The 115,099-nt window shown below is 63.4% G+C and carries 100 protein-coding genes, 1 tRNA gene and 1 pseudogene (2 of these 102 running past the window's edge); 40 read left to right on the top strand and 62 right to left on the bottom strand.

What is annotated here, in order from left to right:
- From XI06_RS10955 to XI06_RS10930, 6 genes are all read left to right on the top strand, one after another.
- Positions 1-974, top strand: partial view of a LacI family DNA-binding transcriptional regulator gene (locus XI06_RS10955; RefSeq protein WP_237858582.1) — the 3' portion only. 124 nt of this gene lie to the left of the window's left edge; the window shows 974 of its 1,098 coding nt (coding positions 125-1,098); its start codon lies beyond the left edge, outside the window; the stop codon is at positions 972-974.
- A gap of 127 nt (positions 975-1,101) precedes the next feature.
- Positions 1,102-2,931 (top strand): IlvD/Edd family dehydratase, encoded by a 1,830-nt coding sequence (locus XI06_RS10950; RefSeq protein WP_237858583.1) that lies wholly within the window; start codon positions 1,102-1,104, stop codon positions 2,929-2,931.
- A gap of 168 nt (positions 2,932-3,099) precedes the next feature.
- Positions 3,100-3,831 carry an SDR family oxidoreductase gene (locus XI06_RS10945; protein WP_237858584.1) on the top strand — a complete coding sequence of 244 codons (732 nt, stop codon included), beginning with the start codon at positions 3,100-3,102 and terminating at the stop codon, positions 3,829-3,831.
- A 21-nt stretch (positions 3,832-3,852) separates the two neighbouring features.
- Entirely contained in the window at positions 3,853-4,599 is a 747-nt protein-coding gene (locus XI06_RS10940; protein ID WP_237890144.1) for an SDR family NAD(P)-dependent oxidoreductase, read from the top strand.
- Positions 4,600-4,638: 39 nt separating this feature from the next.
- Entirely contained in the window at positions 4,639-5,796 is a 1,158-nt protein-coding gene (locus XI06_RS10935; RefSeq protein ID WP_237858587.1) for a serine hydrolase domain-containing protein, read from the top strand.
- Positions 5,793-6,185, top strand: coding sequence for a GFA family protein (locus tag XI06_RS10930; protein ID WP_271605296.1), 393 nt, complete (start codon positions 5,793-5,795; stop codon positions 6,183-6,185). Before XI06_RS10935 ends, XI06_RS10930 begins: the two co-directional genes overlap by 4 nt.
- A gap of 2 nt (positions 6,186-6,187) precedes the next feature.
- On the opposite strand, the gene XI06_RS10925 is transcribed toward XI06_RS10930, so the two are convergent.
- Positions 6,188-7,099, bottom strand: a complete 912-nt coding sequence (locus tag XI06_RS10925) for a DMT family transporter (RefSeq protein WP_271605295.1) — start codon at positions 7,097-7,099, stop codon at positions 6,188-6,190.
- 91 nt (positions 7,100-7,190) lie between these two features.
- Between XI06_RS10925 and XI06_RS10920 the strand changes: the two genes are divergently transcribed.
- The 3 genes from XI06_RS10920 to XI06_RS10910 all read left to right on the top strand — a co-directional run bounded on the left by XI06_RS10920 (position 7,191) and on the right by XI06_RS10910 (position 9,310).
- Positions 7,191-8,057, top strand: coding sequence for a LysR family transcriptional regulator (locus XI06_RS10920; RefSeq protein ID WP_271605294.1), 867 nt, complete (start codon positions 7,191-7,193; stop codon positions 8,055-8,057).
- 74 nt (positions 8,058-8,131) lie between these two features.
- A complete protein-coding gene (locus tag XI06_RS10915; RefSeq protein ID WP_237858592.1) occupies positions 8,132-8,812 on the top strand; it encodes a site-2 protease family protein in 681 nt (226 codons plus the stop codon).
- A gap of 75 nt (positions 8,813-8,887) precedes the next feature.
- The gene (locus XI06_RS10910) at positions 8,888-9,310 is read left to right on the top strand and encodes a hypothetical protein (protein WP_237858593.1); all 423 of its coding nucleotides are present in this window, start codon (positions 8,888-8,890) and stop codon (positions 9,308-9,310) included.
- A gap of 11 nt (positions 9,311-9,321) precedes the next feature.
- On the opposite strand, the gene XI06_RS10905 is transcribed toward XI06_RS10910, so the two are convergent.
- From XI06_RS10905 to XI06_RS10875, 7 genes are all read right to left on the bottom strand, one after another.
- Entirely contained in the window at positions 9,322-10,113 is a 792-nt protein-coding gene (locus XI06_RS10905; protein ID WP_237869516.1) for an energy transducer TonB, read from the bottom strand.
- A 10-nt stretch (positions 10,114-10,123) separates the two neighbouring features.
- Positions 10,124-10,585, bottom strand: coding sequence for a TonB system transport protein ExbD (exbD, locus tag XI06_RS10900; protein WP_271605293.1), 462 nt, complete (start codon positions 10,583-10,585; stop codon positions 10,124-10,126).
- A 3-nt stretch (positions 10,586-10,588) separates the two neighbouring features.
- Positions 10,589-11,590, bottom strand: coding sequence for a tonB-system energizer ExbB (gene exbB, locus XI06_RS10895; protein WP_271605292.1), 1,002 nt, complete (start codon positions 11,588-11,590; stop codon positions 10,589-10,591).
- The gene (locus tag XI06_RS10890) at positions 11,587-12,276 is read right to left on the bottom strand and encodes a Fe2+-dependent dioxygenase (protein ID WP_271605291.1); all 690 of its coding nucleotides are present in this window, start codon (positions 12,274-12,276) and stop codon (positions 11,587-11,589) included. Before XI06_RS10890 ends, exbB begins: the two co-directional genes overlap by 4 nt.
- A 17-nt stretch (positions 12,277-12,293) precedes the next feature.
- The gene (locus XI06_RS10885) at positions 12,294-14,852 is read right to left on the bottom strand and encodes a TonB-dependent receptor (RefSeq protein ID WP_271605458.1); all 2,559 of its coding nucleotides are present in this window, start codon (positions 14,850-14,852) and stop codon (positions 12,294-12,296) included.
- Between the two features lie 255 nt (positions 14,853-15,107).
- Positions 15,108-17,522 (bottom strand): TonB-dependent receptor, encoded by a 2,415-nt coding sequence (locus XI06_RS10880; protein WP_271605457.1) that lies wholly within the window; start codon positions 17,520-17,522, stop codon positions 15,108-15,110.
- A 234-nt stretch (positions 17,523-17,756) separates the two neighbouring features.
- On the bottom strand, positions 17,757-17,996 hold the full coding sequence (locus tag XI06_RS10875) for a hypothetical protein (RefSeq protein ID WP_237858601.1): 240 nt from the start codon (positions 17,994-17,996) through the stop codon (positions 17,757-17,759).
- Between the two features lie 389 nt (positions 17,997-18,385).
- Here XI06_RS10875 and XI06_RS10870 point away from each other — a divergent pair, with 389 nt between their 5' ends.
- The 3 genes from XI06_RS10870 to XI06_RS10860 all read left to right on the top strand — a co-directional run bounded on the left by XI06_RS10870 (position 18,386) and on the right by XI06_RS10860 (position 23,329).
- Complete coding sequence (locus XI06_RS10870; RefSeq protein WP_271605290.1) at positions 18,386-19,561, top strand: efflux RND transporter periplasmic adaptor subunit; 1,176 nt, start codon at positions 18,386-18,388, stop codon at positions 19,559-19,561.
- Positions 19,558-22,695 (top strand): multidrug efflux RND transporter permease subunit, encoded by a 3,138-nt coding sequence (locus tag XI06_RS10865; RefSeq protein WP_271605289.1) that lies wholly within the window; start codon positions 19,558-19,560, stop codon positions 22,693-22,695. The genes XI06_RS10870 and XI06_RS10865 overlap by 4 nt, the downstream gene beginning before the upstream one ends.
- A 64-nt stretch (positions 22,696-22,759) precedes the next feature.
- Positions 22,760-23,329 carry an invasion associated locus B family protein gene (locus tag XI06_RS10860; RefSeq protein WP_271605288.1) on the top strand — a complete coding sequence of 190 codons (570 nt, stop codon included), beginning with the start codon at positions 22,760-22,762 and terminating at the stop codon, positions 23,327-23,329.
- Positions 23,330-23,464: 135 nt separating this feature from the next.
- Here the strand turns inward: XI06_RS10860 and XI06_RS10855 are convergent, their stop codons facing one another.
- From XI06_RS10855 to XI06_RS10845, 3 genes are all read right to left on the bottom strand, one after another.
- The gene (locus XI06_RS10855; protein ID WP_271605287.1) at positions 23,465-24,328 is read right to left on the bottom strand and encodes an FkbM family methyltransferase; all 864 of its coding nucleotides are present in this window, start codon (positions 24,326-24,328) and stop codon (positions 23,465-23,467) included.
- Positions 24,329-24,387: 59 nt separating this feature from the next.
- Positions 24,388-26,394: an O-linked N-acetylglucosamine transferase, SPINDLY family protein gene (locus XI06_RS10850; protein ID WP_271605286.1), complete on the bottom strand. Its 2,007-nt coding sequence runs from the start codon at positions 26,392-26,394 to the stop codon at positions 24,388-24,390.
- Between the two features lie 272 nt (positions 26,395-26,666).
- Positions 26,667-28,154, bottom strand: coding sequence for a porin (locus XI06_RS10845; RefSeq protein ID WP_271605285.1), 1,488 nt, complete (start codon positions 28,152-28,154; stop codon positions 26,667-26,669).
- A gap of 628 nt (positions 28,155-28,782) precedes the next feature.
- Between XI06_RS10845 and XI06_RS10840 the strand changes: the two genes are divergently transcribed.
- Complete coding sequence (locus XI06_RS10840) at positions 28,783-29,064, top strand: hypothetical protein (protein ID WP_271605284.1); 282 nt, start codon at positions 28,783-28,785, stop codon at positions 29,062-29,064.
- 149 nt (positions 29,065-29,213) lie between these two features.
- Here the strand turns inward: XI06_RS10840 and XI06_RS10835 are convergent.
- Positions 29,214-29,287 (bottom strand) — tRNA-Gln (locus XI06_RS10835).
- A 259-nt stretch (positions 29,288-29,546) separates the two neighbouring features.
- Between XI06_RS10835 and XI06_RS10830 the strand changes: the two genes are divergently transcribed.
- Positions 29,547-31,046 carry an amidase gene (locus tag XI06_RS10830; protein ID WP_271605283.1) on the top strand — a complete coding sequence of 500 codons (1,500 nt, stop codon included), beginning with the start codon at positions 29,547-29,549 and terminating at the stop codon, positions 31,044-31,046.
- 11 nt (positions 31,047-31,057) lie between these two features.
- Here XI06_RS10830 and XI06_RS10825 read toward each other — a convergent pair whose 3' ends face one another.
- The 4 genes from XI06_RS10825 to XI06_RS10810 are packed head-to-tail and all read right to left on the bottom strand — an operon-like array spanning position 31,058 to position 35,324.
- On the bottom strand, positions 31,058-32,188 hold the full coding sequence (locus XI06_RS10825) for an iron-containing alcohol dehydrogenase (protein WP_237858617.1): 1,131 nt from the start codon (positions 32,186-32,188) through the stop codon (positions 31,058-31,060).
- Between the two features lie 16 nt (positions 32,189-32,204).
- Positions 32,205-33,233, bottom strand: a complete 1,029-nt coding sequence (gene pdxA, locus XI06_RS10820) for a 4-hydroxythreonine-4-phosphate dehydrogenase PdxA (RefSeq protein ID WP_237858618.1) — start codon at positions 33,231-33,233, stop codon at positions 32,205-32,207.
- Positions 33,230-34,336 (bottom strand): four-carbon acid sugar kinase family protein, encoded by a 1,107-nt coding sequence (locus tag XI06_RS10815; protein ID WP_237859405.1) that lies wholly within the window; start codon positions 34,334-34,336, stop codon positions 33,230-33,232. Before XI06_RS10815 ends, pdxA begins: the two co-directional genes overlap by 4 nt.
- A gap of 52 nt (positions 34,337-34,388) precedes the next feature.
- A complete protein-coding gene (locus XI06_RS10810; RefSeq protein WP_237858619.1) occupies positions 34,389-35,324 on the bottom strand; it encodes a dihydrodipicolinate synthase family protein in 936 nt (311 codons plus the stop codon).
- A 124-nt stretch (positions 35,325-35,448) separates the two neighbouring features.
- Here XI06_RS10810 and XI06_RS10805 point away from each other — a divergent pair, with 124 nt between their 5' ends.
- On the top strand, positions 35,449-36,309 hold the full coding sequence (locus XI06_RS10805; protein ID WP_237858620.1) for an IclR family transcriptional regulator: 861 nt from the start codon (positions 35,449-35,451) through the stop codon (positions 36,307-36,309).
- 36 nt (positions 36,310-36,345) lie between these two features.
- Here the strand turns inward: XI06_RS10805 and XI06_RS10800 are convergent, their stop codons facing one another.
- From XI06_RS10800 to XI06_RS10790, 3 genes are all read right to left on the bottom strand, one after another.
- Entirely contained in the window at positions 36,346-36,549 is a 204-nt protein-coding gene (locus XI06_RS10800) for a hypothetical protein (protein WP_128952352.1), read from the bottom strand.
- 118 nt (positions 36,550-36,667) lie between these two features.
- Positions 36,668-37,573: a ribonuclease Z gene (gene rnz, locus XI06_RS10795; RefSeq protein WP_271605282.1), complete on the bottom strand. Its 906-nt coding sequence runs from the start codon at positions 37,571-37,573 to the stop codon at positions 36,668-36,670.
- 372 nt (positions 37,574-37,945) lie between these two features.
- On the bottom strand, positions 37,946-38,719 hold the full coding sequence (locus XI06_RS10790; RefSeq protein WP_271605281.1) for an alpha/beta fold hydrolase: 774 nt from the start codon (positions 38,717-38,719) through the stop codon (positions 37,946-37,948).
- 154 nt (positions 38,720-38,873) lie between these two features.
- On the opposite strand from XI06_RS10790, the gene XI06_RS10785 reads away from it, so the two are divergent.
- From XI06_RS10785 to XI06_RS10765, 5 genes are all read left to right on the top strand, one after another.
- Positions 38,874-39,524: a GntR family transcriptional regulator gene (locus XI06_RS10785; RefSeq protein WP_271605280.1), complete on the top strand. Its 651-nt coding sequence runs from the start codon at positions 38,874-38,876 to the stop codon at positions 39,522-39,524.
- The gene (locus tag XI06_RS10780) at positions 39,521-41,050 is read left to right on the top strand and encodes an aldehyde dehydrogenase (RefSeq protein WP_271605279.1); all 1,530 of its coding nucleotides are present in this window, start codon (positions 39,521-39,523) and stop codon (positions 41,048-41,050) included. The genes XI06_RS10785 and XI06_RS10780 overlap by 4 nt, the downstream gene beginning before the upstream one ends.
- 73 nt (positions 41,051-41,123) lie before the next feature.
- Positions 41,124-42,491 carry an MFS transporter gene (locus XI06_RS10775; protein ID WP_271605278.1) on the top strand — a complete coding sequence of 456 codons (1,368 nt, stop codon included), beginning with the start codon at positions 41,124-41,126 and terminating at the stop codon, positions 42,489-42,491.
- A gap of 537 nt (positions 42,492-43,028) precedes the next feature.
- Entirely contained in the window at positions 43,029-43,958 is a 930-nt protein-coding gene (locus XI06_RS10770; RefSeq protein ID WP_271605277.1) for an outer membrane protein, read from the top strand.
- Between the two features lie 289 nt (positions 43,959-44,247).
- Positions 44,248-45,219, top strand: a complete 972-nt coding sequence (locus XI06_RS10765) for an ABC transporter substrate-binding protein (protein ID WP_271605276.1) — start codon at positions 44,248-44,250, stop codon at positions 45,217-45,219.
- Positions 45,220-45,307: 88 nt separating this feature from the next.
- Here XI06_RS10765 and XI06_RS10760 read toward each other — a convergent pair whose 3' ends face one another.
- Entirely contained in the window at positions 45,308-45,952 is a 645-nt protein-coding gene (locus XI06_RS10760; protein WP_271605275.1) for a TetR/AcrR family transcriptional regulator, read from the bottom strand.
- A 201-nt stretch (positions 45,953-46,153) separates the two neighbouring features.
- Between XI06_RS10760 and XI06_RS10755 the strand changes: the two genes are divergently transcribed.
- Entirely contained in the window at positions 46,154-47,395 is a 1,242-nt protein-coding gene (locus XI06_RS10755; protein ID WP_271605274.1) for an efflux RND transporter periplasmic adaptor subunit, read from the top strand.
- 181 nt (positions 47,396-47,576) lie between these two features.
- Positions 47,577-50,777, top strand: coding sequence for an efflux RND transporter permease subunit (locus tag XI06_RS10750; RefSeq protein WP_237869555.1), 3,201 nt, complete (start codon positions 47,577-47,579; stop codon positions 50,775-50,777).
- On the opposite strand, the gene XI06_RS10745 is transcribed toward XI06_RS10750, so the two are convergent.
- The 14 genes from XI06_RS10745 to XI06_RS10680 all read right to left on the bottom strand — a co-directional run bounded on the left by XI06_RS10745 (position 50,774) and on the right by XI06_RS10680 (position 65,594).
- Positions 50,774-51,502 carry a sulfite exporter TauE/SafE family protein gene (locus XI06_RS10745; RefSeq protein WP_271605273.1) on the bottom strand — a complete coding sequence of 243 codons (729 nt, stop codon included), beginning with the start codon at positions 51,500-51,502 and terminating at the stop codon, positions 50,774-50,776. The genes XI06_RS10750 and XI06_RS10745 overlap by 4 nt on opposite strands.
- A 186-nt stretch (positions 51,503-51,688) precedes the next feature.
- Complete coding sequence (locus XI06_RS10740; protein WP_271605272.1) at positions 51,689-51,946, bottom strand: hypothetical protein; 258 nt, start codon at positions 51,944-51,946, stop codon at positions 51,689-51,691.
- Positions 51,947-52,165: 219 nt separating this feature from the next.
- Complete coding sequence (locus tag XI06_RS10735; RefSeq protein WP_271605271.1) at positions 52,166-53,284, bottom strand: helix-turn-helix transcriptional regulator; 1,119 nt, start codon at positions 53,282-53,284, stop codon at positions 52,166-52,168.
- 217 nt (positions 53,285-53,501) lie between these two features.
- Positions 53,502-56,537 carry an autotransporter outer membrane beta-barrel domain-containing protein gene (locus XI06_RS10730; protein ID WP_271605270.1) on the bottom strand — a complete coding sequence of 1,012 codons (3,036 nt, stop codon included), beginning with the start codon at positions 56,535-56,537 and terminating at the stop codon, positions 53,502-53,504.
- Between the two features lie 241 nt (positions 56,538-56,778).
- On the bottom strand, positions 56,779-57,027 hold the full coding sequence (locus XI06_RS10725; protein ID WP_237858648.1) for a DUF6894 family protein: 249 nt from the start codon (positions 57,025-57,027) through the stop codon (positions 56,779-56,781).
- A 190-nt stretch (positions 57,028-57,217) separates the two neighbouring features.
- Positions 57,218-58,192 (bottom strand): helix-turn-helix transcriptional regulator, encoded by a 975-nt coding sequence (locus XI06_RS10720; protein WP_271605269.1) that lies wholly within the window; start codon positions 58,190-58,192, stop codon positions 57,218-57,220.
- Between the two features lie 231 nt (positions 58,193-58,423).
- On the bottom strand, positions 58,424-59,578 hold the full coding sequence (locus XI06_RS10715; RefSeq protein ID WP_271605268.1) for a helix-turn-helix transcriptional regulator: 1,155 nt from the start codon (positions 59,576-59,578) through the stop codon (positions 58,424-58,426).
- 209 nt (positions 59,579-59,787) lie between these two features.
- On the bottom strand, positions 59,788-60,285 hold the full coding sequence (locus XI06_RS10710; RefSeq protein WP_237858650.1) for a hypothetical protein: 498 nt from the start codon (positions 60,283-60,285) through the stop codon (positions 59,788-59,790).
- 96 nt (positions 60,286-60,381) lie between these two features.
- On the bottom strand, positions 60,382-60,828 hold the full coding sequence (locus XI06_RS10705; protein ID WP_271605267.1) for a MaoC family dehydratase: 447 nt from the start codon (positions 60,826-60,828) through the stop codon (positions 60,382-60,384).
- A gap of 387 nt (positions 60,829-61,215) precedes the next feature.
- Positions 61,216-61,638 (bottom strand): hypothetical protein, encoded by a 423-nt coding sequence (locus tag XI06_RS10700; protein WP_271605266.1) that lies wholly within the window; start codon positions 61,636-61,638, stop codon positions 61,216-61,218.
- Positions 61,639-61,650: 12 nt separating this feature from the next.
- Positions 61,651-61,872: a hypothetical protein gene (locus XI06_RS10695; protein WP_194476437.1), complete on the bottom strand. Its 222-nt coding sequence runs from the start codon at positions 61,870-61,872 to the stop codon at positions 61,651-61,653.
- 111 nt (positions 61,873-61,983) lie between these two features.
- Complete coding sequence (locus tag XI06_RS10690; protein ID WP_237858653.1) at positions 61,984-62,802, bottom strand: lytic murein transglycosylase; 819 nt, start codon at positions 62,800-62,802, stop codon at positions 61,984-61,986.
- Between the two features lie 120 nt (positions 62,803-62,922).
- The gene (locus XI06_RS10685; RefSeq protein ID WP_271605456.1) at positions 62,923-63,729 is read right to left on the bottom strand and encodes a shikimate dehydrogenase family protein; all 807 of its coding nucleotides are present in this window, start codon (positions 63,727-63,729) and stop codon (positions 62,923-62,925) included.
- A gap of 5 nt (positions 63,730-63,734) precedes the next feature.
- Positions 63,735-65,594 carry a flavin-containing monooxygenase gene (locus XI06_RS10680; protein WP_271605265.1) on the bottom strand — a complete coding sequence of 620 codons (1,860 nt, stop codon included), beginning with the start codon at positions 65,592-65,594 and terminating at the stop codon, positions 63,735-63,737.
- Positions 65,595-65,771: 177 nt separating this feature from the next.
- On the opposite strand from XI06_RS10680, the gene XI06_RS10675 reads away from it, so the two are divergent.
- Both XI06_RS10675 and XI06_RS10670 read left to right on the top strand, forming a co-directional pair.
- Positions 65,772-67,397, top strand: coding sequence for a long-chain fatty acid--CoA ligase (locus XI06_RS10675; RefSeq protein ID WP_271605264.1), 1,626 nt, complete (start codon positions 65,772-65,774; stop codon positions 67,395-67,397).
- A 90-nt stretch (positions 67,398-67,487) separates the two neighbouring features.
- Positions 67,488-68,597, top strand: coding sequence for a glycoside hydrolase family 172 protein (locus tag XI06_RS10670; RefSeq protein ID WP_237858656.1), 1,110 nt, complete (start codon positions 67,488-67,490; stop codon positions 68,595-68,597).
- Here the strand turns inward: XI06_RS10670 and XI06_RS10665 are convergent.
- The 5 genes and pseudogenes from XI06_RS10665 to XI06_RS10645 all read right to left on the bottom strand — a co-directional run bounded on the left by XI06_RS10665 (position 68,594) and on the right by XI06_RS10645 (position 72,869).
- Complete coding sequence (locus XI06_RS10665) at positions 68,594-69,466, bottom strand: efflux RND transporter periplasmic adaptor subunit (protein ID WP_271605263.1); 873 nt, start codon at positions 69,464-69,466, stop codon at positions 68,594-68,596. The genes XI06_RS10670 and XI06_RS10665 overlap by 4 nt on opposite strands.
- Positions 69,463-69,669, bottom strand: a complete 207-nt coding sequence (locus tag XI06_RS10660) for a DUF1656 domain-containing protein (RefSeq protein WP_237858660.1) — start codon at positions 69,667-69,669, stop codon at positions 69,463-69,465. The genes XI06_RS10665 and XI06_RS10660 overlap by 4 nt, the downstream gene beginning before the upstream one ends.
- Entirely contained in the window at positions 69,666-71,717 is a 2,052-nt protein-coding gene (locus XI06_RS10655; protein ID WP_271605262.1) for an FUSC family protein, read from the bottom strand. The genes XI06_RS10660 and XI06_RS10655 overlap by 4 nt, the downstream gene beginning before the upstream one ends.
- A 2-nt stretch (positions 71,718-71,719) precedes the next feature.
- A pseudogene (locus XI06_RS10650) lies at positions 71,720-71,924 on the bottom strand (MarR family winged helix-turn-helix transcriptional regulator); the annotation flags it as partial.
- A gap of 36 nt (positions 71,925-71,960) precedes the next feature.
- Positions 71,961-72,869, bottom strand: coding sequence for an amino acid ABC transporter substrate-binding protein (locus XI06_RS10645; protein ID WP_271605261.1), 909 nt, complete (start codon positions 72,867-72,869; stop codon positions 71,961-71,963).
- Between the two features lie 192 nt (positions 72,870-73,061).
- Here XI06_RS10645 and XI06_RS10640 point away from each other — a divergent pair, with 192 nt between their 5' ends.
- The 3 genes from XI06_RS10640 (at position 73,062) to XI06_RS10630 (ending at position 76,019) form a co-directional block, all read left to right on the top strand.
- Positions 73,062-74,303, top strand: coding sequence for an amidohydrolase family protein (locus XI06_RS10640; RefSeq protein WP_271605260.1), 1,242 nt, complete (start codon positions 73,062-73,064; stop codon positions 74,301-74,303).
- Positions 74,304-74,338: 35 nt separating this feature from the next.
- Entirely contained in the window at positions 74,339-75,544 is a 1,206-nt protein-coding gene (locus XI06_RS10635) for an amidohydrolase family protein (protein ID WP_271605259.1), read from the top strand.
- Between the two features lie 151 nt (positions 75,545-75,695).
- Complete coding sequence (locus XI06_RS10630; protein WP_271605258.1) at positions 75,696-76,019, top strand: hypothetical protein; 324 nt, start codon at positions 75,696-75,698, stop codon at positions 76,017-76,019.
- Between the two features lie 14 nt (positions 76,020-76,033).
- Here the strand turns inward: XI06_RS10630 and XI06_RS10625 are convergent, their stop codons facing one another.
- From XI06_RS10625 to XI06_RS10595, 7 genes are all read right to left on the bottom strand, one after another.
- Positions 76,034-76,948, bottom strand: coding sequence for a DUF1932 domain-containing protein (locus XI06_RS10625; RefSeq protein WP_442869417.1), 915 nt, complete (start codon positions 76,946-76,948; stop codon positions 76,034-76,036).
- Complete coding sequence (locus tag XI06_RS10620) at positions 76,948-77,817, bottom strand: hypothetical protein (protein WP_271605257.1); 870 nt, start codon at positions 77,815-77,817, stop codon at positions 76,948-76,950. The genes XI06_RS10625 and XI06_RS10620 overlap by 1 nt, the downstream gene beginning before the upstream one ends.
- 48 nt (positions 77,818-77,865) lie before the next feature.
- The gene (locus XI06_RS10615; protein WP_212086993.1) at positions 77,866-78,579 is read right to left on the bottom strand and encodes a PIG-L deacetylase family protein; all 714 of its coding nucleotides are present in this window, start codon (positions 78,577-78,579) and stop codon (positions 77,866-77,868) included.
- A 66-nt stretch (positions 78,580-78,645) separates the two neighbouring features.
- Positions 78,646-79,947, bottom strand: a complete 1,302-nt coding sequence (gene dctA, locus XI06_RS10610) for a C4-dicarboxylate transporter DctA (protein WP_271605256.1) — start codon at positions 79,945-79,947, stop codon at positions 78,646-78,648.
- Positions 79,944-80,822, bottom strand: coding sequence for an amidohydrolase family protein (locus XI06_RS10605; protein ID WP_271605255.1), 879 nt, complete (start codon positions 80,820-80,822; stop codon positions 79,944-79,946). Before XI06_RS10605 ends, dctA begins: the two co-directional genes overlap by 4 nt.
- A gap of 5 nt (positions 80,823-80,827) precedes the next feature.
- Positions 80,828-81,781, bottom strand: coding sequence for an amidohydrolase family protein (locus tag XI06_RS10600; RefSeq protein WP_271605254.1), 954 nt, complete (start codon positions 81,779-81,781; stop codon positions 80,828-80,830).
- 74 nt (positions 81,782-81,855) lie between these two features.
- On the bottom strand, positions 81,856-82,566 hold the full coding sequence (locus XI06_RS10595) for a TetR/AcrR family transcriptional regulator (protein ID WP_271605253.1): 711 nt from the start codon (positions 82,564-82,566) through the stop codon (positions 81,856-81,858).
- A 113-nt stretch (positions 82,567-82,679) separates the two neighbouring features.
- On the opposite strand from XI06_RS10595, the gene XI06_RS10590 reads away from it, so the two are divergent.
- Positions 82,680-83,660 carry a tripartite tricarboxylate transporter substrate binding protein gene (locus XI06_RS10590; protein ID WP_237858677.1) on the top strand — a complete coding sequence of 327 codons (981 nt, stop codon included), beginning with the start codon at positions 82,680-82,682 and terminating at the stop codon, positions 83,658-83,660.
- Between the two features lie 10 nt (positions 83,661-83,670).
- Here XI06_RS10590 and XI06_RS10585 read toward each other — a convergent pair whose 3' ends face one another.
- Positions 83,671-84,816 carry a mechanosensitive ion channel family protein gene (locus XI06_RS10585; protein WP_237858678.1) on the bottom strand — a complete coding sequence of 382 codons (1,146 nt, stop codon included), beginning with the start codon at positions 84,814-84,816 and terminating at the stop codon, positions 83,671-83,673.
- A gap of 122 nt (positions 84,817-84,938) precedes the next feature.
- On the opposite strand from XI06_RS10585, the gene XI06_RS10580 reads away from it, so the two are divergent.
- On the top strand, positions 84,939-86,189 hold the full coding sequence (locus XI06_RS10580) for a DUF763 domain-containing protein (RefSeq protein WP_271605252.1): 1,251 nt from the start codon (positions 84,939-84,941) through the stop codon (positions 86,187-86,189).
- Here the strand turns inward: XI06_RS10580 and XI06_RS10575 are convergent.
- The 3 genes from XI06_RS10575 to XI06_RS10565 all read right to left on the bottom strand — a co-directional run bounded on the left by XI06_RS10575 (position 86,090) and on the right by XI06_RS10565 (position 88,684).
- Complete coding sequence (locus XI06_RS10575) at positions 86,090-87,397, bottom strand: cytochrome P450 family protein (protein WP_271605251.1); 1,308 nt, start codon at positions 87,395-87,397, stop codon at positions 86,090-86,092. The genes XI06_RS10580 and XI06_RS10575 overlap by 100 nt on opposite strands.
- A gap of 80 nt (positions 87,398-87,477) precedes the next feature.
- Positions 87,478-87,804 (bottom strand): hypothetical protein, encoded by a 327-nt coding sequence (locus tag XI06_RS10570; RefSeq protein ID WP_237858684.1) that lies wholly within the window; start codon positions 87,802-87,804, stop codon positions 87,478-87,480.
- Between the two features lie 106 nt (positions 87,805-87,910).
- A complete protein-coding gene (locus XI06_RS10565; RefSeq protein WP_237858686.1) occupies positions 87,911-88,684 on the bottom strand; it encodes a ferredoxin--NADP reductase in 774 nt (257 codons plus the stop codon).
- Positions 88,685-88,841: 157 nt separating this feature from the next.
- Between XI06_RS10565 and XI06_RS10560 the strand changes: the two genes are divergently transcribed.
- Entirely contained in the window at positions 88,842-90,038 is a 1,197-nt protein-coding gene (locus XI06_RS10560; protein ID WP_128952389.1) for an amidohydrolase family protein, read from the top strand.
- A 159-nt stretch (positions 90,039-90,197) separates the two neighbouring features.
- On the opposite strand, the gene XI06_RS10555 is transcribed toward XI06_RS10560, so the two are convergent.
- The 8 genes from XI06_RS10555 to XI06_RS10520 form a co-directional block, all read right to left on the bottom strand.
- On the bottom strand, positions 90,198-90,653 hold the full coding sequence (locus XI06_RS10555) for a MarR family winged helix-turn-helix transcriptional regulator (protein WP_128952390.1): 456 nt from the start codon (positions 90,651-90,653) through the stop codon (positions 90,198-90,200).
- Positions 90,654-90,667: 14 nt separating this feature from the next.
- Positions 90,668-91,372 (bottom strand): ABC transporter ATP-binding protein, encoded by a 705-nt coding sequence (locus XI06_RS10550; RefSeq protein WP_237858688.1) that lies wholly within the window; start codon positions 91,370-91,372, stop codon positions 90,668-90,670.
- Positions 91,369-92,160 (bottom strand): ABC transporter ATP-binding protein, encoded by a 792-nt coding sequence (locus XI06_RS10545; protein WP_271605250.1) that lies wholly within the window; start codon positions 92,158-92,160, stop codon positions 91,369-91,371. Before XI06_RS10545 ends, XI06_RS10550 begins: the two co-directional genes overlap by 4 nt.
- Entirely contained in the window at positions 92,157-94,046 is a 1,890-nt protein-coding gene (locus XI06_RS10540) for an ABC transporter permease (protein WP_271605249.1), read from the bottom strand. The genes XI06_RS10545 and XI06_RS10540 overlap by 4 nt, the downstream gene beginning before the upstream one ends.
- A 71-nt stretch (positions 94,047-94,117) precedes the next feature.
- The gene (locus XI06_RS10535; protein WP_237858692.1) at positions 94,118-95,320 is read right to left on the bottom strand and encodes an ABC transporter substrate-binding protein; all 1,203 of its coding nucleotides are present in this window, start codon (positions 95,318-95,320) and stop codon (positions 94,118-94,120) included.
- A gap of 77 nt (positions 95,321-95,397) precedes the next feature.
- Positions 95,398-95,982: an amino acid synthesis family protein gene (locus XI06_RS10530; protein ID WP_237858693.1), complete on the bottom strand. Its 585-nt coding sequence runs from the start codon at positions 95,980-95,982 to the stop codon at positions 95,398-95,400.
- 15 nt (positions 95,983-95,997) lie between these two features.
- Positions 95,998-96,897 (bottom strand): UPF0280 family protein, encoded by a 900-nt coding sequence (locus XI06_RS10525; protein ID WP_237869581.1) that lies wholly within the window; start codon positions 96,895-96,897, stop codon positions 95,998-96,000.
- Complete coding sequence (locus XI06_RS10520; RefSeq protein WP_271605248.1) at positions 96,894-98,351, bottom strand: 6-hydroxynicotinate reductase; 1,458 nt, start codon at positions 98,349-98,351, stop codon at positions 96,894-96,896. Before XI06_RS10520 ends, XI06_RS10525 begins: the two co-directional genes overlap by 4 nt.
- A 244-nt stretch (positions 98,352-98,595) precedes the next feature.
- Between XI06_RS10520 and XI06_RS10515 the strand changes: the two genes are divergently transcribed.
- Positions 98,596-99,078 (top strand): (2Fe-2S)-binding protein, encoded by a 483-nt coding sequence (locus XI06_RS10515; RefSeq protein WP_271605247.1) that lies wholly within the window; start codon positions 98,596-98,598, stop codon positions 99,076-99,078.
- Complete coding sequence (locus tag XI06_RS10510) at positions 99,078-102,593, top strand: molybdopterin cofactor-binding domain-containing protein (RefSeq protein WP_271605246.1); 3,516 nt, start codon at positions 99,078-99,080, stop codon at positions 102,591-102,593. The genes XI06_RS10515 and XI06_RS10510 overlap by 1 nt, the downstream gene beginning before the upstream one ends.
- A gap of 1 nt (position 102,594) precedes the next feature.
- Here XI06_RS10510 and XI06_RS10505 read toward each other — a convergent pair whose 3' ends face one another.
- Positions 102,595-103,563: a catechol 2,3-dioxygenase gene (locus XI06_RS10505; protein ID WP_212233398.1), complete on the bottom strand. Its 969-nt coding sequence runs from the start codon at positions 103,561-103,563 to the stop codon at positions 102,595-102,597.
- 439 nt (positions 103,564-104,002) lie between these two features.
- Between XI06_RS10505 and XI06_RS10500 the strand changes: the two genes are divergently transcribed.
- Positions 104,003-105,742: an ATP-binding protein gene (locus tag XI06_RS10500; RefSeq protein WP_237858700.1), complete on the top strand. Its 1,740-nt coding sequence runs from the start codon at positions 104,003-104,005 to the stop codon at positions 105,740-105,742.
- Between the two features lie 120 nt (positions 105,743-105,862).
- On the opposite strand, the gene XI06_RS10495 is transcribed toward XI06_RS10500, so the two are convergent.
- The gene (locus XI06_RS10495; protein WP_271605245.1) at positions 105,863-108,469 is read right to left on the bottom strand and encodes an autotransporter outer membrane beta-barrel domain-containing protein; all 2,607 of its coding nucleotides are present in this window, start codon (positions 108,467-108,469) and stop codon (positions 105,863-105,865) included.
- A gap of 396 nt (positions 108,470-108,865) precedes the next feature.
- Between XI06_RS10495 and XI06_RS10490 the strand changes: the two genes are divergently transcribed.
- The 5 genes from XI06_RS10490 (at position 108,866) to XI06_RS10470 (ending at position 113,101) form a co-directional block, all read left to right on the top strand.
- Complete coding sequence (locus XI06_RS10490) at positions 108,866-109,933, top strand: AraC family transcriptional regulator (protein WP_271605244.1); 1,068 nt, start codon at positions 108,866-108,868, stop codon at positions 109,931-109,933.
- Positions 109,934-110,206: 273 nt separating this feature from the next.
- On the top strand, positions 110,207-111,181 hold the full coding sequence (locus tag XI06_RS10485; RefSeq protein ID WP_237869593.1) for an AraC family transcriptional regulator: 975 nt from the start codon (positions 110,207-110,209) through the stop codon (positions 111,179-111,181).
- A gap of 84 nt (positions 111,182-111,265) precedes the next feature.
- The gene (locus XI06_RS10480) at positions 111,266-111,853 is read left to right on the top strand and encodes a peroxidase-related enzyme (RefSeq protein ID WP_237858708.1); all 588 of its coding nucleotides are present in this window, start codon (positions 111,266-111,268) and stop codon (positions 111,851-111,853) included.
- Positions 111,850-112,329: an MgtC/SapB family protein gene (locus tag XI06_RS10475; protein ID WP_237869595.1), complete on the top strand. Its 480-nt coding sequence runs from the start codon at positions 111,850-111,852 to the stop codon at positions 112,327-112,329. The genes XI06_RS10480 and XI06_RS10475 overlap by 4 nt, the downstream gene beginning before the upstream one ends.
- 109 nt (positions 112,330-112,438) lie before the next feature.
- Positions 112,439-113,101 carry a flavin reductase family protein gene (locus tag XI06_RS10470; RefSeq protein ID WP_237858713.1) on the top strand — a complete coding sequence of 221 codons (663 nt, stop codon included), beginning with the start codon at positions 112,439-112,441 and terminating at the stop codon, positions 113,099-113,101.
- Positions 113,102-113,275: 174 nt separating this feature from the next.
- On the opposite strand, the gene XI06_RS10465 is transcribed toward XI06_RS10470, so the two are convergent.
- Together XI06_RS10465 and XI06_RS10460 are read right to left on the bottom strand one after the other, a co-directional pair.
- A complete protein-coding gene (locus XI06_RS10465; RefSeq protein ID WP_237858714.1) occupies positions 113,276-113,518 on the bottom strand; it encodes a DUF6894 family protein in 243 nt (80 codons plus the stop codon).
- Between the two features lie 7 nt (positions 113,519-113,525).
- Positions 113,526-114,257 (bottom strand): Crp/Fnr family transcriptional regulator, encoded by a 732-nt coding sequence (locus tag XI06_RS10460; RefSeq protein WP_237858717.1) that lies wholly within the window; start codon positions 114,255-114,257, stop codon positions 113,526-113,528.
- Between the two features lie 147 nt (positions 114,258-114,404).
- On the opposite strand from XI06_RS10460, the gene XI06_RS10455 reads away from it, so the two are divergent.
- Both XI06_RS10455 and XI06_RS10450 read left to right on the top strand, forming a co-directional pair.
- Positions 114,405-114,608 carry a hypothetical protein gene (locus XI06_RS10455; RefSeq protein WP_237869598.1) on the top strand — a complete coding sequence of 68 codons (204 nt, stop codon included), beginning with the start codon at positions 114,405-114,407 and terminating at the stop codon, positions 114,606-114,608.
- Between the two features lie 456 nt (positions 114,609-115,064).
- Positions 115,065-115,099: the beginning of a hypothetical protein gene (locus tag XI06_RS10450; protein WP_237858720.1), read on the top strand. Its footprint extends 121 nt past the window's final position; only the first 35 of its 156 coding nucleotides appear in the window; the start codon lies at positions 115,065-115,067; its stop codon lies beyond the right edge, outside the window.

The raw sequence follows: 115,099 nt of genomic DNA, 5'->3' as shown, positions 1-115,099 counted from the left end.
GGACGCGGGTCGAAAGCGCGGCCCGGGAGCTCGGCTATGTGCCCAACCTTGCGGCACGGGCGCTGGCTTCGCAGCGCACCGAGGTGATCGGTGTCTTGATTCCGTCACTGACCAACAACGTGTTTTCCGATGTGCTCCGCGGGATCTACGATGCGTCCGAAGGCAGCCGCTATTCGATCCAGCTGTCCAACACGCGCTACTCCATTCTTCAGGAGGAGAAGCTGCTGCGCCTGTTCCTGGCGCAGAAGCCGGCGGGACTGATCGTCACGGGCATCGACCAGACCACCGAATCCCGCGCGATGCTAGAGGCGGCTGACTGCCCAATCGTGCAGATCATGGAGATTGGGCCCAATCCGGTCGACATGATGATCGGCTTTTCCCATTATGATGCAGCGCGCGCAGCAATTGCGCATTTGTTCGCACAGGGCCACCGCAGGATCGGCTTCGTAGGCGCCCGCATGGATCCCCGGGTGCAGCGCCGGCTCGACGGCTATGCCGCAGCCATGAAAGACGCCGGCCTGTTCGACCAAAGACTGATCGTGACGACGGCGACGCCGACCTCGGTGACGCTGGGTGGCGCGCTGTTTGCCGATCTGATCGCGCGCGAGCCTGACATCGACGCGGTGTTCTGCGCCAATGACGACCTTGCGCTCGGCGTTCTCTTCGAATGCCGCCGCCGCGAGATCCCGGTCCCCGATCAGATCGCAATCGTCGGCTTCAACGACCTCGAATTCATGGCCTCCTCGGTGCCGACGCTGACGAGCGTGCGGACCAACCGTTACGAGATGGGCAGCACAGCTGCCGCGATGCTGATTGAGGCGATCGAGGGAAAGCGTCCCGAAAAGCCCGTGCTCGATCTCGGCTTCACGGTCATCGAACGGCAGAGTTCACAAGCACAACGGCCGACGGCGAGCCCCCGCGCGGGTGAATGGGCGCCCGCCGTACAAAATGATAGCGTTACCAACGACCCGTGAGTAATATCCCAACGATGAGGAAATGTTCGCCAGCAGGCGGGCCGTCTTTACTTGCTCGCACTGCCGGGCAGCGCACCGATCGACATCCCAAACGTCGGCCCGTGCGTTTGCATTGAAGGAGAAACCCATGACAAAAAAGCCAACCAATGGGCACGCGCCCGCCGGCAACGGCACCCGCCGCCATCTGCGCTCGCAGGACTGGTTCAACAATCCGCATAATCCGGGCATGACCGCGCTCTATATGGAGCGCTACCTGAATTTCGGCCTCACCCGTGCCGAGCTGCAATCCGGCAAGCCGATCATCGGCATCGCCCAGACCGGCAATGACCTGTCGCCCTGCAACCGCCACCATATCGAGCTCGCCCACCGCGTCCGCGAAGGCATCCGCGAGGCCGGCGGCATTGCGATGGAGTTCCCGACCCACCCGATCCAGGAGACCGGCAAGCGCCCGACGGCGGCGCTCGACCGCAACCTGGCTTATCTCGGCCTGGTCGAGGTGCTCTACGGCTATCCGCTCGACGGCGTGGTGCTGACCACCGGTTGCGACAAGACCACGCCGGCCTGCATGATGGCCGCTGCGACTGTCAACCTGCCTGCGATCGTTCTGTCGGGTGGCCCGATGCTGAACGGCTGGCATGACGGTGAGCGCACCGGCTCCGGCACTATCGTCTGGAAGTCGCGCGAGCGGCTCGCCGCCGGCGAGATCGACTATGAAGAGTTTATGGAGATCGTGGCCTCCTCGGCCCCCTCGGTCGGCCACTGCAACACCATGGGCACGGCCTCGACCATGAATGCGCTTGCAGAAGCACTTGGCTTCTCGCTGCCGGGCTGCGCGGCGATCCCGGCGCCCTATCGCGAGCGCGGCCAGATCGCCTATGAGACGGGCAAGCGCATCGTCGATATGGTCTGGGAGGATCTGAAGCCCTCGGATTTCCTGACCCGCAAAGCGTTCGAGAACTGCATCGTGGTAAATTCGGCCATCGGCGGCTCGACCAATGCGCCGATCCACATCAACGCGCTCGCGCGCCACATCGGCGTCGAGCTCTCAATCGACGACTGGCAGAAAGTCGGTCACGACGTGCCACTGCTCGTCAACCTTCAGCCGGCCGGCTTCTATCTCGGCGAGGAATTCCATCGCTCCGGCGGAGTGCCCACCGTGATTCGCGAACTCGTGAAGCACAAGCGCATCCATGAGGACGCGCTCACCGTCAACGGCCGCGGCATCGGCGAGAACTGCGCAAGTGCGCCCAAGCCCGATCAGGATGTGATCTGGGCCTACGACAAGCCGATGGTGAAGGATGCCGGCTTCCTTGTGCTGCGCGGCAATCTGTTCGATTCCGCGATCATGAAAACCAGCGTGATCTCAAAGGAGTTCCGCGAGCGCTATCTCAGCAACCCGAAAGACCTGAACGCGTTCGAAGGACGCGCGGTCGTGTTCGAGGGGCCGGAAGATTATCATGAACGGATCGAGGATCCCGCGCTCGGGATCGACGAGCATTGCGTGCTGTTCATCCGCGGCACCGGCCCGATCGGTTACCCCGGTGGCGCCGAGGTCGTGAACATGCAGCCGCCGGCCGCGCTGATCAAACGTGGCATCCTCGCCCTGCCCTGCATCGGCGACGGCCGCCAGTCCGGCACCTCGGGCTCGCCCTCGATCCTGAATGCCTCGCCGGAAGCGGCCGCCAATGGCGGGCTCGCGATCCTCAAGACCGGGGACAAGGTCCGCATCGACCTCAACAAGGGCAGCGCCAACATCCTGATCACGGACGAGGAGCTGAAGAAGCGTCACGCCGACCTCAAGGCCGCCGGCGGCTTCAAGCATCCGCCGAACCAGACGCCGTGGCAGGAGATCTATCGCAACACCGTCGGCCAGCAATCGACCGGCGCCTGTATGGAGCTCGCCACGCGCTACCAGAACGTCGCCTCGGCGTTTGGCGTGCCGCGGGATAATCACTAGCAGCCACACCGTCATTGCGAGCGAAGCGAAGCAATCCAGAGATATCTCCGCGGAGACAGTCCTGGATTGCTTCGTCGCATCGGTGCAAAATTGCTCCGCAATTTTGTCACGAGCTCCTCGCAATGAGGTGGGGTTGGCATTCGAATGAACACAAGGGAGAAAAACAACATGGCAGACCGCCTCAAGGGCAAGCGCGCCGTCATCACGGCCGCAGCGGCCGGCATCGGGCGCGCATGCGCCGTTGCGTTCGCACGTGAGGGCGCGACCGTCATCGCAACCGACATCAACGAGGCCGGCATCGCAGGCCTGACCAAGGAAGGCATCGCCGAGGTCGCCAAGCTCGACGTCCGCAACACCGCCGACGTGAACGCCTTCGCCAAGCGTGTCGGCAAGATCGACATCCTGCTCAACGCAGCCGGCTTCGTGCACCACGGCAGCATCCTGGACTGCTCGGAAGAGGATTTCGATTTCTCGTTCGACCTCAACGTCAAGTCGATGCACCGGACCATCAAGGCCTTCCTGCCCGACATGATCGCAGGCGGCGGCGGCAGCATCGTCAACATCTCGTCCTGCGCGGCGCTGCGGCCGCCGGCGAACCGCTACGTTTACAGCTCATCGAAGGCAGCGGTGTCGCTGCTGTCGCGTGCAGTGGCGCTCGACTTCATCACCAAGGGCATCCGCTGCAACTCGATCTGCCCCGGCACCGTCGAGACCCCCTCGATGCTCGACCGCGCGGCCGCGCAAGGCCCGCAGGGCAAGGAGATGTTCATCTCGCGCCAGAAGATGGGTCGGCTCGGCACGGCCGACGAAATCGCCAACATGGCGATCTATCTCGGCAGCGACGAGAGTGCCTTCACCACTGGCGTCGACCTCGTCGTTGACGGCGGCTACATGCTCTGACGTCCACCCGGATCACATCTGATGAACAAGATTGATCTCAACGATCGGGTCGCCGTCGTCACCGGCGGCGCGCAGGGCTTTGGCCGCGCCATCACCGAACGTTTCGTCGCCTCCGGCGCCCGGGTCGCGATCTGGGATTTCGACTCAGGCTTGGCCGAGAAAACCGCCAAGGACATCGGCGACAACGTTCGCGCCTTCAAGGTCGATGTCACCGACACCGCAGGCGTCGAGCAGGCCCGCGATGCGACGCTGGCCGCCTTCGGCAAGATCGATATCCTCGTCAACAATGCCGGCATCGCCGGCGTCAACAAGCCGGTCTGGGAAACCGACCTCGAGGAATGGCGCAAGGTGCTGCGCATCAATCTCGACGGCCCCTTCATCGTCTGCAAGGCGATCGTGCCTGTGATGCTCGAGCAGAAATACGGGCGGATCGTGAACATCGCCTCGATCGCCGGCAAGGAAGGCAACCCGAACGCCGCGCACTATTCCGCCTCCAAGGCCGGCCTGATCGCGCTGACGAAGTCGCTCGGCAAGGAGCTCGCCGCGCATGACATTCTCGTGAATGCAGTCACGCCGGCCGCGGCCAAGACCGCGATCTTCGACCAGATGACGCAGCAGCATATCGATTTCATGCTGTCTAAGATCCCCAAAGCGCGCTTCGTGCTGGTCGAAGAGCTCGCCGCGATGGTGAGCTGGCTTGCATCTCAGGATTGTGGCTTCTCGACCGGCGCGGTCTTTGATATTTCCGGGGGACGGGCGACCTACTGAGCCATTGGCCGCCCCAAGGGGACTCTGAAGGGGCGGACCATGCAGCTCAGGCGACGCGATTTTGTGAAGCTCGCAGCGGGCGCAGGCGCGCTGTCGCTATTTTCGCATCCTGCAATCGCGCAGCTCGCGCCGAACCCGCCAAGCATCCGCCCGCCCTCGCCGGCCGAACGCGCAGCGATGGGCCGACTGGCGCAGACCTTCATGGGCAAATACGACGTGCCGGGGCTCTCCTTTGCGATCGGTTATGCCGGCGCGATCGTGCACCAGGCCGCCTTTGGCGTGGCCGATCGCGAGCAGAACGAAGCAACGACGCCGCAGCACCTGTTTCGCATCGCCAGCGTCAGCAAGATGATCACATCGGTCACGCTGTTCCGGCTGATCGAGGAGAACCGCGTCAAGCTCGGCGACCGCGTGTTCGGCCCCGGTGCGCTGCTCGGCACCGATTACGGCGCGCCGCCCACCTCGCCCGGCATCGACCAGATCACGCTCGAGCATCTCCTGACACACACCGGCGGCGGCTGGACCAACGACAACCACGATCCCATGTTCACGCATCCGCACATGGATCATGCGCAGCTGATCACCTGGACGCTGGCCAACCGGCCGCTGGACCGTCCGCCGGGCCAGCACTACGCCTACTCGAATTTCGGCTATTGCGTGCTGGGCCGGGTGATCGAGAAGCTTACCGGCCAGCGCTACGCCGAGCATGTCCGCGCCGAAGTGCTCGGCCGTTGCGGCGTCAACGACATGACGCTCGCAGGCAACACTCGCGATCAGCGCCAGGCGGGCGAAGTCGCCTATTACTGCAAGGTCGAAAGTCCCTACGAGATGAACGTCCACCGCATGGATTCCCATGGCGGCTGGATCGCGACGCCGACCGACCTCGTGCAATTCCTGATGCATGTCGACGGCTATGCACGGCCGGCGAACATTTTGCGGCCGCACACCATCCAGACGATGACATCAGCGCCGAGCTACAGCCCTGATTACGCCAAGGGTTTCTGCATCAACAAATCAGACAATTGGTGGCACAATGGCAGCCTGCCAGGCACCAGCACCATTGCGGTCAGAACCCATGGCGGCTTCTGCTGGGCCGCCTTCACCAATGTCAGCCGGCCGAACACCAACATGGATGGCGACCTCGATGAGCTCAACTGGAACATGGCGCGGCAAGTCAGCGAATGGCGGGTGGCATGATTAGAGAAGGTGGATGCCTGTGCGGCGCGGTGCGGTTCAAGGCGGAGGGCGAGCCGCTGAACGTGCGCATCTGTCACTGCCGCATGTGCCAGAAGGCGATGGGCTCGCCCTATTTCGCCCGCGCCCAGTTCGACCAGAAAATGCTGACCGTCGAGGGAGACACCGGCCGCTATAAGTCGTCCGAAGCGATCGATCGCGTGTTCTGCAAGACCTGCGGCACGCGGCTGTTCTCCTGGCGGCGCAACGGCACGCTGGCAGGCGTCGCACTCGCGACCTTCGACGACCGCAATGCCTTCGCACCGACCGAGCACATCTGGGTCTCGGAAAAGCTCGCCTGGGTGAAGCTCGACGACGGCCTGACGCAATATCAGGGAACGATCCCGGCGTGATCTTAGGGGCGGCTTGAAGCAGACAGGCCGGCGGCCTCAACGCGCCGTCCAGCCGTCGTGGCGAGCCAGATCCCGGCGAACACCGCGACGATGCCGGCGGCGAGATTCCAGCGCAGCGGCTCATGCAGCAGCCAGGCGCCGACCAGCGATGCCGTGATCGGATTGACCGTCACCGAGATCGCCACGCGCGTCGGCGTGGTCCGCTCCAACGCGAAGGCCCAGAGATAGAAGGTCAGCGCCGCACCAAATGCGCCGAGATAGAACGTCGCGAGCCATTGCGACCTGCCGAAATCTGCGACGGGTGCGAAACTGCCACGGACGCTCGAGAGCACGATGAGACAGGCAGCGCCTGCGGCCATGCTCATGGTCGTGAAGGCGATCGGGCTGGAGCGCCGGATCACCGGCTTCGACCAGATGCCGTACAGTGCCATGCACAGTGCAGCCGCCATCATCAGGAGATCACCGCGCCAGGCGCCTGATGGCGCCGAACTGAGGTCGGTGAGCAGCGCGACGGCAACACCAAGCGTCGCCACCACGACACCGATCGATTTGCGCCAGCTCAGGGCCTCGCTGCCGAGGGCGGCGCCGATCACCAGCGACAACAGCGGCAGCGTCGACAGCGCGAGCGCACCGCGCGCGGCCGTCGTGAAAATCAACGATGCATTGAACAGGATCGGAAACAGCGCGAAGAACAGGATGCCGAGCCCAATAGCAACAGCCCAGTCGCCTCGCGCCGGCCAACGATCGCCTCGCAGCAAGGTCAGCGGCAGCAGCAGCAAAAAGCCGATGCCGAACCGGAACGAGCCGATCGCCAGCGGATCGATACTGCTCACGAGATAGCGCGTCGCGCCGATCGAGGTGCCGCCCAGCGCACTCGACAGCACTGCGGCCAGAACGCCAAAAATCTCGCCCACAATTCCTCCACTCGGACAGGTCGACGAACAGCATACGGGGCGTGCCAAAACTGGGAATGGAATTTCCGTCATGCTGGGATAACGTTCCATCATGACCGCGTCCGATCTCGATCCCGATTTGCTGAGGGCTTTTCTCGCCGTCGCCGAGCATCGCTCGTTCACGCGCGCGGCCGACCAGCTCAACCGGACCCAGTCGGCGGTGAGCGTGCAGGTCAGGCGACTTGAGGAGCGGCTCGGCACAAAGCTGTTTCAGCGCAATCGCTCCGGCGTCGTGCCGACCGCGCCGGGCCAGGAGCTGCGCGCCTATGCGCAGCGAATCCTTGCCCTTCATGCCGAGGCAGTCGGTGCTCTGCATGGGCGCAAGCCGGAGGCCGTCATCCGCCTCGGCGTGATGGACGATTATGGCACGATCGTCATTCCGCCGCTGCTGGCGGACTTTGCCAAAAGCCATCCGACTGTCAGGGTCGAGGTCGAGACCGGACTGACCGCGACCATGCCGGCCCGGCTCGGCGAGGCCTATGATCTCGTTATCGCCATGCATCCGGAAGGGCGCGGCGGTGGTGAGCTGTTGCGGCGCGAGCAGGCCGTCTGGGCGGCCGCCGCCTCTTGTCGCGCCGTGGCGGACGACACCCTGCCCGTGGCGCTCTACCCGCGCGGCTGCCTGTTCCGCCAATGGGCCACCGAGGCGCTTGATCACGCCTACCGGCCCTGGCGGCTCGCCTTTGTCAGCCGGACGCTGGCAGCGGTGGAAGCGATCGCGGCGCAGGGCCTCGCGGTCACCGTAGTGAAGGCAGGCACCCTGCCGCCTCGCCTGCGCACTCTCGGCCTGCGCGATGGTCTGCCGCCGCTGCCCGCGGCGGACATCCGCCTGCACCGCGCGCGCAAGTTGCCTCGCCCGGCGGCGCTGCTCGCCGATCATTTGCAGCGTGGCATTTCGGAACCGGCCACCCTATGTTGAGCTGAAGCGTTGCTGCACCGCCGGTTTGGCCGGGTCGTCTGCAAGGCGACAGGCACATACGGGCAAGATACGACGTGAACATTTCCTTCTATGATCTCTCTGTGTGGGTGCTGCCGCTGGTGCTCGCCATCACGTTCCATGAAGCCGCGCACGGCTTCGTGGCGCACCGGCTCGGCGACAACACCGCCTGGCAGCTCGGCCGCGTCAGCTTCAACCCGCTCCGCCATATCGACCCGTTCGGCACGCTCATTTTGCCGGCGATGCTGCTGTTCGCGCATTCGCCGTTCCTGTTCGGCTATGCCAAGCCCGTGCCGGTGAATTTTCGCAAGCTCAACAATCCGAAGATGGACATGGTCTGGGTCGCCCTCGCCGGCCCCATCACCAACATCCTACTGGCGCTGCTCGCGGGCCTCGCGCTCCACGTTTTGCCCTGGGCGCCGGCAGGCTCAGCGCAATGGATCTTTGACAATCTCAAGAATGCGCTGCTGATCAACGCCGTGCTGGCCGTATTCAACATGATGCCGATCCCGCCGCTCGACGGCGGACGGGTCGCGGTCGGGCTGTTGCCCCGGCCGCTCGCTTTGCCCCTGTCCCGGCTCGAGCCGTTCGGCATGCTGATCCTGATCGCGCTCCTGATCCTGTTGCCGCTGGCGGGTTCCCAGTTCGGTCTAAATCTTGATGTTATTTCAGCAATACTGCGAACGTTGACCGGTTATGTGATTCAAGCTGTTCTCTTCGCTACCGGCAATGCGTAGTTGAAGCCGTACACCCGACCCTGCACTTGAAGACAAGCCTGAGGGCTAGAGGCCAACTTGGTCAAAGCTGCCGATATGCTGATCGCGCGACGCGCCGACACCCGTGCCCGCGCCGATTTCGCCACCTGGAAGATGATGGCCAAGCTGAATGGGCTGTCGGCGCTGCCACCGGATGCACAGGGCTTCCTCGATGGCTACAAGAAGCTGCTGGAGCGGATGAACGAGGACGAAGCGTCCGAGGCCACCATCGCCGAGGTCTATAAATCCTACTATCTGGAGATGGGCGGCGGTGGAAACCCGCCCGACGTCCGCACCCGGCCGGCCGAACCGGCAAAGGACAATGTTACCGCTTTCCGGCGCCCTGCCCCCAAACCGAAAAAGGCCAGCTTCTTCGGGGCGACGACGGTCGGGGGAACCCAGAAGCGCCCCCTGCCGGTGGCGTTGATCTTTGCGTGCTTGGTCGTGGTCTATGTCGGGATCAAGTTCTACTGGCGCTGACGGCCACGCCGCTATTTCGACGGCTTCTTGAAATTCACCGGCAGGCTAAAGGCGAACTGGTCATCCGTCAGCTCAGCCGGCGGAACCGGCACCGGATCCGAGCGACGCACCATTGAAATGGCCGCATCGTCGAAGGCGGGGTCCCCTGAGGACTCCGCGACATTGACGGACACGACATTGCCGCGCCGGTTCAGGACCAGGCTGAGCTTGACCGTCGTCGTCTTGCTCTTCTCCTTGGGGTAGCGCTTGTGAATCTCGAAATAGGCACTGATCCGCTTGCCCCATTCGGCCGTCAGCTTGCGGATGTCCTTGCCGATGCCCTGATGGGGGGCGGCCGCCTTCTCGCCCTCGCGCGCGTCCTCGTTCAGCGCCTGCCTGGCCGATTCCTGGGCGTTCGGCATCTCCTCGACCGCCTGCGTTTCGACCTTGGCCACCTCCGTGGTGTCCTCGACCGGCTTCTTGGAGTCGTTCTCGGTAACCAGGCGGTCCGGGTCCTCGGCTTCCTGGGGGATATCCTTCGGCAGATCGGTCTCTTTCACCTCGGCCTGCTGCTGCATCTGCTGCGGCTGGTACTGCGAGGCTTCGCTGTCCGGGCCAGGCGGAAGATCAGTCTCGGGGAGCTTTGGCGAGGTCATTTCGACGGCGTATTCCGCGCCGTTGGCGCCGAGACCATCGTCAGCGTCATCAGGTCGAAGGTTCGCCAGCGCCAGCGCGGCCCCGCCAAGGTGCAGGCCGACAGCCACGACAGCGGCCAGGATCCACAACGGCCGCGAGGATTTTGCCTCGAACACAGGGTCGGTCATCGCGCTGCCATCAGGGTTGGACCGCTCCTTGCGCCGGCCCGGCCGCCGCAGGAGGAGCCTCGAGCGCCACCAGCTTGATCCGAGAATAGCCGCCGGATCGCAGGATTTCCATGACGCCCATCAACTCGCCGTAAGGCACCGCCTTGTCGGCGCGCAGGAACACGTATTTGTCCTTGCTCATGTCGGCGATGGCGTCGAGCGAGCTGACGAGGTCGGCGCGCTTGACCGGATTTTCGCCAATCGCGAGCGTCAGATCGGGCTTGATGCTGACATAGGTCGGCTTGTCCGGCTTCTTCTGCGGGGTCGCACTTGATGTCGGCAGGTCGATCGGCAGGTCGACCGTCGACAACGGGGCTGCGACCATAAAGATGATCAGCAGCACCAGAATGACGTCGATGAACGGCGTGACGTTGATGTCATGCGTTTCCGAGAAATCGTCGTCGTCATCGTTGTCGGTGAGCGAAACGGCCATGGCTTACTCCGCCGCGCGCGAATGCGCGCTGCCATGGCTGCGGTCGAGATCGCGCGACAACAGCCGCGCCGCAGCTCCCGAGGCCCGGCTGACGAGCTCGAGATAGCCCTTCGTCACGCGCGAGAAGTAATTGTAGATGATGACGGCGGGAATAGCGGCGACGAGACCGATGGCGGTCGCGAGCAGCGCCTCTGCGATGCCGGGGGCAACCACAGCAAGATTCGTCGTCTGCGACTTCGAGATGCCGATGAAACTGTTCATGATGCCCCACACGGTGCCGAACAGACCGACAAACGGCGACGTCGAACCGATGGTCGCAAGCACACCCATACCGACGCGGATGCGGCGCGCTTCCGCGCGCACGATCTCGGCGAAGCTCGAGGCTGCGCGCTCCTTGATGCCGATGTCGCTGGACAGGCCCGCCGACATCCGCGCCTCGCGCAGAGCGGCCGCCAGGAAGGACGACAGGATGCCCCGTTTGGTGCCGAGCGCCATCTGGGCTTCCGCAAGCGAGCGCACCTCTGCGATCTTCCTCAGCGCCGAACGAAGCTTGGCGGAGGCCATCGACAGCTCGATCGATTTCGCGATGAAGACCGTCCAGGTCACGAGCGATGCAAAGGCAAGCCCGATCATCACCGCCTTTACGATGATGTCCGCCGACATGAACATCACCCAGGGCGACAATTCCTTCATGGCCGGCGCGATGCCGGCCTTCGGCGCTGCCTCGGGCGCCGGGGCGATGGCAGCCTCGGTCGCGGGGCCGCTGGGCATCGCGGCCACCGGCGCAGCCGCCGTGGGGGCCACGGTCGACGGCGCCGCAACAACGCTTGGTTGCGCCGCAGTAGCGGGAGTAGCCGGCGCCGGCGAGGCCGTCACAGGTGCAGGCGCTGCGGGACGAGCCTGCGCCGCCTGGGGTTGCGTCTGGGCAGAAACCGGCGCTCCGAGCCAGGTGGCCGTCAGCAGCGCGGCTGCAGCGAGGCTTTTGTGGAAAGATGCGATCTTCATACTTCGGCCCAGGTGCGAATGAGGTTGTGATAGATACCCGTCAATTTGACCGTTTCGGGATCGTCACGCCCGAGCCGTGCCACCAACGCCTGAATGGCGGTGTCGAGGTCAAAGATCATGCTGCGGGCTTGATCGTCCCGTATCATGCTCTGGAGCCAGAAGAAAGACGCAACCCGCGCCCCCCTCGTCACCGGTGTGACCAGATGCAGGCTGGTTGAGGGATAGAGCACGCAGTCCCCGGCTGGCAACTTGACTTCGTGCGAACCGTAGGTGTCCTCGATCACAAGTTCGCCACCCTCGTAATCCTCGGGCTCGCTGAGGAACAGCGTGACCGACAGATCCGTGCGGATGCGAAGACCGGTCAGGCGGTCGCCGCGGATGGCGTTGTCGACATGCAGGCCGAAATGGTGACCGCTGTCCGCCGCATAGCGGTTGAACAGCGGCGGAAAGATCTGGAGCGGGATTGCGGCCGCCAGAAATCGCGGGTTCGCCGTCAGCGCCGAGATGATGCGATGGCCGAGTTTGCGCGCGACCTCGCTGTCCGGTGGCAACTGCTCGTTGCGCTTGACCATGGCCGACTGCGCGCCCGCGGTGGAACGGCCGTCTTCCCATTCACTGGCGTCCATGATGCGACGGAATTCCGCCACATCATCCTTGTTCAGCACGCCTTCTATGCATGTCAGCATGGCAGCTCATGTCTCCGTCAGTAGCGCGCCGAGATCACCACGTAAGCGGCGCGTCCGGGTGCTTCGAGCACGAAGGGCGCGGCGCTCTGGTACAGCGCGTCGTAGTAGCGCTTGTCGAAGATGTTGTTGACGAACAGCTTCAGGCGCCAGTTCTTGTTGATCTTGGCTTCCGCGAACGCATCGAACCGCCAGTAGCTTGGGATTGACGTGCCCTGATTGGCCGCGAGCAATGTGCCGCCATAGATCTTCGAGCGGTACACCGCCTGCCCGCCCAACTCCCAGGTGTCGTTGAGCTGGTACTTCGAGAGCAGGCTGAACGACTGGTGCGCGATGTTGGCGAGCGGCCGCCCGACGTTCGAGGCATAGAGTGTCGTATTGGCCGGCGGCGCGAGCGACTTCGTCACCTCCGACTGCATCAGCACGAGGCCTCCAAACACGCTCCACTTATCGGTGATCTTGCCGCCGACGCCGAGATCGATACCGCGGACGCGATAAGCCGCCCCCGCCGTGATGCAGGATACGGTGGTTGCCGGAGCCACCGGAGCATAGGTGCAGCCAAGCGCCGCGGCGGCGACGGTGCTGCCGACGTTCTGCGCCTCGCGCGCGTTCTCCTTGGTCGTCTGGAACAGTGCTGCGGTCAGAAGCAGGTGGCGATCGAACAACTCCCATTTGGTACCGAGCTCAATCGCCTTGTTCTTCTCGGGCCCAAAGATCTGGTTGTTGCCGCCGGCCAAATTCGGATTGATGCCGCCATAGGCGGTGCTGGTACCGTCGAACTCCGAGCCCACGGGGTTCGCCGAGGTCGCATAGGCCACATAGACGCTGCCGTTGGGCAGCGGCTTCAGCGTGAGGCCGAGGTTGTAGTCCGGAACCAGGAATTCCGCGCTCTGCTGCCCGAAAGCACCCGCCGCCGTGAAGGCCGACGTCTTGATGCTGTAATCGTCATAGCGGAAGCCGCCGTTGAGAATGAGGACGTCACGATAATTCGCGCTGTCCACGACGTAGCCGCTGATCGTTTCGATTCCAATCTTGGTCGGCCTGCCGGTCAAGCCTCCCGGTATCGGGAACGGATTGTCGGTGGCCTGCGGATAAAACACGCTGACCCCGGACGTCGATCCCGAACCGGTGAAAGGCGTTGTCCCCGTCGTGATCTCCGAGCCAAGCCCGGTGTAAGTGTCGATTGACGATCGCTCATTGTCGTATTCGATGCCCGCAAGCAACGTATGCTTGAAGCCGGCATAATCGTCGAACTTGTACGTGGCCTCGGTCTGGTTGGCGAACACGTCCGTGGCCTGGTACCGGCTCTGCGGGTTGGCGCTCAAAGTATAGGCCGTGAATGGAGCGCCTGTGGCCAGCGTCGGCGATTCCGGCAGTGTGCCGATGTAGTTCTGCGTCGAATGCGATTCCCGGATCTTGTTGGTGAGCAACAGATCGGGCGTGACCTGGACTTCGGCATTGATCGTGCCTATGTCCTGGCCGGTCCGGTAGAAGTCGCGGTTGACGAAGCCGTAGAAATTATTCCGGTTGACGCCGAAATCCGGGAAAGGACCGCCTGATGTCGACGACGTACTCGGTCGATAGTACGGCACACCGAAATCGGGAATGCCGGTCAGTTCGGTGTGAATGTAATTGCCTGATATCTTGATGGCGTCGGTCGGCTTCCAGGTCGTGGCGACGAAGGCGCCATCGCGATTGTCTTTGACCCGGTCCCGCCCCGCAACGTCGGCATCCTGGAACAAGCCACCGGCACGAACGGCGAGCGACGGATTGATCACCTGGTTGACGTCGAGCGTAACACGCTTGGTCTGGTCGGTGCCAAACGTCGTGTCCATGTTATAGAAGCTCTTCTCGGTCACGGCCTGCTTGGTGACGATGTTGATGGCGCCACCCGCCGTGCCGCGGCCCGCGAAGGACGACGCGGGACCGCGCAGGATCTCGACCTGCTCGGTGAAGAAGTTCTCACGCACGCTTACGCCGGAATCGCGCACGCCGTCGATGAAGACGTCGTTGCGGGCATCGAAGCCGCGGATAAAGAAGCGATCACCGAAGGCGTTGCCGCCCTCGCCAGTGCCGAGCGTCACGCCGGCCGTGCTCAGGATCGCCTGCTTCAGCGTTGTGGCGCCCTTGTCCTCGAGCACTTCCTTGCTGAGCACCGTGATCGACTTCGGCGTATCGACCAGCTTCTCCGGAAACTTGCCGCCGGCCTGGACGTGATCGACCTTGTAGGGCGCAGCGGGATCCGCATAGGGATTGCGGTCGGGCGACGGTGCGGCTGCATCGACGACCGGAGCCACTGCAGCCTGCTGACGTTGCGCGGCACGCCGCAACGCGTTGCGGGCGCGGACCTGATCAGGCGTCGGTTTCGCGGTGGTGGAGCGTGGCCGTTCCTTGGGTGCGTCGACGTTGACAGGCGGCAGACTTGTTTGCTGCGCTTGTGCTGCGCTCGATACGGAGGCGACTGCGATCAGGCTTGCAACGGTGGAAACAGTCCTGCCGGCCGCACCATCGAAATTGCCGACCAATGCTTGCCGTGCCGCGGTCGAACGCAACGACCGCGGAGCCCTTGCCATGCCCATCCTACGCCCCATTCCATTGCTGCAGTGTGTCGCACCGTGACAGTGCGACACACTGGTCGTATCGAGCGGGGCAGTGAGGGTCAACGCAGTCACGGCGAGAGCAATCTTGAATCCATCCAGATCAAAACGATTCTAAACTTGAGTTTGAAACCGTTCTAAACGCGAGTTTGTAAGCGTTCTAAACTGGAGCCGATGTTTGTCCTTGCGATGCACGGTCTCGTGCATCGCGATTATGGCGGGTTGACAAGGACCTCATCAGAACTTGGCCGTCGTGATGATGTAGAAGGCCCTCCCCGGCGCGACTGCGACGAACGGCACGGCGCTCCGGTAAAGCGTGTCGTAGTAGAGCTTGTTGGTCAGGTTCTGGGCGTAGAACTTCATGGTCCAGTTCTTGTCGATCTTCTTTTCGACGAACGCATCGAAGCGCCAATAGCTCGGCAGCTCGTTGCCGGTGTTGGCGGCGAACGTGCCGCCATAGACCTTCGAGCGGTATACCGCCTGCCCGCCGACTTCCCAGTCGCCGTCGAACTTGTACTTGGTCAGCATGCTGAACGACTGATGCGCGACGTTGGCGAGCTGAAGGCCGATGTTGGACGCAATGTTGCTCTGTGTGACCTTGGACTGCATCAGGACCAGGCCGCCGAAGACGCTCCAGCGATCGGTGATCTTGCCCTCGGCCTCGATGTCGATGCCCTGGATGCGGTAGGCCGCGCCCGAGGTGAGGATGCCCGCCGCATTGGTCTCGCGCGCGTTGTCCTTCGTGGTCTGGAACAATGCGGCACTCACCAGCAGGTGACGATCAGCCAGCTCCCATTTGGTGCCGAGCTCGGCCGCCTTGTTGCGCTCGGGCCCGAGCAGGACGGCCGTGTTGGCGGGAACGCCGCCGTAATCGGTGCCGGTCGCGTCGAGCTCCGAGCCGAACGGATTGGCCGAGGTCGCATAGGCCGCGTAAAGGCTGCCGATCGACATCGGCTTGTAGACCAGGCCGACATTGTAGTTGACCAGATCGGAGTTCATTTTCAGATAGGCGGTGTTGGTCGACGAGCTCATGTTGTAGCCGTCGTAGCGAACGCCGCCGTTCAGGATGATGGTGTCCTGCCAGTTCGCGGTGTCCATGGCGTAGACGCTGCTGGTGTTGACGCCATAGCGTGTCGGGTTGCCTGTCAGCGACGCCGACCCGAAGCCACCGAGATACGTGTACTGAGGAGAGTAGAGATTAACCCCCGAGATCGCCCCGTTGCTCGTGAAGGGCGAGCCGGCGAGCTCCGACGTCAGACCCGCGTAACGATCGATCGAGACATTCTCGTTGGTGTATTCGGCGCCGAACACTGCGGTATGCTTGACCCCGCCGGTGTCGAGCTTGAACGTGGCCTCGTTCTGGTTGGCCCACACGTCCGCTGTCTGGTAGCGACTCTGCGCGCTCGCCGTCGTGGTCCAGAGCAACGGATTGGGATTGGTCGTGATCGGATTCTGCGGCAGCGTTCCGATGTAGTTGAGCAGCGAATGCTCGCCGCGCACCTTGCTGGTCAGCGTGATGGCTTCGTTGACCTTGTACTCGGCCGTTGCTGTGCCGAAATCCTGCCGCGCGGTCTGGAAGTCGCGGTTGAGGAAGCCGTACCAGTTGCCGCGCGGAATGCCGGCCGACGTCACCGGCAAATTGCCCTGCTTGTAAAAGGGCACGCCGAAATCCGGCAGGCCGCTGAGATCGGTGTGGACGTAGTTGGTCGTGATCTTGATGTCGTTGGTCGGGGTGTACTTGGTCGACAGGAAGGTGCCCCAGCGATCGTCGGTCACGTAATTGCGGCCGGCGACATTGGCGTCCTGGAACAGGCCACCGGTGCGCACCGAGAAGGTCGGATCGATGACCTGGTTGACGTCGAGCGTGACGCGCTTGGTCATGTCGGTGCCGAACTCGGTGTCCATCCGCTTGAAGTTGACGTCGCCGGCCTGCTTGGTGACGATGTTGATGGCGCCGCCGGCGGTGCCGCGTCCGGCATAGGACGATGCCGGCCCGCGCAATATCTCAATCTGCTCGGTGAAGAAGTTCTCGCGGATCGACACGGCGGGATCGCGGATGCCGTCGATGAAGACATCGTTGCGCGCGTCGAAGCCGCGGATGAAGAAGCGGTCGCCGAAAGCATTGCCGCCCTCGCCCGATCCCAGCGTCACGCCGGCGGTCGAGCGTCCGATCTCCTTCAGCGTGGTCGCGTTCTTGTCCTCGAGCACTTCCTTGCTGAGCACCGTGATCGTCTTCGGCGTGTTCAGCATCGGCTCGGGAAACTTGCCGGACGCCTGGACGTGGTCGACCTTGTAGGGCGCGGCCGGATCGGCGTAGGGATTTCGATCAAGCGCTCCGGCCGGGGCCGGCGCAACAGCAGCAGCCTGCTGCTGCGCCTGCTGGCGCTGCGCGGCGCGGCGAAGCGCGTTGCGCGCGCGGACCTGCTCGGGCGACGGCTTCGAGGCCGCCGGGCGCGGACGCTCGACCGGCGCATCGACATTCACCGGAGGCAGGCTTGATTGTTGCGCCTGCGCGCCGCTCGACACCGACGCCACCGCAATCAGGCCGGCAACGACTGATGCCGACTTGCCGGAATTGCCCTCGAGCTTCTCTTCAACTGAATTTCTTGCCGTGATCGCACGCAGCGATCGCGGAGCCATCACCAGCCCCATTCCAACGCACCCCATTCCAAACTCGCCGATGCGCAACATGCGCGACGAACGATAGGGTGGTGCTATCGACCGCAAAAAATCTGGTCAATGCAACGGGGCCCGAGACAGCACTTGAATAGGTCCAGATGAAAGCGATTCTAAAAAATCGATTTCGAAAAAGCTGAAGTGTCGCGCGACACATTGATGCAGCAGAACGCTGAGGCACTTGTCTTCGCGCATCATCTCGCGCAGGCGTCAGTCGCTGCTCGGCGGCTTCATGAGCGAGAACAATTCATCGACGGTGCGCTGCGCGGTTACACGCACGCGGTCGGTGTTGTCCATGCCGGCGATGTTGACGCCGCCAACGACGGCTTTGATCTCGTCACGGAAGTCTGTGAGGAAGCGCAAGGGATCGCGCTGTTCATTGGCGACGCGCGCGATCAATCCCGTGATCAAGATCTGGCACGCGATCAGCTTGCCGTTCAATTCGTCCATTCCGCACTCCTGATATGGCGGCGCTGATATGAACGACGCTGGTTTTGGTGACAACCGAAACGCGGCCCCGGTGGTTTAGAACCGTTCTCGCGAAGGCAAATTCGCCTTCCCCGCACGGCGCGCTCACTCGCGCCCCCGTCGCAGGCCCACGCCGTCCGCGAGCATTTCCTGTCTCTCGCACGCTCCTCGTTCATCAGAGGAAAATGCAGCACTGCACACCGGCGCGTCACCCGTTTGCCTACGGGGTGCAAAGCTTTCCAATTGTTTAGGATTCTCAACTGATAGTGCTGTTTACACTGGAACTTGGCGTGTAATATACAAGCCTCGCTGGAACCCATTGATTGCCCCGCAATTCGTTGTTTTGGGCATACAAGCCGATACGCTCACAAATGAAAAAGTCACGGCCGATCCTGTGGATTGTCATCATCGCAGCCGTGGCCGGCGGCGGCTATTACGGCTGGCAGCGATATCGGGCCGCGGAGGCCGGAAAAGCCCAAACGGCTCAGAAGGGTGCGCCGCGCGCCCCTGCCGTGCCCGTCAGCATCACACCGGTCCAGAAGGCCGACTTCCCGGTCTACCTGACCGGCCTCGGCACCGTTCAGGGCTTCAACACCGTCCAAGTCCGGACCCGGGTGGACGGCCAGATCGACAAGATCGCCTTCACCGAGGGCCAAATGGTCAAGCAAGGCGATCTTCTGGTCGAGATCGACCCGCGCCCGTTCCAGGCCGCCCTCGACCAAGCCAAGGCCAAGAAGTCCCAGGACGAGGCCAACCTCGCCAACGCCAATCTCGACCTTCAGCGCTACACCAAACTCGGTGAATTCGCGACGCGGCAGCAGACCGATACGCAGCGCTCCACCGTTGCCCAGCTCACCGCCCAGATCGCCTCCGACGAAGCCGCGATCTCCAACGCCCAGACCCAGCTCGACTATACCCAGGTCAAGTCGCCGATCACCGGCGTCGCCGGCCTGCGCCAGGTCGACATCGGCAACATCGTCAACGCCTCGAGCCAGACCGGCGTCGTCACCATCGCGCAGGTCGAGCCGATCACGGTGATCTTCACCGCGCCGGAGGATCAGCTGCCCTATATCAGCGAGGGCCAGAAGTCCGGCGAGCTCAAGGTGATCGCGTTCACCACCGACGGCAAGAAGACGCTGGCCGAAGGCAAGCTTGCCGTCATCAACAACCAGGTCGATACGACCAGCGGGACTATCAGGCTCAAGGCGGTGTTCGACAACAAGGAGCACGCGCTCTGGCCGGGACAATCGGTGTCGACACGCCTCCTGGTACGGACGCTGAAGGACGCGACCATCGTCCCCGATGACGCGGTCCAGCATTCGACCAACGGCCTCTACGCCTACACTGTCAGCCAGGCCAACAAGGCCGAGGTCCGCAAGATCAAGGTCAGCTACTCCATCGACGGACGTTCGGTCGTCGATGAAGGATTGAGTCCCGGTCAGCAGGTGATTACCGGCGGACAGTACAAGGTTCAGCCCGGCAGCCTGGTCTCGACGACTGTCGCGAGTTCGGATCCGGTCCAGAAAAACAAGGTTCAGCAGGAATGACCGAAGGCGGGATTTCGGCACCTTTCATCCGTTATCCCATCGGCACATCGCTGCTGATGGCCGGCATTCTTTTTGTCGGTCTCGTCGCCTATCCGCTACTGCCAGTGGCGCCGCTGCCGCAGGTGGACTTCCCGACCATCCAGATCACGGCCAATCTGCCGGGCGGCAGCCCGGAGACGATGGCCTCATCGGTCGCCCAGCCGCTGGAGCGCCAGTTCGCCCAGATTCCCGGCATCGCGCAGATGACCTCGACGAGCTATCTGGGCACCGCCTCGATCACCATCCAATTCGACCTCAATCGCAGCATCGACGGCGCCGCGAACGACGTGCAGGGCGCCATCAACGCCGCCGCCGGTCAACTGCCGAAAAACCTGCCCTCGCCGCCGACCTATCGCAAGGTCAATCCGGCGGACTCTCCAATCCTGCTTCTGTCCGCCACCTCCGAGACGCTGCCCCTGACCAGCGTCAGCGATGCGGTCGACGCGCAGCTTGCCCAGCAGATCAGTCAGATCTCCGGTGTCGCACAGGTCATCATCGGCGGTCAGCAGAAGCCGGCCATCCGGGTCCAGATCGATCCCGCCAAGCTCGTCGCCAAGGGCTTGTCACTGGAGGACGTGCGGACCCAGATAGCGATCACGACAGTCGATAGTCCCAAAGGCAATATCGACGGCGAGAAGCGCGCCTATACAATCTACGCCAACGATCAGCTGACGCAGTCGAAGGACTGGAACGACGTCATCATCGCCTATCGCAATGGCGGTCCGCTGCGCATCCGCGACATCGGCCAGGCTGTCACCGGCCCCGAGGACGCCAAACAGGCCGCCTGGGCGAATGGCAAACGCGGCGTCTTCCTGGTGGTGTTCAAGCAGCCCGGCGCGAACGTCATCGAAACCGTGGACAAGATCAAAGCGGCCTTGCCCCGCCTCGTTGCGGCGATCCCGCCGGCGATCAAGATCGAGCTGATGAGCGACCGAACCCAGACCATTCGGGCCGCGGTCGAGGACGTGCAGTACACTCTGCTTCTGACCATCTTCCTGGTGGTCATGGTCATCTTCATCTTCCTGCGCAGCTTCTGGGCGACGGTGATTCCGACGATCACGGTGCCTCTGGCGCTGCTCGGCGCCTGCTCCCTGATGTGGGTGTTCGGCTACACCCTGGATAATCTGTCCCTGATGGCGCTGACGATCGCTGTCGGCTTCGTGGTCGACGACGCCATCGTCATGCTCGAGAATATCTCCCGCTACGTCGAGGAAGGTGAAGCGCCGATGGCTGCCGCCTTCAGGGGCGCGAAGGAAATCGGTTTCACCATCGTTTCGATCAGTATCTCGCTGGTCGCGGTGCTGATCCCGCTGCTGCTGATGGGCGGCATCATCGGCCGTCTGTTCCGCGAGTTCGCCGTCGTGCTGGCGATGACCATCTTCGTCTCAATGATCGTCTCGCTGACACTCACTCCGATGATGGCGTCGCGTTTCCTGCGCGCCCACGGGGAGATCCAACACGGCCGCTTCTATCAGTGGAGCGAACGCGCCTTTGACGCGATGCTGCGCGGTTATGAGCATATCCTCGACATCGCTTTGAGCTGGAAGCGCACGACGCTCGTCATTTTCTTCGCAACGCTCGCGCTGTCAGTCTATCTCTTCGTCTTGATCCCCAAGGGCTTCTTCCCGCAGCAGGACAACGGCCTGATCACCGCAACCTCAGAAGCTTCGCAGGACATCTCCTTCTCGGCCATGAAGGAACGGCAAGAGGCGCTCGCCAAGATCATACAGGCAGATCCAGCCGTCGCCAGCGTCGCCATGGCCATCGGCGGCAGCGGACGGGCCGGCAACAACGGCAATCTGTTCATCACCTTGAAACCCCGCAATCAGCGCGACGTTTCGGCACAGCAGGTCATTGGACGGCTCCGTCCGCAGTTCGAGAAGGTGCCGGGCGCGCGGCTTTACATGCAGGCGGCCCAGGACGTCCGGCTCGGCGGCCGGCCGACACGCACGCAGTTCGAGTTCACGCTGCAGGATGCCGATCTCTCCGAGCTGAACGAATGGGCGCCGAAAATTCTCGCCAAGATGCAGACGCTGCCGGAGCTGCGTGACGTCGCGACCGACCAGCAGACCCAAGGCACCACGGTCCAGCTCAAGATCAACCGTGACACCGCCTCGCGCTACGGCATCCAGCCGCAGCTGATCGACGACACCCTCTATGATGCCTTCGGCCAGCGGCAGGTTACGCAGTATTTCACGCAGCTCAACACCTACAAGGTGATCCTGGAAATCCTGCCGGAGATGCAAGGCAACCTGGATTCGCTGAATAAGCTCTATTTGAAATCGCCGCTGACCGGCGATCAGGTGCCGCTGTCGACCTTTGCGACCTGGACCACCGATCCGGTTCGTCCGCTTTCGATCAGCCACCAGGGCCAATTCCCGGCGATCACGATCAGCTTCAACCTCGCCCAGGGCGTTGCGCTCGGCCAGGCCACCCAGGCCGTTCAGAAGGCGATGGCCGATCTCGGCGCGCCGGCGACGCTGAATTCGAGCTTCCAAGGCACCGCGCAGGCGTTCCAGCAATCGCTCGGCACCGTGCCGCTGCTGATCCTCGCGGCGCTGGTCGTGGTCTATCTGATCCTCGGCATCCTCTACGAAAGCTACATCCATCCGATCACGATTCTGTCGACCCTGCCCTCGGCCGGCGTCGGGGCGCTCATGATCCTGATGGCGGCCGGCTTCGACTTCAGCCTCATTGCCCTGATCGGCATCATCCTGCTGATCGGCATCGTGAAGAAGAACGGCATCATGATGGTCGACTTTGCCATCGCAGCCGAGCGCGACGGGAAGACGCCGGAGGAATCGATCCGCCAGGCCGCGCTGCTGCGCTTCCGCCCGATCATGATGACGACGATGGCAGCACTGCTCGGCGGCGTGCCGCTGATGCTCGGCCACGGCACCGGCGCCGAAATCCGCCAGCCGCTCGGCTACGCCATGGTCGGCGGCCTGATCGTCAGCCAGGCGCTGACCCTGTTCACCACCCCCGTGGTCTATCTCTATCTCGACAAGTTCTCGAACCTGTTCAAGGGCAGCTCGACCGACGCGGAAGGGCACGAGGCGTCGGCGCACCGCGCCGTCAAGGAAGCCGCCGAGTAAGCTTGCGTCGCGGCTTTCGCGACGCTACAGCCAAGCCCTCGCTTCACGCCAACGCGGTCACGCCATGCCCATGCAATCCAGACTCGTCGCCCTTGCCGCCGCTGTCCTGTTGTCGAGCGGCGCCGCGTCTGCCCAGCAGGGCGCCAAGAAGAACGCGGCTCCCCCTGCCCCCGCGGCCCAGCCCACACCCGCTCCGGCCCAGTCGCAGGCCGAGGGCACGCCGCCGCAGCCTGGCTGGATCGCACGCTGCACCAGCGCGAGCCGCGACGCCCCGCTCGAATGCGCGATCGAGCAGAACGCAGTGCTGACCAAGACCGGCCAGACCATCGTCCTGGTCAACATCCGCATCGCGCCCGACACCCGCACGCCGGTTGCACTGCTGCAGCTGCCGCTCGGTCTCAATCTTCCGCTCGGCGCCAAGCTTCAGGTCGACGAAGGCAAGGCGATCGATCTGCAGATCCAGACCTGCGAGAACCGCGGCTGCTACGCCTCGACGCCGATCGCGCCCGACCTGCTTGCGAGCCTTCGCTCGGGCAAGCAGCTGAAGGTTTCCTTCCAGAACATGGCCAAGGAGACGATCGCGATCCCGATGCCGTTGAACGATTTCGCGGCGGCCTACGACAAGATCAAGTAATTTACGGTCGTCATTCGAGACCCCTGCTTGACTGCCACTGCTTCAGGCGAGACGGTCAGTCGTTCAGCTCGCCCGCCGGCAACGGCATCGTGAAGCCGCGATTGTAACTTCTGATCCGGGCGCGACCAGCTCAGGTCAGCTTTGCGGAAGCTTGATCGACGCCATGTAATCGTGGATCGACTGATCAGGGATCGACTTGCGCGCAATCAGGTGGTGAATACAGTTCGCAGCAAGGTCGAATGAGCGGTAGCAATGATGAGAGATCATTGCCAGATGCTTGAGTTGCTCCACGGTCATGTCGGCCGGCCGCATGAAGTTTCGCACATAGACGATATCGGCCTCCAGCAACTGGTTCATCGCCGCATAGGGATTGGATGGGTCGCTCAAGGGAGCGATCATACGCCGATTAATGGCCGTAAAGGCGTGAGGAACGAATCCCTGCTTGCGCAATTCGCCATCGATATCGCCGAATGTCGGCTGGTCCTTGTAGAGACAAAGAAACGAGACCTCCGTTTGAATGGCGACGGCCTGCTTCAGCTTCTGCCGCCCGCTTCCGAAGACAGCCAGCTCGGAGCCCTGAACGTCGATTTTGAGGAAATCCAGATCCCGGATTTCGGCAATATCGTCGAGCCGGCGGGTCTGGACCGGATGTTCGCTGACTACGGTGCCCCATTCGGAAAATTTGGCAAAATGCGACAGCACATTCTGATCCGGAAGCAGCAGGCTCGTCATTCCCGGGATTCGGCATAGACGCAGCTTGGCCTTGTGCCCATTCCCAACGACATAGTGATAGTAGCTCTCGAGGTCGCTCTTGCGGGCATCGAGCTCTGCAAGCGCTTCGTCCTGCGGTTCAAAGCCAACGACGGTACAAAGCCTTCGTTGCAGCATCGCCTTGTAGGGCGGCTCGCCATCGATCGGATTGGCCCCGATATCAACGACCGAGGTCAGCCGTGCCGGCCGGATGAGATTATTTAGCAGGTCCGGTTCGTTGTCAGTCATGCGAAGCCCATGGAAGGAATGACATGAGGCTTCACACCAAGGCGACCTCATGATGAGATTTAGACGGCAAACGAGGCCGGCGCTTCGCCAGCGCAATGCCGGCGCCACATTTCATTGAAGGCCTTTTCGATGTGCCGCGTCATGCGGGCCGTATCGAACAGAGGCCAAGTGGTCCGCTGCGACGCCAGCTTGCCCTTCAGGGCGGCTCGAAGTTCGGAATCATGCGCGATCCGAAGCGCCAAGCTCTCATAGTCGTCCAGCGATTGCGTCACCAGTTCAGGCAGGCCGACAGCGTTCAGGATGCTGGCTGCAACGCGTCCCGCAAAGGCGGTGCCGAGGCAGGTCACAACCGGCAAGCCGGCCCAGAGAGCGTCGCTGGCCGCCGTATGGGCATTGTAGGGCAGCGTGTCCAGGTACAGATCGGCGAGCTGGTGGCGCGCCAAGTGCGCGTCGGCAGGCGCGTGTGGTGCAAACACGATCCTCTCTGCCGCGATGCCGCGCGCAACGGCCTCACGCTTCAGGTTCTCCTTCGCGATCGGGTCCCCATCGAGCAGCCAGAGGACGCTGCCGGCGGTCTTGGCAAGCAGCCTCATCCAGACATCGAACAGCACAGGCGTGATCTTGGACGTCCTGTTGAACGCACAGTAGACGAATGCATTGTCCGCCAGCCCGACCTCGCTCCTGGCAGGTACATTTGCGAGCGATCGCCGCGCGTCGGTCGCCTGATAGCTGTCGGGGAGATAAATCACCTTCTCACTGTAATGCTTCTGCTCTGCTTCGGGGACGATGATCGGGTCGGCCATGACGTAGTCCATGTAGGGCGCGCCCATCGTGCCGGGGTAGCCGAGATAGTTGACCTGGATGGGAGCCGCCCGGTGCGCGAGGATCCTCGGCCGCGCACCGGCGGTGAAGCCCCCCAGATCGACGAGAACCTCGATGTCGAGCTGGCGTATCAGCTTGACCACGTCCTCGTCGGGAAGATGGCTGACGTCTTCGAAGCGCTCGAATGCTGCCTTCAGGCGGTCGCGCAACTCGCTCCGGTCGTCGGGTCCGTAGGAAATGGCGCTGACCTCGAAGCGCTCGCGGTCGTGCTCCTCGATGACTCCGACCATCAAGTGCCCGATGGCGTGATTGCGAAAATCGGCAGACATGTACCCGATCCGCAACCGGGAAACCGGTGACGGCGTTCTGGGCCTCGCCGCACCTCGCTCCGGGGCGACCTTGGCGACAAATGTCTTCGCGCAGGTCAATTGGCGTGCGGGAGACGACGAGGCATGAAGGAACATGAAGGGATCGACCGCCACGCCTGACTCGACGGCCTCGTCCAGGCCGGCCTGTTCACGTTCGAAACTGCGCCAGTCGGCGCGCTTCCGCCTGAAATCAACGAGCTTGCTCAACGCGAACGGGAAGGCCTTGTCCAGGGCGACAGTTCTTTCGAGCGCTGCGATCGCTTCGTCGTGTCCGCCCATTTGGCCAAGGACCTCGGACAAAGCGAAATGGTTCTGTGGATTCGACGGTGCGAGCGCGACCGCACGCTGGTAGCTGTCATGCGCTTGGTCGAGCTGACCGAGTTGCTGGAACGCGCTGCCCCGGTTTGCGAACGCCGCGCTCGATGGCGCGATCGCAATGGCGCGCTCGAACTCCGCGATGGCCCCGTGAAGCTCCTGCCGCGCCATCAGGATCGCTCCGCGATTGAGATACGCATCGGCGAAATCAGGCGAAAGGGCAATCGCCTTCGCAAGCCAAGCGAGCGCGTCGTCCGTCTTGCTCAATGCACGCAACACGTTGGCATAGTTGAAAAGAACGTGGGGATTGCCGCCATCAAGGCGAGCTGCCTTCTTGAGCAGCGGCTCGGCGTCCGCGAAATCACCCCGCTGAGCGCGCAACAACCCCAGCATATGCAGCGCTACAGGATGCGTTTTGCTTCCCTTCAGGATGGTCGTATAGGCCCGCTCCGCCTCCAACAGATTGCCGGAACGGTGCGCTGCAATTGCCTGGTCCAGACCAGCCGACGGATGGAGTGAGATGGGAGCCGAGGCTCCCTTGTTGCGGCTTTGCTGCGCCATATGATTGGATTCCGCACCCGACGACGGGTCGGTTTTCAGGTGAACTGGTGCAAAAAACTCTAGTCGCCTTTGCCGGAGAGAACAACGGCAGCGCCGTCGCGCTGCAAAGCACTAAAGACCGCGTGTATGTCGATTTCGCGCGCGACATTGTCGATGCCACCAACTCGTTTGGCTTTTCGATACTTCGCGGCGAGGATGATCAAAGTGACAGGTAAAAAAATAGACCCCCAGCGAAACCGCTGGGGGTCTTTGTTATGGGCTCAGGAGTGAGCTTAGAAGTTACGCTGAGCGCGGAGGAGCAGGGCGACCGAGTCCTGATCCTTCATCTCATAGAGAGCTGCCGGCTTGGCAGCGGCTGCAACGCCCGGGCTCGCGATGGTGCCCGAGTACTTCTGGTCAAGACGCGACCAGCTCACGTCCGCCGTGAAGGCCAGGTTCTTGACCGGGGTCCAGATGGTGTTGACACCGATCACAGCGAAGTTGAAGTCGGGGTTGCAGGCGCCGGTGAGGCCGAGCAGAGCAACCATGTTCGCGCAGATCGCTGCCTTGCCAGCGCCACCGTACTGCAGGGCGCCGTAGCCACCATAAATGGCGCTCGCCCAGTTCGGGTTCCAGTTGTGGGTGTAGCCACCGCGGAAGCCCCAAGACTTGACGGATTCGATGCCACCGCCGGTGGTGTAGACACCATCAGCAATGCCGGCGATTCCGAGACCCTGATAGGCGCCAGCCAAGCCCGTGCCGCTGTACATGAAGAAGGTCTGCGGGAACAGGCTCTGGAAGTTGTAGCGGCTCGCACCGTCGGTATAGACCGCCTGCAAGTTGATCGAGTCACCCGCACCAGTCGGGATGTTCTTGATCGACAACGAACCCTGGATCGCCCAGCCCCACTTGTCGCCGGGATGACCCGTCGGTTCCGTGGCGCCGTAGTAGGCAGGATGCATGTCATGCGCAGCAAGCGAGATCTGAGCCAGACCCCAGGCCTGGTCAACACGGACCGCGCCGGTGATGTCGGGAGAGCGCGTGCCACCCCAGTTGTTGGCGCCATACGCACCCGTGACCATGCCGGCAGCGGTTGCGCTCGACAGGTTCCAAAGGTTCGACTGACCGCCAGCGGAGGTCGATTCATCCTCCAAAGCGATCGAGCCGGTGATGCCCTGGCCGAAGTCAGCGGTATAAGCGACCTGGTTGATACCGGTCACGTGGTTGGAACCGCCCGGAAGGGTATCGGGACCGCCAGCCGGATAGCTCTGCCACGGAGCGTCGAAGATCGAGACCGTGCGGCCGAACGTGAAGCCGGCGAACTGGATGAACGCGTGGTACAGGCCGAGCGAAGCGGAACCACCGAGCGGGTTCGGATTCGTGGACGGGTTGCTGCCGGCGACCGAAGTCGTATCCCACGAGAAGACCATGTCGGCGAAGGTGCGAACCACGCCATACTCGGTCGCCGTGCGCGTATCGACCGTGAAGTCCATACGAGCGCGTTCGCCCCAGTAGTTCGTCAGACGGTTGTTCGAACCCTGGTTCGCGCCTTGACGGAAACCGTAGTCGCCGCCGGCGGCCCAGACGTCAGCGCGCAGGTAGCCACCGAACTTGATGCAAGTGTCGGTGCCCGGCATGTAGTAGAAACCCGCACCGTACAGGGAGCAGATCTTCACGTATTCGACCGCCTTGGCCTTCACGGGGAGATCGGCTGCTTGAGCTCCGCCCACGGCGATCAGACCCGCCGCTGAGCCGAGCAAAAGGCTCTTAACCAACTTCATGTTAAACCTCCAAGTTGCTCTTCAGGGAAGGTCACTGACCCGAACGGCCAATTCCCCAACCCCCTTTAAATCACCGCTTTGGCCGCCTTCGCGTCTTCGGACACACCCGCATGAACGCGAGGGACTTAAGCGAAAGACCTAAACGGGACGACCTTGGGATGCCCCCCTCCGTCGCCTGATCACCATGATCGATGGCCGATGCACACGCAACAACCGAACGGCCCCAAACAGCCCCCAACAATCCGAATCCGGTCAGGTGTTGCACAAAAATCACGCAACATTTTTGGGGCGGAGAATAAATAACTAATTGATTACGCTGCATAAAATATCGATCACAGCTGCGTGACGCGTGAAGTTGCCGATGGAACTCCTCGCAGCGGGATTGGGAAGCCGATCCCGGGAGACCAACTTCCGACCTTGAAAAGGTCGAATCGGACCGCAAGGAAAAAGCGCTCGAAAGGCGCGCTCCTGAGCGAACCGCGACTTGAAAATAAAGGGGAAATTTCAGCCGCTTCGGGCTACGGACCAAGCCAGGATCGCAAAAGCGTCCATCCCCAGCGAGCCGAACTGGCCGCGCATCCCCGCAATCACTGGAATCAGAGGCTCGCAGCGACCGCGGGACATCTCGATGAGCGGAAGGCGTCGCTATTCAGGTCGTCCGAAAGCCGGAAGCAACAGCCCGGATGGCTCGCCGGCAAATATTGCAAATGCCTCGCTCTCGCCGAGCGGCCGAAGGGCAATCAGAGAGAAGCCTCTCAATATCGCGGACAGAATCACCAAGCTCTCAAACGAGCCGCATGATGTGCAGCGAGTGATGATCGAAATTCTGCAAAGGCAAACGGCGACAATCTTTGCCGGCATCTGCATCTGCAAACGTCAAGAACTCAACACACAACACGACGACATGTGAACGCGAGCGAACTGCGCAGGACGCCTGCATAGTTCGCGTCATCCTCCGATGCGCTTGATTTGGTCCGAGCGGAGCAAGGGGTGCAATGCTGACAGGGAGGTTCCGCGATCAGCGGATCAATCAGCGCTTCCGGTCGGGAATCTGACGCTTGGCTGGGGAACCTGGATTCGAACCAAGACAAACAGAGTCAGAGTCTGTTGTGCTACCGTTACACCATTCCCCAACGGAATAGTCGAACAAATTCAATGCCTTACTGATTTGTCCGACTGTGGCCGGCAGCGCAATTTGCGCAAATCACGGCTCAGGCGTGCAGCCTTCTACCCGCTCAGCCATAGGCTGGCAAGCGCGGCTGTGCACGGATGCGCGTGCTCAGGCACCTCTCCCGCCCGGTCGCCCAAATCTCTAAATGTCAGCATCGGTCGGTGGCCGTGCCGGCGCCGAAATGACTGCGAGACACTTGGAGATTCCAATTGGAGATTCCGATGCAGCGAGGGTTACCCGCAGACACCCCCGACCTCGACTACGGCTCAATCGGCGCACTGCAGAGCGCTTTGGTTGCGCAAAAGCTGTCGGCGTCGGAGCTGCTCGCGCACACGATTGCGCGCATCGAGGCGCTGGACGGCGACATCAACGCGGTTGTCGTTCGCGACTTCGATCGCGCACGAGACGCTGCGCGCGTCGCCGATACCGCGCTCGGCCGCGGCGAGCGAGGCCCGCTCCTCGGCATTCCCGTGACCTTGAAGGAGCCCTTCAACGTCGCGGGCCTGCCGACCACATGGGGCTTTCCGCATTTTCGGGATTTCCGGCCGGCAGAGGATGCGCTGCTCGTCTCCAGATTGAAGGCGGCCGGCGCAATCATCATCGGCAAGACCAATATCCCGATCGGACTGCGGGATTTCCAAAGCTACAACGAGATCTACGGGACCACGAAGAACCCATGGGACCTCGGCCGTTCGCCTGGCGGCTCCTCAGGCGGATGCGCGGCAGCGCTGGCGGCGGGATTCGGTCCGCTGTCGATCGGCTCCGACATCGGCGGCTCGATCCGCGTGCCCGCACATTTCTGCGGCGTGTTCGGACACAAGCCGAGCCTCGGCCTGGTCCCGCTGCGAGGCTACAGCCTCCCGCCGGCGCCGCCCGTTCCGGGCCAGGGCGATCTTGCCGTCGTCGGCCCCATGGCGCGCACCGCCTTCGACCTCGCGCTGGCGCTCGACGTGATTGCCGGGCCCGACGAAGCCCGCGACGGCATCGGCTATCGCCTCGCCTTGCCCTCCTCCCGGCACAACAGCCTCAGGGATTTCAGAATCCTCGCCATCGATAGCCATCCGTTGATGCCAACGGGCGAAGCCGTGCGTTCGGCGATCGTCCGACTGGCCGAGCGGCTCGCCAAAGCGGGCGCACACGTTTCGCGATCGAGCACCGCGCTGCCCGATCTCGCGGACTCGGCGCGCCTCTATATGAGGTTGTTGAACGCAGCGCGCAGTCCGCGCCTGACACCAGAGGCCCTGACCGAAGCCCAGCAATTGGCCGCTGCGCTCGCGCCTGGTGACCGCAGCCTGCAAGCCGAGCGCGCCCGCGGCTGGGGCATGATCCATCGAGACTGGCTCGCAGCCGATGCGATGCGCCTGCGTCTGCAGGCGCAGTGGCACGCGCTATTCCGCGACTTCGACGCGGTGATCTATCCGGCAGCGGCCGTGCCGGCCTTCCCGCATGATCATTCCGAGCCGTTCGATGCGCGGCAGCTCGACATCGACGGCAAGGCACACCCCTACGCCGACGCCTGCTTCATCTGGGCCGATCCGGCATCGACCTGCGGACTGCCGGCGACCGCCGTTCCGATCGACCGGTCGCCGTCGGGTCTCCCAATCGGCGTGCAGATCATCGGACCGTATCTGGAGGACCGCACGACGATCGCACTTGCCGGATTGATCGAACGCGAATTCGGCGGCTTCGTGCCGCCGCCATCGCTCGCCCGTCCATCTTGATGCGGAGAGGCCTAGAACGCGACCTCGTACATGTTGAGGATCGCATCCCGGCTTAGATCGCGCGGGTTGTTGTCAAGCAGGCGCCTGATGGCGTGAGCCTCGTCGGCCATCAGGCCAAGATCATTCCTGGGCACGCCGAGTGCCGACAGCCGCATCTCGACACCGAGATTCTTGCAGAACGCATAGGTGGCTTCGAATGCGCGCTTCGCATCGCTCTGCTCGGGCAAACCGAGCGCCCGCAGCACCGCGACCGTTTTCTCTTCGACCGCCGGCATGTTGAACGCCAGCGTGTGCGGGAAGATCATTGCGCAGGCGAGACCGTGGGCGATGTGATGGCGCGTGCCGAGCGGATAGGCCACGGCATGACCGGCGGTGGTGTTCACCGGCCCGAGGCAATAGCCGCCATAGAGCGAGGCCAGCGAGAGACCGGCGCGCGCCTCGCGATCACCACCATCGGCGACCGCGCGCTTGAGATAACGCCCGACAAGCCGCGCGCCTTCGAGCGCGTAGAGATCGATCGTCGGATGCGCCTTGCGGCTGGTATAGGCCTCGACGCAATGCGCCAGCGCATCGACGCCGGTGGCGGCGGTGATCTCCTTCGGCACGGTCGTCGTCAGATCAGGATCGACGATGGCGATATCGGCCAGCATGAAGCGGCTCTGCACCGCCTGCTTGTTCTGGCTGATGGGATCGGTGACGAGCGCGCGGGTGCCGGCTTCGCTGCCGGTGCCGGACGTCGTCGGGACCTGCATCAGCGGGACGCTGCGGCCGGCCACCTTCTCCGGCCCGACGATGTCGGCGAAGGGCACATCCGACGTGCACATCACCGCGACCAGCTTGGCGAGATCCATCGCGCTGCCGCCGCCGAAGCCGACGACGAGATCGGGCCTGACCTCTTTCGCCATCGCTACCGCCTTCTCGAGATTGGGCAGGTCCGGCTCAGGCTTGACCTCGCCGAACACATTGACTGAGCCCGGCAGCGCCAACGTGTCGACGCGGCGCGCATTGAAGGGGTCGGAGATGACCAGTGGTCGCCTGGCTCCAATCCGCTCGGCGAAGCGCGCGGCCGCGGTGATCGTGCCATTACCGAACTCGAGGATGGTGGGGCGAAGGATTTCGATGGGCGTGAAGGCGTTGGTCATCTCAGGCTCGATCTCGTTACTTGGAAGCGCCCGCGGCGAGCCGCTCGGCATAGTCGATGGCCTCGATCAGGCTGTGCTCGTTGGCGATGCCCTGTCCGGCAATGTCGAAAGCGGTACCGTGATCGACGGAGGTGCGGATGATCGGCAGGCCCAGCGTGATGTTGACGCCGGACAGCTCCTGCCAGCGGCCGGTGGCGGGATCGACCTGGAAGCCGAGCAGCTTGACCGGAATATGCCCCTGATCGTGATACATCGCGACCGCCGCGTCGAACTGGCCGGCGCGCAGCTTGACGAAGATGGTGTCGCCGGGCACGGGGCCGACAACGTCGAGACCGTCCGCTACCGCCTTGGCGATCGTCGGCGCGGAAACGTCGATGTCCTGGCGGCCGAACAGACCGCCCTCGCCGGCATGCGGATTGAGCGCGGCGATCGCGATCTTAGGCTTTGCAATGCCGAGCCGGCGCAGCGCATCATCGGTGAGATCGATCACCATGCGCAGACGCTCCGGCGTCAGACGCTTCGGCACGTCCTCCAGCGCCACATGGGTCGAGACATGGCTGACGCGCATGTTGCCGTGGGCAAGCAGCATCACCGAGCCGCGCACGCCGGTGAGATGCGCCAGCATCTCTGTATGGCCCGGGAAATGATAGCCGGCCTTGTTGAGCGCTTCCTTGTTCAGCGGCGCCGTGACGATCGCCGCCGTACGACCAGCCTGTGTCAGGCGCACGCCCTGCTCGATCGCCTTGTAGGCAAAGCGGCCGCCATCGGCGCTGAGCACGCCGGGCTTGATCGGCTCGCCTTCGGCGTCGGCTTGCAGATAACAGAGGTTCGGCCAGTCGCTATCATCGGCTGTGACTTGCGGGATTGCAACGTTGGCGCCGAGCGCGGCCTTCGCGCCATCCAGCGCCGCGCCGCTGCCGATGATCAACAGACGCAGATCGCCTTTTGCGATCCGGTGCTTCAGTCCGACGCAGGCCTTGACGATGATCTCCGGCCCGATACCGGCAGGATCGCCCATGGTGATGGCAAGGTGACGAGAGGTCATGTCGGATTCTCCAAGTTGAGAAAATGATTGGCCCGCAGCAGATCGCGCCACAGCTCGCGCGCGCCGAACGCTCCGGATTTCGAGATGACGTCGACGCCGGCCCAGCGGCCACCTTGCAGCGTCGAACGCGGCAAGCCCGGCGCGATGCGACCCGTGACCTGGAGCGCACGCGCGCCGAGGGCAAGGCATACGGCCTTCAACGTCTCGCCGCCAGCAACGATCAGGGTTCCAGGCGGATCGAGCGACGCGATCAGTGCCGTCAATTCATGCGCGATCCGCCGCGCCGCCTCGGAACGCGCAAGGCCCTCGGCAAGCGTGAATTTCACCAGGGCCACACCGTCATCCATGAGCTTCCGCTCAACAACGGCGCCGCCCTCGCCTTCAGCCAACGCAATGGTGGCCTCGCCACACGCCGCGAGCTGAGAGGCTGATGTCGCCTGATCGGAACCAAACAAGCCCAGCACCGGACGCTTCAGAACCGACGGCGCTGCGGCCCCATGATTTCGCGCAAGCGCTCCGGCCAAACCGCCGCTGCCGCACCAGAGCACAGGTCCTGGCATGCGCCGGGCCATTTCGACGACGCGATCAAGATCGAGATCGCTCTCGGCATCAAACACCTGAACGCCGCCTTGCGGCAGCGTGTCGGAGCTGCCACGTAGCGCCGCGATGCCGTCCTGCCTCAACTGGTCCAGCAGGTTGTCGCCGACACGATGCCAGTCGCCCTGCACGGTGCGCGCATATTGCTGGCCCTCGACCGTGCGGCGTCCCTGATAGTCGAAAGCAGGCGCGACGACGCAAGACGCCCAATGGCCGGTGCTCAGGCAGGCACCGAGCTCGGCCGCCCATGCGCCACGAAGCAGGCTGTCGACTTTCTTGTAGGCGATCTCTCCGTCCCAAAGCAGCGGCGCCAGCCGAGCGACGATCTCGACACTCTCGGCCTTCGAACGTTCACGTGTGCCGCTGTCGATCGCAAGGCTCAGGGAATCTGACGCAACAGGCGCCTCTCCCCAGACGACGTCGAATGGTCCGCACGGGCCGGCGAACTCCGCCGCGGTGTCGAGCGCCCCGGTGAGGTCGTCGGCAAGCATACGGACGCTGGTCAACGCCTCTCCGAAAGGTTCGGACATCGGATCGCCTCGTCGTGCGCGTCCGCCTCTAAGCGGCTTTCGCGAATGCCGCGGCACTCGCGAGCAATTCTTTCACTTGAGCTGCGGGTAAGGTCTCAAGCGGCGGCCGCAGGCGCTGCCAGCCCGCGTGACCGGTGCGCTCGGCCATCAGCGCCTTGAGCGAAGGCATCTGTGCGAAGCGCGAGACCAGCTCGCGCGCCTTCACGATCCGCGCCTGCGCTGCAGCAAGGTCTGCGTCGTCGTCGCTGTCGCGGAAATGCTTGAAGACATAGGCAAGATCGCGCGCCACGAGGTTCGAGGTCGCGGTGATGCAGCCCGCGCCGCCCTTGCGCAGCAGCGGCAGCAACAGGGGGTCGGCTCCGGTCAGCACCGCAAAGCCGTGGAAACGTTCGACCATCGCGGTCATGTTGGCGAAGTCCCCCGAGGAATCCTTGATGCCGACGATGGTCGACGGATACGCCTTGCGCAGCCGCTCGATCAGCGCATGCGAGATCGGCTGCATCGACATCTGCGGGATGTGATAGAGCACGATCTTGAGCCTGGCATCGCCGATGCGCTGGATGATCTCGCTGTAGGCGGCATAGACGCCGTCATCGCTGACGTTCTTGTAATAGAACGGCGGCAACATCACCACGGTACCGACGCCGACCGACAGTGCGTGGCGCGTCAACGCGACGGTCTCGGTGAAGGCCGCGACGCCGGTGCCCGGCAGCAACTGGTTCGGCTTGATGCCGCCGGCGATCACGGCCTCCAACAATGCAGTGCGCTCGGCGACCGAGAAGGAGTTCGCCTCCCCCGTCGTACCCAGCATCGCGATGGCATCGCAGCCTTCGTCCAGAAGGTAGCGGCAATGCGCGATGAAGCGCGCGTGATCAGGCGCGAGATCGGCGTCGAGCGGCGTCAGCGCCGCGGAGAACACGCCGTGGGAGTTCAAGGACTGGGGGTGCAACGACGATGTCGACAAAGCTTCCTCCGATCGTCAGATCGATGTTGTTCGGAATGCGAACATTTGTTATAATCTGCCTCGTTGGTAAGAGCAGGCTGCCGCGGCGTCAAGGGCCGTAGCTGTCATGATAGGGCATTCAGGCATGGCCAAGGTCGAAAACAAAGCGGCGAAGCGCACAGCGGACGCGGCTGCAAAATCACCGGAGCCCAAAAATCCGAAGAATAACTCCAAGAATTACGTCGCATCCGTCGGCAAGGCCTTTGCGGTGCTCAAGAGTTTCACCAGCGAGGCGTTCGAGCTGACATTGAGCGAAGTTGCCGCGCGCGCTGATCTCGATCGCGGCACGGCGTTCCGGCTGATCCAGACCCTGATCGAGCTCGGCTATCTCCAGGCGGTGCCGCAGAGCCGCCGGTTCCGTCTCGGCGTTGCCTGCCTCGATCTCGGCTACACCGTGCTATCGCACGGATCGTTGCGCGCCATCGTCGAGCCGTTGCTGCGCGACCTCGTGCCCGAGGTCGGCGATGCGGCCTCGCTCGGCATACTCGATGGCGGTGACGTGATTTATCTCGCACGCGTCAGTGCAGGCCTCGACCGCTACAAGATGGATCGCCGGCCGGGCACCCGCATCCCGGCCTACAGCGCTGCTCTCGGCCATGCCATGCTGGCGCATCTTCAGCGCGATGAGCAGATTGCGCGGCTGGAGTCACGCCCCCGCGTCAAGCTATCGGAGCGGACGCTGACCGATCTCGATGCCCTGCTCGCCCGGCTCGACCAGGTGAAGAAGAAGGGCCATGCCGTCTCCGATGGCGAGAACGCCTATGGTCTGCGCACGCTGGCGACGCCGATCCTCGACGCCCAGGGTTCTGTCATCGCCGGACTGAGCGTCACCGTGGATGCCATGCGCATGGACATGCCGACCTTCCGCGATCAGGCGCTGCCGAAGCTGATGCGGCTGACGAGCAAAGTACAGGAGCTCGCGATCAAGTCAGGACTGTTGAGCTGATCGGCATCTCCAGGCGGGACGCGATCTTGGCGGCGGCTATTCCGGAACGAGCGTCGCGAGACCGGCTTCGATAATGGTGATTTCCTCGCTGACCTGCGCGATGGCCTGCTTCGGATCGACACCAGTCACGGCCACCAATTGCCGGAGCAGGTCCTGGCGATGCGTCAAGATACCTTCCAGCGCATCACGATCGTTCAGCCTCACATAGCCCTCAACGATCAATTCAACGGAACGGGACATAAATACTCTCAGTACAAGCTGACTTTTGATCCGCGAAAATATCGCGCTGACGCGTGGCTGCGGGAATGAAGTCGCGTCAACCTTGACAGGTAAGATTAATGGTCGTGCAACGCACTGCCTAAACAGCGATACGTTCCAAATCGGCGGCGATCCTGACGCTCGGAAAGATCTTTGCCGCTTCGGCCAAGATCTCATCGTCCTCATAGCGACCCGAAAGATGAGTCAGCACGAGTTGCTGGACATTGTTGGCGGCCGCAAACCGGGCCGCCTCTGCTGCCGTGAGGTGGCCGTAGTCTCGCGCCGTCGGCGCATCCCGATCCAGGAACGTCGCCTCGATCACAAGCAGATCGGCATCCGCGACATGCTTCGAAAGCCCATCGGTGGTCTCGGTGTCGCCGATCACGACCAGCTTCTTGCCGCCGCTTGGCGGCCCCAAAACATCCTCCGGATCAATCGTCCGGCCGCCTTCAACCGTGATGGTACGCCCTGCGGCCAGCTCGCCCCGCAGCGGGCCGTCAGGCACACCCAGCGCCGAGAGGCGATCAGACAACAGATGGCGGCGCGCCGGACTTTGGAATGAGAATCCAAAGCTGTCGGTGTCGCGATGGCGGACCGGAAAGCAGTCGATGGTGAAGTCGCCGGCGTCAATGACCTGCCCTTCAGACAGCGGCGCGAACTGTACGGAGATCGGCGCCCTTCCCGCGCCCCACAGGCCCGCGAGCATGGAGATCACGATATCGAGCGTCCCAGGCCCGCCATGGATGATCATCACGTCGGAGGTCTGTCGCAACCCCAGAGTCGAGAAGAGACCGGGAATACCCAGCACGTGATCGAGATGACCATGCGTAAGGAGAATGCGGTCGAGCCGCCGAAAGCCGGCGCCACTTCGCAGCATCTGGCGCTGCGTCCCCTCCCCGCAGTCGATCAGCATGCGCGTGCCCGCGGCCTCCAGGAGAAGCGCTGGATGGTTACGTTCTGCAGATGGAACGCTCGCGGAGGTGCCGAGGAAAGTCAGGGCGAACATGGCGGTCAGTTGTCCAGCGGGTCGGCCGAGACCTACCCCCCGGACGGCCTCACCGTTCCCAATGCCACGTGGGCGGCAGTGCGTATAGTCCCATCGACGCGGCTTCTGCGGCCTGGATGCGCTGCTGCCATTTGAGGAAGGCGCCTCGCTGCGTGAGGGCGCTCAATCGAAAACGCGAAAACAACCCCATGCACAGTACAAATCATTGGAGAAATTCGCGCCTCACGCCGCGCGCCTCGCCGACGGCGGACGTTTGACACGTCGGGCAAAACAGGCGCACGATGGCATGATCCCCAGTCGTGAATTCGCAATCACTCCGAACCATTAACGGTTCGGAAGCCATCGCCATTTCGAACGCGGCGCCCGCGCCGATCAGAACAAGAAGCCGTTGAGAGCAACGAGAAACTGCCGCGGCGATTGCAGCTGCGGCACGTGCGCGCAGCCCGGAATGATCTCGAGCCTGGCGTGCGGCAATCCGGCGGCGAGTTCGTGCGACATCGGCGGCGGCGTCGCCTCATCGTGCTCACCGACCAGAACGAGGACGGGAACCTTCACCGTGGCGAGTTGAGCGCGGAGATCGAGGCTTGCCAATGCATCGCACGCGGCACGGAAGACATCGGGATCCGTCCGCAGGAACGCTGCGCGACGATCCTTCATCAGCTCAGGATGTTGCTCCTGAAACTCCGGCGCGAACAGGCGCCGCATGGCGACGTCGGTGATCGCCTCCAGCCCTTTCTCGCGCGACACCCTCGCCATGTTGCGAAACGCTTCGCGGCCGGGCTCCGAGAACGCAGCGCCGCTGTCGGCGAGAACGAGCTTAGCGGCGATCTCAGGATGCCGGATCGCCATCTGCAAGGCGACGAAGCCGCCATAGCCGTTGCCGAGCACGATCGCCGGCGCGCCGTTCGCCGCATCCCGTACGGCCTCGGCCATCCGGTCCGCGACCGCAGCAAGGCCGCCCTCCACGGAGCCTGAACGGCCAAACCCGGGCAGCTCCGGCACGATGGTTCGAAACGATGTCGCAAGCTCCGGCGCGATCGCATCGAAGCTCGCGCGATCCGACAACAGCGAGTGAAAGAGAAACAACGGCGGCCCCTCGCCCGATTCCGCGGCGTTGACGGTTCCGTTGGCAAGAAGCCTGTCCATGTCCGGTCTTTCTCGATTGCGTCGGTCAGAGCACGCGCGACCCGCGCGTCCTATTGGCTCGATTGATAAATCAAATCGCCGGGAATTCAAGCATTGAGGCCTTGACGTGAAATATCAGGACTGAGAGATTACACTCACGGAGGTCCTACAGGTCATGCTTTTGCGCGAGAATATCTACGATCTTCTGAGAGCTGATATTTTAGCTTGCCGCCTTGCTCCTGGCGATGAAATGCGAGAGCAGGACCTCGCCGAGCGCTATGAGGTGAGCCGGCAACCGGTGCGGGACGCGCTTTTGCGGCTGCAGCGCGAGCACCTCGTGACGGTGCAGCCGCGCCAGGGCTATCGGGTCACACCGATCTCGCTGTCAGATGCGCGCGACCTCTTGCGCTTCCGCCTTGCGCTGGAGCCGGCCTGCGTTGCCGAGGCGATCGAGAGTGCGCCTGACAGCGTCTTGAAATCGCTCGACGATTTTCGCCGCTTCTCGGGCAACCACGAAGACTTCATCGTCTACAATCGCGGCTTCCACACCGCGCTGGCGCATGCGTCCGGCAATCGCCGCATGGCAACGGCGCTCTGCGATTTGATCGGCCAGGCCGATCGGCTGGTCCGCGTCAGCATTTCGAATCTGAAGGGACACGACCCGGCGAAACTCGTCGCCGAACACGTCGCGCTGATCGACGCCATGCAGAGCCGCGAAACGCGAACCGCGGCACGCATCATCAAGGCCCATATCGGGGCCACCGAAAAACGCGTTCTGCCGGCGCTCAAGCGCAACGCCGTCATCGTCGAAGAGAGGTCATTATGAACGTTCCGTCGAAACCCGCCTCGATCGACGTCGAAATTCACGGCAATTTCATCGATGGCCGGGAAGTCGAAGCCGGAGGCGGCGCGATGTTGGACGTGCGCAATCCTGCGACCGGCGATGTGATCGCCCGCATTCCCAATTCGACCGCTGAGGATATCGATCGCGCCATGCGAAGCGCACGCGCCGCCTTCGAAGGCAAGGCCTGGGGCGGCATGGACACGCGCGCACGCGCCCGGCTGGTCAACAAGCTTGCCGATGCCTTCGAGGCCAATCTAGACAGCCTGTACCGGTTGGAGACCCTCAACAACGGCCGCCCGATCAATGAGACCCGCGCCCAGCTCTCCCGCCTCCCCGACTTCTTCCGCTACTTTGCCGGCGTCGCGCTGTCGCGCCGCGATTCCGTGATCCCTGTCGAGGGCCCGTATCTCAACTACACGCTTCGCACCCCCATCGGTATCGTTGCCAACTGCACACCGTTCAATCATCCGCTGATGATTCTGTGCAAGTCGCTCGCCGTTGTGCTGGCGACCGGCTGCGTCACCGTGGTCAAGCCGTCCGAATACACGCCGCTGACGACGTTGAAGCTCGCGCAGATCTTCACCGAGGCCGGTCTGCCGCCCGGCGTCTTCAATATCGTTCTCGGTCTCGGCCAAAGCGCCGGCAAGATGCTCGCCGAGCACGGCGACATCAACAAGCTGGTCCTGACTGGCGGCACCGAGGCCGGCCGCATCGCCGGCAGCGCGGCCGCAAAGGTGTTTGCGCATCAGACCATGGAGCTCGGCGGCAAGACACCGGTGATGGTGTTCGACGATTTCGACGTCGACCGCGCCGTCAATTACGCGGCATTCGGTGCCTTCATCGGCGCGGGACAAACCTGCGTCTGCGCCTCGCGCCACATCGTGCAGGCCTCGATCTACGACGAGTTCGTCGAGAAGCTGCAGGCCAAGACCCGCACGATCCGCATCGGCGATCCCTTCGATGCCAACACCCAGCTTGGCCCCGTGATTTCCGCCCGGCAGCGCGACCGCGTGCTCACCTATTCCGGCTACGGTCACCAAGACGGTGCACGTCTCGTCACCGGCGGCGTTGCCGCGAAGGTGCCGGGTCACGACGCTGGCTATTTCGTCGAGCCGACGGTCTTCGCCGACGTCACCTCCGACATGCGCATCTTCCAGGAGGAGGTGTTCGGTCCCTTCACCTCGGTGACGCCGTTCAAGGACGAAGCCGATGCGCTGCGGCTTGCCAACGACTCCCCCTTCGGCCTCGCCGCCGCGATCCGCACCCGGGACGTCGCGCGCGCCCACCGCGTCGCCGCCGCCGTCAAGGCCGGCATCGTCTGGGTCAACGATCATCATCGGCTCGATCCGGCTTCGCCCTGGGGCGGCGTCGATGATTCCGGCATCGGCCGCGAATGCGGCACCGAAAGTTTCGACGACCATTTCAACACCAAGAGCGTGATGGTCGCCACGCACGAGCAGCCGTTCGACTGGTATCGCGACACGGCCAACCAGAAGCGGCTGAACTAGAGAACGACAAGCGGCAGATCGCTCAGAGAAGGCGGGCCGCATCATCAAGAATAACAGTCAAGGGAGAGCGTCAATGTCGACATCGGTGAACGCAGGCAGCCGTCTTGATCGGCTGCCGATCGGGCCATTCCACCGTCGCATCATGCTGCTGATCGGCATCGGCATGTTCTTCGATGGTTTTGACATTTACATCGCCGGGACCGTGCTCAGCGTGACGCTGAAGACGGGCTTCTCGACGCTGGCCCAGAACGCGGTTTTCATCTCCGCGACTTTCGTCGGGATGATGCTGGGATCATTCGGCACCGGTTTTCTCGGTGACCGTTACGGGCGCCGCTTCACCTATCAATTCAATTTGCTGCTTTTCGGCGTTGCCTCCCTTGCTGCTGCATTCTCGCCAAACATGGCCTTCCTGATTGCCTGCCGCTTCGTGATGGGCGTCGGGCTCGGCGCGGAGAACGTCGTCGGCTATTCGACGATGACGGAGTTCGTGCCCGCGCGGACCCGCGGCAAATGGCTCGGCTTCACCACCGTGTGCGTCGTCACCGGTCTGCCCGTCGCGCTGCTGGTCGCATCCGTGCTGGTGCCGCAATTCGGCTGGCGCTCCATGTTCGTGCTCGGCGGCATCGGCGCGCTCGTGGTCTGGTACATGCGCAAGTCGCTGCCGGAATCGCCGCGCTGGCTGGAAGCGGTGGGACGGACCGCGGAGGCCGAAGCGCTGATGCAGGCCATCGAGAAGGAGGCGGCGCAAGGTCAGCCCTTGCCTGCGCCAGCGGCCACGACATCGGCCCCGGTCTCGGCCGATCTTGGCACACTGTTCACCGCACCGCTGCTGTCGCGGATGATCGTCGGTGCGGTCTGCCTGATCACCATCAACACCCTGCTCTACGGCTTCGTCACCTGGCTTCCGGTGTTCTTCGTCAAGCAGGGTCTGTCGATCGCGACCTCGTTCGGCTATTCCCTGCTGATGGCGCTGGGCGCGCCGATCGGCTCGGCGATCGGCGCGCTGACAGCCGACCGCTGGGGTCGCAAGCCGACCATCATCGGCGCGTCGCTGGTCTCGGTGGCGCTGGGCATCCTCTATCCCATGATCTCGGATCCGATCCTGCTGCCGGCCGTGGGCTTTGCGCTGACCGTGCCGATCTACGTCCTGGTCGCCCTGCTGTTCGGCATCTACATTCCCGAGCTGTTTCCGACCGAGGTTCGCCTGCGCGCCTCCGGCATCGTCAATACGCTGGGGCGCGGCGCCACGATCGTCACACCGTTCCTCGTTGTGTCGCTGTTTGAATCGCGCGGCGTTGCCGGCGTGATGGCGCTGATGATCGGGCTGCTGGTGATTCAGATCATCACGGTCTGGGCGCTCGGCATCGAGCCCAGGCATCGCAGCCTCGAGGAGCTGAAGACGGAGGAAGCGGCGGCGCCCGTTCTGAGCGAAGTGTCCTGAGAACCAATAGCTCCACGCTCTCTCGCTCATGACGCTCCGATGGCTGACATCGGGGCGTCTTGCTTTGTTGCACTCTCCGGCGGCGAGCCGGAGCGTGTACGTGGCAACAAAGGACTCGAACGGGCTCACCGAAATATCCTGGACGAACACCCCACACACTGAAGCAAGTCCGCGAACAGATTGCTCGCTCAATCGCACAGCTTCGGTGTCTGGAGAAATCCTCCGCCAGCCATTCCGCAGTTCGGGCATGGCCAACCGCTGCGGAGCGCCGCATACTTGCGCAAGCCAATGAGACCAGGTCGTCCGAACGGACGGCTACGCTCATGAAAAATACTTCACGCAGTCCGGGCAGCTTGGCGCACCAACTTGAAATGCATCAGCGATGCTGACCCTTTGAGGTTGCAATCCGGCAACATCGGCCGAGGAAAATGCTGGTAAGCCAAATGGAACCGGCGTTTGCGCTCGTCAATCGCACGTCCTCAAATTACGCTGCCGTTGGAATTTGCATTATCAATAATTTCTAAGGGGGAAGTCTGCATGAAGGCTGCTCTTAAATCGGCGATCGCGTCGTCGATGATCATCGCAAGCGTCGGCTCCACATACGCGGCTGACATGGCCGTCAAGGCGCCTCCACTGCCGCCGCCGGTCGTTGCAAGCTGGACCGGCTGTTACATCGGTGGTGACGTCGGCTGGTACCACGCTCATCAGAACGGGGACACATCGGCGTTCCCCTCACCGGGCTTCGGAGCGCCTGCGATCAACGGAGCGGGAATCGCGGGGTACGGCGTTCTACCCACATCGCATGGTTTGTCGCGCGACAGCGTCTTGGGCGGCGGCTATGGAGGCTGCAACTGGCAGCAGAACAAGTGGGTGTTTGGCTTCGAGGGCGATATAACATGGACGGACAATAAGACGGGAAGCGACGCCCAAACCGTCGTCGGCTCGTTCACGGGGCAGCCCGCCAACTTCCCCCCGTTGGGCACGAACATGCAGTTAAACAGCTCAACCCAGTGGTTGGCTTCGTTGCGAGGACGCGTCGGCATGGTCGTGGGTGCTGGCGACAACGTGTTGCTCTACGGCACAGGCGGTGTGGCCTTTACTGATACCAAGTACTCTGCCGTGTTCACCCCGTCGACGAATCCGGCCAGCCTGTTCGGATTCGGATGTCCGGGCGCCGCTGCCACCACGTGTTTTGGGACCTCGGCCGTTGCCTTCTCACGAAACCAAGTCGGCTGGGTCGCCGGCGCCGGCGTCGAATGGCGAGTTGCGCCGCAGTGGCTGGTTCGCGTCGAATACCTCCACTACGGATTTGACGGTGCGAGCGGCATCGTACCGGCCGTCCTAGCCAACGGGGCAGCAGCTTGCGCGGGTTGCGGCTGGCGCGCGAACTGGGGCAACCTCGACATTGACAGCGTGCGCGTAGGCGCGGCCTATCAATTCGGTGGTCCGGTGGTTGCGAAGTACTGATTGAACGTCTTCCTCCGGGAAGCGAAGAAAGTCCCGGCTTGCGCCGGGGCTTTTTTTGTTTGCGGTGCCATCCAGGCAGGACGCTGGCCATATCGTCTGTTGGCCCGTCAGCGAAGTTGCGCCGCGTCTGACGGAGGTTCGCTCATCGCCGTAGGGCGGACCGGATTTGCTCAACCTGAGCTCTTCGCATTTTGACCCGAAGCGGAACTCGCATCGATCAATGTGTGGCTGTCTTCCTCCTCGGCAGCATCATATTGTTGGCCAAGCTGGAGACTAGAGGGCGCGCGCCATGAAACGACGGGATTTCATGAAAGCTGTCAGTGTTGTCGCCGGCTTCGGCGCAGTAGCCACTCACACAACGGCTCAAGATAAAGTCCGTCGTGTAGGTGCACTGCTTGTAGGAGAAATTACAAAGAAGTTTCTTGAAGATAGCCTCAAACAACGTGGCTGGAAGCTTGGCAATAATCTCATGATTGAAAGCCGAATATACAACGGAGATACTGATCTGGCGCATCGTTATGCCCGCGAGCTGATCTCCCTGAAGCCGGATGTGCTGTTTGCATTGACCAATACGTCCATGGCGGCACTTCAAGCTGAGGGCTCAACGCTTCGTACTGTCTTTGCCATGGTCAGTGATCCGGTGGGAATGCATTACGTTGATAGCTTTTCCAGACCGGGCCACAACGTGACGGGCTTCACACCATTTGAGCCGAGCTTGGGTGGCAAGTGGGTTTCTCTCCTGAAGGAGATTGCGCCGAACATCCAGCACATCGGGCTCGTCTACAATCCTGAACCCGGAAACAATTCCGCGGCATTCCGCGAATCGATTGACAGGACCGCGCGCGCATCAGGAATCGCGTCAGTGGAAACGCCCAGCGGCGGAGAATCCGACATAGAGCGTTTGATCGTTTCCTTTAAAGACAAGCCCGATAGCGGCCTCATTTTCTTGCCTGATGCATTCACGAGTTCACAACCAGATCGTTTTACGGCCTTGGTCCGCCAATACCGCATTCCAGCAATATATCCACTCCGTTCCTTCTGCGACGCTGACGGCCTAATTTCGTACGGCGTCTACTTCATAAAGATATTCGATGGTGCGGTGTCGTACGTTGATCGGATTCTGCGCGGCGCTGATCCCGCCGAACTGCCCGTTCAAGCTCCAACCGAGTTTGAGTTGGTCGTAAACCAAAAAGCAGCTCGGCAACTTGGCTTACAATTGCCTCCCGATTTAGTTGCTCGCGCGGACGAGGTAATCGGATAGACCACCTCGCTCGCTGCAGTGCATGAGTCCGGAATTGGGCCCTTTAGCGACATCGGGAGAATGCCGCCCTTCCGCGGCTGTTAGAGTCTCAGCGGACATTATGCGGCCTGCCGCTTAACGAGTTCACAGCCTGGTCCCGCTCCGACTGCGCCTCCACGGCCTGCACCGCGACATCAGCCACCTGCCGCAGCGCTTCGCGATCAGAGCCTGAGGAGGCCATCACGCCCATGCCGACGGACACCGCCGAGACATAACGCGCGAGTGCTGCGGGATCCGACGTGTCCTTGAGATCGCCCTCTGCCTGGGCCCGGACAAAGCGCTCGCGCAGTTGCTCTTCGTTCTGGGCGCGGCGCGCTGCGAGCTCGAAGGGGACGTTTTCGGAGCCGGCACCGGTGGCGATGCCGCCTTGCACGAGCAGGCAGCCGGGCGGATTGGCGGGATCGGTCTGCTTCTCGGCGATGCCCATCAGCATTCGCTCGGCGACCTCGCGGGCGGTCGGTGCGGACACCACTTCGTCCATCCACGCGCCACGCAGTTTGGTGTAGCGGTCGAGCGCAGCCTTGAGCAGGCCTTCCTTGTTGCCGAAGCAGGCATAGAGGCTCGGCGGGTTGATACCCATGGCCTCCGTGAGCTGGGCGATCGTGGCGCCCTCATAGCCATGGCGCCAAAACACTTCCATCGCCCGATCCAACGCGACATCAGCGTCGAATTCGCGGGGGCGTCCCATGCCCATGTCACTATCCTCCTTGGATTCGGCGTCGTCCCTCGATCTAACGCCTGGTCCTATCTATTTGTTCTATCTTTCTTTTCTCTTCCGCCTTCCCAATCTTGCGGTAAGCGGCTACAATTTTCTTAGTGAGCGGTACATAAGTATCTTGCGCTGCGGTATCCAGCTCCACATCTGTAGTAAACACTACATATCTGGAGCGCGCAAATGCACCCCTCCCAAGAAACGTCTCCCGCCGGCCGTCTCCGCCGTCTTCTCGGCGGCGTTGCCATCGTCGGCACCCTCGCCGTCGCCGGCTCGATCGCGACCGGCCACTACTTCCGTGCCGCCCAGGCGACGGCAACGGCCGCCGCGACCGAGCAAGCCGTTCCCGTCACCGTCGCGTTGATCGAACCAAGGCAGACCGTGCTGTGGGACGATTTCTCCGGCCGGCTCGAGGCCATCAACCGCGTCGAGCTTCGGCCGCGCGTTGCCGGCGCGATCCTCGCGACCAATTTTACCGAGGGTGCACTGGTGAAGGCCGGCGACGTCCTGTTCAAGATCGATCCGGCGCCTTACGAGGCCGAGGTCGACAAGGCCAACGCGCAGCTCGAGGCCGCGAAAGCGCGCGTCGTCTTCACCCAGGGCGAGCTCGAGCGCGGCGCGCAGCTGGTCGGCAATGCCGTGGTCACGCGGCGCGACTACGACCAGCGCGACAATGCCAATCGTGAAGCGATCGCCAATGTGAAGGCGGCCGAGGCGACCCTGCAGACCGCGAAGCTCAATCTCGACTACACCGAGGTGCGCGCGCCCGTGGACGGCCGCGTCGGCAAGATCGAAATCACAGTCGGCAATCTCGTTGCCGCCGGCACCGCCTCTCCTGTCCTGACCTCGCTGGTCTCGGTCAATCCGATCTACGCCTCCTTCGACGCCGATGAAGAGGTCGTGCTGCGCGCACTGAACTCGATCGCGGAGGCGTCAGGAAAGCGCGGCAATCTCGATCAGATCCCGGTGGAGATGGCGACCTCAGGCGGTCTCTCCGCCAAGGGCCACATCCAGCTCATCGACAACCAGGTCAACGGCCAGAGTGGCACCATTCGTGTGCGTGCTGTGTTTCAGAACGACGATGGGCGTCTGATCCCCGGCCAATTCGCCCGCGTGCGGATGGGCCAGCCGAAGCAGCAGACGCTGGTGATGATCGACGAGCGCGCGATCGGGACCGACCAGGACAAGAAGTTCGTGATGGCTGTTGGCGATGACAGCCGTGCGGTCTACCGGCCGATCACGCTCGGCGGCGCGGTCGACGGCCTGCGCATTGTCATCGCGGGTCTGAAGCCCGGCGATCGCATCGTCGTCAACGGTCTGCAGCGCGTGCGTCCGGGCGCTCTCCTCAAGATGGAAGTGGCCGCGATGGGTGCGCGCGGACAGCAAGCCTCCAACCACAGCAACCAGGATGTGGTGCAACGCTAGTCAACGTCATTCCGGGGCGCGACGAAGTCGCGAACTACGGTGCGCAATAGCGCACCTGAGAATCTCGAAGTTACGAAGCTCAGAGCACATCACCTCTGGATTCCGGGTTCGCGCTTCGCGCGCCCCGGAATGACGGCGGAGCTCTGTGGAGACGAGAAAGATATCGCCCAGGGGCAAAGCCATGAATCTCTCAAAGTTCTTCATTGATCGTCCGATTTTTGCCGGCGTGCTGTCGGTGCTGATCTTCCTCGCCGGACTGATCTCGCTGTTCGCGATGCCGATCTCGGAATATCCCGATGTCGTGCCGCCCTCGGTGCTGGTGCGTGCAACCTATCCCGGCGCCAATCCCAAGGTGATCGCGGAGACGGTGGCGACGCCGATCGAGGAGCAGATCAACGGCGTCGAAGGCATGCTCTACATGTCGAGCCAGGCGACCACCGACGGCGCGATGACGTTGACGGTGACGTTCCGCCTCGGCACCGACCCCGACAAGGCGACGCAATTGGTGCAGAACCGCGTGCAGCAGGCCGAGCCGCGCCTGCCGGCCGTGGTGCGCCAGCTCGGCATCATCACCAAGAAGTCTTCGCCGGACCTCACCATGGTGGTGCATCTGTTGTCGCCGAACAACCGCTACGACATGACCTATTTGCGCAACTATGCGGTGCTCAACGTCAAGGACCGCCTCGCGCGCATCGACGGCGTCGGCGACGTTCAGCTCTACGGTGCCGGCGACTATTCGATGCGGGTCTGGGTCGATCCGCAGAAGGCGGCCGAGCATGGCCTCACCGCAAGCGACATCGTCAAGGCAATCCAGGCGCAGAACGTTGAGGCAGCCGCCGGCGTGGTCGGCTCGTCGCCGAACGTCAAGGGCATCGACCTGCAGCTCTCCGTCAACGCGGAGGGCAGGCTCGCCAACGAGGAGCAGTTCGGCGACATCGTGGTCAAGACCGGCACGCGCGGCGAGGTCGTACGCTTGCGCGACGTCGCCCGCATCGAGCTCGGCGCCTCCGAATACGGCCTGCGCTCGCTGCTCGACAACAAGCAGGCGGTGGCGATCCCGATCTTCCAGGCACCGGGCTCCAATGCGCTCGAGATCTCCGACCACGTCCGCGCCACCATGGCCGAGATCAAGAAGAACATGCCGGAGGGCGTGTCCTATCAGATCGTCTACGACCCCACCCAGTTCGTGCGCTCCTCGATCGAGGCCGTGATCCACACGCTGCTGGAGGCGATCGCACTGGTGGTGCTGGTCGTGATCCTGTTCCTGCAGACCTGGCGCGCCTCGATCATCCCCCTGCTCGCCGTGCCCGTGTCGATCGTGGGCACGTTTGCGGTCATGCACGTGTTCGGCTTCTCCATCAACGCGCTCAGCCTGTTTGGCCTGGTGCTCGCGATCGGCATCGTGGTCGACGACGCCATCGTCGTGGTCGAGAACGTCGAGCGCAACATCGAGGGCGGGCTGTCTCCGCGCGATGCCACCTATCAGGCGATGCGCGAGGTGTCGGGACCGATCATCGCGATTGCGATGGTGCTGATCGCCGTGTTCGTGCCCCTCGCATTCATCTCAGGCTTGACGGGGCAGTTCTACAAGCAGTTCGCGCTGACGATTGCGATCTCGACCGTGATCTCGGCCGTCAACTCGCTGACGCTGTCACCGGCCCTGTCGGCGCTGCTGCTGAAGGGTCACGACGAGCCGAAGGACCGGCTGACGATTATCATGGAGAAGAGCCTCGGCTGGTTCTTCCGCCGCTTCAATCAGGCGTTCACCTACTCCTCGAACAGCTACAGCGGCACCGTCACCAAGGTGATCTCCGGCAAGGCCGCGGTGATGGGTCTCTACGTCGTCCTCGTCGGCATCACCGCCTTCCTGTTCCAGCAAGTGCCTGGTGGATTCGTGCCGGGCCAGGACAAGCAATATCTGGTCGGCTTCTCGCGGCTGCCCGACGGCGCGACGCTCGACCGCACCGAAGAGGTGATCCGCAAGATGAGCGACATCGCCCTGACCCAGCCCGGTGTCGAGAGCTCGGTCGCCTTCCCGGGCCTGTCGATCTCCGGCTTCACCAACTCCTCCAACGCCGGCATCGTGTTCTCGACGCTGAAACCGTTCGATGAGCGCAAGGATCCCTCACTCAGCGGCCCCGCGCTCGCGGCCGAGCTGAACAAGAAATATGCCGGCATCCAGGAAGCCTTCATCGCCATGTTCCCGCCGCCGCCGGTCAACGGTCTCGGCACCATCGGCGGCTTCAAGCTCCAGATCGAGGACCGCGCCGGCTTGGGCTATGAAGCCCTGAACGACGCGACCAAGGCGTTCATGGCGGCGATGCAGAAGGCGCCGGAGATCGCCGGCGTGTTCTCGAGCTTCCAGGTCAACGTGCCCCAGCTGTTCGCGGACATCGACCGCACCAAGGCGTTGCAGCTTGGCGTGCCGGTGACCGAGGTCTTCAACACGCTGCAGATTTACCTCGGGTCCTACTACGTCAACGACTTCAACAAGTTTGGCCGCACCTACTCCGTCTATGTCCAGGCCGATGCGCCGTTCCGCGCCCGGGCCGACGACATCAGGCAGTTGAAGGTGCGTTCATCTTCGGGCGACATGGTGCCATTGTCGGCGCTGCTCACGATCCGCCAGAGCGCAGGTCCGGAGCGCGCGATCCGCTATAACGGCTTCCTGTCGTCCGACATCAACGCGGCGGCCGCGCCGGGCTATTCGTCCGGCCAGGCGCAGGAAGCAGCGACGCGGATCGCGGCGGAGGTGCTGCCACCCGGCTTCGCCTTCGAATGGACCGACCTGACCTATCAGGAGTTCATCGCCGGCAATTCCGGGCTCTGGGTGTTTCCGCTGGCGATCCTGCTGGTGTTCCTGGTGCTAGCCGCGCTCTATGAGAGCCTGACCCTGCCGCTCTCGATCATCATGATCGTGCCGATGGGCCTGTTGGCTGCGATGTTCGGCGTCTGGCTCTCGAAGGGTGACAACAACGTCTTCACCCAGATCGGACTGATCGTGCTCGTGGGACTCTCGGCCAAGAACGCGATCCTGATCGTCGAATTCGCCCGCGAGCTCGAATTCGCCGGGCGCACGCCGATCCGGGCCGCGATCGAGGCGAGCCGGCTGCGCCTGCGTCCGATCCTGATGACCTCGATGGCGTTCATCATGGGCGTGCTGCCGCTGGTGCTCTCGACCGGCGCAGGTTCCGAAATGCGGCGCGCGATGGGCGTTGCCGTGTTCTCCGGCATGATCGGCGTCACCGTGTTCGGCCTGTTCCTGACGCCGGTGTTCTATGTGCTGCTGCGAACCATCACCGGCATGAAGCCGCTGGTGCATCACACCAGCGACACCAGCGCCGCGCCAGTTCAGGGCTCAGTCACCAATCCCGGCCACTAGATCAGGGATATCCCGGAGATCAACAACAGCACGAGCACGGTCTTGCGAAAGACCATCTCGTTGACCCGGTGAAACGCGATCACGCCGAGCGCGGATCCGGCAAACAGCGCAGGCAGGCTGACGGCGAGGTCGACGAAGACCTTTGACGAGAGGTCCTGGTGTCCCACCAGCAGAGCGATCGCAAAGACCTGCATCGCCGCAATGAACGGCTGCACCAGGCCGCGCTGCTCGCTCTTGGGCATGCCGCGCATGTCGCACCAGATCGTCGGGATCGCGCCAGGCATGGCGGTGAGCCCGCCGACGAGCCCTCCTCCGAATCCGATCAGCGCAACCCAGTGCCGGCCGACTGCCTCGCTGGCCGTCACCAGCGTCGGTCGCAGCAGCATGTAGCCGGCATAGAGGGACACGACGATGCCGAAGCCGCGCCGGAGCAGATGCGTATCGGTCGATTGCAACAGCGAGACTGCGATGGGAACGCCGATCAGTCCACCGACGATCAACAGGAGGCTTCCCTCCCAGCGGATGCTGCGCCGAAGCGCCCACAGATTGGTTGCCTGCACGCCGATGCTGCACGCCATCATCAGCGGCACCGCCTCCAGCGGCTGGAATACGCGCAGCAAGACCGCGCCCGCCACCGCCGAGAATGCGAAGCCGGAGAGCCCCGAGACGAAGGCTCCGGCGAACACGGCAACGCTGAGCAGCAGGAGGGTCGCGACGTCAGGCATGGTCCGCCCTCCGCTCAGTCGTAAGGAATCTGGGATACGGGCGCTACGGTGCTGTCCGCGCACGCCGCAGGTTCGCGCGGAAACGACACCTGCATGGCATGCGCGTGAGCTCGCTCCAGCATGACAAGACCGGCGAGTTGAAGCGTGACGAGGGCCGCGGTGAGAGCCAGCGCGACACAATTGAGGTTACGTGTGCTCGAGACTGCGGCGACTGGCCGAATGCTGGTGCGCATCAGATCGGTGGGCATTTTCTATAAATTCCTCTTCGCTGCAGACAGAATCGATTTCGTTCAAAGGCAATGTTTCGTGCTGCGTTTCCAGGAGATGGCGATAGCGCCGCAACACGCGCCGCGCCTCGATCGCACGCTGCTGATGCAGCGCTGCGAGCATGCGATTGGCAACGCCGTGGAACGTACCAATCAGGCTCCGGAACGGTGTTGGCATGACAACCTCCTTTCAACCTGCAAGCGAGATTGATGGACTTCACGTCCGCGCGCTGTGAGTTGCTTCACACGAAGCTCGAGCGCGACGAACAAGAAATCGTGTGCGTTCTGGTAGGAGAGAACGCAGCAAATCGCGTCACCCAAACGAATGACGCGCAATAACATTCTGATGATGAATTTGAAGGCGACGCGCTGATGCTTGCTTCAGCGCCCTGATGCGTCAGTGGACGAGCGGATTGGAAAACCCGGCCGCGAGCTTGACGAGGTCGGCCTGACGCGAAACACCCGTCTTGGCGAAGACGCGATGCAGATGCGTCTTCACCGTCGTCTCCGCGATGCCGAGCGCGATCGCGGTCTCCGGAACGCCGCCGACCTCGACGATGGATTGCAGAACCCTGAGCTCCGCAGGCGTCAATCCGAACGTACGGTCGATCAGGCCGGCGCACGACTGACTGTCGACCTCGGCCTTCCAGACAAACAGGGCTCCGATGGCGCCGCCAGCCGATTCCGTTCCGTTACGCAGCAGCGAGGGCAGCGCGACGATTTGCGCGATGTAGTACGAACCGTCGTGCGACATCAGCGGAATTTTCTGCCCCGAGGCCGCCGCCAGGGCAACCTCTCCCGCGTCACGAAAGGTCTCGCGCAGAACGGAATTTGCTGCGGACGATCTTGCCACGAGCCGCCCCGAAACCGATCGCAGGACGTCGTCGGCGTCGAGCAGCATGTCCGCGGCCGGATTGCCGTGGACGATATTGCAGGTCGCATCGAGCAGGATGACGCCTGCATTCAGTTGATCCACGACGTCAGCGAGCGCGGTCGCGCGCTGCTGCTTTCGCTCGATCGCTCGATTGATCACCAGGGCCCGGCTCGCATGCGAGACGACGGCCTGCATCCTCGCCCGCTGCACCGCGTCGAGCATCTCCTTGCCCGGAATCACGGTCAGCAACATCGGACACGACGACTGCGACTGCTCCAGAACCACGTTGGCGACATCGGCGCAGCCCTGTGGGCGCAGCCATTCCTGATAGAAGCGGCCACGGCGATATTCCTCGAAATTCACGAGGTCGGGGATGTTGCGCACCTCGCCATAGCGGGGAAGCCTGGCGAGGGGATCGTACCGGGCGTAGGTTTCCGCATAGAGCTGGATGTAGTGCGGATCGACCCCGCAATAATAATGCGTCGCACCGGACTTGCTGATCGGATCCTTCGAAATCAGACCGCAGGCCCGGCTGCCAATGAACCCATTGAGCATGACGACCACGTCGCCCCACAACCCAGGATCGAGACCGGCATCATAGATGCGCTCGATCAAATCGGACTGTTTTGGAGGTCGGGGCATCGAAAGAGCCAATGGTCAAACAGGCGATAGCGAAATGTTCTTCATGCCCGGCGGCCTAGGTGAGTCTATCACAGAAGCAAAAGGTTCAACTCAGACAGCGATCACCAAGCTATCACAACCCCCGCATGCGGCATCCTCCGATCGGAGGATGCGCCGGCCGGGCGGATGGAGCCCGGCCGGCAAGCGCCGCGTTCAGGCCGCCAGGGCTGATGCCGGCTCAGAACGCGACGCGTAGGCCCCCTTTCGCGGTTCCGGTGCGGCTCTGGTCGGACATCACCATGCCCTCCACGGCACCGAACACGGATACGTTCCTGGTCGTGCGATAGTCGAGGCCGAAGCCCGCCACCGCGCCGATCGTGCTTCGGCTGCCCGGCGTGTCGAAGGACAGGTTCTGCCCGAGCAGCACCGTGTTGATGCCGGTGTCGCCGACGCGCTGGAGTGCGATCACGCCGCCGTGGACGTTCGCCGTGAGCGCGCCACCGTCGAAGCGTGTCACCCTGGAGAGATCGACCTCGCCACGCTCCTCAAGATCCTGGAGCGTGCGGCTGCCGACCGACAAGCCTTGCGCCGAGCCGGCCTCGCTATAGCCGTCGAACCGGCCCGCGACGTAGCGCAGCCGCGCCGTCGGCGTCAGCAGATAGCCGTTGCCGATATCGAGCTTGTAGCCATAGGCGAGTTCGGGGCTGATGTACCAGCCGCTGTAACTGGCGGTCGCCGTCTCCATGCCGCCGACCGCGGCATTGTTGAGCACCAGCCGCCGCGATTTGTTGTCGGCATTGCCGCCTTGGAGCGTGAAATCGAAGAACTGCGCGGCCCATTCGAAGCGGCTGTAGGCGCCAGCAAAGACATAAACGGTGTCGACCGACTGCGAGTTGAGGTCGACCGAGAGGCCGCCCTGCCCGCCGCCGAGGAAGGCGCCGACCAGCCAGTTCGGCTGCACCTTGCGGTCGAGGCCGATCGCACCGCCCCACGCGGTCGAGGTCGCGCGCAGGGTTGCGGCGGTTTCGTCCTGGATGCGCTGACCGCCAAAGCTATTGGCCCAGACCGTGATCGGCGCCGGATCGGTCCAGAGGCTCTTCGGTGCCTTGGTGAACGGGCCGGCCTGCGCGGTATCTGGCGCATAGGCCATCGCCATCATGTTGTTCGCGCCGGACCCAGCGCCGCTCAAGCGGCCCTGCACCAGCGAGGACACACCGCCGGTGAAGTCCATCAGCGTGCGGTCCGTCTGGGCGAGCGCAGTGGGGTCGAGGGTTGCCAGCGTCGTTCCGGAGACGACTGACGGACCATTGAATCCCGAGGTGATGGTGTTGATCGTGCCGTCGAAATTGATGAAGGTCGGCAGGTCGATCGCTGTCAGCGACGATACCCTGCTGCGCACTCCGAAATCGACGTTGACGACGTCGTTGCCGAAGCCGAAATCGACCACGCCGTTGATCTTCGATCCCGGCCGCAGCGTCAGCGTATCCGCGTTGGCGGAGAGCTTGATCGCCGTGCCGCCGGTTCCGGTAATCGTGCCGGAGTTCGCGATCTCAGCCCCGCCCCGCACCTGCACACCGGTTTCACCGGAGATCGAACCCGAGTTGACGATGGTTGCGGCGCCATCGACCGACACACCGCGCACGCCCGTGGAGATGATGCCCGCATTGTTGATCGCAGCGGTTCCCCGAACGGAAATGGCCTCCGCGGCCGGTGCACCGGTGATCGTTCCGGAATTGCTCAGCGTCAGCGCATCGAACGCTTGAATTGCGGCGCCGTCATTCGCTCGGATCGTGCCGGAATTGGTGATCTCGGCTGTCCGGGCATCGACGCCAGCGGCCGCAAAGCTCGATTCCACGATGCCGGCATTGTTGAGCTTGACGTCGACGGCACTGATGCCGAATTGGCCGCCGGAGATCAGCCCGCCGGCGGCGTTGTCGACCGTCGCCGTGCCATCGGCGCGGATTCCGATTCCGCCGCCTGCACCGCCCTTGATCGTGCCCGCATTGACGATGCTCGCGTCCGTTTTGGCGAACACCGCGGTGGAATTGAAGTTCGTACTCTGGATTGTGCCACCGTTGTTGTTGACCGTCACGGAACCTGACGGCGATCGGATCGCATTGAACTCGCCTGAGATCGTGCCGGTGTTGGCCGTCACGTTCACCGTTCCGGCGAGGATAGCGAAGCCGCCGCCGTTCAATGCCAGGATCTGTCCGGCATTTGAGACGTTCGCGATCAGCGCATTGACGGCGGATCCGTTCTGGTCGAGCGCCTGTATGGTGCCACCGCTGCCGTTCGTCACCGTTGCCGTATTGGCAAAAACGCCTTGCGCTCCGGCTTCTATCCTTCCGGAATTCGAGGATACCACGACGGTATTCGCTGCGATGCCCCGGCTTCCCACCGCGTTGCCAATAACCTCGCCGGCGTTGGCAACCGTGACAGCGCTCCCGCTCGATATGGCGACGCTGTTCGCGAGGGTGGATTCAATTTCGCCAGAGGCGCCGTTGTTGATCGTGGCCGCCCCGGCGGAGGAGATGCCGGCCAAGCCTCCCGCGATTGTGCCGGTGTTGCTAGCGACAGTCACGGTGCCGGCGCGAATTGCCACGCTGCCGCTCGATGTTGCGAAAACGGAGTTGGCGTTGTTGATGAGGACGCTACCGGATGTCGTGATCGCTGCGCCATTCGTTCCGTCTGCGAAGACTGACCCGGAGCTGGTGTTGTTGACCACAACGGAGGTCGTTGCAAAGATTCCAAACCGGAGTCCATCGACTTGGCCGGAGTTGGTCGCCAGGTTGACAATGTTTGCCTGGATCGCGATTCCACCTGTGCCGATCGCGAAGATGCCTGCTGCATTCTCAATGTTCACCGTACCAGAGCTGCTGATGGCGATACCATTGGTCCCTGCTGCCTGAACGCGATCTCCGGTGTTCTTCAGGTCGAGGTCCCCACCGGCCGCAATTCCGGTGGCGCCATTCGACGCCGCGGTGCCGCCGAGGATGGCGCCGGCATTGTTGATGGCGCCCCGGTTAAGCGTGATGCCGGAGGTGGTGCCGTTCAAGAATGTGCCTGAGGTCACGTTGATGGTGTTGCCGGTGTCGGTTGCCGATCCATAGCCGATCGTCCCGTTCGCATTGGTTACCGTTCCGGAGCAGGTGACGACCGCATCATTGACCGGTGACGGCGGCGTGCAGGCAGCTTCCGCGCGCTCAGTCATGATCCATGGCGCCAGCAGCAGCGCGGACACCGGGATCCGCAGCACGCGGGGGCTGACGGTCATAAGAAGCCTTCGTTTCATTTCATTCCCCAAACGAAGCCTGCCACGCGACGCGCGTGCAGCCTGTTGCGATCGCCCTCCTCCGATCGGAGGAGGCCGACGCCGCGATCCGTGAATCGCTGATCGCCAAGGTAGAAGGACGCCCATCATCCGACTTGGACTAATGCGACTGGGTTTCGGCTCAAAACGAACTGAGGCCCTTTCGGCTGCGACTGGTGCAGAGTTGCGACACCGCCGGCAGGAACTATGCCTGGTCCCAGCCCGCCTTCTCCGCGCTCTCTGCCCAGACCGCGGCGCGATATATCTCGCGGCCGCCGTCATTCCTGACGCGGATCCAGGCATCGCGATCGCGCAGATCATCGCGCCAGACGAAGAGATGCTTTGCCATCTCGTCGGCGACGACGAATGTCGCCCGCGCATTCTCGAACACCATGCCACCCGGATCGATCTTCACGACATTGCCGACCAAGAGGTCGAAGAAGAATCGGCGCATATCTACTCCACGCGCCGGAATACGTAGTCGGCGGAATACGGCACCGGCGTGCCGCAGAGCACGTCAGCAACAACGACACCCCTGCCCAACACTCCCGCAACAGTCATGATTCCACGATCAAGGATCATGTGAAAAATTCCCTGCTTGCGCTCGAAAAAACGGCAGGTCGCTCAAATTCGCCGGGAAGAGCTCACTCCGCCGCGCCGCTCCTGACGTTGCTCGGCGTCGCGCCGTAGGCCCGTCGAAAGGAGCGATTGAAATAGGAGAGATCGCCGAAGCCGACGTCGTAGGCGATCGACGAGACCGGACGCTCGGCGAACTCCGGTTCCCGCAACATGCGATGGGCTCGCTTCAGGCGCTGCTCGATCAGGAAGGAAGAGAATGTCTTGCCGTCGGCTTCGAACAGGCGTTGGAGGTAGCGCGGCGTGACGCCGAGCTCCTGCGCGACGCCGGCGACCGACAGGTCATGCCGCCAGCAATTGTTGACGATCATGAATTTGGCCTTGCGCAAGCGGGCGGCCTTCGCGCCGCCCCGACCAGCGCTTTCCCTGATGTCGTCGGTGGGACCGAGCACGAGAGCCAGGAGATCATGCAAATGTCCGACACCCAGTTGGCGCAACGCCGGCGTCGCAAACCCGTTCTCCCGAACCAGCGAGGTCGCGTAGTCGACGAGCACCCTGATCTCGCTGGGCCGGTCCCGGATGATGCGCATCACCGCGTCGTCGACATCCATGATCATCGGCGCGAGAATGCGCCGCGGCACGCGAAGCGAGAAACAATCGCCGGCCAGATGCCGCTCGAGCACCACCGTATCCTCGGCGCTGGCCAAGACAGCTTCTCCAGGACCAAGCAGCAGTTCGCGACCTCGCGCAGATATCCCGACGGCTCCGGATCGGACCACGACCAGGGCAAGACTGTCGTCACCGTCGACAACCAGTTCCTTCGTCCTGATCAGTCGAGCTCCCGACAACTTTCCCGTCATCAATTGCGCTTCCGGCACGGCGTAACAGTTGAAGTTCGCGTCGAGCGGCTGCCCTTCGTTCGGGGCGACCTCGGCTTTGACCACCCCGCAGCGATAGAATTCGCGCAGCAGCGCGAGACGCTCGTTTTCGGGAACGCCGTTTGTCGACACGTTGAGAATGGAAGACTGATCCTTGCTGCTCACTGCAATCTCTCCAACGGAAGAGCAGGCTCGGCCACGCGCTGTTGTTTCCCCGCACCCGTATCCGGTGCCATCGCGCATAATCGTTGTGGCACGCATTGCCCTTCTCATTTCAGGAAACGTTCCATACGAAAGTGTCAAATGACACGCGTCATACGTTCGGAGGACGCGTGTCGCCTCGCCTTCACAATGGAATGAGATCGCGCAATTTCGTCGCGCACAATATGAATTGGATCACACGGCGTCGTCAGGGCCGGTCGCCTGAACGAACGTAGCAGCAAAGCCTGCCGCGATCTTCACGAGATCGGCCTGCCTGCCAGCGCCGGTCTTCTCGAACAGACGGCCGAGATGGGTCTTCACCGTGGTCTCGGCAATTCCTAGCTTTGCCGCGACATCGGGAACTCCACCGATCTCGACGATGGCGGTCAACACACGGATTTCAGACGGTGTCAGCCTGAATGCAGCAGCGATCGCGTCCGTGGCGAGCCGGGCCGCCATCGCGGCCTTTTGCAGGAACAGCACCGTCGCGACGCCATCGCGTTGCAGGCTGCGTTCGTGCGTCAGCGGAAAGGCGTGAGCCAGGTAGTGCTGACCGTCAGTCGACGTCATGACTTCGATCCTGCGGCGCTCGGCCGGAGGGGTTCCACTGTTGGCGGCAACATCGAACATACTGCGGAATATTTTGTCGGCTTGGGTGTTGCGGGCCACGACGCGATCGCCGACGATCGCGAGCAAACCGCCGTCAGCGAGCATTTTGCGGCAGGCCGCGTTGGCGTGGACAACCCGTCCCTCCGCATCGAACAGGCAGATTGCGGTGCTGAGGCGATCAAGGACCTCCGCAAGATCGGCGACGGTGTGCGAGCGGGCCCTGATCTGCTTGCTCATGACGCGGGAACGCTGGATGTGCGGCGCAATCAACCGCATGCGCTCGCGCATCGCATCATCGACGTTTCCACGCGACCGGCTGCGCATGACCTGAAGAATCGTCGTGCGTGCAGTCGACCGCTCGAGCGTGACGGTCGCGAGGTCGACCGCGCCCTGCGGTTCCACCCATTCCCGGTAGAAGCTGGTCGCCACGAAGTCCGAATAGGGCATGACGTCGGCCACGCCGACGGTCCGTTCGACAGCAAGATCAAGGTGGCGATCGAGCAGCGGATCGAGCTCGACAAACCTGTCACGATAGAGCTCGCGGAAACGGGAATCCGTTCCGTAGTGCTGGTGGATCTCGAGCGAGAGCCTGGCGGCATCCCGCGAGAGAATGGTCACGGCGGAGCCGCCGACGAACCCCGCGACCTGCTCCAGCGCGGCACCGCGCTGCGCTGGGTCGACCGCTGCATCGTAGATCTCGCCGACGAGCGAGGAGAACCTGTTCGCCTCCAGCATTGTCATCGGACGAACGACGCCGGGGACGAAGCAAAAACGTAAGATAAAAATGCTGGAATATCGAACATCGTCCTTGCGTAACGTCAACCGCAGGGTGCGGCTTGGACGTTTTCGCCAAAGACTAGGATAAAAGCGAACAGCGGGCGGACTGTGTGCCTGATATCACGCGTCCGCTCGCTGCCTGCTCAATCGACCGCGCCTGAGGGCACGGATCTCTATTTCCGGTTCTCCTCGCAGAACTTCAGCGCGGCGAGCGCCTCGCCGGCGCGCGGGATCTGCATCTCGATGCTGTCGTCGTCATCGTCCTCGAAGTCCAGCGTCAGACGCTTGGCTTTCGACAGGCGGTCCATGATGGACTGATCGTATTCGAAGATGCCGCGCACGGTGGTCTTGTCCATGACCTCCCACTTCGCCTTCGACATGATGTCGGCATCGTCGGTGCCGACGTCGGCGCGCAGGATCTCGCCGACCTTGTCCCACTCCCAGCCGTCATAGATCATCACGATGACGATGGCCTTGTCCGAGTAGGTGATGACGATGACGTAGTCGCGGTTCTCGTCGTCCTTGTCCTTGTAGCCGCGGCTGGCGTTGCAATGGGTGTCCTGGCTGCGTTTCTCGATGGTCCAGTCACCGACCTTGGATTGTTGCGCGAGCGCAGGCCCGGCGATCAAGGCCCCGGCGAATAGTCCAGCGGCAAGGCAGAATCGTTTCATGTCAGCCTCCAGCGTTTTCCCCACGCCAAGCTGACCATCTCTCCTGGAAAGCCGCAAGGGCCGGCTCGACGCAGCCGGTGGCGAAATGCGCGCTCCCTACGCCTGCCGCGGCACGATCGCGATCGGGGTGAAGGTGTAAACCTCCTCGCCGTCCTGGTTGAACATCGTCCATTTGACCATGGCGATGCCCTGCGGCTTCGACTTCGACGGCGTCAGGCTCATGACCTCGCCGACCAGATGCAGCCGGTCATTCGGCCGCACCGGAATGGTCCAGCGCAGCCCGTCGACACCGGCTCCGATCAGCGGGTGCGGGCCGAAGGGGCGGGTCTGGATCGCAAGGTTCATGGCGATCGCCGCGGTGTGCCAACCCGAGGCAGCCAGCCCCTTGAACAGGGTGTCCTTGGCGGCCTCATGATCGAGATGCATCGGCTGCGGGTCGAACTCGGCGGCAAACCGCTTAATGTCGGCTTCGCTGACCACGACCTCGGGGGATTTGAAGCGCATCCCCAGGGTGAGATCGTCGAACCAGGCGACCTGAGCCATGATTTTGCCTCGAAATGTGACATGCCGCGCGCGCATTGCGCACGGCCAGAGGATGGATCGGTGACGGGGATGTAGCGGTTCGGCGGCCTGCAGGCCAGGTCCCGGTTCCCCGCGAAACCCCTTTCCTATCTCGACGAAACACGCCTGAAACAGACGGCCGGTTATCTGGTTGTCAAAATCATACAGGGACGTGCGTCATGCAATTCTTCCTCGACCTGATCAGCGAATATGCCTGCTGCCAACATCTCGTCGCCCAGCCGCTTGGGGAGGATGAGCTATGATCGAGTTGATCTCAGCCCTCCTCGTGCTTTGCAGCATCGGCGTCTTCGCGGCGCATGCGGTGGACGCTTATCGCACCACCCACTTCTGACCGGCGATCCCGGTAGCCTAGAACGGACGCCGGTAAAAATGCTCTGAATGCGTCGCCGGCGGAAACCGGTTGGCGAGCGCCAGCGCCCCCTTCTCGTCCGTCTCGAGCGCGATCTTCTGCGACAGCATGACGTCGCCGGGCACCAGGAAGCCTGACGGGACGAAGCACCACCCCATCGTTGCATTGCCTGACGCGTCGATCTCGTGGACATTGGCCGCAGTACCGTAGTGGATGCGATAACGCTTGCCGCTGTCGCAGCCGATGACGTCAAAGTGCCGGTGCTGCTCGAACTGAGCGCGCTGCTCGTCGGTGAGCCATTCAGCCAATAGCCTCCTTCCCCGCGCCTCTGGCGTGTTCTCGCCAAAGAAGCGCCGGTAGAGCTCGCGGAGCGCGTGCAGACGCGCTCGCGCGGGCGCGCGAAGCCTGAAGACCGCGATCATGGACCGTTCAGATCAACCGCCGACCAGGCGGGGATAGAACAGCGTTTCGTGCGCGGTCGGGTCAAACGATTTGATACGCGTGACTTCGCCGGGCCCGGTCCGGTACGCCGCGGTAAAGCCCGCGCCGGTCAATTCCCGAAAGCGCTGTTCGGCCCGCGCCAACGCTTCGGCATTTTCAGGATCAAACTCGTGGCGCGTATCGCCGGTCTGATCCATCACGATCTGGGTAGCCATGTTGAGTCTCCTCATGCCCAGCCCTGAACTTGATCAAAGCAAACCTCGTGCCGTCAGTTCCCGAAAGCAACAACTTTCTCTGAGACGCCCAGTCACGCCTTGCGGAGCAGCTCAACGCACGGCCGCCGCCCCGCCACCCCCGTCGATCTGCCGGCCCATCAGCGCGATGGCTTTCTGGTAGACGCCGGCCGCATTCCACGCCTGGATGGCGGCGAAATTCGGTTCGCCGGGCTGGTAACCGGCTCCCGCACGCCAGCCGTTGGCCTTGAGGAAGTTCGCGGTCGAGCTCAGCGCGTTGGCGGCGACGTCGAGATTGCCGGTGCCATAGGCCAGGATGTTCTTGGGCATGAACTGGGTCTGGCCGACCTCGCCATGCATGGAGCCGCGGGTCGATCCAGACAGCGCGCCGCGGTCGACCAACTTCAGCGCCGCATAGAGCTGCTCGGTAAAGAATTCGGGGCGACGGCAGTCATAGGCGAGCGTTGCGATCGACGAGAGCATGTTCTGGTTGCCGCGCTGGCTGCCGAAACCGGTTTCCATGCCCCAGATCGCAATCAACGGCCCTGGCGGCACGCCATAACGCTGCTCGATCGAGGCGAACATCGCTGCCTGCGACTGCTTCAGCGACCGGCCGCGCGCGACGATGGTGGTCGCACCGCGCTTGGCCAGGAACTGGTCGAGCGACAGCGAAAAACTGTGCTGGCTGCGGTCGGCATTGATCGTCGCGCTGGCATAATTGGTCTGCATCAGCGCCGCGATCGCGGTCTGCCCGATGCCCTTGCCCTGCGCTTCCGCGCTGAACTCGCGCTTCCAGGCCTCGAATCCGCCGGGCCCGTTGCCGCATTGCGCAGCCATGGCCGAGGGGGCCAGGAACAACAGCAGCGCGGCCGCGCCGATCATCGCCGTCGCAACGGTCCTGCCCTCAGTCATTCCAGCGTATCCTTCTTTCAAATTGCGCGACCGGCTCGCGCATGGGCATGATCCTACGTCAGCCGTATCAGCTCAAGCCCCGACCGGTGCAATCGATGCACGCAATACGCTTGACATGAATCAAAGGCTGCCGTCGGTCCCGAGCAGGAAATCCACCATGATGCCCTGGTGCTGCCGGTACATGTCGGTGCCGGTCGCGGTGACGCAGCCGAGCTTGCGGGCTTCCGCGATGAAGGGCGAGATTTCCGGCTTGGTGATGACGCAGCCGCAATAAGTTGACGGCGCCAGCCTGATAACGTCGACGGGAAGCGGATCGCCGCCCTTCATCCCGGCGGGTGTCGCATTGGCGACGAAATCGAAGCCTGCGGGATCGCCGCTGCCCGACCGCACGGGTGCTTTGCCGAGCTCGTTGAGCCGGCCGATCAGCGCATCCCGTCGCTCGGCCGAGCTATCGTGAATGGCGAGCTCCCTGACGCCGGCCTCGACCAGCGCCAGCGCGATGGCCGAGCCGGCCCCACCGGCGCCGACAAGAAGAGCTCGCATCCCTTTGGGATCAATCCCCTTCGTCCGCGCGGCGCCGACGAAGCCGAGACCGTCCACCATGTCACCGTGCCACGAACCATCGGCACGCCGGCGCATCAGGTTCGCAGTGCGCAGGAAGTGCGCGCGAGCGCTCGCGCTAGCACACGCCTGGTAGCAGGCGAATTTGTGCGGAATGGTCACGACGATGCCGTCGAGATTTTTCAACCGGCTCGCCACCGAGAGAAAATCGGCAAGATCGTCGGTCGCAACCTGAACCGGGACGAGAATGCCGTCATGGCCGCGCGCAGCGAACTCCGCGGAAACACCCGCGGGTGAACGCACCTGCGCGATGGGATCGCCGATGATGACGTAGAGCCGGGTCGCCCCCGTCGGAGCCGGGATCATGCCGTTCATGCCGAGACCGGAGCCTCCTGGCTCTTCGCGTCGGCTCCATAGGTCAATTCCAGCCCGTCCAGATTGCCCTCCTTCCGCCAGGTGGCGAGCAGCCGGAGGAACGCCATCGGTCCGCGCCAATACTGGCTGTTGCGCGCCGCGACCGGATCGAACACGCCTTCGTTGTTGTAGTAGCCGGGGGTGCATTCGGCCAGATAAGTCTGGCGGCCGACCGCGGCCTTCACGACCTCATCGACCCAGGCGTTCTCGGCCGCGAGCGTCGGCTCCAACGTTCTTGCGCCGCGCTTGCGTGCCTCAGCGATGACATAGGCGATGTGCTGCGACTGTTCGTCGATGATGTGCGGGAAGTTGGCGCTTTGACCGGCCTGCACCGTCACGATCAGGAAACAATTCGGGAAGCCGCGGCTGTAGAAGCCATGCATCGTCTTGACACCATCGCGCCAGCGCTCGGACAGGCTCTTGCCGTCGCGACCGTAGACTTCAAACCCCATGCGGCGTGCATAGTCGGTGCCAACCTCGAAACCGCTGGCGTAGATCAGGCAGTCGAGCTCGTAGGCCTTGCCGCCAGCCACGACCGCGTTCTCCGTGATGCGCTCCACGCCCCTGCCCTTGGTGTCGACCAGATGCACGTTGGGGCGGTTGAACGTGTCGAGATATTCGTCGTGGAAGCACGGCCGCTTGCAGAATGCCTTGTACCAGGGTTTGAGCGCCGCTGCGGCCGCCTCATCCTTCACGATCGCATCGACGCGGGCGCGGATCTCCTCCATCTTGCGATAGTCGGCCTGCTCGATCACCTTCAGCGCCTCTTCCATCGAGGTCACCGGCTGTGGCTGACGGCGCGGCGCCAGCAGGATCTCGCCGAGCAGGCCGGTCCAGCCGTCCTGCACCAGATCGTGCTCGAACGGCTCGCCTGAGATCACCGCGGTGAAATTGTCCATCCGCTCACGCTGCCAGCCGGGCTTCAGGCTTTCCGCCCAGGCGGTATCCGTCGGGCGGTCGGCGCGCACACCGATCGCGGACGGCGTGCGCTGGAACACGTAGAGCTCTTTGGCCGAACGGCCGAGATGCGGCACGCATTGCACTGATGTGGCGCCGGTGCCGATGATGCCGACGCGCTTGTCGGCAAGACCATCGAGACCGCCCTCCGCGCTGCCGCCGGTGTAAGCATAGTCCCAGCGGCTGGTATGGAAGCTGTGGCCCCTGAAGCTTTCGATGCCGGGGATGCCCGGCAGCTTCGGCCGGCTCAGCGGACCTCCAGCCAGGATCACAAAGCGCGCGCGGATGCGATCACCGCGATCGGTCTCGACCAGCCAGCGCCCCTCCTGCTCCTGCCATGTCATGCGCGAGATCACGGTCTGAAACAGCGCGCGCTCGTACAGATCGAAATGACGGCCGATGCGGCGCGAGTGCTCGTAGATCTCCGGCGCACGCGCGTATTTGCGCACCGGCATGTAGCCGGTCTCTTCCAGCAGCGGCAGATAGATGTAACTTTCGGTATCGCAGGCGGCGCCTGGATAGCGATTCCAGTACCAGGTGCCGCCGAAATCGGCGGCCTTTTCCACGATGCGGAAATCGTCGATACCGGCCGCGCGCAGACGCGCGCCACACAGCAGGCCGCCGAAGCCACCACCGACGATCAGCACTTCGGTTTCTTCGCTCAAGGCTTTGCGCGAGAAGCCAGCATCGGCCCAAGGATCGTCGAGATAGCGGGCAAAGTCGCCTGACACCTCGACATATTGCGCCTTGCCTTCGGAGCGCAGACGCAGGTCACGCTCGTCGCGATAGCGCGCACGCAAGGCTTGAATGTCGACCGTAGGTACGCCGACTGCTCCGGTCTTGTGTCTTTCCGCTGACATCGATCTCCTCCACCGCGGCCCGCTGCTTTGCCAGGAGCTGGCGCCACTTAGCCCCGAAAAAGTGACGCATGCAATCGCGTCCATCGCTTTTTGCGTGAACGCCGCGCGGCGTTCCGCTAACCTTTCGCGCAAATCATAGCGTATGCCACGCAACGACGTGGCGATCTGGAGGGAACGATGCTGGGATTGATGATGGACATGCCGCTCCTGATCAGCGGCCTGATCCAGTATGCCGCCGACTACCACGGCGAAGCGGAAATCGTCGCGCGCGAGATCGAGGGCAACATCCATCGCTACACCTATGCGGACGCTCATCCACGCATCAAGCGCATGGCGCTGGCGCTGAAGCGGCTCGGCATGAAGCAAGGCGATCGCGTCGGTACGCTGGCCTGGAATACGCATCGCCATTTCGAGATGTTCTACGCCGCGCCGGGCATGGGCTACGTGCTGCACACCGTCAATCCGCGCCTGTTTCCCGAACAGCTGGTCTACATCATCAACCACGCGGAAGATCGCCTGCTGTTCATCGACCGCGCCACATTGCCGATCGTCGAGGCGATCGCGCCGCAACTGAAGACGGTCGAGGCCTATGTCATCATGTCCTCGCGCGAGCGGATGCCGGAGACAAAACTCGCCAACGTGCATTGCTACGAGGAGCTGCTCGAAAAGGAGAGCGACACCGGCTTCGCCTGGCCGGAGTTCGACGAAAAGTCCGCATCGACCATCTGCTACACGTCGGGCACGACAGGCAATCCGAAGGGCGTGATCTATTCGCACCGCGCGGCGATCCTGCAGACCATGACCTGCTGCAATTTCGACTTCCTGCCCGGACATGTCGAAGGCGTGCGCGAGGTGATGATGCCGATGGCCCCGCTGTTCCACGGCAACGGCTGGAACATGCCGTTCACCGCGCCCTATACCGGCTCGAAGCTGGTCCTGCCTGGCCGCAATTACGAGCCCGACAAGCTCTATGAGCTGCTCGAGGGCGAGAAGGTGACGCTCTCGGCCGGCGTGCCGAGCTTCTGGCTGATCCTGCTCGACTGGCTCGGCCGCACCGGCAACAAATTCTCGACGCTGCGCGCAACGTTGTCATCGGGCTCGGCGCCGCCGCGCGCGATGGTCGAGAAACTCAAGCGCGATTACAAGGTCGACTATATTCAGGCCTGGGGCATGACGGAGGCGCTGGGCTGCTCGATGCCGGGCCTCCGGCCCGGCTCGGAGCATCTCAGCGAAACCGAATTCTTCGACCGGCGCCAGGTCTCCGGTCGCGCCTGCTTCGGCACGACCTTGCGCATCGTCGACGATTCAGGCGTTGAGCTGCCGCGCGACGGCAAGACGGTCGGGCACTTGCGCGCCAGAGGGCCCTGGGTCGCCTCCGGCTACATGAAGCTCGACGAAGGCCTCGATCGCGACGGCTGGTTGATCACCGGCGATATGGCCGTGATCGATCCGCAGGGCCACGTCACGCTGACCGACCGCTCCAAGGACGTGATCAAGTCCGGCGGCGAATGGATCTCGTCGATCCAGCTCGAGGACATCGCGCTGTCCCACCCTGACGTGCTGCAAGCCGCCGTGGTCGCCATCGCGCACGAGAAATGGCAGGAGCGCCCTCTCCTTCTGGTCGTCCGCAAGAAGGGCGCGACCGTGGACGGCAAGACACTGCTCGACCACATGCGCCCGAGGATCGCGAGCTGGTGGATGCCGGATGCGGTCGAATTTTTGGACGAATTCCCGATGACCGGGACCGGCAAGGTGCTCAAGTCGGCGCTGCGCGAGAAGTTCAAAGCGTATCGCGTCGCGTAATCTCTGGCTTTCGGTACGCCGTCATCTTCATCTTTTGGTAGATTCGGGAGCGATATATCCCGGTATCGCTAACTCCTGATCGAGGACATCATGGCGTTTTCCGGATTGGGCCTGCATCTCGGCAATCTGTCGCGCCTGTCGAATGCGCAGACGCGTTCAATCAGCCCCGAGAATTTCACCGGCGAAAAGGGCAAGGGCGGCATGTCCGTCGATGGCCCGGCGGCGCGTCAGGCCCGCGACCTCGGCCAGGGCTGGAAGGTGTCTCCCTTTGTCGTGATCGAGCCCGGCGCGACCTTCACGCTCGCGGACATCGAGGGTCAGGGCGCGATCCAGCAGATCTGGATGACGCTGGCACGCGGACGGCTGCGTCATTCCATCCTGCGCGTCTACTGGGACGACCAGGCGCATCCGAGCGTGGAGTGCCCGGCGGGCGATTTCTTCGCCTGTGGCTGGGAGGAATTTGCGCAGGTGTCGTCGCTCGCGGTCTGCGTCAATCCGGGACGGGCCTTCAACTGCTATTGGGAGATGCCGTTCCGCAAGCGCGCCCGCTTCACGCTGGAGAACCGCAGCGAAGAGGCGCTGACCGTCTACTACCAGATCAACTACGCCCTGACCGAGGTGCCCGCGGACTGCGCCTATTTCCATGCGCAGTTCCGCCGCACCAATCCGCTGCCCTACAAGGACGTCTACACCATCCTCGACGGCATCGATGGCCGCGGTCACTATGTCGGCACCTACATGGCCTGGGGCGTCAATAACAACGGCTGGTGGGGCGAAGGCGAGATCAAGTTCTTCATCGACGGCGACGGCGAATTCCCGACGATCTGCGGCACCGGCACCGAGGACTATTTCTGCGGCGCCTACAATTTCGATCCCCATGTCGCGCATGCCGGCCAGGGACAATCCCGCTATGTGGAGTTCACCACGCCCTATGCCGGACTGCCGCAGGTGATCCGGCCCGACGGCGTCTACAAGTCGCAGCAGCGCTTCGGCCTGTACCGTTGGCACATCCCCGATCCGATCCGCTTCCAGAGCGACTTGCGCGTGACCATCCAGGCCCTCGGCTGGCTGCCCGGCGTCAAGGAATCGAAATATCTCCCGCTGCAAGACGACGTTGCCTCGGTCGCGTTCTGGTACCAGACGCTGCCGACCGCATCATTCCCCGAGCTGCCCGGCCCGGACTATCTGGAAATCGGTTAGGGGTGATTCAGCACCTCGACCGTCGCAGAGCGGCCGGCGACCAGCGAGATTGCCTCGGGCACCGGATCCAGCGCGATGCGCACGGGCACGCGCTGGGCGAGACGCACCCAGCTGAAGGTCGGATTGACGTTGGCAAGCAGGCTCGCCCCCTCGGCACGGTCGCGGTCCTCGATGCCCGCGGCGATGCTCTCGACACGACCTGACAGCGTACCCTTCTCGCCCATCAGACGGACCTGAACCCTGTCGCCGACGCGGATGCGCGCAAGCTTCGTCTCCTCGAAATAGCCCTCGACGTGCAGCGTGTCGCTGTCGACGAGCGCCATCACGCCCCTGCCCGCGGAGACGTAAACGCCGGGGCGCAGGTCCATATTGGTGATCACGCCATTTACAGATGCCCGCACCTCGCTGCGATCGAGATTGAGCTGGGCAACCGCGCGATCGGCGACCGCGGCATCGAAGGCGGCCTTGGCCTGAAGCTGGGTCGCGAGCACTTGCTCCTGCTTCTGCTGCGATACTGCGTCCGTCGTCAGCGCGGTATAGCGCTTCAGATCGGCATTGGCCTGATCGAGCGTCGCCTGATGCCCGGCGACAGACGCATCGGCCTGCCGCAGCGCCAGCGCAAAGCGCTCACGATCGATCCTGAACAGCACGTCGCCGCGATGGACCTTCTGGTTGTCCTTGACCAGGACGTCGGTGACGAAGCCGGAGACGTCAGGTGCGACCTGCACCACGTCGGCACGCACACGGCCGTCACGTGTCCAGGGCTGCTCCATGTAGTAGCCCCAGAGCTCGCGGCCGACACCGATCGCCGCGATCACAGCGATGATGGTCACGGCAATCCGGCCGAGCCAGGCGAAATTTCCTTTCATGAGAGATACTCCGAGAGATAGACGACGCCGCCGAGCAGGCAGACGAAGACTGCGAAATCGAACAACGCGCGGTGCCAGACCAAGCGGTAAAGGTCGAAGCGCTGCATGATCCGGCGCAGCAGCGCACTCAGCACATAGGCGATGATGATCCAGAGCAAGAGCGCCGGCACCAGCACGCCGTAGATGTCGATCACATATCTCATGCCGCCACACTCGCATCCTCGCGCGGCCGATAGGCCGGCGCGGCCGGGAACAGGCCGCGGCGGATGCCGACGAGGCCGATCAGGGCATCTTCGCGCGCGCTGTCATTGGGATCCTTCACCGCCTGACCCAGCGCCCGGTCGACGCTGACCAGAAGCTCGCGCGGCATGCCTCCGCCGGCATAATTGCGGCAGGCGATAGCGAGCTGGTCGAGCATGTCGTCGATGACGGCGATGGTCGACGCCGCAAGGCCGTAGCGCGCGCGGCGCAAATCGATGATGTTGATGCCGATGCGGAGCTGCACGAGGCTATCGGCGTCGCGGCGATCGCTCTCCGACAGGAACGCGATACGCTGCACCAGCAGCCCGAGACGATGCAGCATGAGCCCGGCGAACTCGGCACGATCCCGCTTTCCGCGCCGTTCGGCAGCGACTGCGATCGTGGTCCAGCTCGACAGCACCAGGCGGTTGGCGATCCACTCCGCCCCCACCCCGCGCGCGATCCGCGTCACGATCTCGGCGATGATGACGCCGACGAAGAACGCGACGGCGGAATTGGCGTAGGACGCGAAATCCGCGATGTAGGTCGATTGCAGCGCGAGCAGCGTCGCGGTGTTGGCGGCGAGCGCCATGCCGGTGCCCGCCGTGGCGGGCCGGCCGATCAGGAATCCGTAGAGCAGGAAGGTCGGCGCCAGCGCGACGATGAGAACCTCGATATGAGAGATCGCGGGCACCAGCGCGAACAGATAGATCGCGACCACGACGATGGCGACCAGCGACCACAGGCCGAAGCTGCGGATGAATCGCGCCGGCTCATCCTGCGCGGCGAAGAACGAGCAGGCTACGGCTGCCATCATCGGAGCCGAGGCGCCGTCCGGCCAGCCCGTGCCGATCCAGAACGCGCAGCAGATCAGGATAGCGGTCGCAGCACCTGCCGCCGACCATAGCGCCAGGCCGCGATCCCTGTGGTGCACCGGCGCTGCGCCGGCTTCGGAATGGAAGGCAAGATCGATCGTCGAGATGCTGCGGCCTTCGCCGATGGCCTCGGTCAACGCGCGGCAGTCGCGCGAGAGGTCGACCAGATCGCGCAACCGCGACAGCAGGCTGGTGGTGATGATCCGCTCCCAGGACGCACCGTCGTTCAGGCCCGCCTGCTGCTCCGCTATCGCGCCACGGAGACGGTCGGCCGGCTGCCGCGCGCTGACGTCACTCGCGATCCATTGCGCAAGATCCTCCAGCAAGCGCTTCAGCTCCGGCTGGCGCCGCAGGGCCTCCTCGCCGAGCGCAGCCAGACGGTCCTCGATCGAGGCAATCACCGGCAGCAACGTCAACATCCGCAGCCGGATCTCGCCGAGGCCGGTCACGGCATTGCGGTCGGTCAGGCGATCATAGGCAAGATGAGTGGAAAGCGTGTCGATCTCGACGATGTCGGTCGCGAGCTTGAGGCGCTTGCCGCGGCGCGTCTCGTTGGTGCCTTCGCGCAGCAGGACAACCTTGCTCAGCCGGCGTGCATCGGAAAGCCAAGTGTCCACGCGATGGGCCACGGCCGGTGCGACGCTGCGGGGGAACACGATGGTGGAGATCAGGCTCGCGCAAATGATCCCGAGCGAAATCTCCTCCAGCCGCGCCACTGCGGTGTCGAAGATCGCTCCGGGCTGGGACACCGAGGGGAAGCCGATCAGCGCGACCGTGTAGCCGGCCAGCATGAAGACATAACTGCGCGGCGTGCCGTCGAGCAGCGACAGATAGAGGCAGAACCCGACCCACAGCGCGATCGCGAGGCACAGGAGCTCCGGCGCGTTGATCAGGTTCGGCACCAGCGCCACCGTCATGATCGCGCCGACCAGCGTGCCCATCACGCGGAAGAAGGCCTTCGAACTGGTGGCGCCGGCGAGCGGCTGCGAGGTGATGTAAACGGTCGCCATCGCCCAATAGGGCCGCGGCAGGTCCATGGCGAGCGCAATGACGAGCGCCAGCATCGACGCGGCAAACGTCTTCAAGGCGAAAATCAGATCCGCGTGGCGGACCAGGAACGGCTCACTTTCGCGCATGACTATTTCGCCTCTGGAAACGTCTTCGCCTCAAGCAGGCGGCTGACTTGCTGCTCGATGCGCTGGAGCGTCTCGAAGGTTATCGCAAGTTCGTCCGCGCCGATATCCTTCAGCAGGCTCACCCGAACGCGCCGCAGCGGGTGGGTTGGTCTCCTCGACCCTGGCCTCGCCCGCCTTTGTCAAATGTAACGTTTTGGCACGGCGGTTCCTCTCCGGCGGTGAGAGGTGGAAGCCGCCCTCGCCTCACTTTACGACGTACACGTCCGGATCGGCGCTCGAGCTCGGGGTCTTGAAGGCGCTGCGCAGGGCCGGCGACATCGGAACATTGTAATTGATGCCGTTCGGCGGAGTCGGCGATTCCAGCCACTTCCTGTAAAGCACCTCGATCTCCGGGCTCGCGTAAAGATCGGCGGTCGCGCGATCGGCCAACGCCTTGAACGGAGCATCCTCCCGCCGCAGCATGATCCCGTAGGGCTCTGGCTTTGAGAAGGTCTCGTCGCTGATCATGAACTGCGCCGGCTCCTTCGAGCGCGCAATGGCGACCGCGAGCTGAATGTCGTCGAGTGCATAGGCCTGCGCGCGGTCGGTCTCGAGCAGCAGGAAGGCTTCGGCCTGGTCGACGGCCGGCATGATCTTGATGCCGAGATTGCGCTCGGTATTGACCTTGGCGAGCTGGTTCAAATTGACCGAACCCGCCACTGCCGTCACCGCCTTGCCCTTGAGGTCGTCAATGGTGTTGATCTTCGCGGCCTTCTTGGCGGCAAATCGCGTCGCGCTGAGGAAATGCGTGTTGGTGAAGGCGACCTGCTTCTGCCGGTCCGCATTGTTGGTGGTCGCCGAGCAGTGCAGGTCGAGCGTGCCGTTCACCATCAGCGGGATGCGATTCGACGAGGTCACGGCGACGTAGTCGACGGCGATGTCGGGCATGCCGAGCTGCTTCTTCACGGCGTCCACGATCCTGAGGCAGATATCCATGGCAAGGCCGACAGGCTTCTGGTTGCCGTCGAGATAGCTGAAGGGCACCGAGGCTTCCTGATAGCCCAACGCGATCTTCCTGGTCTCCTTGACCTTCTGGAGCGTACCGGAGAGCTCCTCGGCTGACGCTGCGCCGGCAAGACAAGTGACGGCCAAGAGTACGGCGGGTAGACGCATCGAGAGCTCCCAGAATCGCTTGCGCCGCCATGCCGGGCGCAATCGAGCGGTTGATAGCCCAGCCACGCCCCATCCACCAGACCAGCCTGCGTCTACCAGTTATCGCGGCTTTCGATATGGCGGCAGGCCCTTCGTCTCCGCTACATTGCCACCATCCAGGACTCGCCGCCTTTATCAAGCCAGACGCCCTCCATGACAGCCCAGACCGCCTTCGACCTGATCTTCCGCAACGCCCTGACGCGATCATCCCCGACGCCCGTCGATATCGGCGTGACGGGCGGACGCATCACGGCGATCGCACCCAGGCTGGCATGCGAAGCCGTCGAGGTCGATCTCGGGGGACGGCTGGCGCTGCCCGGATTCGTCGACACCCACATTCATCTCGACAAGGCCTGCCTGCTCGAGCGCTGCGGACACATTCACGGCACACTCGGCGATGCCATCCGGGCCGTCTCAGCGATGAAGCGGGATTTCAGCACCGACGACGTCTATGCGCGCGGCGCCAAGGTGCTCGAACGCGCCGTCGTGCACGGCACGACGCGGATGCGCACCCATGTCGAGATTGACCCGCGCATCGGCCTGCGCAGCTTCGAGGCGGTCAAGGCGCTCAAGCGCGACTACGCCTGGGCGATCGATCTTGAGCTGTGCGTGTTCCCGCAAGAAGGCCTGACCAACGACCCCGGCAGCGACGAGCTGCTGGTTCAGGCTTTGCGCGACGGCGCCGATGCGATCGGCGGCTGCCCCTATACCGACACCGATCCGAACGCGCATCTCGCGCGCATCTTCGATCTCGCCCAGGAGTTCGATCTCGATGTCGACCTTCATCTCGACTTCGATCTCGATCCCTCCTGGTCACATCTCGACGAGGTCATCAGGCAGACCGAGCAACGCAATTACGGGGGGCGTGTCGCGATCGGGCATGCAACCAAACTCTCGGCCCTGCCGCCGGAACGGCTGAAGGCAGCCACCGTCCAGCTTGCGAACGCCGGCGTCGCCGTCACCGTGCTGCCCGCAACCGATCTCTACCTGATGGGGCGCGAGGCCACCCACAACGCACCGCGCGGACTGACGCTCGCACACAAGCTTGCGGGCGACGGCATCGTCTGCTCGGTCGCGACCAACAATGTGCTCAACCCCTTCACGCCGTTCGGCGATGCTTCGCTGCTGCGGATGGCGAATTTTTACGCCAATGTCGCCCACGCTTCAGTCGGCGATTTCGACACCTGCCTCGATCTCGTCACCGAGCTGCCGGCGCGGCTGATGAATCTCAAAGACTACGGAATCGCGGTCGGCAACGCCGCCGATCTCGTCGTGCTCGATATCAAGGACAGCCGCTTCGCCATTGCGGAGCTGCCGGATATCCTTATGGGCTTCAAGGCCGGGCGACAGACGTTTGAGCGGTCGCCGGCCACGCTGCTTCACCCGCGAACCTGAACCGCGCGACACATCGACCCGACGGGAGCAACCGGATGGCCTTCGACAAGATCTTCCTGAACGCACGCTTCGACGGCGGGGCGCGGCACCACATCGCGGTCAAGGACGGCCTGATCGCCGCACTGCTGCCGGCGGACGCCCCCGCAAGCGGTGCCGAGACTGTCGACCTCGGCAATGCCCTGATCGTTCCCGGCTTCGTCGAGGGCCACATCCATCTCGACACCAGCTTCTATGGCGACGCCTGGCGGCCGCACAAGCCATGCACCGCCGGCTTCAACGTGCACGAACGCGTGGCCTTCCAGGCCGAGAACATGGCCGAGGCGGCGCCGATGGACGTGCGGGCGCGCAACCAGCTCGATCTCTGCATCATCAACGGCTCCACGCAGATGCGCAGCCACGTCATGGTCGATGGCTCGGTCGGCCTGAAGTCGCTGGAGACGATCTTGCGCGTACGCGAGGAATACAGGAGCTTGATCGACATCCAGCTCGTCGCCTTTCCCCAGAGCGGCATCTTGACGAGCCCGGGCACGCCGCAATTGCTCGACGAGGCCATCGGCCTCGGTGCGAACCTCGTCGGCGGGCTCGATCCCGCGAGCTTTGATCGCGATGTCGAGAAGCATCTCGACGTCGTGTTCGGCGTCGCCGAGAAGCACGGCGTCGATGTCGACATCCACCTGCACGACATGGGCACGCTCGGCGCTTTCGAGATCGAGCAGATCGCGGCGCGCACGCGTGCGCTCGGTATGGAAGGCCATGTCGCCATCAGCCACGCTTACGGGCTCGGCGATATCATAGCGGATCAGCTCAAGGGCATCGCCGACATCCTCGCCCGCTCCGGCGTCGCGATCATGACCAATGCGCCGGGCGCCCGGGCCTTCCCGCCGATCCTGACGCTACGCAGCGCCGGCGTCACCGTGTTCAGCGGCAACGACAACATCAGGGATTCCTGGTGGCCCTATGGCGACGGCGACATGCTGCGGCGGGCAACGACGCTCGGCTATCGCTCGGGTTTCAACGTCGATGAGGAACTGCGCGTCGCGTTCGAAATCGTCACTACATCAGGTGCCAAGGCGCTCCGGCTTGAAGGTTACGGCCTGCATGTCGGCGCCAAGGCCGATTTCGTGGCGCTGGACGCCGAGCACGTTCCGGAGGCCGTGGTCGCCGTGCCACAAGGCCGCGCTGTGTACAAGGCAGGTATGCTCGTTGCGCGCGACGGTAGGATTGTCGGGAAACAGCGCTGATCACCAGCCTTTTCTGGCCCGATTCACCGTCAATTCGCCCCGAAATCCGAGTCCGGTAGAATCCCGGACCGTAGCTCCCCGCGTTGCTAGAAAGGTGGCCCTAACCATAATTGGGCATGCGCACTGACCATCTGCGTTCTCTGGGGAAGTTATGGATACGTTCAGCGCATTCAGCAGCATTGATTATCAATCCATCCGGGCCAAGACGCCCGCCGAGACGGCCGTCAAGCGATTGAGTGGCATCGGCGAAGTGTTGTCGGGGCTCGACATCGCCACGATCCGCTCGCAGGACGACATGGCCCGCGGGCTGCGCACGCTCGATACAGCCGACAAATGCATTCGCATGATCCTGACCGAGTTCAAGAGCTCGCGCACCAAGGACGTCGTCCGCGAAGCCAATCGCCTGATCGACTTGATCGAACTCGCCCGCGATAAAATATCGGGCCTGCACCACGCCAGCGGCGTCCCGAGCTGAGCGGTTCCTCAGCGCTAACGCTTGATCTTCGCCAGAATGCGATCCGCCTCAATGCGCCAATCGGCGCTGCGAGCGAATTCCTTCGTCCCCTTCGAGCCGAACAGACCCTCATCTGCGAGATCTGCGACCCAGGCCTGACGCTCGGCCGTGCCTTGCGCAGACCAAGGCGTCAGCCCGGCCTCACGCACCGTCTCGGCGACCTCGCGCACCTCTTCGGCACGGCGACGGCCGTGCTCGATCACGCGCTGGAAGAAATAGGCGCCCTGCTTCTCCCAGTTGATCGCGGGAAAGGTTTCCGTGAGTGAAGCCAGCACCGCATCCTCGACGCCATAGGCACGTGCCGTGGTGAAACTTTCGATCACCATGGCCTCCAGGCCCTTGATCATGATGCTGCGGCACATCTTGACGGCCGAGGATACGCCGAGCTTGTCGCTCGCGACTTTCGCCGCGAAGCCGATCGCGTTCAGTAGCGGCTCCAGCTCTCTTGCGCCGGGGCCACCAAGCAGCAGCGGCACCTTGATCCGATAAGGCGGCACCGAGGTCATCACCGCGCCCTCGACATAACGTCCGGCAGCGCCATCGATCAGCGCTGCCGCACGCTGTTTGGCGCCGGGTGAGGCCGAATTAAAATCGAGAAACCAGGTGCCCTGGTTGATAGCATCAGCGCAGGCTTTTGCGACCGGCACGGCCTGACTGGCGGTGACGGCCGAGATGATGAAGTCGGATTTCGCGGTCAGTTCCGCATGAGAAGCCGCAAGCATCACGCCGAACTTCGCAGCGTGCTCCTTCATCGCAACGCCCTGCTCGCTTCCGAGCTTGATGTCATACGCCGCGACTTTGATGTCCTGCTGGCGCAGATCCTCGGCCAGGATACGGCCGACCTCGCCATAGCCAACCAGCCCGATCTGCCAGCGTTTCGAATCCGCCATCAGTTCAGTCCTCGTGTCGTGGCGTCGAACAACTCCTCGACCGCATAGCGGCGCGGGATCAGCGCCTGCTGGAATGCGTAGTCGACGATCAGCTCCAACGGTTTCCTGTTCGCCTCGATCCCGAAGGGCAAGAGGTCGGGCGTCGCCGCCGGCCCCGTCTGTTCCTTGTTCCGCTTGAGCAGATCATAGACACCCATGACCACATCGGGACGCGATCCCGCAAGGCTTTCGGTCACGACCACGAGATGATTGACCGGCACGACGCCGCGGCGCGCATACCATTTGGCCGCCTCCGCCGCCGGATCGGGAAATAGCGGCTTTAGCCTGGGATTATCAGAGGTCTCGCCGAGCACGGCATCGACCTCGCCATCGAGCAGCATCTGCAACACCTTCTTGTCCTTTGGCGCACGCTCGGTGGTGTCGACATATTCGGCGACATGCGGATCCTCGAAGGTGACCCAGCGGATCTTGTCGAGATTGACGCCGTAATCGTTGGCAAGGATACCTCTGATCCAGGCTCCGGTCGTCGTCGTGAACGAGCGGATGCCGACACGCTTGCCTTCGAGATCGCCGGGCCCGAGCGTCCCGTGCGCCGGATTGTAGAGCGCATAGGCATGCTGGAAACGGCCGAGCATGGTCGCCGGCAGCAGCACCAGCGGCTTGCCGTGGGCCTTCGCCATCAGATAGGTCACGATCGCCATTTCGCAGACGTCAAAGGCCTGCTCACGCACCATCGGCTTGAATGCCGTGTTGGTCGGCGTGTACTCGATGAAGTCGAGCTCGAACAGGTCGGAGCCGAGCTCGCCACTCTTCACCGCCTTGACATGAGGGTGACTGCCGAGCACGGCTTTCAGCTTGAGACGATCCATCCGCGCCACTCCCTTCAGATCAGACACTATTGCGAATGAAGACCCGCTTCATGCCAACTCCTCCGCGACCGTCGGGAACAGGCGCTGATAGGCCTCACCATACGTCATGGGCACACCGGTGTTGCGGCTACCCTGGATGCCGCGGTTGAGCGCGACGCGCTCGTAGTAGCCCCAGAGATGCTTTTGCGCCGCGAGGATCTGGAATGCCTCGTACTTCTCCTTCCAGACCTCATCGATCTTGAGCAGCAGGTCCGGCTTGTAATTGCACTGCTCGGGCTGGTGCGGCTCAAACAGGAAAACGGGCGGCGCAGAGTATTTATACTGCGCGCCGGGCTTGTGACCCATGGCCTGCGCGACCACGCGGGTCTCCTGCGCGAAATGCGCTGCGTTCGGATGGTCGAAATTATAGGGATCTTCCAGTGCGTGCGTCAGCACGAAGCTCGGATTGAGCTCGCGGTAGATGTCGACCATGCGGTCGAAATGCGCCTCGGTGAGCTTGAGCGGATAATCGCCACAATCGAAGAACTCGATCTCGGCACCCAGAAGTCTGGCCGCCCGCTCCGCCTCGTCCTTGCGGCCAGCCTTGACCGATTCCAGCGTCGCGCCCTTTTCCTTCCAGGCAAACTGGCTCTCGCCGCGCTCGCCAAAGGACATGCAGACGATCTTCATGCGATAGCCCTTCTTCGCATGCAGAGCGATGGCGCCGCCGGCGCGCCAGACGAAATCGCCAGGATGGGCGGTGATCACGAGACCTGTTTTCATGGGAAAACTCCCCTCTTTCGTTCATCAACATCATAGGCTGCTCGCGTCATGCCGGCAGCAGGTTCATCAGGCGGCGACGGCCGCAGGTTCCTCACCGTCGAGCACGCGTTTCAGGCGCTCGCCGTCGAGCGCGCCTTCCCATTTGGCAATCGCAATGGTCGCAACCGCGTTCCCGATCAGATTGGTCGGCGTCAGCCCCTGCGACATCAGGCGATGGATGCCGAGCACCAGCGCGACGCTCGTCACCGGAATCGTGCCGGTGGCCGACAGTGTCGCCGCCAGCACGACAAAGGCGGCCCCTGCGATCCCTGCCGCGCCCTTTGACGTCACGAGCAGGATCAGCAGCAGCTCGATCTGCTCAGCGAGCCCGAGCGGCGTATTGGTCGCCTGCGCCAGGAACACCGAGGCGGCAGCGAGATAGAGGCATGTACCGTCCAGATTGAAGGAATAGCCGGTCGGGATCACCAGCCCGACGACGCTCTGCTCGCAGCCCGCCTTCTCCAGCTTCGTCAGCATCCGTGGCAGCACCGTCTCGGACGATGTCGTGGCGATGCAGATCAGCAGCTCTTCCCAGATGTAGCGGATCAGCTTGAGCAGCGAGAAGCCGCAGAGCCGCGCGACCGGGCCGAGCGCTACGATGATGAAGATCACGCAAGTGAGATAGAAGCCGCCGAGCAGCTTGCCGAGCGAGGCCAGCGATCCCACGCCGAACTTGCCGACGGTGAAAGCAATCGCGCCGAACGCCCCGATCGGCGCCGCCCACATCACGAAACCAACGACGGCGAACACCATCTTGGCGGCGATGTCGATCAGATGGACCAGCGGCGCGGCGCGCTCGCCGAGCTGCACCAGCGCAAAGCCGCACAGCACGGAGATGAAGAGGACCTGGAGAATGTTGCCCTCGGCAAAAGCGCCGATGAAGGTCGCGGGCACGATGTTCATCAGGAACGGAACGAAGCCGATCACGGCGGTCTGCTTGACGTAAGGCTCGACCGCGCTGGCATTGATGCTGGCGGGATCGATGTTCATGCCGGCGCCGGGCTTGAGCACGTTCACCGCAATCAGACCGATGATCAGCGCGATCGTGGTCATGATCTCGAAATAGATGATGGCCTTGACCGCGACGCGCCCGACCCGCGCCATGTCGGCCATGTGGGCGATGCCATGCACCACGGTGCAGAAGATGATCGGCGCGATCAGCATCCGGATCGCCTTGATGAAGGCGTCGCCGAGCGGCTGCATCTTGGCCCCTAGCTCGGGACTGGCAATCCCAAGCGCGATGCCGGCTGCCATGGCGATGAGCACCTGGATCCAGAGCTCCTTCCACCAGGCGCGCCGGCGCGTCTTGTCGATCACCATCGCGGTCATCGGTCGAACTCGAACAGACGCGCGGGATTGTCGACGAGGATCTTCTGCTGGAACTCCGGCTCGGGCGCGAACAGCGGAATCAGGTCGACGAGGTCGCCGTCATTCGGCATCACCTTGACGTTGGGATGCGGCCAGTCGGTGCCCCAAATGACCCGGTCCGGCGCGGTCTCGACGATCTTTCGCGCGAACGGCACGGCGTCAGTGAAGGGCGGGCCCGCCGATGACACCCGCTCCGAGCCGCAGATCTTGACCCAGCATTTTTCATCGCGCTGCATCAGCTCGATCAGGATCTTGAACGGAAGCTGGTCGAGCCCCTCGGAGGCCTTCACCCGGCCCATGTGGTCGATGGTGTAGCTCACCGGCAGCCTCGTCAGCATGTCGGCATAGTCAGGCAGGTCGATCGCGTCGAAATGCAGATCGATGTGCCAGCCGAGCGGCGTGACCATCGCGACGATACGGTCGAACACGCGTTTGTCGGGGACGCCGCCGAGATGGCGGACGAAATTGAAACGGCAGCCGCGGAAGCCGCCTTCGTGCAGCACGCGCAAGCCACGCTCGGTGATGGTATCGTCGATATTGGCGACGGCGCGGTAGGCGCCGTTGCTTTGCGCGATCGCGTCGAGTGCGACCGTGTTGTCGGTGCCGTGGACGCTGGCATTGACGATGACTGCGCGCTCCACGCCGAGCTTGGCGTGCAGGATCTTGAAATCTTCCAGCGGCGCATCCGGCGGCGTGTAGGATCGGTCGGGCGCGTAAGGGTATTTCGCGCCGGGGCCGAAGATGTGGCAATGCGCATCGCAGGATAGCTTCGGCAGCTTGAATTTAGGCGTGCGCGTATTGGGATCCGGCGGCGGAATGGTGGGCGTGAACATCATCGTCGTCAGCTGAACCTGAACAAGCGCGCGGGGTTGTCGACCAGCAGCTTCTGCTGGGTGGCCTTGTCCGGGGCGAAGAGTGGAATCAGATCGACGATCTCGCCGTCATTGGGCATGACCTTGACGTTGGGATGCGGCCAGTCGGTACCCCAGATGACGCGATCAAGCGCGTTGTCGATCAGCGCCTTCGCGAACGGCACGGCATCATGGAACGGCTTACCGCCCGCGGAGGCGCGCTCGAGACCGGTGATCTTGACCCAGCACTTCTCGTCCCTCCTCTGGAGTTCGAGCAGCGCGGTAAAACCGGGATCGCCGAGACCCTTCGCGGCTTGAACGGTCCCCATGTGATCGATCACGTAGGGCGTCGGCAGCGCAGTCAGGATCGGCGCGAATTCGGCAATCGTGCCGGGCTCGAAATAGACATCGATGTGCCAGCCCAGTTCGGCAACGCGATGCACGATACGCTGGAACTTGGTCATGTCGCCGACGCCGCCGAGGCGCTTGAGGAAGGCGAAGCGGCAGCCGCAGATGCCGCCCTTGTCGAGCGCGGCGAGCTCCTTCTCGCCCATTTCGTCGCTGACATTGGCGATGCCCTTGTAGGCCCCCTCGCTCTGCGCGATGGCATCAGTGACAACGCGGTTGTCGGTACCATGCACGGTCGCGTTCACGATCACGCAGCGCTCGACGCCGATCTTCTCGTGCACGCTGCGGAACATCTCCAGCGGCGCGTCGGCCGTATTGTAGGGGCGCTTTTCCGAGAAGGGATAGCGGGACGCGGGCCCGAAGATATGCGTGTGGCTGTCGCATGATTTCGGCGGCAGCTTGAACGACGGTGTCTTGGGATTGGGATCCGGCGGCGCGATCGCCGGAATCGCCTTCGGCTCTTCCGCACGCGCTTCGCTCCCGAGCGCGGCTCCGGCCAGCCCGGTCAAGAGATGCAAGCACTCTCGCCTGTTCATTTCCTCAAACACCCCGTTACTTGTCCGCTTGCGAGCGAACGCGCTGTGACGCGCCTCACCCTCTGCGGTTTCTTTCAAGTCTTGCTGCTTGCGACCGTCCGTCGCCTTGTGGGCGCGGCCTGATCCAGTGCGGGCGCCTGGAACGCCGCGACAGTGGCCTGCACCAGTTGCTCGATGGCGCTGGCGGCATCGCTGCCATCGGCCTCGCCACGCGACAGGCGCGAGACACGGTCCGGCGTCACCAGCGAGTAATAGAGCGCGCCGAGCAGGAAGTGGCTGCGCCAGACGATGTCGGTGCGCGGAATGTGCGGCAGGCTTTCGTGGATCGCGTCGATGAAGGCGTGACTGGTGTCGTCAAACGTCTGCGCGATGATCTTTCGCGCGACCTCGTTGCCCTCGGCCGACATCACCGCGCGCAGACGCGTGAAGCGCGCCCCGCCGCCGGCGAGATCGCTACCCGAGGTGAAGGCCGGCACCACATAGGCCCGCACGATCGCTTCCAGCCGGTCCTGGAGATCGCGCACGCGCTTGGCGGCGGCGAGCAGCTCCGAACGGCGCAGGTTCATCGGACCGCAATGCCGCCGGTAGATCTCCAGCAGCAGGCCGTCCTTGGTCTTGAAATGATAGGTGACGCTGCCGGGATTGGCCCCGGCCGCATGCGCGATATCGCGCACCGAGACGGCGTTGAAGCCGTTGGTGGCGAACAGCTCCTCGGCCGCGGCGAGGATCGCCTCGCGCATATTCGGCTTGCGGGTCGTTTCCTTGCTGGTGGGCTTGCGTGCCATGTGATTTGTACTATCGTACAAAAGATCAGGTCTCGTCAACAAAAACCACGAGCAACGCCCGGAGCGCCTCGAAGAGCTCCGCGGGCACGAATGCTCTCAGGGAGTGCTGAAATATGCTGGGGTTGAATACGACGATCGGCCGCCTGATGCTCGGCGCCGGTCTGCTGCTCGCTTGCGGCGCCGCGCGTGCCGCCGACCTCTATCCGAGCAAGCCGGTCCATATCCTCGTGCCCTACGCGGCAGGCGGGGCCGTCGACGTGCTCGCCCGCACGCTCGGCCAGGCTCTCGCGAAAAACTGGGGCCAGCAGCCCGTGATCGACAACCGCCCCGGCGCCGGCGGCATCGTCGCCTCGCAGGCGCTGACGCAGGCCGCGCCCGACGGCTACACGCTGATCCTAGTCGCCAGCGGCCATCCGCTCAACCAGTTCATCTATCCGAGCGTGCCCTACGACACGTTCAAGGACTTTACCGCGATCACCGAAGTCGCCTCGTCACCGCTCGCGATCGTCGTGGCCAAGGACAGCCCCTACAAGACCCTCGGCGATCTCCTCGCCGCCGCGAAGAAAGAACCGGACAAGCTCTCCTACGGCATGTCCGGCAACGGCACCTCGGCACATCTCGCCGGCGAGCTGCTGAAACACATGTCCGGCACCAGGATCGTCGCGATCCCCTATAAGGGCGGCGCGCCGGCGCTGACCGCCGTGATTTCAGGCGAGATTCCGCTCAGCATCAATCCACTCGCTGAGGCGATCGGCCAGCTCGACGGCGGCCCCGTGCGCGCGCTCGCGGTGACTTCGGCCGAGCGCTCCAAGGCACTGCCCAATGTGCCGACAGTCGCTGAATCAGGCGTATCAGGTTATGACGTCTCGGTCTGGTGGGGCATGCTGGGACCTGCAAAAATGCCGCCCGAGATCGTTGCAAAGCTCGAGGCCGATCTGAAGGCTGTGCTCCAGGACCCGAGCGTGATCTCCACGCTGAGCAAGATCGGCGCTACTCCGGTGGGCTCGTCAGCCAAGGATTTTGACGCCTACATGCACGCCGAGGCTACCAAATGGGAGCCGGTGCTGAAGGCCGCTGACATCCGCGCGCAATGAGGATCCCCTCTTAGTTGCGCGCGCTCGCCCGCATCTTCTCCGACGCCGTCGCGTGCTGCAGGAATTCGACATCACCGCCTCCTCCCGACGGGATCAGGATGGCACGCTCGCGCGGCAGGGCCTCCGGCATCTCGTCGCGGATGAAGGCGATCAGCTTCTCCCTGACCTCGCAGCGCAGATCCCAGGATTGCGGCGCATTCCTCGCGCTAACCAGCGCGCGCAGTTCGATGGTACGATGGTCCGCGTCGATCACCTGGAGATTGACCACTGCGCCGTCCCAAAGCTTGGAGTCCTTCACCACACCCTTCAGCCATTGCCGGATACGCGGCACGTCGGCGCGATAGTCGACATGGAGCGCGATGACGCCGATCAGGGAGGCCGTGTCGCGTGTCCAGTTCTGGAACGGCTTTTCGATGAAATAGGACAGCGGCACCACCATGCGGCGCCAGTCCCACAGTCGGATCACGACATACGTCGCCGCGATGTCCTCAACCCAGCCCCACTCGTTCTCGATGATCACGGCATCCTCGATGCGGATCGGCTGGGTGATGGCGATCTGCAGGCCCGCGATCAGATTGCTGAGCAGCGGCCGCGCCGCCAGACCGACGATGATACCGGCGGCGCCAGCCGAGGCGAACAGGCTGACGCCGTATTGCCTGACCGAGTCGAACGTCATCAGCGCCGTCGACACCGTGATGATCACGATGATGATGTCGGTCACGCGCTTGAACACGCGCACTTGCGTCACGTGCTTTCGCGCGACGAAGTTTTCGGTGACGTCGCGAAAATTCTGCAAATAGCGCGCCGCGCTCATGTCGACGATCCGGATCGAGATCCAGCCGATCAGCGCGATGAAGGCGACGATGAACAGGCGCGTCAACGGCGTGCGGAACGCATCGTCCAGCGGCGCGAGCGGCAGAACCAGCGCGACGGCTGCAAGGCACAGCGCGAGCTGCGCCGGGCCGGACGTGCGTTCGATGAACACGCTGAGCAGCGGAAGCCGGGTTCCGAAGGTGCGGTTGAGCAGCCAGGCCGCGAGCCGATAGAACGAGAGCGCGATCAGCATCGCCCCGGCGACCAGGCCGAGACCGATAAACCATGACGGTACCCACCCGAACATCCTGTCGATGTCGGTCATGACGGCTTGGCGATTCATTCATGTCCCCGCAATTGCGTTGTCGACCCAACGCTCTCCCCGCGGCTTCGCTCCCACGCTCAGTGCAATGCAGCATCCCTCTGGTGCAACCGTCGCCAAATTGCGCTATTTTGTTGGCTATCATGACTCGCCGAACCGGCAGCGCCGATCTTCCCTTGCACACTGGACGGGTTCCGCCGTGGCTTGCGAGCCGCATGGCGTCGTTGGGCGCCATCGTCACGCAGGCGATTGTGCTGCATTATGGCCGCGATGCGTTCATGCAGCGGCTCTCGCACCCGTTCTGGTTCCAGTCGTTGGGCGCCGTAATGGGGATGGACTGGCATTCCTCAGGCATCACGACGTCGGTGATCGGCGCGCTGAAGCGAGGGCTTGGCCCGCTCCAGGACGAGCTCGGCATCTATGTCTGCGGCGGCCGCGGCCAGCATTCGCGCAAGACGCCGGACGAGCTGTTGCAGCTCGGCAATCGCGTCGGCTTCGACGGCGTAAAGCTCACGCGCGCCAGCCGCCTCGTGGCCAAGGTTGACAGTGCCGCCGTGCAGGATGGCTTTGATCTCTATCTGCACGGCTTCTTCGTCACCGCTGACGGCAAATGGACGGTGGTGCAGCAGGGCATGAACGGCGACAAGCGCCAGGCCCGCCGCTATCACTGGCATTCGGAAGCGTTAAAGAGTTTTGTCGACGCGCCCCACAGCGCCATTGACGGGCCGCAGCAGGGCGAAATCGTCAATCTCACCGACCATCGCGCCGAAACCTCGCGCAACGCACAGCTCGAGCTGCTCAACGATCTCGGCCCCGATCGCATCCTCACCGAATTCGAGCGGCTCTCGGGCACTGCGCCCGAGACGGCACAAGCGCTGCTGCCGCATCTGATCATGCCCGCCCATCACGACGTCAGGCCGAAAGATGTGTTCGCACGCCGCTTGCACGGTACGCTCGCCGCAGCAGCCGAACGCGGACCAGTTGATTTCCCTGAGCTGTTGCTGACGCCGGGTGTCGGCGCGCGCACCGTGCGATCGCTGGCGATGGTCGCCGAGGTCGTGCACGGCGCGCCCTATCGCTTCAAGGACCCTGCGCGCTTCTCGCTCGCCCATGGCGGCAAGGACCGGCATCCCTACCCCGTTCCGATCAAGGTCTATGACGAGACCATCCGCGTGCTGAAGGGCGCAATCCAGAGCGCAAAACTCGGACGCGAGGAAGAGATGCAGGCGATCAAGCGCCTCGACGATCAGGCACGGCGGCTTGAGCGCACCGCAAGCGGACCATCGGTCGAAGCCTATATCGCCGGTGAGCGTGAAGTCTCGCCGGATCTCGACGGCCGCTCGGTGTTCGGCTGGGAGCGCGATCTCGCCGCGTCGCGCAAATCGACGGGGTGACCATCGGACGCGATGACCGGCAGTTTTGCAATCGCGCGAAGGCCCGGCCGCTTGCGCCAATGGATCTGCGACGGATCGACTGCGAGACCGAGCCGCGGCCAGCGGGTGAACAGCGCCTGAAGCGCGCAGGCGCCCTCGATCCGCGCCAGCTGATGCCCCAGGCAGAAATGGATTCCGGTGCCGAAGGAGATATGGCGGTTGGGCTTGCGTTCGAGATCGAGGCGCTCCGGCTGCTCGTGAACCGCCGGATCCATATTCGCGGCGGCGAGCATCACCATGACGCGATCGCCCTTCTTCACGCGCACGCCTTCGAGATCGACATCCCGCCGCACGTAGCGCGGCTTAGAAAACTGCACCGGCGAGACGAAGCGCAGAAACTCTTCGACGGCGAGCCCGGCGCGACTCCAGTCCTGTTCCATCCAGTCTCGCAATCCCGGATTTCTGAGCAGCTCGTAGACCGAGCCGCTGATCAGATGCGTGGTGGTCTCCGAGCCCGCCGCGAGCAGCAGGAACACCATCGAGACCATTTCGTCCGGCGTGATCTCGCCTCCCTCGCGTTCGACCTGGACCAGCTCGGCAATCAGGCCCTCGCCGCCCCGCTCGCGCGCGATCTGCAACTGCCCTTCGAGGTAGCCACGCATCTTGCGGAACGCGAACAGCAGGCGAAAGAAACTGACGACGTTCGTCAGTGAGGACATCGCATTGGCCCAGGCGATGAAGCGCGGGCGATCGGCCATTGGCAGGCCGAGCAGCTCGGAGATCACCGACAGCGGCAGGATACGCGCATAGCGCTCAACCAGATCGGCCGGGCTGCCGTTCGCAAACAGCTCATCGGCCAGACCATCCGCAATGGCGCGGATGCGTGGCTCCATCGCCACGATGGCGCGGCGGCGAAAGGCTTCGTCCACAATGCTGCGCAGCCGTGTATGGTCCGGCTCGTCCATCGTCAGCATGTTGTTGGCGATCGTCCTGACCAGCCCTGGCATCCACCAGCGCAGGCCTGCCACCTCGCCGTCTTCCTTGCGCAGTGTGAAGATGGCGCTGTCCTTCAGCACCTGCGCGGTGGCATCGTGGGTGGTGGTGATCCAGACGTCGCCAACAAGAGGAAAGCGGGTCGCGACCACGGGGCCTTGCGCGCGCAGCGCGGCGATGGCCGTGGGCGGATCGCGAAAGAAGGCCTCGCCGGTGAAATCGAGGCGCGGTGCCATGGGATCACCGAATTGGTTGGTGGCGCCTCAACCAGATGGTGAGCGAGGCCAATGGCGCAAGGGCCGGAACCGGCTTTTCGCTATCCCCGCCCCGGCGAGCGTGGCCCGGTCTTGCGCTGCTGTTGCGTCGTATAGGCATCCCAATGGCTCCAGCTGCCATTGCTGAGGCTTTGCAGATCAGTGCCGAGCGGCCTGCGCGTGCGCTTGTCATGCTCTGCGATGATGCGCTCGGACTGCGCGATCTTGCGCTTGAGGTCCCCGATCGTCTTCTGGGTCTGGCCGTTGCGCTTGGAGGACGCGATCTCGCCCATCGTGAAGCGCGCGGTCTCCAGCGCCTTCAACTCGGCGCGGTTTCTCTTCAACTGAACCCGGTGCCAGGCGATGTTGCTGTCGCTGTCCGCAACCATGTGGGAACTCCGCTGATTCGCTCCCACAGTGTATCAAGCGCCGAATCGGCGGGGCAACGCCCGCGCCGCGGCGAAAATACGGTCTTATTGCGAGAAAGCGCTGCGTTTAGCGCTCGGCGAACGCCTTCTCGACCACAAACTGGGCAGGCTCGCCGTGGTTGCCCTCGACGAAGCCGCGCTCGCCCAGCAGTACGCGGGTATCCGCCACCAGCGCCGGGCTGCCGCAAATCATGACGCGGTCATGGGCGGCCTCGATGGCCGGCAAACCGATATCGGTGAACAGCTTCCCTGAGGTGATGAGGTCGGTGATGCGGCCGCGGTTGCGGAAGGGATCCCGGGTCACGGTCGGATAGTAGATCAGCTGGTTCTGGATGTACTCGCCGAGCATTTCGTCCTTCGGCAAATGCTCGGTGATCATCTCGCCATAGGCGAGTTCCTTGACGTGACGGCAGCCGTGCAGCAGCACGACCTTCTCGAACCGCTCGTAGGTTTCAGGATCCTTGATCACGCTCAGGAACGGCGCAAGGCCGGTGCCGGTGCCGATCAGGTAGAGGTTGCGCCCCGCTTCCAGATTGTCGATGACAAGCGTGCCGGTGGCCTTGCGGCTGACGATGATCTCGTCGCCTTGCTTCAGATGCTGGAGCCGCGAGGTCAGCGGACCGTCAGGCACCTTGATCGAGAAGAATTCGAGGGTGTCCTCGTAATTGGCACTGGCGACGCTGTAGGCCCGCAGCAGCGGCTTCTCGCCGACCTTGAGCCCGATCATGGTGAATTCGCCGTTACGGAAACGGAAGGTCGGGCTGCGGGTGGTCTTGAAGGAGAACAGCGTGTCGGTCCAGTGGTGGACGCTCAAAACGCTTTCCTGATTGAAATTGCTCATCTCACCCTTCCGTTTCGCTTCTCTGCGGTTCCGAGGCGGTCAGCTATGCGTCGTTTGTACACGATCATTCGTATACTAATGAATAATCCTGCTTGATCCCGCGGTCAAGGCTGCCCAAGATCGAAAGCGTTGCAGTTAGGAATTAGGAGCCCTTTCCATGGCGCATGACGCACCCCAGGCTACCGGACCCTCGAAGCTGGTGATCCGCAATATCGGCCTGATCCTGTCCGGCGCCCTGGAAAAGCCGATCCTGGACGGCGACACCATCGTCGCCGAGAACGGCAAGATAACTGCGATCGGCCGCTACAAGGACCTCAACACGGAAGGTGCAACCACCATCGTCGATGCCAACGGCACGACGGTGACCCCCGGGCTGATCGACAGCCACGTCCATCCTGTGGCCGGCGACTGGACGCCGCGGCAGAACCAGATCAACTGGATCGACAGTTCGCTCCATGGCGGCATCACCACCATGATCTCGGCGGGTGAAGTGCACATGCCCGGCCGCCCCCGCGACGTCGTCGGGCTGAAGGCGATGGCGATCTTCGCCCAGCGCGCGTTCTGGACGCTTCGTCCGGGCGGCGTAAAGGTTCACGCCGGCGCGCCCGTGATCGAATGCGAAATGGTCGAGGAAGACTTCAAGGAGATGGCCGCCGCCGGCGTCAAGCTGCTCGGCGAAGTCGGCCTTGGCGGCGTCAAGGACGGCCCGACCGCGCGCAAGATGGTCGGTTGGGCGCGCAAATATGGCATCCAGAGCACGATCCACACCGGCGGCCCGTCGATCCCCGGCTCCGGCCTGATCGACAAGGACGTCGTGCTGGAGGCCGACACCGACGTGGTCGGCCACATCAATGGCGGACACACTGCCCTGCCCGACGACCAGATCCGCTGCATCTGCGAGGGCTGCAAGCGCGGGCTCGAGATCGTTCACAACGGCAATGAGCGCTCGGCGCTCTACACGCTGCGCATCGCACGCGAGATGGGCGATCTGCACCGCGTCATCCTCGGCACCGACGGGCCGGCCGGCTCCGGGGTGCAGCCGCTCGGTATTTTGCGCATGGTCTCGATGCTGTCCTCGATCGGCGAACTGCCGGCCGAGCTCGCGTTCTGTCTTGCCACCGGCAACACCGCGCGGATGCGCCAGCTCGACTGCGGCCTCATTGAAGTGGGCCGCGCTGCGGATTTCGTCATCATGGACAAGGCCCAGCACTCGCCCGGCAAGAACATTTTGGAGAGCGTCCAGCTCGGCGACCTCCCCGGCATCGGCATGACCATCATCGACGGCATCGTGCGGACACAGCGCAGCCGGAATACACCGCCGGCAGGGAGAGTGCCGGAAGTGGTGGCGAAGTAATCTTTGCGCAAACACCAGACCCGTCATCCTGAGGTGCACGCCTTGCGGAGCAAGGCGGGCCTCGAAGGATGAAAAGGCCGAGATGGTGCAGCCGGGCCGTCGCCCTTCGAGGGCCGTTAAAGAAGCGGCCACCTCAGGGTGACGGTGACAAACTAGAAATCACCTCAGCTTATTGAGCAACGCCATCAGCAACTCGCGCTCTTTCGCATCCAGCGGCGCCAGCGTCTCCCGCGTGATCGCAATCGCATTGGGCGCGAGCTTCTCCGCAAGCTGCTGACCGGCACGCGTCAGGCTCACCAGCAGGCGCCGTCCGTCCTCGGGATCCTGGCTGGTCTCGGTCAGGCCGCGCGCCGTGAGGCGGTCGATCACGCCCTTGATGGTCGCGACATCCATCGCAGTCAAACGTCCGAGCTGGTTCTGCGAGCACGGCCCGGTCTCGGCGAGCTTGGACAGCGCCGCCCACTGCGTCGGCGTCAGATTGGTGCCGATGTCGCGGGAGAAGATCGAGCTGTGGCGCTGCCAGACCTGGCGCAGGATGAAGCCGACCTGCTCGTCGAGCACGTAAGGCGGCTTGCCCTGCTTGACGCTCTTCTTCGCCGTGACGCTTCTCGCCATCCGTCCCCCGCCCCTCACAACGACAGATGCGCGTCACGGATGTCCGGACGCGCGTCGAGCTCAGCCATGGTACCGCCGAAACAAATGCGGCCGCGCTCGATGATATAGGCGCGATCGGAAATCAACCGCGCAAAGTGCAAATTCTGCTCGGAGACGACGATGCTGACGCCCTCCTTCTTCATGGTCAGGATGGCATCGACCATCTGCTCCACGATCTTCGGCGACAGGCCTTCCGAGGGCTCGTCCAGCAGCACCAGCGACGGATTGCCCATCAGCGTACGCGCGATCGTCAGCATCTGCTGCTCGCCGCCGCTCATGCGGCCGCCGGGACGGTTCTTCATCTCGCCCAAGTTCGGAAACAGCGCGAACAGCTTTTCCCGATCCCAGTGCGGTGCATTGGGCCGTTTCGGCTGGCGGCCGACTTCGAGATTCTCCTCCACCGTCAAATCCGTGAAGATGCGCCGCTCCTCCGGCACATAGCCGAGCCCTTCGCGCACGATTTCGTGGGTCGGTTTCGCCGAGACATTCTTGCCCTCGAACACGATGCGGCCGGTGCGCTGCGCGACGAGGCCGACGATCGAGCGAAACGTGGTCGACTTGCCGGCGCCGTTGCGCCCGAGCAGCGCCACCACCTCACCCTCTCCGACCTCGAAACCGATGTCGAACAGGATATGCGCGGGGCCGTAATGGCTGTTGAGGTCCTGTACCGTAAGCTTCATGCCGAGGCTCCCTCGCGATGGCCGCCCTCATAAAGCAGGCCCTCGCCGAGATAGATCGCCTGCACCTGCGGATTGCCGCGCACCTCGGCCGGCGCCCCCTCGGCGATCAGCGTGCCGCGATTGAGCACGATGATACGATCGGCATGTTCGAACACCACGTCCATATCGTGCTCGGTGAAGAGCACGCCGATCGACTTCTCCTTCGCGATCTGGGCCGTCAGCCGCATCAGCTCGACGCGCTCGCGCGGCGCCATGCCGGCGGTCGGCTCATCCATCAGCAGGAGCTTTGGATCATTGGCGAGCGCGACCGCAAGCTCGAGCCGCTTGAGGTCGCCATAGGCGAGTTCGCCGCAGGGACGGTCGGCATAGCCGCCCATGCCGACCAGCTCGAGCAGCCGCCCGGCCTCGCTGCGGTCGACATTCGGCGCCGAGCCCCAGAGATCGAACAGCTGCTTGCGATGCGAGATCAGCGCGACCTGCACGTTCTCGCGCACCGTCATGGTGGCGAAGGTCGCGGTGATCTGGAAGGTGCGTCCCACGCCCATGCGCCAAATCTCGCGCGGCTTCTTGCCCGTGGTCTCCTCACCAAGCAGGCGAACATGGCCGCTATCAGGTCTGTTCTGGCCGTTGAGCATGTCGAAGCAGGTGCTCTTGCCCGCGCCGTTCGGACCGATCAGCGCCAGAATTTCGCCTGATCGCAGCGAGAACGAGACGCCGCGCACGGCGTGGATGCCGCCATAGGATTTGGTCAGACCTTCGACCGCAAGAAGTGGGGGTGCAAGGCTCATTCGGCGGACTCGATCGGCTTGGCCAGCAAGGAGGATCCCGGCGGTGGTGACTTCCTGCGACGCTGCGCTAGCATTTCCAGCATGCCGACGATGCCCTTGGGGAAGACGACCACGATCAGCACGATGAAGCCGCCAAGCACGAGCTTTGACAGATCAGTCTGGCTCACGAGCCAAATGTTGAGGGCCTTGTAGACGATGGCGCCGATCACCCCGCCCGAGACGGTCTCGACGCCGCCGAGCAGCACCATCACCAGCGCATCGACCGAGAGCGAGATGCCGAGATTATCGGGGAAGACGCTGCCCTTGAGGTAAGCGAACAGCGCGCCGCCGATGCCCGCGGTGGTGCCTGCGATCACGAAGGCGGTCCATTGGATGCGCTTGGCGTTGATGCCGACCGCCTCACTCCGCAGGAGAGAGTCGCGCGTGGCGCGGAGCGCATAGCCGAACGGCGAGAACACCGCGATCCTGAGCGCAATCGTCACCAGCGCCGCGACGCCCAGCGCCAGCCAGTAAAAATGCGACGGGCTCGCCGCCCAGCTCGCAGGCCAGACGCCCAAGATGCCGTTATCGCCGCCTGTCACGCTCACCCACTGGAACGCGATCGACCACACGATCTGCGCGAAGGCCAGCGTCAGCATCGCGAAGTAGACGCCGGAGAGCTGCACGGCGAAGAAGCCGAACACGGCAGCGCCCATGCAGCCGAGCAACGGCCCGAGCAAGAGGCAGACGATCATCGGCAGTCCCGCCATCTTGGCGAGGAAGGCGACGCCGTAAGCGCCGAGACCGAAATAGGCGGCGTGGCCGAAGGATGCGAGCCCGCCGACCGACATCAGGAAATGCAGGCTGACGGCGAAGATCACGAAGATCGCGATCTCAGAGCCGACAGTCAGCGCGTAATTGCCGGCGAACAGCGGCAGCAGCGCGGCGATGACCAGCGCGGCCAGCGACGCCAGCCGCTCGTTGGACGTCAGCGGCCGCCAGGGATTGACTGACAGCCCCGGCGTCTTGCGCGCGGCCGCTTCCGGCTTGCCGAACAGGCCCCAAGGCCGGACGATCAGCACCGCGGCCATCACCAGGAAGACCAGGATGATGGAAATCTTCGGAAAGATCAGGATGCCGAAGGCATTCAGCTCGGAGACGAGCACGGCCGCGACGAACGCGCCGACGATGCTGCCGAGGCCGCCGATCACCACCACCACAAAGACCTCGACGATGATGCGCAGGTCCATGGCGTGATGCACGGCATCGCGCGGGATCTGGAGCGCACCGCCGAGCGCAGCAAGGAAGACGCCGACCGCGAAGACCGATGTGAACAGCCATTTCTGATTGACGCCAAGCGCCGCGACCATGTCACGGTCCTGCGTCGCGGCGCGCACCAAAACGCCCCAACGCGTGCGCTGGAACAGCAGCCAGAGAATGCCGAGCACGACCGGGCCAAGCACGATCAGGAACAGATCATAACTCGGGATGTTTTGGCCGAAGAAATCGACTGCGCCCTTGAAGCCTGGCGCGCGGCGGCCGACGAGATCGTCGGGGCCCCAGATCAGCACGACGAGATCCTCGACCATCAAGGTGAGGCCGAACGTGCCGAGCAGCTGGAACAGCTCGGGCGCGTGATAGATGCGCCGCAGCAACACCATCTCGACGAGCACGCCGATCAGCGCCACCGCCAGCGCCGCCATGACAACTCCGCCCCAGAAGCCGAAGGCGCCGGTGAAGCGTTCGGTGAGCGTGAAGGCGATATAGGCGCCGATCATGTAGAAGGCGCCATGGGCGAAATTCACGATCCGCGTCACGCCAAAGATGATCGACAGGCCCGAGGCCACCAGGAACAGCGACGCCGCGCTGGCAAGACCGGTCAGAAACTGTACGACGTAAAAGGCCATCGGCGGTCCGGGTTAGATCTGAACTTCACCTCTCCCCGCCAAGAGCGGGGAGAGGGAGAGATAAGGAGGCATCAATCTTTCGGCCGCAGCTTCTCGACTTCGGCGTCGCTGGGCAAATAGTCCGAGCCCTTCTTGTAAGACGCATCCACCATCACGCCCTTGCCATCCTTCTGCGCGGTCTTGCCGACAAAGGCACCGAGGGTCGACTGGTGGTCGATCTTGCGGAAGGTGATCTCGCCGAACGGTGACGGCATCGAAATGCCTTCGGCCGCCGCGATCATCTTGTCGGTGTCGGTCGAGCCCGCCTTCGCCAGGATCGCCGCGGCCGCCTTGATGGTCTGGTAGCCGACGATCGAGCCGAGGCGCGGATAGTCGTTGTATTTGGCCTGGTAGGCCTTCAGGAACGCATCGTGCTCAGGCGTCTTGATCGAGTACCAGGGATAGCCGGTGACGATCCAGCCCTCCGGCGTCTCGTCCTTGAGCGGATCGAGATATTCGGGCTCGCCGGTCAGGAACGACACGACCTCGCGTCCCTTGAACAGGCCGCGGGTGTTGCCTTCACGCACGAGCTTGACGAGGTCAGGACCGAAGGTAACGTTGAGGATGGCTTCCGGATTGGCCTGCGCCACCGCCTGCACCACCGGGCCCGCATCGATCTTGCCCTGTGGCGGCCATTGCTCGTCGACCCACTGGATATCGGGGCGCTTCTCCGACATCAGCTTCTTGAACACCGCGACCGCCGACTGGCCGTATTCATAGTTCGGCGCGATCGTCGCCCAGCGTTTTGCCGGCAGCTTGGACGCGGCTTCGACCAGCATCGCAGCCTGCATGTAGTTCGAGGGACGCAGGCGGAAGGTGTACTTGTTGCCCTTTGCCCAGGTCACGGCGTCCGTCAGGGGCTCGGCCGCGAGGAAGAACACTTTCTTCTGGTTGGCGAAGTCAGAGACCGCAAGGCCAATGTTAGACAGGAACGTGCCCGTCAGCATCGCGACGCCTTCGCTGGAGACGAGCTCGTTGGCCGCGGTCTGCGCGTCCGCCGGCTTGCCGCCGTCATCCTTGGAGACGACCACGAGCTTCTTGCCGTTGATGCCGCCTGCGGCGTTGATCTCTTCGACCGCGAGCTGCCAGCCCTTGCGGTAGGGTTCGGTGAACGACGGCAGCAGCGAATAGCTGTTGATCTCGCCGATCTTGATGTCCTCTGCCAGGGCAGAATGGCCCATGCCGGCCGCCAGAAGCGCAAAGGCCGCGCCGACGAAATAGTTTCTTGCTCGCATCCCAACCTCCAGTTTTGAACTTTATCTCTCGACCACGATCCTGCCGGAGAAGCTGTGCCCGCCCTCCGGACTGTCCCTTATTTCAAGCCGTCTTCGCCCTTGATCTCGGCGACCGTCAGCCCGCCGACGCGCGGCAGCGGACGGCCGCTGTCGGTGACGGCGACCGCGACCATGATCTCGTTGGCGCGCGGCGCGTCGTTGATCTGCACTTCCATGCCGTCGAAATGGCTGCGCACGAAGGCGGCGTCCTTATGCCCAAGCGGAATGTCCAGCGTCGTGCCGGGGCCGCTGCGCTTCTTCGACGAGGGAATCAGCGCCGCGCCCTTGCTGAGCACCTTGCGCACCGGCGCGCCCATCTTGGGGTGAAGGATCGCGGCGGCATGTTCCAGCTCGCCGTTCTCGCCGACGGCCGCGGCCTTGCCATAGCTCTGCGCCTTGGCGCCGTCGATGCCGAGCGCAGCCACCGCGCGCTTTGCCAGCAAATCACCAAGCTCCTCGCCGATCGCGATCAGTGGCGAGAGATCCTCGACATATTTTCCGGCAAAGGGATTTTCGATCACGGCGATCGCCGCCGCGCGCCGGGTCGGCGGCGAGACCTGGCGGCCCATCTCCATCTGCGTCTCTTCGACGACGGTGACGATCTTGCGGATGATCGCGCTCATGCTTCGCTTCCCTGTTCAGGCACTGACCGCGTTCTCAAGCACCAGCGGGCGCGGTCGTTGCTCTTCTATATCCTTAGGTCCGATGACAAGCATATCACCACAAAGCCTGAGCACGGCACCCTCGATCAATCCGCGATCGAATAATTGCCGTGCACATTCCGCGCCAGATTCGAGCGCGATGGCGATCTCTTCGTGCGACAATTCACCGACATTGCGAGTCACAAGACGCGCACCGAGATCGCTGTCGGGCTGGAGCTCGTTGGCGGGCTGCCTGACAATGGCGGAATGTCCGGGCAGATCGACGGAGTTGGCTATCACGGTCGCGGCCGCGTCGGCCTGCGAGGCCGTCGCCGCCAGCACCGTCACCGCGTCGGCAATGCCCAGCGAAAAGCTGCGGCCATGACGTCCGCTGGTCGCGATGCCGCGGGCCGGATCGTCGGCATCGACCCTCATGGCGTGCATCACGCCGTCGCGATCAGGCCGGTCCATCAGGCCGACGGAAAAATGCTGGCCTGCGCCGAGGTACAGCGCGATATCGCCGCCATTGTTGACATAGGCCTGATCGAGCGTCGCGACATGTAGCATGGCGCCGAGAATTTCCTCGGCCACGCTGCCCGCTACCGCTGCCATCGGCGTGATGAAGCGATCCCAGGCGTAAGGCGTAACCGCAGCGTACATGCGCCGGGCCACCGTGCCCGTCAGCGAACAGGCCGCCGGCAGCGCCGCCCTCCGCAATTCCGGCAGCTCCGCACAGAGTTCGTCAAGAAGCCCGGTGAACCGGCGCGCCGCAGCCTCGTACGCCGCGTGCACCTGATGCTCGGGCCCCCTCGCCTCGACGATCAGATCAATCGGTCCATCCTGCAAATGCAGCCGCCGGCCATCAGACAGCATTGCGATTTGCGGGAGGCGTGTCATGCCCGCAGTCCCGGGATCGGGTTCTGCCAGGGGAGCGGACGGACATCATCGCCACCCCTCACCTCGGACAGCGGCTTGACGTAGTCCATGTGCCCGCCGAGCGCAGCATAGTCGGACAGTTTCATCGTGAATTCGATCGGCGCGACCAGCGCCGGCGTCGGCACATAGCCGAACGCGCCCGCGGGCATTTGGGTCACATCGACCATGTAGGTGATGCCGCCGCCCGGCCAGACATAAACCGCCGCACCGCCGCTGGTGACGCGCGTCAGCGCATCCTTCACCGAGCGCGTCAGCCGCACCGGATTGTCGGTGACGCCGGCACGCAAGGACCCGCCCGCACCGGCCATGAACAGCACCGTGCACAGCGCCGGCTCGCAATTTTCCTGGATGCGCTCGACCGAGAATTTCAGATCCGCCGGCATCTCCGTCTCGACCGGCTTCAAGGCCTCGTCGAGCACGTAGTAAGAGGAATGCTCGCCGGTCGTGGACACCATCAGCATCGAGAGACCGGGCTTGGCCTCCTTGGCGTCGAACGGACCGAGGATGGCGAGCGGATCGGAGATATTCGTGCCGCCCCAGCCGGTGCCAGGATCGGCGACCTGGAAATAGCGGCCGGGCGTCGAGCGCCGGCCCTTCATCTTGATGCCGGTGTCGGCGATGTCGAGCAGTTTTCCCGCCTGATGCTCGCTGAGCACGCCGGTGATGTGATCGTCGACCACGACGACCTCATCGACCTTGCCATGCCATTGCTTGGCGAACATGCCGATGGTCGCCGAGCCGCAGCCGACGCGCATGCGCTCTTCTTTCACGCCGTTGACGATCGGCGGCTGGCCGGCCTGCACCACCACGCTGGCGCCGCCGTCGATGGTCAGCTCCACCGCCTTGCAATTGGCGAGATCCATCAGCGTGTCGCAGGTGACGCGGCCCTCTTTTTTGGAGCCGCCCGTGAGATGATGCACGCCGCCGAGCGACAGCATCTGCGAGCCGTATTCGCTCGTCGTGACATGGCCGACCGCCTCGCCCTGCGCGCGCACGGTCGCGGTCTCAGGCCCGAGATAGCGATCGGTATCGATCTTCACCTTGACGCCGCAATAGGAGAAGATGCCCTCGGTGACGACAGTCACCATGTCGACGCCGTCGACCTCGGACGAGACGATGAAAGGCGCCGGCTTGTAGTCGGGATAGGTCGTCCCTGCGCCAATCGCGGTCACGAAGGTCGAGGGCTCGTGGACGAGCTTGCCGTCCCAGTCTTCGCTGCGGCTGAACGGCACCAGCTTGCCGCCCTGCGACACCGTGCGCTCGAGAATGACGTGCGGATCGACGCGGACGAGCTTGCCGTCGTGGTTGGCATAGCGGTCGCAGGCGCCCGCCGCGCCCGGCTTGATGTAGCACATCACCGGACAGGCATCGCAGCGGATCTTGTCGGTGGCCGCGCTCGTTGTTTCCATCACCATGTCAAAGCCAGCAGACAGTGCGGTTATCATTCGTATACGAACGATGTTGCGCGCGGTCCCGATAGCTGTCAAGCGGCGCCGCGCGCGAAAAGGCGCGCCTGCCGAATAAAACCTCATTTGCCTCCCTGTCTTGTCCACAAAGCGGGCAGCCACGCTGCACTGCGGCATGACGGCTTGCACGTTTGTGTACAAACGGTATCGTCGCGACGTAGAAATTTCGCGATCGCAGGGTTTGGGAACGAGGATGATGCAGCCACCGATCCGCCTCACCGTGAACGGCAGGATCCACGACGTCACGGCGGAGCGCCAGACGCCGCTGCTCTACGTGCTGCGCAATGATCTCGGACTCAACGGGCCGAAATACGGTTGCGGCCTGGGTGAATGTGGCACCTGCACTGTCCTGATCGACGGCGCGGCCGCCCGCTCCTGCGTCATTCCGGTTAGTGGTTGCACCGGGCGCGACATCGTGACGCTCGAAGGCCTCGGCACAAGCGACAAGCCTGACGTAGTGCAGCAGGCCTTCATCGACGAGCAGGCCGCGCAATGCGGCTACTGCCTCAACAGCATGATCATGACTACCAAGGCGCTGCTCGCGATCAACCCGCAGCCGACTGAGCAGGAAGCGCTCGCCGCGCTGCGCTACAATCTCTGCCGCTGCGGCACGCATGTGGAAATCCTGCGCGCCGTGATGCGCGCCTCTAGCCAGCTCGCCGAGGCCCGTGATTGATGGCCTCTCCCGTTTCGAATGCAGCTGAGCGAGGTTCGCTCATCGTCGTCCGCACGGTGGACGAGGTCACGTCGGAAACCTTCATCCGCATCACCGCGGATGGTTCAGTCACGGCCTATAACGGCCATGTCGATCTCGGCACGGGAATCCGCACCGCGCTCGGCCAGATCGTCGCCGAGGAACTGGACGTCTCGTTTGCGCGTGTCGTCGTGGTGCTCGGCGACACCGCGGTCGTGCCGAACCAGGGCGCGACGATTGCCAGTGAAACCATCCAGATCACGGCCGTTCCGCTGCGCAAGGCCGCAGCACAAGCGCGACAATTTTTGATCGCGCGCGCGGCCGAGCGACTGGAGCTGCCGGAAACCGAGCTCAAGATCGAAGACGGCCTCGTGCGCGGCCATAATCGCAGCGTCAGCTATGGCGAGCTGATTGGTGACGAAAACATTCGCCTCGAACTGGCCGACGACGTGCAGGTCAAGGCCGCCAGCGACTACGCCATCGTCGGCCAGTCGATGCCGCGCGTCGATCTTCCCGCCAAGGCCACGGGCGAATTGACCTTCGTGCATGATATCCGCTTGCCGGGCATGCTGCATGGCCGTGTAATCCGCCCGCCCTATTCCGGCGTCGATGCCGGCCCGTTCGTTGGCACAAGCTTGATCGCAGTCGACGAATCCTCCGTGCGTGATGTCCCCGGCCTCATCGCCGTCGTGCGCATCGGCGATTTCGTCGGCGTGGTCGCTGAGCGCGAGGAGAATGCGATTCGTGCGGCCGAGCAGCTTAAAGTGAGCTGGAAGCCGACGCCAAAACTCACCGATCTCGCCGATGTCGAGACAGCGCTTCGCGCCCATCCGTCGATACCCCGCACGCTGATCGACAAGGGCGATGTCGATGCTGCGATCTCAGCCGCGGCCAAGCCGATGCAGCGCACATACGTCTGGCCGTACCAGATGCACGCATCCATCGGCCCATCCTGCGCGGTCGCTGATTTCCAGGACGGCAACATCCGCGTCTGGTCCGGCACGCAGAATCCGCACGTGCTGCGCGCCGATCTCGCACTGCTGATTGAACGTCCCGAGAGCGAGGTGGAGGTCATCCGTCTCGAAGCTGCCGGCTGCTACGGCCGGAACTGCGCCGACGACGTCACAGCGGATGCGCTGTTGCTGTCGCGCGCGGTCGGTCGTCCCGTGCGCGTGCAGCTGACGCGCGAGCAGGAGCACGCCTGGGAGCCCAAGGGCTCGGCACAGCTCATCGACGTCAACGGCGGCCTCGATGCCGATGGCGGCATCGCCGGTTACGATCTCGCCACGCGATATCCCTCGAACGCCGCGCCGACGTTGGCGCTGCTGCTCACGGGGCGCATCTCGTCCGAGCCCGCCGTGCTCCAAATGGGCGACCGCACCGCGATCCCACCTTACGATTACGACCACATGCGCGTCGTCGCCCACGACATGGCGCCGATCGTGCGCGCCTCCTGGTTTCGTGGCGTCTCGGCGCTGCCGAACACCTTTGCGCATGAATCCTACATCGACGAGGCCGCGACCGAGGCCGGCGTCGATCCCATCGAATACCGCCTGCGCTATCTCAAGGACCAGCGCGCCGTCGATCTCGTCAATGCGGTCGCCGAACGCGCGGGCTGGATGCCGCGTCCGATACGCGAAGAGAAGGACGGCGAGATCGTGCACGGGCGCGGCTTTGCTTATGCGCTCTACGTCCACAGCAAGTTTCCCGGCTATGGCGCCGCGTGGTCGGCCTGGGTTGCAGACGTTGCCGTGAACAAGACCACCGGAGATGTCAGCGTCACGCGCGTCGTGGCCGGGCAGGACTCCGGCCTGATGATCAATCCGGACGGCGTGCGCCACCAGATCCACGGCAATGTGATCCAGTCTACGAGCCGCGCGCTGATGGAGGAGGTCTCGTTCGAGCGCGGCGCGGTGACAGCGCGGGAATGGGGTGCTTATCCGATCATCCCGTTCCCTGAGGTGCCCAAGATCGACGTCCTGATGCTACCGCGTCAGGATCAACCGCCGCTCGGCGTCGGCGAGTCCGCGTCAGTGCCGAGCGCTGCGGCCATCGCCAATGCGATCTTCGACGCCACCGGCGTACGCTTTCGCGAGCCGCCGTTCACACCCGAACGGATCCTGAAGGGGTTGCACGGCGAAATGTCGCCGGCGCCGCAAGCCCTACCTGCGCCCGCAGCGCCCAAATGGTCCCGCATCTGGAAGAACCCGTTCGCCAAACGCGCCGGCGTCTTCGCAACGATCGCGGCCGTCTGCACCGCCGCGATCGGCATCGGCGCCGCGCTTCTGCCCGCGCGTGCGATCGCGCCGGTCGCCCGGCCCGATGCGTCGGTCTATTCCACTGCAACGATCGCGCGCGGCGAGCGGCTTGCGGCGCTCGGCAATTGCGCGGAATGCCACACCAGCCTTGGCGGCGGGGTCAACGCAGGCGGCCGCGCGCTGGAGACGCCGTTCGGCACGATCTATTCGACCAACATCACGCCCGACGTCGAGACCGGCATTGGCGCCTGGTCCTTTCCCGCCTTCGAGCGCGCGATGCGCGAGGGGCTGCATCGCGACGGCCGGCAACTCTATCCCGCCTTCCCCTACACTCACTTTTCAAGAACCAGCGACGCCGACATGCAGGCGCTCTACGCTTACCTGATGGCGCAGCCTGCGGTGCGTGCAACGGCACCTGCCAACACGCTCGCCTTCCCGTTCAACTTCCGCCCGCTGCTCGCGGGCTGGAATGCGTTATTCCACGACACCGAGCAGTTCAAGCCCGATCCGGCAAAGTCCGAACAATGGAATCGCGGCGCCTATCTGATCGAGAGCCTCGGCCATTGCAGCGCCTGCCATTCGCCGCGCAATGCTGTTGGCGCCGAGCAGAGCCAGGCCTATCTCGCCGGCGGCTTTGCGGAAGGTTGGGAAGCGCCGCCGCTGACCTCGCTCTCGCATGCGCCCATCCCGTGGAACGAGGACGAGCTGTTTACCTACTTGCGCACCGGTCATTCGCGCTATCACGGCGTCGCGGCCGGCCCGATGGCGCCCATCGTGAGGGATCTCAAAGCCCTGCCCGATCAGGACATCCGCGCGATGGCGGTGTATCTCGGCTCGTTCAACGACGCCGCGAGTGATGCGCCGGCACTCGCGGCAAAGCTCGAAAGCGCAACACAAGTCACCGCGACATCATCTTCTGGCGCGCGGCTCTATCAGGGCGCCTGCGCCGTCTGCCACGAGGTCGGCGGCCTGCCGCTGTTCGGCAGCCGGCCCTCGCTCGCGCTCAACAGCAATTTGCACAGCGCGACGGCGGACAATCTCGTGCAGGTGATCCTGCACGGCATCACCGAACCCGCATCGAGCGATCTCGGCTACATGCCCGCGTTTGGGAATAGCATGAGCGGTGCGCAGGTCGAGGAGCTTGTCACCTTCCTGCGCGGACAGTTCGCACCGGATAAACCGGCATGGACCGGCGTGCGCGAGACGATCGCACGGGTACGAGCGTCAACCGCACACTGAATCAAGCGTGCTTCTTCATCTCCACCGGTGGCGTGCCGTGGGTGTGGAAGGACTCGATCGTCTTCAGCCCCCAGGCCTGGCCCTTCTTGCGCTCCTCTTCCGTCCATACGATCGGCTTCCAGTCGGGCGCGAGGATCAGGCGCGCGCCGGCATTGGCGACTTCGACACGGTTGCCGCCGGGCTCGTAGACATAGAGGAAGAAGGTCTGCTGGATCGCGTGCTTGTGCGGCCCGGTCTCGATATGCACCCCGTTCTCCAGGAAGATGTCCGCCGCGCGAAGAATTTCCTCGCGGCTGTCGAGCGCGTAGGTGACGTGGTGGAAACGACCGGGCGTCCCGGAATGGTCGAGCGAATAGGCGAAATCGTAGCTCTTGTTCGACATGGTCAGCCACATCGCAGCCTCGCGGCCGTCATTGAGCACGATCTGTTCGGTGAGGCGGCAGCCGAGATAGTTTTCGAAGAACTCGCGGTTGGCCTTGATGTCGACGGCGAGGCAGTTGAGATGGTCGAGCCGGCGGACATTGACGCCGCGCGCGGGAAAACGCTGCGCCTGGTTCTTCAGCGCGGGCTTCAGCTCCGGCGGCGCCTGATACCATTCGGTCTCGTAGTAGAGCTCGACGATGTGTCCGTCAGGGTCGCGGCAACGGAACGTCGGCCCCTGCCCCATGTCGCCGTCGATCCAGCCGATGTCGAAGCCCGAGCCCTTGAGCGCGGCGACACGACGTTCCAGCGCCTGCTGGCTGCGCGCGCGCAGCGCCATGTGCTCCATGCCTGAGGTCTTCGAGGCCGTGAGTTTGAGCGAATAGCGCTCGTAATCGTCCCAGCCGCGCAAATACACCGACTCGCCCTTCCGTCCGCTGATGGTCATGCCCATGACGTCCACGAAGAACTTCAAGCTCTCGTCGGGCTTGGGTGTCAGCAATTCCATGTGGCCGAGATGGGCGAGATCGAGGATCGGTTCGGGCTGCATAATTCCTCCAAAACTTGGCTGCGATCCCTTTTGCGGGATCGCGCAATCGGGCGCGCGGCACAATGATCATCGGCGCGTCCGAGGCAGGCGATCGGTCTGCCGGTTAATTTGTACTAATGTACAAATGATTAGGTCTCGTCAACAAATCAACGCATGCCGCCTGCGACGGGCGCCTTTCGGCGGTTGAGAGCAGCCATCTCCTTCAAACGGGGGACGGACTGCCCGGATGGTAAAATCTTCCTTAACTCGAATTGAGGCTCTCAGGCCTACAAAACCAGCATTTTCGGACAGATTTCGTCCACGAGTATGCATTCGGAACAAGCCTAACCGCTGAATTGTAGCGGATTTAACAAAGCGGCCGCCTCTGCCGTTTAACCGTTTGTGCAGCGACGACCCCGCATAGTTGGCGAAACAGTCTGACTTTTCAGGTTCATCCATCGTGACATCCTTTGGACGCGTGATTTCGGTACGTGGATCGCTCGCCCGGGTCGGGCTTCTGGCGCAGAGCCAGATGTCGATCTCGGAAGCTCGGGCCACCGTCGGCCGCTTCGTCAGCATCCGTTGCGCCAGCTCGGTCATCGTCGCCATGATCACCGAGGTGTCCTGCGAGAACCTGTCGGGCGCCGGCGACTACATCGCGATCGCCTCGGTCGACCTGCTGGGCGAAATCCTCAACGCCGCCGACAAGGCCAAATTCCAGCGCGGCGTCACCAATTATCCGACCATCGGCGATGCCGTCGATTTGATCACGAGCCAGGAGCTGCGCACGATCTACGCGCCGACCGGGTCGGACCAGATCAATGTCGGCTTCCTCCAGCAGGACCGCTCCGTCATCGCCTATGTCGACATCGAGGAAATGCTGTCCAAGCATTTTGCGGTGCTGGGATCGACCGGCGTCGGTAAATCGACCGGCGTGTCGCTGCTGCTCAACGAGATCCTGAAGGCGCGCCCGAACCTGCGCATCTTCCTGCTCGACGTGCACAACGAATATGGCCGCTGCTTCGGCGACCGCGCGCTGGTGCTCAACCCGCGAAACCTGAAGCTGCCGTTCTGGCTGTTCAACTTCGAGGAAATCGTCGACGTGCTGTTCGGCGGCCGCGCCGGCGTGCCGGAGGAGCTGGACGTCCTCGCCGAGGTCATCCCGATCGCCAAGGGCATCTACACGCAATATCAGAACACCGATCGCCTCGGCCTCAAGCGCATCGATCCCAAGCAGATCGGCTTCACTGTCGATACGCCGGTGCCATACCGCCTGGTCGATCTGATCTCGCTGATCGACGAGCGCATGGGCAAGCTGGAAAACCGCTCCTCGCGCATCATCTATCACAAGCTGATCTCGCGCATCGAAGCGGTCCGCAACGATCCGCGCTATGCCTTCATGTTCGACAACGCCAATGTCGGCGGCGACACCATGGCCGAAGTGATCAGCCATCTGTTCCGCCTGCCCGCCAACGGCAAGCCGATGACTGTGATGCAGCTGGCTGGCTTCCCGGCCGAGGTCATCGATTCCGTCGTGTCGGTGCTGTGCCGTATGGCGTTCGACTTCGGCCTGTGGAGCGACGGCGTCTCGCCGATGCTGTTCGTCTGCGAGGAAGCGCACCGCTACGCCTCCGCCGACCGCAATATCGGCTTCGGGCCGACCCGCAAGGCGGTCTCGCGCATCGCCAAGGAAGGCCGCAAATACGGCGTCTATCTCGGGCTGATCACGCAGCGCCCCGCAGAGCTCGACGCCACCATCATCTCCCAGTGCAACACGCTGTTCACGATGCGTCTTGCCAACGACCGCGACCAGGCACTGCTGCGTGCCGCCGTCTCGGATGCGGCCGCGAACCTGTTGTCCTTCGTGCCGTCGCTCGGCACCCGCGAGGTGCTGGCGTTCGGCGAAGGCGTCGCCCTGCCGACGCGCCTGCGCTTCAAGGAAGTGCCGCCGCATCAATTGCCGCGCGGCGAGGCCACCATCTCGAGCGTTCCCTCTGTCACCTCCGGTCACGACATGCATTTCGTCGGCGCCGTGCTTGAGCGCTGGCGCGGTGCGACCTCGCAGCGCGACGTGCCGAACGATCCGGTATTCGCAGCCCCGCCCGCCAAGACGCTCGCGCCGGCCGAAACGCCGATGCTGCAGCCTTCGATGGGCCTCGACCCCGACCGCTTCTCGCTATTGAAGAAGCCGCTGCGCTAAAGCATGATCCGGAAAAGTGCGAAGCGGTTTTCCGAAAAGATCATGCTCAAACATTAACCGAAAGCGCGATGCCGATTCATCCTTATCTCATCGCGCTTTAGACGCCAGGGCACGCGTCAACTACCAGGCATATCGCAGGCTCCCCGTGCCAGCGTAAGTCTGCACCCTGCTCGCGAACTCGCCGTCGAACTTCGCAGACAGCGTGACGCCGTTGGCGAGCTTGAGCTCGGCGCCGGCCGAGGCGAGCGCGGCATTCTTCGTGGGCGTCGCACCGTTGACGATGAAGCTCGCGCCGGGAAGCGCCTGGAAAGCCGCGGCAAGGCTCGGATCACTTACCCAGTCATGAGCCCAGGCAGCACGAGCCCGCAGGGTCAGGGCCGCATTGGGCGCGACCATGGTGGCGCGATCGAAGCGCGCACCGAGCTCGCTGCGTGCATCATAGGCAGCGCGGCCGTTATAGGCGAGAGCGAAGCCGCCGCCGGTGAGATCGGTCTCGCTATAGGACGGCGTGCGGAAGTTCTGGCCCTGCAACGCCGCGTACGGCGTCACACCGACAATCGACGTAGCGAAACGATAGCCGCCTTCGATGCGCGCACCGATGGTCTGGGCGTTGAACTTGGCGGCGAGATGATCGCCGAGCGGCGCGAAGCGATCGGTCGACATCCAGTGATTGGCGGCCGCGATCGAGGCGGCGAGATAGGCCGCCCCCGAACGAACCGCCGTGTAGACGCCGCCTTGGAACGCATCGCTCTTGCCACCGCCGATCCCGTTCGCCAGATCCCACTTGGTGCCGCCACCGGACAACGCGAAGCCGACCACGACATTGCGGCCTAAGTGATAGTCGAGCCCGGCCGCGACGCCGGTCGCACGCGCTGTGAGATCCTGGCTGCCGACTACGGCATCGCCGCTCGCCTTGTTGTAGCCGCCGAACGCCGTGCCCCAGGCGGTCCAGCGCTCCTCGAAGGCCGGCGCGCTCGCCTTCATCGCCTTGTCGTAGGCCAGCGCAACATCCGCCGGTAGGCTCGCACGCTCGGGCGCGAAGCCGAACGCCGCCTGACCCGCTCCCCCGCCGAGACCACTGCGGCCGTCGACGAACGGATCGAGCATCAGGCCGAGGAACTGCCCCGTGAACCGCAACGCGCCTTGCTGCGCGCCGGTAGCGGCCTCGCCCGAGAGCTGCGTCAATGCGGTGGCGAGATCTCTTCCAGTAAGACCGAACACGGTGACGAAGTTCGGCGTCAGCGTCCCGCCATTGTTGAAGAAGGCGTTGAGCGACGTGGCGACGTTCCGCTGGTTCTGATTGAGGCCGGCTCCGGGAAGCGTGCCGAGCGCGGCCGTGAGGTTCAGGAGCACATCTCTCGATGTATAGCTGAGGCTTTCGGCAAAGCCGGCCGGCACGTTGCCGCTGACGCCGCTGAACGTCGTGCCGCCGAGGCCGCCGGCCGCATGCAGGATCGTGTACTGCCTGACGGCATAGCTGCCAGCCGCAAACGCCGTCTGCACGCTGCCACCGGTCAGCGTCGCCGTGGTCAAGACCTTGGCGATCGAGGCGGTCGAGGGATCGAGATGCACCAGATAGATCGCGCCGGATTGAAACGCGAGGCTGCCCGAAATCGCGAGCGCGCCGCCGGGCGTGCCCAGGCCCGGGGCCAGTGTGCCACCGCTCTTCACGGCCACATCGCCGACGGTGCCGGTACCCCCGAGCACGCCGCCGTTCACCCTGACGTTCGCGAACATCGATCCGTTGACCAGAACGGTGCCGGCCTGGATGTCCAGGGACGAGGCATCGGCTGTGACACCCGTCAGCGTCCAGGTCGACGTCCCGGTCTTCTCCAGCTTGTCGAACTGGCGGAACTGCCCGCTCGGACCAAAGTTCGAAAGATCGAACGTCTGGTCGACCGCCCCACCGAAGCGCAATGTATTGATTCCGGCGCCGCCAAGGACCTGTCCCGTGATGTCCGATCCGGCACGAAGTTCGAAGAGGTCGTTGCCGCCCTTCAAGTCGACGGCCACCCCGAAGGCATTCCCCTTGATCACACCCGAATTGATGACGGTGTCATCATTGATCGAGCCGAGGATTGCGTGGCTCGAGGCACTCGAGATCTTGCCTGCATTGTTGATGACATTCCCATTGCCGGCCCCGCCGAGCAGGATTGCCGGTTGGTCGGCGGCTAGAACGGTGCCGCCCGACAGGATGTTAACCTGATTGTTGGCCGAACCATTGACGATGCTGATCGCATTGGTTCCGAAAAAGAGGCTTCCAACGCCGCCTCCGATGTTGACCGTGTTGTTATTCGAGCCATCAAGCCCGAGCGACGAAGCGCCGAACGCGTTGCCGGTGCCCAGCACCGCACCAGCATTCACCGCCACCGTATTGTTGTCGCTGAGCGTCAATAGGATTCCTGTATTGTTGGACGATAACGCAGCAATATTCTTCACAATGATCGAGCTGCTTGTCGCATTAAGGAATTTGACGCCCGGCAGACCTGCGCCGTCCAAGACAGTGGGCGTGCTGCCGTCTCCGACATTGACCGTAACGCCGCTCGCCCCACTTGCCGTTGCAACGGCGGTGTTGCCTAAGCCCGTGCAGGTCGCAGTGTCTCCGGACTGGAGCCCGGTCTGGACCCCGCCTCCGGTCACCACACATGCGGCTTCCGCGGGTGCCGTGAACCACGACAGCATCATCCCCGCGGCAAACGTGCCGGCGGCGGCGCGCCATCGGCGCATGACACTCCCGGTTGGCGACGGGCCTGCTGCAAACATCATTGATTCCTCAGCGCTTCCGATATCGGAGCACCGTAGGGTGACGCTCCGCCGAGCGCTTGGTCAGGAAGGAAGCGCGGCGCGGACAGGAAAGAAGCGTCGAGCGCTTTCGGAGCCGTGTTGCAGGTGGGCCACAGGAGAATGGGACTCGGGAGAAGTCCAGTGAGACCTGAGGGAAATTACGATCCCACCACGCGGGACCTGCGCCTGATCGACTTGTCGACGCCCGCGACTATCCTTCCCGAACCGGCTGCTCGCGCGAAGGATCGACTAGGGTGTCCTCGTGTGGCAAGTTGTCGCGCGACATGACGGCCTTGCTTCGGCTGTCACGTGCAACCCGGATCAGAGGAGGCAACGTCAGTGCCGAAAATCGCCGGCGACGATGGAGCAAAACCGGAGACAATTGCGCCAAACATTCCTCAATCCGTGTTCGATTTGACGACGTTGCCCGCCAAAGATGCCGTCGCCGCCTGGCAGGAGGGCCTCGGCAGCATGTACAATATCCGCCTCCACCGTGACGACGCGGATGAGCCGCTTCGCATTCGTACCAAGGCTTACCACTTCGACGGTTTCATCCTCGGCGACCTGCAGGTTGGCGTTAAACAGGACGTCGCGCGCTCGCGCGCGCGCTACGCACGAGACGGACTCGACGGCTACACGCTTCACTTTCATAGCAAGGAATGCGTCGCTTCGGCGGAGAACCGATCGCATGAGCGTGTGCAGTCCGGCGACCTGCTGATCCTCGACCAGGCGCAGACAAGCTCATCCAAGCTCAATGGCCAGGACGATCTCTATATGGTCGTACCGCGCCCGATGCTGGCTCCGCTGCTGAAAGCACCGGATGAGCAGAACGCGCGCATCATCTCCGGGAAGAGCCCGTTGGTCGCGCTGTTTCGCAGTCATTTGCATGCGTTGCACCGGGCTGGAGCCGAGCTCCATCCGGAAGCTGCAACCGCCCTCAACCGCCCGACACTCGAGCTCGCAGCGGCGGCAATTAATGCGACGGTTCGCGAAGAGAATTCGGTCGGACCGCAGATGATTTTGACGGCGGAAATCTGCCGCTATATCGACGATCATGCGATCGATACTGATCTGACGGTCGACAAGATCGCCGCCGCCTTCAGCATGTCAGAGCGGAGGCTTTACTATCTCATGAGCATTCATGGCGGCGTCGCAGCCTATATCCAGAAAGTCAGGCTGCGCCGCGTGCGCGCTGCGCTCATCGATCCGGCCTGTCGGCACAGGACAATTGCTGAGATTGCGGAAGGCTACGGGTTCACGGACCCCACGAATTTCAGCCGTGCCTTTCGCCGCACATTCGACATGAGTCCACGCGCAGTGCGTGCCTTTGCAAGCGCCGGCTGGCAGGGCGAGGTTTCCACACGCCATGGCTCCCGCACGATCTGGGACTGGATGCGCCGCATTTGATGGCCGCCGCGAAGGTGGTTCGCAGAACCGAACCTTGCCTGCACTGTTTCGGGCGACGCGATCGGATGTCCGCCCGCGACGGCTTTTGCAATATCTGACGATTTTCTTGCAGCAGACGACAAATCGGCGGCGCTGCCTGCCGACGCACTTGAGTCCAGGACTTCCAACTCTCTAGGTTGAACACGGACGAAGCCTTCGCTCGCGGAAGGCACCTTTTTTGAGGCGCGCCGATGTCTTGGCGCCTACGTCGGCAGAATTGTGTTGGGAGGGAAATTGTCCGGCGAACCTAATTTCAGCAGACTGCAATTCGATCTGCCCGAGACGTCCGATCGCAAGACGCTGGAATGGATTCGGGAGGAGTTCGGCCGCCGGCACTTCAGGGTGGATATCGAACCTGACGCCGAAGCCCCGCTCCGCTTGAACGGCACCAGTCGGTTCCTGTCCGACTTCTCCCTCTACCGTGGCAAGTGTTCGCCGCTGCGTAGTCGCACGCTGGTCGACACGTCCGAGGGAGGCGACTTCATCGTCACCGTAGCCCTCGCCGGCGAGATGTCGCTACATGCGGGTGACGATAACCTCGTGCTTCAGCCGGGTCAGGCCCTGATCGGACGAGACAACGCAGCAAGCTTTCTTCGCACAGGGCGGGACGCCGAATTCATGACGATATCAGTGCGGCGCCATCTGATCGAACCACTTGTCCCGAATTTCTCGGAACTGACGCAAGCGCCGCATGCCGGCGACGCTCAGGCCATTCGGCTCTTGATCGGCTACCTGCGCATGCTCGAAACCGAGGAGGCGATCGACGACCCGGAGATGCGACATGTCGTGACAACCCATGTGCAGGACCTGGCAGCGCTGACGCTCGGCACGACGCGCGATGCTCAGGCTTTCGCCGAACAGCGTGGCGGTCGCGCCGGCCGGCTGGCGACGGTCAAGGCCGATATTCTGTCCAATCTGAAGAACCCCGAGCTGTCGGTGGCAAGCGTTGCCGCCCGCCAGGGCTTGACGCCACGCTACATTCACATGTTGTTCGAAACCGAAGGCGTCACCTTCTCGGAATATGTCGTCGCCATGCGGCTGACACGGGCGCACCGGATGCTGACCGATCCGCGCCTCGCCGATCGGATGATCCATGCAATCGCCCTCGATGCCGGCTTCAGCGATCTCTCATATTTCAACCGCACCTTCCGTCGCCGCTTCGGCGTGACGCCGTCGGAGGTCCGCGCGGTGGCCTTGCGGCGAGAATAGCTTCCGCCGTCATGCCCCGGCTTGATGTTGAGGCGCCCGCCCGCATCGACTATGTTTGCCAGCCCCAAGCCGGAATCCATGCCCATGACAAAGCCTGCGCAACGCTTCGCCGCACCCGCCATCGACAGCCTGCCCGACGACATCCGCACGCGCCTGCTCGCCGTGCAGGAAAAGAGCGGCTTCGTGCCCAACGTCTTCCTGACGCTGGCCTATCGCCCCGACGAATTCCGCGCCTTCTTCGCCTATCACGACGCACTGATGGAGAAGGACGGCGGGCTCACCAAGGCCGAGCGCGAGATGATCGTGGTGGCGACCTCGGCCGCCAACCAGTGCCAATATTGCGTGATCGCCCATGGCGCGATCCTGCGCATCCGCGCCAAGAATCCGCTGATCGCCGACCAGGTCGCGATCAACTACCGCAAGGCCGATATCACGCCGCGCGAGAAAGCCATGCTCGATTTCGCGATGAAGATTTCGACCGACGCACAGCGGATCGCCGATGAGGATTTTGCCGCATTGGCTCCGCATGGCTTCAGTAACGACGACATCTGGGACATCGCGGCGATCTCGGCCTTCTTCGCGCTGTCAAACCGTTTGGCGAATTTCACCGGCATGCGGCCGAACGAAGAATTCTATCTGATGGGCCGCCTGCCCAAGACTGAAAAGAAATGACCGAGCTCGACTGGCCCGAAATCCTGCTGCGCCTTGGCGTCGCGACGCTTGCCGGCAGCGCGATCGGTCTCAACCGCGATCTGCACGGCAATCCGATCGGGCTGAAGACGCTCGGCATCGTCAGCCTCTCCACCGCGACCGTGGTGCTGCTGGCACTGCAACTCTCCGAGCCCGGCAAGGTCATCGATGCCACCAGCCGGGTGATCCAGGGCATCCTCACCGGCATCGGCTTCCTCGGCGCTGGCGTGATCGTCCATGAAAGCGACCGATTTCGCGTCCGCGGTCTGACTAGCGCCGCCTGCACCTTCCTTGCCGCCTGCCTCGGTGTGGTCTGCGGCGCCGGGCAATGGAAGATCGTTGCAGTCTCGCTGGGGCTCGCCTTTGTGGTGCTCACGATCGGTCGCCGCATTGAGCATCACCTGCACCGGATGCTCGGAGGCAAGGACCAGCCGCACGAGGACACCAGGCAGACCTAGCGGCCTTTGCTCAAATCTTCCGCTCGCTTATTGGTCCGAAGCACCGATAATTACCGCGAAACTTCGCGGTTGTCGGCGATCCCGCGACCGTTCGAACCCGAGAGACACCATGGATAGCAGCACTCACGACCCCGGCAACGTCACGTTCGACTTCCGCGAACTGTCGGCGCGCGACAAATACAAGCTGCTGATCGGCACCGTCGTGCCGCGGCCGATCGCGCTGGTGACGACGGTCGATCTTCAAGGGAAGATCAACGCCGCGCCGTTCAGCTTCTTCAATTGCCTGTCGGCCGATCCGCCGATCCTTGCGCTCGGCGTCGAGAACCACCCGGACATGCGGTTCAAGGACACCGGCCTCAACATCCGGCTGACCGAGGTCTTCACCGTCAACATCGTCTCGCACGCCATTGCCGAAGCGATGCATGTCTGCGCCGTGCCGTTCGCGCCTGATCATGATGAACTCGAGGCTGCAGGCCTGACCGCCATGCCCGGCAAGACCGTGGCGTCACCCTGGATCAAGGAGGCGCCGGCGGCATTCGAATGTCGCCGCCATGTCACCCTCGAACTCGGCAAGTCGCGCCAGATCATCCTCGGCGAAATTCTGTTCGCGCATTACCATTCGGACGTCGTGGATGCCGAGCGCCTGCACATCGACCCGGCGAAGCTCGATGCCATCGCCAGGCTCGGCGGCAGCACCTGCTCCACCATTCGCGACCGTTTCGACATGGAGACACCGACGCTGGATGACCATTGGAGCCAGCGGCAGTCCTAGTTGAGGGTCGACAACGGGGTTCGTTGCTCCGCGAGCTCTATACTGCTCGCGAGCTCGGACCTCGAGCAAAGAGCGGCTCTCGCTCAAGGGGTGCGTTACAGCGCGCAGGCTTATAAGTTTTCGCATCGGAGGAACAATCGTGCCCTCTCCGCGTCTCGCGCGAAGGCGCCGGAACTAGCCGTCTGCCGGCTCTTCGACCTCGAGCGTGATCGAGATTTTCAGGCACGGCGCATGTTCGTCCTCGCGCACGTCGACGACGACCTGGTCGGCGCTGCCGGCCACGAATGCTTCGCGGGCGATGGATGCGCCGGTCAGCATCGCCTCCTTGCGGGCAACGTCGACACTGGCGAAATTCTGCCCATCCTCGTCGCGGATGAGACGGCTATCTTCATGGATGTCAAAATGAAAGCGCGGCATCCGGACCTCAAAGGGTTGGCGACTGATGGAGGTAACGGTCGTCGAAATCCGCCAGTTCCTGAAATTTTCGCTCATCGAGCACGGTGACCCGGCCGCGATTGAGTTCGACGATCCCCTCCTGGCGCAGCTGCCTGATCACCCGGTTGGCGTGAACCGCGGTGATCCCCAGGGCTTCGCCGATCTGCTCCTGGGTCAGCGGCATCTCGAAATTGCCGCCGTCGACGCGGCCTATCACCCTGAGACGTTCGCGCAGCTCTATCATGACGTGGGCGAGGCGCGCGGGCGCGGGGCGTTGGCCGACATTGACGATCCATTCGCGAAACATCGCCGCATCGATCAGCGTGTCGCGCCAGAACAGTTCGGCGATACCCGGGCGGCGGCGATGCAGCTTCTGCAGTGTCTCATGGCTGATGAAGCCGAGCGTCGCTGGCGTCAGCGTCGACAGATCATGGTCCATCACGTGCAGGAACAGGCTCATGAGATCGGGGATCTCGCCGGGAATGTGCAGCGAGAGGATCTGCCGCTTGCCGTTCGCGATCGTCTTGGAACGCGCGCAGAATCCGTCCGCAATCAGGCAACAATCGGTCGCCCGCTCACCGTCGCGCACGACCGCCGTCTCGGCCGGATAGTGCCGGACCGAGATCGGCAGCGCCTCGATTTCCTTGATGTCCTCGTCCGCGATTGCGGACGAGAGGCGCAGTCGCTCGATGAGCGCCGCGCGGATCGCGTCGCTGGGCACTGTGTTTGGCTCCGGTCATGGAGATGGAACTGTTAGCGCCGCAGCGCCGTCAGAACGGAAACCCGCGATCGCCTTGCCCGGTTCCAACAAAAGTTAAGGACGCGACTTGCCACCTCATGGTCTGCTTGGCCCTCGAAAGGGCAAATCATGACCAAGAAACGCAACCGTACGCGCCCCGCCCTGTCACTCCAGGAGCGCCTGAACAAGTTCACGGAAGACGCTCGCGCCGCAGCCCGAAACTTGCCGGCTGGCGCCGAGCGCCACGCGTTGCTGCAGAAGGCCCGCGACGGCGAAGCCGCTGCCGACATGGAGCGACTGCTCTCCTCGCCGGATCAGCAACATCTGAAGTAATTCCGCCGCGACGTTGCTTGCGGCGACGAAGCGCTACGCTGCTAGTGCTTCACCATCAACGGAAGCGCCGGCGCAAATCGCTCCTCAAACGTCAAAGTCCTCGCCTGGTGAACCGCAGCGAACGACGCCGAGATACCAGCTGAAGCGACTACGACCAAAGCAATTCCGAAAATCAGACGACGCATGTGAGCCTCCTGTATGAGCTCCACCACCCTACGTAAGTGGGCTGGTTCTGTTTCAGGACGGTTTCATCGGCGCGGAAAATGATTGCGTTCAAGCGGCTGTGATCCGATCCGGCTCACGGGACCGCATGTCGTAACCAACTAATCAGTGTCGTTGTCGTCAGACGGCGCGGGCGGTACCGGGAATTTTACGCCCGTGGTCACGATCGAGACTCGCAAGACGGCCGCGACAAGCAGGAGCTGCTCGCGTGCAGCGTCTTCGAGGAAGACTCACATGAAAATCGTCATTCAAAGGCTCAATGGACTGTG

Source organism: Bradyrhizobium sp. CCBAU 11434 (assembly GCF_028128895.1).
Classification (GTDB): Bacteria; Pseudomonadota; Alphaproteobacteria; order Rhizobiales; family Xanthobacteraceae; genus Bradyrhizobium; species Bradyrhizobium zhengyangense.
Note: the sequence above shows the minus strand (reverse complement) of the source record. Positions and strands in the feature narration are given on the sequence as shown.

Bases quoted from the DNA above. Each gene is read 5' to 3' on its own strand.
- XI06_RS10950 (WP_237858583.1), top strand. From the start codon at position 1,102: ATGACAAAAAAGCCAACCAATGGGCACGCGCCCGCCGGCAACGGCACC.
- XI06_RS10945 (WP_237858584.1), top strand. From the start codon at position 3,100: ATGGCAGACCGCCTCAAGGGCAAGCGCGCCGTCATCACGGCCGCAGCG.
- XI06_RS10940 (WP_237890144.1), top strand. From the start codon at position 3,853: ATGAACAAGATTGATCTCAACGATCGGGTCGCCGTCGTCACCGGCGGC.
- XI06_RS10935 (WP_237858587.1), top strand. From the start codon at position 4,639: ATGCAGCTCAGGCGACGCGATTTTGTGAAGCTCGCAGCGGGCGCAGGC.
- XI06_RS10930 (WP_271605296.1), top strand. From the start codon at position 5,793: ATGATTAGAGAAGGTGGATGCCTGTGCGGCGCGGTGCGGTTCAAGGCG.
- XI06_RS10920 (WP_271605294.1), top strand. From the start codon at position 7,191: ATGACCGCGTCCGATCTCGATCCCGATTTGCTGAGGGCTTTTCTCGCC.
- XI06_RS10910 (WP_237858593.1), top strand. From the start codon at position 8,888: ATGCTGATCGCGCGACGCGCCGACACCCGTGCCCGCGCCGATTTCGCC.
- XI06_RS10905 (WP_237869516.1), bottom strand. From the start codon at position 10,113: ATGACCGACCCTGTGTTCGAGGCAAAATCCTCGCGGCCGTTGTGGATC.
- exbD (WP_271605293.1), bottom strand. From the start codon at position 10,585: ATGGCCGTTTCGCTCACCGACAACGATGACGACGACGATTTCTCGGAA.
- exbB (WP_271605292.1), bottom strand. From the start codon at position 11,590: ATGAAGATCGCATCTTTCCACAAAAGCCTCGCTGCAGCCGCGCTGCTG.
- XI06_RS10890 (WP_271605291.1), bottom strand. From the start codon at position 12,276: ATGCTGACATGCATAGAAGGCGTGCTGAACAAGGATGATGTGGCGGAA.
- XI06_RS10885 (WP_271605458.1), bottom strand. From the start codon at position 14,852: ATGGGCATGGCAAGGGCTCCGCGGTCGTTGCGTTCGACCGCGGCACGG.
- XI06_RS10880 (WP_271605457.1), bottom strand. From the start codon at position 17,522: ATGGGGCTGGTGATGGCTCCGCGATCGCTGCGTGCGATCACGGCAAGA.
- XI06_RS10875 (WP_237858601.1), bottom strand. From the start codon at position 17,996: ATGGACGAATTGAACGGCAAGCTGATCGCGTGCCAGATCTTGATCACG.
- XI06_RS10870 (WP_271605290.1), top strand. From the start codon at position 18,386: ATGAAAAAGTCACGGCCGATCCTGTGGATTGTCATCATCGCAGCCGTG.
- XI06_RS10865 (WP_271605289.1), top strand. From the start codon at position 19,558: ATGACCGAAGGCGGGATTTCGGCACCTTTCATCCGTTATCCCATCGGC.
- XI06_RS10860 (WP_271605288.1), top strand. From the start codon at position 22,760: ATGCCCATGCAATCCAGACTCGTCGCCCTTGCCGCCGCTGTCCTGTTG.
- XI06_RS10855 (WP_271605287.1), bottom strand. From the start codon at position 24,328: ATGACTGACAACGAACCGGACCTGCTAAATAATCTCATCCGGCCGGCA.
- XI06_RS10850 (WP_271605286.1), bottom strand. From the start codon at position 26,394: ATGGCGCAGCAAAGCCGCAACAAGGGAGCCTCGGCTCCCATCTCACTC.
- XI06_RS10845 (WP_271605285.1), bottom strand. From the start codon at position 28,154: ATGAAGTTGGTTAAGAGCCTTTTGCTCGGCTCAGCGGCGGGTCTGATC.
- XI06_RS10840 (WP_271605284.1), top strand. From the start codon at position 28,783: ATGAGCGGAAGGCGTCGCTATTCAGGTCGTCCGAAAGCCGGAAGCAAC.
- XI06_RS10830 (WP_271605283.1), top strand. From the start codon at position 29,547: ATGCAGCGAGGGTTACCCGCAGACACCCCCGACCTCGACTACGGCTCA.
- XI06_RS10825 (WP_237858617.1), bottom strand. From the start codon at position 32,188: ATGACCAACGCCTTCACGCCCATCGAAATCCTTCGCCCCACCATCCTC.
- pdxA (WP_237858618.1), bottom strand. From the start codon at position 33,233: ATGACCTCTCGTCACCTTGCCATCACCATGGGCGATCCTGCCGGTATC.
- XI06_RS10805 (WP_237858620.1), top strand. From the start codon at position 35,449: ATGGCCAAGGTCGAAAACAAAGCGGCGAAGCGCACAGCGGACGCGGCT.
- XI06_RS10800 (WP_128952352.1), bottom strand. From the start codon at position 36,549: ATGTCCCGTTCCGTTGAATTGATCGTTGAGGGCTATGTGAGGCTGAAC.
- rnz (WP_271605282.1), bottom strand. From the start codon at position 37,573: ATGTTCGCCCTGACTTTCCTCGGCACCTCCGCGAGCGTTCCATCTGCA.
- XI06_RS10790 (WP_271605281.1), bottom strand. From the start codon at position 38,719: ATGGACAGGCTTCTTGCCAACGGAACCGTCAACGCCGCGGAATCGGGC.
- XI06_RS10785 (WP_271605280.1), top strand. From the start codon at position 38,874: ATGCTTTTGCGCGAGAATATCTACGATCTTCTGAGAGCTGATATTTTA.
- XI06_RS10780 (WP_271605279.1), top strand. From the start codon at position 39,521: ATGAACGTTCCGTCGAAACCCGCCTCGATCGACGTCGAAATTCACGGC.
- XI06_RS10775 (WP_271605278.1), top strand. From the start codon at position 41,124: ATGTCGACATCGGTGAACGCAGGCAGCCGTCTTGATCGGCTGCCGATC.
- XI06_RS10770 (WP_271605277.1), top strand. From the start codon at position 43,029: ATGAAGGCTGCTCTTAAATCGGCGATCGCGTCGTCGATGATCATCGCA.
- XI06_RS10765 (WP_271605276.1), top strand. From the start codon at position 44,248: ATGAAACGACGGGATTTCATGAAAGCTGTCAGTGTTGTCGCCGGCTTC.
- XI06_RS10760 (WP_271605275.1), bottom strand. From the start codon at position 45,952: ATGGGCATGGGACGCCCCCGCGAATTCGACGCTGATGTCGCGTTGGAT.
- XI06_RS10755 (WP_271605274.1), top strand. From the start codon at position 46,154: ATGCACCCCTCCCAAGAAACGTCTCCCGCCGGCCGTCTCCGCCGTCTT.
- XI06_RS10750 (WP_237869555.1), top strand. From the start codon at position 47,577: ATGAATCTCTCAAAGTTCTTCATTGATCGTCCGATTTTTGCCGGCGTG.
- XI06_RS10745 (WP_271605273.1), bottom strand. From the start codon at position 51,502: ATGCCTGACGTCGCGACCCTCCTGCTGCTCAGCGTTGCCGTGTTCGCC.
- XI06_RS10740 (WP_271605272.1), bottom strand. From the start codon at position 51,946: ATGCCAACACCGTTCCGGAGCCTGATTGGTACGTTCCACGGCGTTGCC.
- XI06_RS10735 (WP_271605271.1), bottom strand. From the start codon at position 53,284: ATGCCCCGACCTCCAAAACAGTCCGATTTGATCGAGCGCATCTATGAT.
- XI06_RS10730 (WP_271605270.1), bottom strand. From the start codon at position 56,537: ATGACCGTCAGCCCCCGCGTGCTGCGGATCCCGGTGTCCGCGCTGCTG.
- XI06_RS10725 (WP_237858648.1), bottom strand. From the start codon at position 57,027: ATGCGCCGATTCTTCTTCGACCTCTTGGTCGGCAATGTCGTGAAGATC.
- XI06_RS10715 (WP_271605268.1), bottom strand. From the start codon at position 59,578: ATGACAATGCTGGAGGCGAACAGGTTCTCCTCGCTCGTCGGCGAGATC.
- XI06_RS10710 (WP_237858650.1), bottom strand. From the start codon at position 60,285: ATGAAACGATTCTGCCTTGCCGCTGGACTATTCGCCGGGGCCTTGATC.
- XI06_RS10705 (WP_271605267.1), bottom strand. From the start codon at position 60,828: ATGGCTCAGGTCGCCTGGTTCGACGATCTCACCCTGGGGATGCGCTTC.
- XI06_RS10700 (WP_271605266.1), bottom strand. From the start codon at position 61,638: ATGATCGCGGTCTTCAGGCTTCGCGCGCCCGCGCGAGCGCGTCTGCAC.
- XI06_RS10695 (WP_194476437.1), bottom strand. From the start codon at position 61,872: ATGGCTACCCAGATCGTGATGGATCAGACCGGCGATACGCGCCACGAG.
- XI06_RS10690 (WP_237858653.1), bottom strand. From the start codon at position 62,802: ATGACTGAGGGCAGGACCGTTGCGACGGCGATGATCGGCGCGGCCGCG.
- XI06_RS10685 (WP_271605456.1), bottom strand. From the start codon at position 63,729: ATGATCCCGGCTCCGACGGGGGCGACCCGGCTCTACGTCATCATCGGC.
- XI06_RS10680 (WP_271605265.1), bottom strand. From the start codon at position 65,594: ATGTCAGCGGAAAGACACAAGACCGGAGCAGTCGGCGTACCTACGGTC.
- XI06_RS10675 (WP_271605264.1), top strand. From the start codon at position 65,772: ATGCTGGGATTGATGATGGACATGCCGCTCCTGATCAGCGGCCTGATC.
- XI06_RS10670 (WP_237858656.1), top strand. From the start codon at position 67,488: ATGGCGTTTTCCGGATTGGGCCTGCATCTCGGCAATCTGTCGCGCCTG.
- XI06_RS10665 (WP_271605263.1), bottom strand. From the start codon at position 69,466: ATGAAAGGAAATTTCGCCTGGCTCGGCCGGATTGCCGTGACCATCATC.
- XI06_RS10660 (WP_237858660.1), bottom strand. From the start codon at position 69,669: ATGAGATATGTGATCGACATCTACGGCGTGCTGGTGCCGGCGCTCTTG.
- XI06_RS10655 (WP_271605262.1), bottom strand. From the start codon at position 71,717: ATGCGCGAAAGTGAGCCGTTCCTGGTCCGCCACGCGGATCTGATTTTC.
- XI06_RS10645 (WP_271605261.1), bottom strand. From the start codon at position 72,869: ATGCGTCTACCCGCCGTACTCTTGGCCGTCACTTGTCTTGCCGGCGCA.
- XI06_RS10640 (WP_271605260.1), top strand. From the start codon at position 73,062: ATGACAGCCCAGACCGCCTTCGACCTGATCTTCCGCAACGCCCTGACG.
- XI06_RS10635 (WP_271605259.1), top strand. From the start codon at position 74,339: ATGGCCTTCGACAAGATCTTCCTGAACGCACGCTTCGACGGCGGGGCG.
- XI06_RS10630 (WP_271605258.1), top strand. From the start codon at position 75,696: ATGGATACGTTCAGCGCATTCAGCAGCATTGATTATCAATCCATCCGG.
- XI06_RS10625 (WP_442869417.1), bottom strand. From the start codon at position 76,948: ATGGCGGATTCGAAACGCTGGCAGATCGGGCTGGTTGGCTATGGCGAG.
- XI06_RS10620 (WP_271605257.1), bottom strand. From the start codon at position 77,817: ATGGATCGTCTCAAGCTGAAAGCCGTGCTCGGCAGTCACCCTCATGTC.
- XI06_RS10615 (WP_212086993.1), bottom strand. From the start codon at position 78,579: ATGAAAACAGGTCTCGTGATCACCGCCCATCCTGGCGATTTCGTCTGG.
- dctA (WP_271605256.1), bottom strand. From the start codon at position 79,947: ATGACCGCGATGGTGATCGACAAGACGCGCCGGCGCGCCTGGTGGAAG.
- XI06_RS10605 (WP_271605255.1), bottom strand. From the start codon at position 80,822: ATGATGTTCACGCCCACCATTCCGCCGCCGGATCCCAATACGCGCACG.
- XI06_RS10600 (WP_271605254.1), bottom strand. From the start codon at position 81,781: ATGAACAGGCGAGAGTGCTTGCATCTCTTGACCGGGCTGGCCGGAGCC.
- XI06_RS10595 (WP_271605253.1), bottom strand. From the start codon at position 82,566: ATGGCACGCAAGCCCACCAGCAAGGAAACGACCCGCAAGCCGAATATG.
- XI06_RS10590 (WP_237858677.1), top strand. From the start codon at position 82,680: ATGCTGGGGTTGAATACGACGATCGGCCGCCTGATGCTCGGCGCCGGT.
- XI06_RS10585 (WP_237858678.1), bottom strand. From the start codon at position 84,816: ATGAATCGCCAAGCCGTCATGACCGACATCGACAGGATGTTCGGGTGG.
- XI06_RS10580 (WP_271605252.1), top strand. From the start codon at position 84,939: ATGACTCGCCGAACCGGCAGCGCCGATCTTCCCTTGCACACTGGACGG.
- XI06_RS10575 (WP_271605251.1), bottom strand. From the start codon at position 87,397: ATGGCACCGCGCCTCGATTTCACCGGCGAGGCCTTCTTTCGCGATCCG.
- XI06_RS10570 (WP_237858684.1), bottom strand. From the start codon at position 87,804: ATGGTTGCGGACAGCGACAGCAACATCGCCTGGCACCGGGTTCAGTTG.
- XI06_RS10565 (WP_237858686.1), bottom strand. From the start codon at position 88,684: ATGAGCAATTTCAATCAGGAAAGCGTTTTGAGCGTCCACCACTGGACC.
- XI06_RS10560 (WP_128952389.1), top strand. From the start codon at position 88,842: ATGGCGCATGACGCACCCCAGGCTACCGGACCCTCGAAGCTGGTGATC.
- XI06_RS10555 (WP_128952390.1), bottom strand. From the start codon at position 90,653: ATGGCGAGAAGCGTCACGGCGAAGAAGAGCGTCAAGCAGGGCAAGCCG.
- XI06_RS10550 (WP_237858688.1), bottom strand. From the start codon at position 91,372: ATGAAGCTTACGGTACAGGACCTCAACAGCCATTACGGCCCCGCGCAT.
- XI06_RS10545 (WP_271605250.1), bottom strand. From the start codon at position 92,160: ATGAGCCTTGCACCCCCACTTCTTGCGGTCGAAGGTCTGACCAAATCC.
- XI06_RS10540 (WP_271605249.1), bottom strand. From the start codon at position 94,046: ATGGCCTTTTACGTCGTACAGTTTCTGACCGGTCTTGCCAGCGCGGCG.
- XI06_RS10535 (WP_237858692.1), bottom strand. From the start codon at position 95,320: ATGCGAGCAAGAAACTATTTCGTCGGCGCGGCCTTTGCGCTTCTGGCG.
- XI06_RS10530 (WP_237858693.1), bottom strand. From the start codon at position 95,982: ATGAGCGCGATCATCCGCAAGATCGTCACCGTCGTCGAAGAGACGCAG.
- XI06_RS10525 (WP_237869581.1), bottom strand. From the start codon at position 96,897: ATGACACGCCTCCCGCAAATCGCAATGCTGTCTGATGGCCGGCGGCTG.
- XI06_RS10520 (WP_271605248.1), bottom strand. From the start codon at position 98,351: ATGGTGATGGAAACAACGAGCGCGGCCACCGACAAGATCCGCTGCGAT.
- XI06_RS10515 (WP_271605247.1), top strand. From the start codon at position 98,596: ATGATGCAGCCACCGATCCGCCTCACCGTGAACGGCAGGATCCACGAC.
- XI06_RS10510 (WP_271605246.1), top strand. From the start codon at position 99,078: ATGGCCTCTCCCGTTTCGAATGCAGCTGAGCGAGGTTCGCTCATCGTC.
- XI06_RS10505 (WP_212233398.1), bottom strand. From the start codon at position 103,563: ATGCAGCCCGAACCGATCCTCGATCTCGCCCATCTCGGCCACATGGAA.
- XI06_RS10495 (WP_271605245.1), bottom strand. From the start codon at position 108,469: ATGCGCCGATGGCGCGCCGCCGCCGGCACGTTTGCCGCGGGGATGATG.
- XI06_RS10480 (WP_237858708.1), top strand. From the start codon at position 111,266: ATGACAAAGCCTGCGCAACGCTTCGCCGCACCCGCCATCGACAGCCTG.
- XI06_RS10475 (WP_237869595.1), top strand. From the start codon at position 111,850: ATGACCGAGCTCGACTGGCCCGAAATCCTGCTGCGCCTTGGCGTCGCG.
- XI06_RS10470 (WP_237858713.1), top strand. From the start codon at position 112,439: ATGGATAGCAGCACTCACGACCCCGGCAACGTCACGTTCGACTTCCGC.
- XI06_RS10465 (WP_237858714.1), bottom strand. From the start codon at position 113,518: ATGCCGCGCTTTCATTTTGACATCCATGAAGATAGCCGTCTCATCCGC.
- XI06_RS10455 (WP_237869598.1), top strand. From the start codon at position 114,405: ATGACCAAGAAACGCAACCGTACGCGCCCCGCCCTGTCACTCCAGGAG.